The sequence below is a fragment of the Mycobacteroides sp. H003 genome, from assembly GCF_001440135.1.
GTDB classification, from domain to species: Bacteria; Actinomycetota; Actinomycetes; order Mycobacteriales; family Mycobacteriaceae; genus Mycobacterium; species Mycobacterium gwanakae.
On record NZ_LJYL01000009.1, the window covers coordinates 1027879 to 1129225 of the forward strand.

100 protein-coding genes, 1 tRNA gene, 1 other RNA gene and 1 pseudogene (1 of these 103 cut by a window edge) are annotated in these 101347 nt (G+C 65.1%); 50 read left to right on the forward strand and 53 right to left on the reverse strand.

All coding sequences use genetic code 11. The features are described from left to right. Nucleotides 1–540 carry the 3' portion of a S1/P1 nuclease gene (locus tag AOT87_RS05365; protein WP_057968490.1) on the forward strand. The gene continues 231 nt to the left of window position 1, outside the view, so 540 of the gene's 771 nt are visible here — the last part of the coding sequence; the start codon falls outside the window, past its left edge; its stop codon occupies nucleotides 538–540. Nucleotides 541–545: 5 nt separating this feature from the next. Here the strand turns inward: AOT87_RS05365 and AOT87_RS05370 are convergent, their stop codons facing one another. Continuing rightward, nucleotides 546–1451: an alpha/beta hydrolase gene (locus tag AOT87_RS05370; RefSeq protein ID WP_057969488.1), complete on the reverse strand. Its 906-nt coding sequence runs from the start codon at nucleotides 1449–1451 to the stop codon at nucleotides 546–548. 162 nt (nucleotides 1452–1613) lie between these two features. On the opposite strand from AOT87_RS05370, the gene AOT87_RS05375 reads away from it, so the two are divergent. Further along, complete coding sequence (locus tag AOT87_RS05375) at nucleotides 1614–2504, forward strand: helix-turn-helix transcriptional regulator (RefSeq protein WP_165589978.1); 891 nt, start codon at nucleotides 1614–1616, stop codon at nucleotides 2502–2504. Here the strand turns inward: AOT87_RS05375 and AOT87_RS05380 are convergent. From AOT87_RS05380 to AOT87_RS05390, 3 genes are all read right to left on the reverse strand, one after another. Beyond that, nucleotides 2486–3310 (reverse strand): glycoside hydrolase family 16 protein, encoded by an 825-nt coding sequence (locus AOT87_RS05380; RefSeq protein ID WP_057968489.1) that lies wholly within the window; start codon nucleotides 3308–3310, stop codon nucleotides 2486–2488. The two genes, AOT87_RS05375 and AOT87_RS05380, sit on opposite strands and share 19 nt — an antisense overlap. Before the next feature lie 66 nt (nucleotides 3311–3376). Next, nucleotides 3377–3907, reverse strand: coding sequence for a cytochrome b/b6 domain-containing protein (locus tag AOT87_RS05385; protein WP_057968488.1), 531 nt, complete (start codon nucleotides 3905–3907; stop codon nucleotides 3377–3379). Next, nucleotides 3907–4938: a catalase family peroxidase gene (locus tag AOT87_RS05390; protein ID WP_057968487.1), complete on the reverse strand. Its 1032-nt coding sequence runs from the start codon at nucleotides 4936–4938 to the stop codon at nucleotides 3907–3909. The genes AOT87_RS05385 and AOT87_RS05390 overlap by 1 nt, the downstream gene beginning before the upstream one ends. A gap of 50 nt (nucleotides 4939–4988) precedes the next feature. Here AOT87_RS05390 and AOT87_RS05395 point away from each other — a divergent pair, with 50 nt between their 5' ends. Beyond that, nucleotides 4989–5657 carry a M15 family metallopeptidase gene (locus tag AOT87_RS05395; RefSeq protein WP_109398855.1) on the forward strand — a complete coding sequence of 223 codons (669 nt, stop codon included), beginning with the start codon at nucleotides 4989–4991 and terminating at the stop codon, nucleotides 5655–5657. A 113-nt stretch (nucleotides 5658–5770) separates the two neighbouring features. Continuing rightward, a complete protein-coding gene (locus AOT87_RS05400) occupies nucleotides 5771–6472 on the forward strand; it encodes a hypothetical protein (protein WP_057968486.1) in 702 nt (233 codons plus the stop codon). A 2-nt stretch (nucleotides 6473–6474) separates the two neighbouring features. On the opposite strand, the gene AOT87_RS05405 is transcribed toward AOT87_RS05400, so the two are convergent. Further along, nucleotides 6475–7422 (reverse strand): hypothetical protein, encoded by a 948-nt coding sequence (locus AOT87_RS05405; protein WP_234795817.1) that lies wholly within the window; start codon nucleotides 7420–7422, stop codon nucleotides 6475–6477. Between the two features lie 187 nt (nucleotides 7423–7609). Between AOT87_RS05405 and AOT87_RS05410 the strand changes: the two genes are divergently transcribed. From AOT87_RS05410 to AOT87_RS05425, 4 genes are all read left to right on the forward strand, one after another. Next, nucleotides 7610–9196, forward strand: a complete 1587-nt coding sequence (locus AOT87_RS05410; protein ID WP_057968484.1) for an ABC-F family ATP-binding cassette domain-containing protein — start codon at nucleotides 7610–7612, stop codon at nucleotides 9194–9196. Nucleotides 9197–9290: 94 nt separating this feature from the next. Beyond that, entirely contained in the window at nucleotides 9291–10325 is a 1035-nt protein-coding gene (locus AOT87_RS05415; RefSeq protein ID WP_057968483.1) for a M4 family metallopeptidase, read from the forward strand. Nucleotides 10326–10335: 10 nt separating this feature from the next. Continuing rightward, nucleotides 10336–10599 (forward strand): protealysin inhibitor emfourin, encoded by a 264-nt coding sequence (locus AOT87_RS05420; RefSeq protein ID WP_030095271.1) that lies wholly within the window; start codon nucleotides 10336–10338, stop codon nucleotides 10597–10599. An 81-nt stretch (nucleotides 10600–10680) separates the two neighbouring features. Beyond that, nucleotides 10681–11712, forward strand: coding sequence for a M4 family metallopeptidase (locus AOT87_RS05425; RefSeq protein ID WP_057968482.1), 1032 nt, complete (start codon nucleotides 10681–10683; stop codon nucleotides 11710–11712). Here the strand turns inward: AOT87_RS05425 and AOT87_RS05430 are convergent. Then, nucleotides 11709–12008, reverse strand: a complete 300-nt coding sequence (locus AOT87_RS05430; RefSeq protein WP_057964063.1) for a hypothetical protein — start codon at nucleotides 12006–12008, stop codon at nucleotides 11709–11711. The two genes, AOT87_RS05425 and AOT87_RS05430, sit on opposite strands and share 4 nt — an antisense overlap. A gap of 75 nt (nucleotides 12009–12083) precedes the next feature. On the opposite strand from AOT87_RS05430, the gene AOT87_RS05435 reads away from it, so the two are divergent. Next, the gene (locus AOT87_RS05435; RefSeq protein ID WP_057968481.1) at nucleotides 12084–13223 is read left to right on the forward strand and encodes an acyl-CoA dehydrogenase family protein; all 1140 of its coding nucleotides are present in this window, start codon (nucleotides 12084–12086) and stop codon (nucleotides 13221–13223) included. Nucleotides 13224–13354: 131 nt separating this feature from the next. Here AOT87_RS05435 and AOT87_RS05440 read toward each other — a convergent pair whose 3' ends face one another. From AOT87_RS05440 to AOT87_RS05450, 3 genes are read right to left on the reverse strand one after another with little or no spacing between them, the layout of a single operon-like run. After that, complete coding sequence (locus AOT87_RS05440) at nucleotides 13355–13990, reverse strand: isochorismatase family cysteine hydrolase (protein WP_057968480.1); 636 nt, start codon at nucleotides 13988–13990, stop codon at nucleotides 13355–13357. A gap of 31 nt (nucleotides 13991–14021) precedes the next feature. Continuing rightward, the gene (locus tag AOT87_RS05445; protein ID WP_057968479.1) at nucleotides 14022–16505 is read right to left on the reverse strand and encodes a glycogen/starch/alpha-glucan phosphorylase; all 2484 of its coding nucleotides are present in this window, start codon (nucleotides 16503–16505) and stop codon (nucleotides 14022–14024) included. A 57-nt stretch (nucleotides 16506–16562) separates the two neighbouring features. Then, on the reverse strand, nucleotides 16563–17540 hold the full coding sequence (locus AOT87_RS05450) for a zinc-binding alcohol dehydrogenase family protein (RefSeq protein WP_057968478.1): 978 nt from the start codon (nucleotides 17538–17540) through the stop codon (nucleotides 16563–16565). Nucleotides 17541–17632: 92 nt separating this feature from the next. Between AOT87_RS05450 and AOT87_RS05455 the strand changes: the two genes are divergently transcribed. Continuing rightward, on the forward strand, nucleotides 17633–18145 hold the full coding sequence (locus AOT87_RS05455) for a MarR family transcriptional regulator (RefSeq protein ID WP_057964130.1): 513 nt from the start codon (nucleotides 17633–17635) through the stop codon (nucleotides 18143–18145). Here AOT87_RS05455 and AOT87_RS05460 read toward each other — a convergent pair. From AOT87_RS05460 to AOT87_RS05470, 3 genes are all read right to left on the reverse strand, one after another. Continuing rightward, complete coding sequence (locus tag AOT87_RS05460) at nucleotides 18142–19632, reverse strand: carotenoid oxygenase family protein (RefSeq protein WP_057968477.1); 1491 nt, start codon at nucleotides 19630–19632, stop codon at nucleotides 18142–18144. The genes AOT87_RS05455 and AOT87_RS05460 overlap by 4 nt on opposite strands. 96 nt (nucleotides 19633–19728) lie before the next feature. Beyond that, complete coding sequence (locus tag AOT87_RS05465) at nucleotides 19729–20349, reverse strand: TetR/AcrR family transcriptional regulator (protein WP_052399495.1); 621 nt, start codon at nucleotides 20347–20349, stop codon at nucleotides 19729–19731. Between the two features lie 29 nt (nucleotides 20350–20378). After that, a complete protein-coding gene (locus AOT87_RS05470; RefSeq protein WP_057968476.1) occupies nucleotides 20379–20963 on the reverse strand; it encodes a TetR/AcrR family transcriptional regulator in 585 nt (194 codons plus the stop codon). 81 nt (nucleotides 20964–21044) lie between these two features. Between AOT87_RS05470 and AOT87_RS05475 the strand changes: the two genes are divergently transcribed. Both AOT87_RS05475 and AOT87_RS05480 read left to right on the forward strand, forming a co-directional pair. Beyond that, nucleotides 21045–22205, forward strand: coding sequence for an acyl-CoA dehydrogenase family protein (locus AOT87_RS05475; protein WP_057968475.1), 1161 nt, complete (start codon nucleotides 21045–21047; stop codon nucleotides 22203–22205). A gap of 22 nt (nucleotides 22206–22227) precedes the next feature. Next, nucleotides 22228–23436: a lipid-transfer protein gene (locus AOT87_RS05480; protein WP_057968474.1), complete on the forward strand. Its 1209-nt coding sequence runs from the start codon at nucleotides 22228–22230 to the stop codon at nucleotides 23434–23436. Here AOT87_RS05480 and AOT87_RS05485 read toward each other — a convergent pair. Continuing rightward, complete coding sequence (locus tag AOT87_RS05485; RefSeq protein WP_057968473.1) at nucleotides 23433–24806, reverse strand: styrene monooxygenase/indole monooxygenase family protein; 1374 nt, start codon at nucleotides 24804–24806, stop codon at nucleotides 23433–23435. The genes AOT87_RS05480 and AOT87_RS05485 overlap by 4 nt on opposite strands. Before the next feature lie 74 nt (nucleotides 24807–24880). On the opposite strand from AOT87_RS05485, the gene AOT87_RS05490 reads away from it, so the two are divergent. Next, the gene (locus AOT87_RS05490; RefSeq protein WP_057968472.1) at nucleotides 24881–25945 is read left to right on the forward strand and encodes a GGDEF domain-containing protein; all 1065 of its coding nucleotides are present in this window, start codon (nucleotides 24881–24883) and stop codon (nucleotides 25943–25945) included. 7 nt (nucleotides 25946–25952) lie between these two features. On the opposite strand, the gene AOT87_RS05495 is transcribed toward AOT87_RS05490, so the two are convergent. Further along, nucleotides 25953–27041 (reverse strand): S-(hydroxymethyl)mycothiol dehydrogenase, encoded by a 1089-nt coding sequence (locus tag AOT87_RS05495; protein WP_044104408.1) that lies wholly within the window; start codon nucleotides 27039–27041, stop codon nucleotides 25953–25955. A 24-nt stretch (nucleotides 27042–27065) separates the two neighbouring features. On the opposite strand from AOT87_RS05495, the gene AOT87_RS05500 reads away from it, so the two are divergent. Then, entirely contained in the window at nucleotides 27066–27884 is an 819-nt protein-coding gene (locus tag AOT87_RS05500) for a serine hydrolase domain-containing protein (RefSeq protein ID WP_057968471.1), read from the forward strand. A 178-nt stretch (nucleotides 27885–28062) separates the two neighbouring features. Continuing rightward, a complete protein-coding gene (locus AOT87_RS05505; RefSeq protein WP_057968470.1) occupies nucleotides 28063–28593 on the forward strand; it encodes a DUF3145 domain-containing protein in 531 nt (176 codons plus the stop codon). Between the two features lie 3 nt (nucleotides 28594–28596). Here AOT87_RS05505 and AOT87_RS05510 read toward each other — a convergent pair whose 3' ends face one another. The 8 genes from AOT87_RS05510 to aceE all read right to left on the reverse strand — a co-directional run bounded on the left by AOT87_RS05510 (nucleotide 28597) and on the right by aceE (nucleotide 38217). Then, entirely contained in the window at nucleotides 28597–29004 is a 408-nt protein-coding gene (locus AOT87_RS05510) for a hypothetical protein (RefSeq protein WP_057968469.1), read from the reverse strand. A 59-nt stretch (nucleotides 29005–29063) separates the two neighbouring features. Continuing rightward, nucleotides 29064–29897, reverse strand: a complete 834-nt coding sequence (locus AOT87_RS05515) for an alpha/beta fold hydrolase (RefSeq protein ID WP_057964053.1) — start codon at nucleotides 29895–29897, stop codon at nucleotides 29064–29066. Next, nucleotides 29894–31315 carry a carboxyl transferase domain-containing protein gene (locus AOT87_RS05520; protein ID WP_057968468.1) on the reverse strand — a complete coding sequence of 474 codons (1422 nt, stop codon included), beginning with the start codon at nucleotides 31313–31315 and terminating at the stop codon, nucleotides 29894–29896. Before AOT87_RS05520 ends, AOT87_RS05515 begins: the two co-directional genes overlap by 4 nt. Nucleotides 31316–31333: 18 nt before the next feature. Continuing rightward, entirely contained in the window at nucleotides 31334–32587 is a 1254-nt protein-coding gene (gene kasA, locus AOT87_RS05525; protein ID WP_030095370.1) for a 3-oxoacyl-ACP synthase KasA, read from the reverse strand. A 5-nt stretch (nucleotides 32588–32592) separates the two neighbouring features. After that, nucleotides 32593–32892 (reverse strand): meromycolate extension acyl carrier protein AcpM, encoded by a 300-nt coding sequence (acpM, locus tag AOT87_RS05530; protein ID WP_030095371.1) that lies wholly within the window; start codon nucleotides 32890–32892, stop codon nucleotides 32593–32595. A 126-nt stretch (nucleotides 32893–33018) separates the two neighbouring features. Next, nucleotides 33019–33927, reverse strand: a complete 909-nt coding sequence (locus AOT87_RS05535; protein ID WP_081343181.1) for an ACP S-malonyltransferase — start codon at nucleotides 33925–33927, stop codon at nucleotides 33019–33021. Nucleotides 33928–34086: 159 nt separating this feature from the next. Beyond that, nucleotides 34087–35367 (reverse strand): PucR family transcriptional regulator, encoded by a 1281-nt coding sequence (locus AOT87_RS05540; protein ID WP_030095373.1) that lies wholly within the window; start codon nucleotides 35365–35367, stop codon nucleotides 34087–34089. A 51-nt stretch (nucleotides 35368–35418) separates the two neighbouring features. Then, a complete protein-coding gene (gene aceE, locus AOT87_RS05545; RefSeq protein ID WP_057968467.1) occupies nucleotides 35419–38217 on the reverse strand; it encodes a pyruvate dehydrogenase (acetyl-transferring), homodimeric type in 2799 nt (932 codons plus the stop codon). Between the two features lie 140 nt (nucleotides 38218–38357). On the opposite strand from aceE, the gene AOT87_RS05550 reads away from it, so the two are divergent. From AOT87_RS05550 to AOT87_RS05565, 4 genes are all read left to right on the forward strand, one after another. Continuing rightward, entirely contained in the window at nucleotides 38358–38915 is a 558-nt protein-coding gene (locus AOT87_RS05550) for a hypothetical protein (RefSeq protein WP_057968466.1), read from the forward strand. A gap of 91 nt (nucleotides 38916–39006) precedes the next feature. Next, a complete protein-coding gene (locus AOT87_RS05555; RefSeq protein ID WP_030095376.1) occupies nucleotides 39007–39432 on the forward strand; it encodes a DUF3052 domain-containing protein in 426 nt (141 codons plus the stop codon). Then, a complete protein-coding gene (locus AOT87_RS05560; protein WP_030095377.1) occupies nucleotides 39432–39893 on the forward strand; it encodes a peroxiredoxin in 462 nt (153 codons plus the stop codon). The genes AOT87_RS05555 and AOT87_RS05560 overlap by 1 nt, the downstream gene beginning before the upstream one ends. A gap of 31 nt (nucleotides 39894–39924) precedes the next feature. Then, nucleotides 39925–39999, forward strand: a tRNA-Val gene (locus tag AOT87_RS05565). Between the two features lie 12 nt (nucleotides 40000–40011). On the opposite strand, the gene AOT87_RS05570 is transcribed toward AOT87_RS05565, so the two are convergent. The 3 genes from AOT87_RS05570 to AOT87_RS05580 all read right to left on the reverse strand — a co-directional run bounded on the left by AOT87_RS05570 (nucleotide 40012) and on the right by AOT87_RS05580 (nucleotide 41539). After that, nucleotides 40012–40482, reverse strand: coding sequence for a hypothetical protein (locus AOT87_RS05570; RefSeq protein ID WP_057968465.1), 471 nt, complete (start codon nucleotides 40480–40482; stop codon nucleotides 40012–40014). 120 nt (nucleotides 40483–40602) lie between these two features. Continuing rightward, nucleotides 40603–41097 (reverse strand): nuclear transport factor 2 family protein, encoded by a 495-nt coding sequence (locus AOT87_RS05575; protein ID WP_057968464.1) that lies wholly within the window; start codon nucleotides 41095–41097, stop codon nucleotides 40603–40605. Nucleotides 41098–41125: 28 nt separating this feature from the next. Then, the gene (locus AOT87_RS05580; RefSeq protein WP_234795849.1) at nucleotides 41126–41539 is read right to left on the reverse strand and encodes a DUF6319 family protein; all 414 of its coding nucleotides are present in this window, start codon (nucleotides 41537–41539) and stop codon (nucleotides 41126–41128) included. A 594-nt stretch (nucleotides 41540–42133) separates the two neighbouring features. Between AOT87_RS05580 and AOT87_RS05585 the strand changes: the two genes are divergently transcribed. The 6 genes from AOT87_RS05585 to AOT87_RS05615 all read left to right on the forward strand — a co-directional run bounded on the left by AOT87_RS05585 (nucleotide 42134) and on the right by AOT87_RS05615 (nucleotide 48663). Then, entirely contained in the window at nucleotides 42134–42862 is a 729-nt protein-coding gene (locus tag AOT87_RS05585; protein WP_046253336.1) for an MspA family porin, read from the forward strand. Next, entirely contained in the window at nucleotides 42862–44136 is a 1275-nt protein-coding gene (locus tag AOT87_RS05590) for a hypothetical protein (RefSeq protein WP_057968493.1), read from the forward strand. Before AOT87_RS05585 ends, AOT87_RS05590 begins: the two co-directional genes overlap by 1 nt. Nucleotides 44137–44220: 84 nt before the next feature. Further along, entirely contained in the window at nucleotides 44221–46044 is a 1824-nt protein-coding gene (locus tag AOT87_RS05600; protein ID WP_131727345.1) for an alpha/beta hydrolase, read from the forward strand. A 155-nt stretch (nucleotides 46045–46199) separates the two neighbouring features. Then, nucleotides 46200–46748, forward strand: a complete 549-nt coding sequence (locus AOT87_RS05605; RefSeq protein WP_057966238.1) for an LppA family lipoprotein — start codon at nucleotides 46200–46202, stop codon at nucleotides 46746–46748. Nucleotides 46749–46758: 10 nt separating this feature from the next. Further along, a complete protein-coding gene (locus tag AOT87_RS05610; protein ID WP_057968461.1) occupies nucleotides 46759–47676 on the forward strand; it encodes a hypothetical protein in 918 nt (305 codons plus the stop codon). Nucleotides 47677–48066: 390 nt separating this feature from the next. Then, a complete protein-coding gene (locus AOT87_RS05615) occupies nucleotides 48067–48663 on the forward strand; it encodes an LpqN/LpqT family lipoprotein (RefSeq protein WP_057968460.1) in 597 nt (198 codons plus the stop codon). On the opposite strand, the gene AOT87_RS05620 is transcribed toward AOT87_RS05615, so the two are convergent. The 6 genes from AOT87_RS05620 to AOT87_RS05645 all read right to left on the reverse strand — a co-directional run bounded on the left by AOT87_RS05620 (nucleotide 48653) and on the right by AOT87_RS05645 (nucleotide 54108). Beyond that, nucleotides 48653–49711 carry a DUF2235 domain-containing protein gene (locus AOT87_RS05620; protein WP_057968459.1) on the reverse strand — a complete coding sequence of 353 codons (1059 nt, stop codon included), beginning with the start codon at nucleotides 49709–49711 and terminating at the stop codon, nucleotides 48653–48655. The genes AOT87_RS05615 and AOT87_RS05620 overlap by 11 nt on opposite strands. Nucleotides 49712–49723: 12 nt before the next feature. Beyond that, nucleotides 49724–51097 (reverse strand): hypothetical protein, encoded by a 1374-nt coding sequence (locus AOT87_RS05625; protein ID WP_057969485.1) that lies wholly within the window; start codon nucleotides 51095–51097, stop codon nucleotides 49724–49726. Between the two features lie 88 nt (nucleotides 51098–51185). Next, a complete protein-coding gene (locus AOT87_RS05630) occupies nucleotides 51186–51722 on the reverse strand; it encodes a DUF3558 domain-containing protein (protein ID WP_057969484.1) in 537 nt (178 codons plus the stop codon). Nucleotides 51723–51733: 11 nt separating this feature from the next. Continuing rightward, nucleotides 51734–52102 (reverse strand): hypothetical protein, encoded by a 369-nt coding sequence (locus tag AOT87_RS05635; RefSeq protein ID WP_057969483.1) that lies wholly within the window; start codon nucleotides 52100–52102, stop codon nucleotides 51734–51736. Nucleotides 52103–52214: 112 nt separating this feature from the next. Next, complete coding sequence (locus AOT87_RS05640) at nucleotides 52215–53258, reverse strand: HoxN/HupN/NixA family nickel/cobalt transporter (RefSeq protein ID WP_198528415.1); 1044 nt, start codon at nucleotides 53256–53258, stop codon at nucleotides 52215–52217. Nucleotides 53259–53295: 37 nt separating this feature from the next. Continuing rightward, nucleotides 53296–54108 carry an oxygenase MpaB family protein gene (locus tag AOT87_RS05645; protein ID WP_057969195.1) on the reverse strand — a complete coding sequence of 271 codons (813 nt, stop codon included), beginning with the start codon at nucleotides 54106–54108 and terminating at the stop codon, nucleotides 53296–53298. Nucleotides 54109–54136: 28 nt separating this feature from the next. Between AOT87_RS05645 and AOT87_RS05650 the strand changes: the two genes are divergently transcribed. Then, the gene (locus tag AOT87_RS05650; protein ID WP_057969194.1) at nucleotides 54137–55081 is read left to right on the forward strand and encodes a cobalamin biosynthesis protein; all 945 of its coding nucleotides are present in this window, start codon (nucleotides 54137–54139) and stop codon (nucleotides 55079–55081) included. Here AOT87_RS05650 and AOT87_RS05655 read toward each other — a convergent pair. Genes AOT87_RS05655 through AOT87_RS05665 form a run of 3 tightly spaced genes read right to left on the reverse strand, consistent with a single transcriptional unit; the run spans nucleotide 55066 to nucleotide 57012 of the window. Next, nucleotides 55066–55881 (reverse strand): SURF1 family protein, encoded by an 816-nt coding sequence (locus AOT87_RS05655; RefSeq protein ID WP_057969193.1) that lies wholly within the window; start codon nucleotides 55879–55881, stop codon nucleotides 55066–55068. The two genes, AOT87_RS05650 and AOT87_RS05655, sit on opposite strands and share 16 nt — an antisense overlap. Then, on the reverse strand, nucleotides 55881–56369 hold the full coding sequence (locus AOT87_RS05660) for a low molecular weight protein-tyrosine-phosphatase (RefSeq protein WP_057969192.1): 489 nt from the start codon (nucleotides 56367–56369) through the stop codon (nucleotides 55881–55883). The genes AOT87_RS05655 and AOT87_RS05660 overlap by 1 nt, the downstream gene beginning before the upstream one ends. Beyond that, on the reverse strand, nucleotides 56362–57012 hold the full coding sequence (locus AOT87_RS05665; protein ID WP_081343179.1) for an HAD-IA family hydrolase: 651 nt from the start codon (nucleotides 57010–57012) through the stop codon (nucleotides 56362–56364). The genes AOT87_RS05660 and AOT87_RS05665 overlap by 8 nt, the downstream gene beginning before the upstream one ends. 34 nt (nucleotides 57013–57046) lie before the next feature. Here AOT87_RS05665 and cobC point away from each other — a divergent pair, with 34 nt between their 5' ends. The 6 genes from cobC (at nucleotide 57047) to AOT87_RS05695 (ending at nucleotide 63122) form a co-directional block, all read left to right on the forward strand. After that, nucleotides 57047–58063, forward strand: coding sequence for an Rv2231c family pyridoxal phosphate-dependent protein CobC (gene cobC / locus AOT87_RS05670; RefSeq protein WP_057969191.1), 1017 nt, complete (start codon nucleotides 57047–57049; stop codon nucleotides 58061–58063). Continuing rightward, nucleotides 58063–59187, forward strand: coding sequence for a Nif3-like dinuclear metal center hexameric protein (locus AOT87_RS05675; protein WP_057969190.1), 1125 nt, complete (start codon nucleotides 58063–58065; stop codon nucleotides 59185–59187). Before cobC ends, AOT87_RS05675 begins: the two co-directional genes overlap by 1 nt. Beyond that, on the forward strand, nucleotides 59184–59906 hold the full coding sequence (locus tag AOT87_RS05680; RefSeq protein ID WP_057969189.1) for a C4-type zinc ribbon domain-containing protein: 723 nt from the start codon (nucleotides 59184–59186) through the stop codon (nucleotides 59904–59906). The genes AOT87_RS05675 and AOT87_RS05680 overlap by 4 nt, the downstream gene beginning before the upstream one ends. Beyond that, entirely contained in the window at nucleotides 59903–61015 is a 1113-nt protein-coding gene (locus AOT87_RS05685; RefSeq protein WP_057969199.1) for a bifunctional RNase H/acid phosphatase, read from the forward strand. The genes AOT87_RS05680 and AOT87_RS05685 overlap by 4 nt, the downstream gene beginning before the upstream one ends. Nucleotides 61016–61024: 9 nt before the next feature. Beyond that, nucleotides 61025–61828 (forward strand): DUF2470 domain-containing protein, encoded by an 804-nt coding sequence (locus AOT87_RS05690; RefSeq protein WP_057966250.1) that lies wholly within the window; start codon nucleotides 61025–61027, stop codon nucleotides 61826–61828. 124 nt (nucleotides 61829–61952) lie between these two features. After that, complete coding sequence (locus tag AOT87_RS05695) at nucleotides 61953–63122, forward strand: DUF222 domain-containing protein (RefSeq protein WP_057969188.1); 1170 nt, start codon at nucleotides 61953–61955, stop codon at nucleotides 63120–63122. On the opposite strand, the pseudogene AOT87_RS28625 reads toward AOT87_RS05695, so the two are convergent. The 6 genes and pseudogenes from AOT87_RS28625 to AOT87_RS05720 form a co-directional block, all read right to left on the reverse strand. Beyond that, nucleotides 63095–63393: pseudogene (locus AOT87_RS28625) on the reverse strand (hypothetical protein); the annotation flags it as partial. The gene AOT87_RS05695 and the pseudogene AOT87_RS28625 overlap by 28 nt on opposite strands. Nucleotides 63394–63398: 5 nt before the next feature. Continuing rightward, nucleotides 63399–64628: a DUF58 domain-containing protein gene (locus AOT87_RS05700; protein ID WP_057969186.1), complete on the reverse strand. Its 1230-nt coding sequence runs from the start codon at nucleotides 64626–64628 to the stop codon at nucleotides 63399–63401. Beyond that, entirely contained in the window at nucleotides 64625–65587 is a 963-nt protein-coding gene (locus AOT87_RS05705) for a MoxR family ATPase (protein ID WP_057969185.1), read from the reverse strand. Before AOT87_RS05705 ends, AOT87_RS05700 begins: the two co-directional genes overlap by 4 nt. Beyond that, complete coding sequence (locus tag AOT87_RS05710; protein ID WP_057969184.1) at nucleotides 65584–66069, reverse strand: hypothetical protein; 486 nt, start codon at nucleotides 66067–66069, stop codon at nucleotides 65584–65586. The genes AOT87_RS05705 and AOT87_RS05710 overlap by 4 nt, the downstream gene beginning before the upstream one ends. Beyond that, entirely contained in the window at nucleotides 66066–66992 is a 927-nt protein-coding gene (locus AOT87_RS05715) for a DUF4129 domain-containing protein (RefSeq protein ID WP_057969183.1), read from the reverse strand. Before AOT87_RS05715 ends, AOT87_RS05710 begins: the two co-directional genes overlap by 4 nt. A gap of 43 nt (nucleotides 66993–67035) precedes the next feature. Then, the gene (locus AOT87_RS05720) at nucleotides 67036–67419 is read right to left on the reverse strand and encodes a VOC family protein (protein WP_046253355.1); all 384 of its coding nucleotides are present in this window, start codon (nucleotides 67417–67419) and stop codon (nucleotides 67036–67038) included. 37 nt (nucleotides 67420–67456) lie between these two features. Between AOT87_RS05720 and rnpB the strand changes: the two genes are divergently transcribed. Together rnpB and AOT87_RS05725 are read left to right on the forward strand one after the other, a co-directional pair. Beyond that, an RNA gene (gene rnpB / locus AOT87_RS05875) (RNase P RNA component class A) lies at nucleotides 67457–67861 on the forward strand. A gap of 27 nt (nucleotides 67862–67888) precedes the next feature. Further along, a complete protein-coding gene (locus AOT87_RS05725) occupies nucleotides 67889–69313 on the forward strand; it encodes an RNB domain-containing ribonuclease (protein WP_057969182.1) in 1425 nt (474 codons plus the stop codon). Here the strand turns inward: AOT87_RS05725 and AOT87_RS05730 are convergent, their stop codons facing one another. Then, nucleotides 69314–70777 (reverse strand): CYTH and CHAD domain-containing protein, encoded by a 1464-nt coding sequence (locus AOT87_RS05730; protein WP_057969181.1) that lies wholly within the window; start codon nucleotides 70775–70777, stop codon nucleotides 69314–69316. Nucleotides 70778–71049: 272 nt separating this feature from the next. Here AOT87_RS05730 and AOT87_RS05735 point away from each other — a divergent pair, with 272 nt between their 5' ends. Then, entirely contained in the window at nucleotides 71050–72882 is a 1833-nt protein-coding gene (locus AOT87_RS05735) for a fatty acyl-AMP ligase (protein WP_030095413.1), read from the forward strand. A 14-nt stretch (nucleotides 72883–72896) separates the two neighbouring features. Here AOT87_RS05735 and panB read toward each other — a convergent pair whose 3' ends face one another. Then, nucleotides 72897–73742: a 3-methyl-2-oxobutanoate hydroxymethyltransferase gene (gene panB / locus AOT87_RS05740; protein WP_057969180.1), complete on the reverse strand. Its 846-nt coding sequence runs from the start codon at nucleotides 73740–73742 to the stop codon at nucleotides 72897–72899. A gap of 173 nt (nucleotides 73743–73915) precedes the next feature. On the opposite strand from panB, the gene AOT87_RS05745 reads away from it, so the two are divergent. The 9 genes from AOT87_RS05745 to AOT87_RS05785 all read left to right on the forward strand — a co-directional run bounded on the left by AOT87_RS05745 (nucleotide 73916) and on the right by AOT87_RS05785 (nucleotide 85904). Further along, the gene (locus tag AOT87_RS05745; protein ID WP_057969179.1) at nucleotides 73916–75289 is read left to right on the forward strand and encodes a wax ester/triacylglycerol synthase family O-acyltransferase; all 1374 of its coding nucleotides are present in this window, start codon (nucleotides 73916–73918) and stop codon (nucleotides 75287–75289) included. A 25-nt stretch (nucleotides 75290–75314) separates the two neighbouring features. Next, entirely contained in the window at nucleotides 75315–76832 is a 1518-nt protein-coding gene (locus AOT87_RS05750) for an alpha/beta hydrolase (RefSeq protein WP_044104654.1), read from the forward strand. A 35-nt stretch (nucleotides 76833–76867) separates the two neighbouring features. After that, complete coding sequence (locus tag AOT87_RS05755) at nucleotides 76868–78406, forward strand: alpha/beta hydrolase (protein ID WP_057969178.1); 1539 nt, start codon at nucleotides 76868–76870, stop codon at nucleotides 78404–78406. 41 nt (nucleotides 78407–78447) lie between these two features. Continuing rightward, the gene (gene glnA / locus AOT87_RS05760) at nucleotides 78448–79788 is read left to right on the forward strand and encodes a type I glutamate--ammonia ligase (protein ID WP_057969177.1); all 1341 of its coding nucleotides are present in this window, start codon (nucleotides 78448–78450) and stop codon (nucleotides 79786–79788) included. A 1-nt stretch (nucleotide 79789) separates the two neighbouring features. Continuing rightward, nucleotides 79790–82771, forward strand: a complete 2982-nt coding sequence (locus AOT87_RS05765) for a bifunctional [glutamine synthetase] adenylyltransferase/[glutamine synthetase]-adenylyl-L-tyrosine phosphorylase (RefSeq protein WP_057969176.1) — start codon at nucleotides 79790–79792, stop codon at nucleotides 82769–82771. A gap of 54 nt (nucleotides 82772–82825) precedes the next feature. Continuing rightward, nucleotides 82826–83158: a hemophore-related protein gene (locus tag AOT87_RS05770; RefSeq protein ID WP_057969175.1), complete on the forward strand. Its 333-nt coding sequence runs from the start codon at nucleotides 82826–82828 to the stop codon at nucleotides 83156–83158. A gap of 145 nt (nucleotides 83159–83303) precedes the next feature. Continuing rightward, nucleotides 83304–83870 carry a hemophore-related protein gene (locus tag AOT87_RS05775; RefSeq protein ID WP_057969174.1) on the forward strand — a complete coding sequence of 189 codons (567 nt, stop codon included), beginning with the start codon at nucleotides 83304–83306 and terminating at the stop codon, nucleotides 83868–83870. Nucleotides 83871–83907: 37 nt separating this feature from the next. Beyond that, nucleotides 83908–84618, forward strand: coding sequence for a response regulator transcription factor (locus AOT87_RS05780; RefSeq protein ID WP_057969173.1), 711 nt, complete (start codon nucleotides 83908–83910; stop codon nucleotides 84616–84618). Next, nucleotides 84615–85904: a HAMP domain-containing sensor histidine kinase gene (locus AOT87_RS05785; RefSeq protein ID WP_057969172.1), complete on the forward strand. Its 1290-nt coding sequence runs from the start codon at nucleotides 84615–84617 to the stop codon at nucleotides 85902–85904. Before AOT87_RS05780 ends, AOT87_RS05785 begins: the two co-directional genes overlap by 4 nt. A gap of 9 nt (nucleotides 85905–85913) precedes the next feature. Here the strand turns inward: AOT87_RS05785 and AOT87_RS05790 are convergent, their stop codons facing one another. Next, nucleotides 85914–86417, reverse strand: coding sequence for a nuclear transport factor 2 family protein (locus tag AOT87_RS05790; RefSeq protein WP_057969171.1), 504 nt, complete (start codon nucleotides 86415–86417; stop codon nucleotides 85914–85916). 52 nt (nucleotides 86418–86469) lie between these two features. Here AOT87_RS05790 and AOT87_RS05795 point away from each other — a divergent pair, with 52 nt between their 5' ends. Continuing rightward, complete coding sequence (locus AOT87_RS05795; RefSeq protein ID WP_057969170.1) at nucleotides 86470–87408, forward strand: endonuclease/exonuclease/phosphatase family protein; 939 nt, start codon at nucleotides 86470–86472, stop codon at nucleotides 87406–87408. Here the strand turns inward: AOT87_RS05795 and AOT87_RS05800 are convergent. The 4 genes from AOT87_RS05800 to glnA (AOT87_RS05815) form a co-directional block, all read right to left on the reverse strand. Then, nucleotides 87395–87814, reverse strand: a complete 420-nt coding sequence (locus AOT87_RS05800) for a DoxX family protein (RefSeq protein WP_030095426.1) — start codon at nucleotides 87812–87814, stop codon at nucleotides 87395–87397. The genes AOT87_RS05795 and AOT87_RS05800 overlap by 14 nt on opposite strands. A 34-nt stretch (nucleotides 87815–87848) precedes the next feature. Next, nucleotides 87849–88259, reverse strand: a complete 411-nt coding sequence (locus AOT87_RS05805; RefSeq protein ID WP_057969169.1) for a DoxX family protein — start codon at nucleotides 88257–88259, stop codon at nucleotides 87849–87851. Nucleotides 88260–88297: 38 nt separating this feature from the next. Next, on the reverse strand, nucleotides 88298–89185 hold the full coding sequence (gene hchA, locus AOT87_RS05810) for a glyoxalase III HchA (RefSeq protein ID WP_057969168.1): 888 nt from the start codon (nucleotides 89183–89185) through the stop codon (nucleotides 88298–88300). 128 nt (nucleotides 89186–89313) lie between these two features. Next, entirely contained in the window at nucleotides 89314–90750 is a 1437-nt protein-coding gene (glnA, locus tag AOT87_RS05815) for a type I glutamate--ammonia ligase (RefSeq protein ID WP_030095429.1), read from the reverse strand. A gap of 140 nt (nucleotides 90751–90890) precedes the next feature. Between glnA (AOT87_RS05815) and AOT87_RS05820 the strand changes: the two genes are divergently transcribed. From AOT87_RS05820 to AOT87_RS05835, 4 genes are all read left to right on the forward strand, one after another. Further along, nucleotides 90891–91355: an RDD family protein gene (locus AOT87_RS05820; RefSeq protein ID WP_030095430.1), complete on the forward strand. Its 465-nt coding sequence runs from the start codon at nucleotides 90891–90893 to the stop codon at nucleotides 91353–91355. Beyond that, a complete protein-coding gene (locus tag AOT87_RS05825) occupies nucleotides 91356–92750 on the forward strand; it encodes an MFS transporter (RefSeq protein ID WP_057969167.1) in 1395 nt (464 codons plus the stop codon). A 90-nt stretch (nucleotides 92751–92840) separates the two neighbouring features. Next, nucleotides 92841–93677, forward strand: a complete 837-nt coding sequence (locus tag AOT87_RS05830) for a GNAT family N-acyltransferase (RefSeq protein WP_030095432.1) — start codon at nucleotides 92841–92843, stop codon at nucleotides 93675–93677. 16 nt (nucleotides 93678–93693) lie between these two features. Beyond that, nucleotides 93694–94956 carry a SidA/IucD/PvdA family monooxygenase gene (locus tag AOT87_RS05835; protein WP_057966262.1) on the forward strand — a complete coding sequence of 421 codons (1263 nt, stop codon included), beginning with the start codon at nucleotides 93694–93696 and terminating at the stop codon, nucleotides 94954–94956. Here the strand turns inward: AOT87_RS05835 and AOT87_RS27585 are convergent. Continuing rightward, nucleotides 94839–95483, reverse strand: coding sequence for a TetR/AcrR family transcriptional regulator (locus tag AOT87_RS27585; RefSeq protein ID WP_081343178.1), 645 nt, complete (start codon nucleotides 95481–95483; stop codon nucleotides 94839–94841). The genes AOT87_RS05835 and AOT87_RS27585 overlap by 118 nt on opposite strands. Nucleotides 95484–95651: 168 nt before the next feature. On the opposite strand from AOT87_RS27585, the gene AOT87_RS05845 reads away from it, so the two are divergent. Next, on the forward strand, nucleotides 95652–96881 hold the full coding sequence (locus tag AOT87_RS05845) for a cytochrome P450 (RefSeq protein ID WP_057969166.1): 1230 nt from the start codon (nucleotides 95652–95654) through the stop codon (nucleotides 96879–96881). On the opposite strand, the gene AOT87_RS05850 is transcribed toward AOT87_RS05845, so the two are convergent. The 5 genes from AOT87_RS05850 to sucB form a co-directional block, all read right to left on the reverse strand. Then, nucleotides 96868–97617, reverse strand: coding sequence for a DUF4191 domain-containing protein (locus AOT87_RS05850; RefSeq protein ID WP_030095436.1), 750 nt, complete (start codon nucleotides 97615–97617; stop codon nucleotides 96868–96870). The genes AOT87_RS05845 and AOT87_RS05850 overlap by 14 nt on opposite strands. Nucleotides 97618–97651: 34 nt before the next feature. Then, nucleotides 97652–98641, reverse strand: a complete 990-nt coding sequence (gene lipA / locus AOT87_RS05855) for a lipoyl synthase (protein WP_057969165.1) — start codon at nucleotides 98639–98641, stop codon at nucleotides 97652–97654. Beyond that, nucleotides 98638–99357 carry a lipoyl(octanoyl) transferase LipB gene (gene lipB, locus AOT87_RS05860; RefSeq protein ID WP_044104420.1) on the reverse strand — a complete coding sequence of 240 codons (720 nt, stop codon included), beginning with the start codon at nucleotides 99355–99357 and terminating at the stop codon, nucleotides 98638–98640. The genes lipA and lipB overlap by 4 nt, the downstream gene beginning before the upstream one ends. Nucleotides 99358–99361: 4 nt before the next feature. Next, the gene (locus tag AOT87_RS05865) at nucleotides 99362–100264 is read right to left on the reverse strand and encodes a TIGR01777 family oxidoreductase (protein WP_057969164.1); all 903 of its coding nucleotides are present in this window, start codon (nucleotides 100262–100264) and stop codon (nucleotides 99362–99364) included. Nucleotides 100265–100267: 3 nt separating this feature from the next. Next, nucleotides 100268–101347 (reverse strand): 2-oxoglutarate dehydrogenase, E2 component, dihydrolipoamide succinyltransferase (gene sucB / locus AOT87_RS05870; RefSeq protein ID WP_082635950.1); only part of this gene is annotated, 1080 nt, incomplete at its 5' end.

Below are 101347 nucleotides of genomic sequence, written 5' to 3' on the forward strand. Positions count from 1 at the left end.
GCCCCCTGGCACTACGCCGATATCGCCGAGAACAATTGCCAATACGTGCCCGCGATCAATGGCGACAACGGCAACAACGTCATCGAGGCCATCCGCAACCAGGCGGCGATCCTGGGCGACACCTCCAAAACGGATGCCGAACGTCAGGAGGCGCTGAAGTTCGTGGTGCATTTCGTCGGCGATATCCACCAGCCGATGCATGACGCTTACGCCCGCGACCGCGGCGGCAACGACATTCCGCTGACCTACAACGGCCGCTCTACCAACCTGCATTCGGTGTGGGACAGCGGATTACTGAACACCCGCGGCCTCAACGACACCCAGTACACCCTGGTGGTTCAGGCCCTGCCCGCACCCGATCTCGGCAGCACCGATCCCGTCGACTGGGCGCAGGACACCTGCCACATCGCCGTGGGCGCGTACCCGAACACCTCGACCATCGGCACCGATTACACCAACCAGTACCGCCCGATCGCCGAGGCGCAGCTGCGCCTGGCCGGTGATCGCCTGGCCCGCTTGATCAACGAGACGCTGAGCTAGAGCGCCTACAGGTACTTTGCGAAGAACTCGGCGAGTTTCTCGACGGCGGGGCCCACATACTGCGGCCTGTCGTACAGGTCGATATGCGTGGCGCCGTCGATCAGGTAGAGCTCCTTCGGCTCAGCCGCCTTGGCGATGGCCTGTTCACTGAAGTACAGCGTGTCCGCTTCGGTGCCTGCGATCATCAACAGTGGGCGAGGAGAAATGAGATCGACGTGGTCGTACGAGGAGTACGCCGCGATCGGAACGATGCTGGACGCCACATACCAATTCGGAGAGTTCGGATGCTGGGCCCGGGGGGTGCGGTAGTAGTTGGTTCCTTCTGCGAACAACGAGGGGGTGTCGGCAGTGATTTCGTCTGGTTCGGGAACCACATGTGCGAGTGCCGGCTTGGCGCCTTGGGCCTGGGCGGTGCGATCGACGGCCGCCGCGGAAAGCGCTTGCTGGAGCTGTTCCACGCTCTGTCCACCGCCGAGCCCGTCGCGGTATAGCGATCCGATGTCGGCAGCGCTGATAGTCCCGATAGCCTTGATCCGCTGATCGGTGGCGGCGGCGTTGGGGACATAGCCGCCGGATGCGCAAATACCCAGAGCGCCAATCCGATCAGGGTCCACCCGCGCCACGGTGGTCAAGAACGAGACCGCCGAACGAATGTCCTCGACCCGCGTGGACGGATCTTCCAGGAAACGTGGCTCGCCCTCGCTCTCGCCTTGATAGCTCGCGTCGAATGTCAACGCCACGAAACCCTTTGCGGCCAATTCCTGTGCGTAGAGGCCGGCTGTTTGTTCCTTCACTCCGCCGAACGGGTGGCTAACCACGACCGCAGGCAGGCCGTCTTCCGTGGATTCGGGATAGTACAAATTCCCTGCCAGTTGTAGGCCTTTGCTGGTGAACCGGACACTCTCGGGCATTGTTGGCCTCTTCTGCTCGTGCGGAATTGCGACCGACCATCAACTAGCCGCTATCGACTCATCCTGGTTGAGATTTCGTGGCGCGGCTAGGTCCTGTCCCTAGGTACTTTTTACCTACCCGGACCGAACTGGCGAATGCGATTCGGATGGCATGCTCTGCCCATGGCAGATATCTCCGAGGCCCGTATCGAACTGGGACCGTTTTTGCGGGCACGCCGCGCGGAGCTGACTCGCGATCAAGTCGGGCTACCCCCAGTAGCGGGGATAAGGCGAGTCAGCGGCTTGCGGCGCGAGGAGGTCGCACAGCTCGCGGGGATCAGCGCCGACTACTACGCACGCTTGGAGCAGGGGCGGCTTTCCAGCGTCTCCGAATACACGTTGGCCGCAGTATGTGAAGCGTTACGGCTCAACGCTGATCAGGAAACCTACGTTCGTACGCTGGCTCGAAAGCCGGCGATCCCCATGTCGAATGGCGATATGACGGTCGATGCTTCAACCCGCAACCTCTTAGCGCACCTCAGTGATGTGCCGGTACTGGCGCTCGGCCCTTACCTGGACATTCTGGGTTGGAACACCCTTGCGTCCGCGTTGTTCCTGGACTTCGCGCAGGTTCCACGTGAGCACCGAAACCTGGTCTGGCTGGCATTCTTGGACGCGCGGGTTCGCGCGATGTATCTCGATTGGGAATCAGTGGGCCGTACGTGTGTGGCTTATCTGCGTATGGACGCGGCGCGTAACCCGCACAGCCCCCGCCTGGCTGAACTAGTGGGGGAGCTCTCCGCACGCGACCGAGACTTTCACCTCTGGTGGACATCGCAGACGGTGGCGCACCACAACACCTCCGGCCGTAAGCGTTACCGGCACCCCGTTGCCGGGGAATTCACCCTGGATTCGCAGATCTACCAACGTGCTGAGACCCACGAAACAACGTTGGTGTTTCTGGTGCCAACCCAGAACGCGCAATCACGTCATGCCTTTAGTGCCCTGGCACGCATTGCGGCCAGTCTCCCGGAGTCGGCAGCTCCGCTCGGTGACTACCAGACCCGCACGTAGTCCACGAGCATCTCCGCCGGGTAGGAACCACCCGACGGATCGCCACCACCGGAACCGGCAACCGCCAGATTCAGCATCGGCTGCAGGGTGTAGCCCGGGTCGTTAAACGGCCAATCATCAAGGGAATTGGCGTCGACCGTCAGGTACGGCTCCATGCCGTCGTGGTAGTCCATCCAGAAGTACAGCCCGGCATCGGTCCAGGTGCAGCGCCAGGTGTGCCAGTTGTTGTCCACCGGCATCGGCAGCGTCTCGAACGAGGTGCCGTCCAGGCGCGCGTGGATCGTGGTGCCCGAGGGCCAGTCACGGTTGCCGTACCACTCCACAAGGTCGATCTCGCCGCCCCGCTCGGGGTTGTCGTTCAGCAGCCACCATGCCGGCCACGCGCCGTCAGTCAGGCAGTTGAACTTGATGCGCGCCTCGAAGGTGTGACCGACGCTGCCGCGGAAGGTGCCGTGCAGCTTGCCGCTGAAGTACTTGTTGCCTTCCTTCGTCGCGCGGATCACCAGGTTGGATTTCCCGTCGAGGAAGATGTTGGTGCGGCTGTCGCGGTACTCGCCCATGTTCTCGGGGCGGTCCCAGAACACCGGGTTCTTGATCTTCTCGCGGAACTTCGCGGCCACCCACTTGGAACCATCGGGGGCCGAACCGGCAGGACCGTCGAACTCGTCGCGGAAGACAAAGCCACTGGACTGGGCATCGGGCGGCGCCGCCGGGCTACGTCCCGGGTCGGCCTGAGCCGTCGGGAGGGGCAGGGCGGCTGCGGCGATGCCGAAGCCCATGGTCAGTATCAACTTACGGCGATCCATTTCGGGCACCCCGAAACGATAATGGTTGAAACCCGCCGATGAACGCAGCCCCGCCTATTTTGGCTGCTAGTGGCGCGGAAGCATCCTCGCGAGTAGTCCGTCCCGCAACCCGATCGTGTGAAACAGCACGGCGCTGACGTGGGCAACTATGCAGGCGAGCAACGCGTAGGCCACCCACGCATGCGCTTCGCGCAGCACGCCGTACCACCCGATGCTGGTCGGCACGATCGACGGAAAATGCAGTCCGGCGATCGTCACCGGAACCCCAGACGCCGACACCAGCGCCCATCCGATCACCGGTTGCGCCAGGAACAGCGTGTACATCGCGAGCTCGGAACCTGCTGCGATGAACCGTTCCGGCTGTGCCAGGGACAACGGCGGCGGCTTGTGCCAAATCCGGTTCCCGACGCGCAGCACCGCGAGCACCAACACCACCACGCCGACGGCTTTGTGCCAGGCCAGCACCATCGGATAGTCGCCCAGCGATCCGACCAGCAGGGCGCCCAGCACCAACATCGTGATGATCGAAACCGCCATCAGCCAATGCAGAAGCTGCGCCGCCAATCCGAAACGCTCGACACCCGTGGACTCAGTCATCACATGTCCTGCCCGAACTGCTCCACCGGCGCCGGAGTCTCCCGCGCGCGGCGCCGGAACGACTCCGCATAGACGGCTGCACGCGCGGTAAGGATCGGATCATCGGATATCTCAATTCCGTTGGGCAACAACGTCGGATCGAAGTTGGTATCCCGAATGCGTTCCTGCTCTTGGAGGATCGCGTGTCCCAGCACCAGCGTCCCGACGTCGATCTGCTCACGGTCGGGTGGCCACGGCAGCGTCGGATCATGCGTTGGATCCACACCGGGCATACCGACCTGCAGCACCAACCGGTACCGCAGCTCACCGCGACGCACCCGGTTGGCCAGCGCCTCGAACATCCAATTGGGCCCGTTCTTCACCGGGGCGCCGGACTCGTCACCGTCGGGAATCACCCGCCACCGCACCGGAGTCCGGGCACCGTCCTTGGTGACGAAAATGAACGTGTTGAGGCTGTTGTAGGTGGCGGTCTCAAAAGACAACGCCTTGGGCGCCGCCTCGATCAGCTTCTGAGCGGCCGCGGCCGGCGGGTTATCCCGCAGAAATGCCGCCGCAGCGTCCTTGCCCGAACTCCGGGCCGTCAGCAGCCCGTAGAACATCTCGGGCGTCGGCGCCATGAACACCGGCGCGGCCGCCATCGCGGTGCGCCACTGCTCACCGCCGGGAAGCGAAAACTCCAGGGCCAGCGCCTGTCCAGACCCAGTGTCCGGCTGATGCGGGTTCTGCCCGCCCACCGAGAACCGTCCGACGACGGGATGCACACCCTCGACGAACACCGACGCCGACGAGACCTCCGCGCCCGCGCCGTTGCTTTCGAAACGGCCCGACACCGCAAGAGCTTTGGCGTGATTACGCCGATACCCGACGAACTTTCCGCCGGTCGCCTCGAACAGGTCGATAAAGGAGCGCCCGGTCAGCCGCAGCCCGCCGCGACCCTCCAGAGCCAGGAAGCCACCCAGTCCCGTCACGGTGACGGCGCCGGCGGCAACCAGACCTAAGAACATGCGCCGGTCCAGCTTGGGTGCGACCACGAAACGAGCCTAATACGCGAATCTGAGAGCACACCGAGGACAATGAAACGATGATGAAGCGTCTCATCCTCGGTCTCGGATACGCCGCCCTCGGTCTCGGGTGCGCTCTGGGCCAGGTCGCGCCTGCCAGCGCCGACCCCGATATCCCACCCGTAAGTGACGCCGCGCGCGCCGCCGGACTGCTGGACGTGCGCAGCGTCGTTCCCGACGCGATCATCGATTTGCGCTATGCCACCACCAACAACTTCACCGGTGTACAGCTGTACCCGGCCAACGCGCGCTGTCTGGTGCACGAGTCGATGGCTCCCGGCCTCAAGACCGCCGCCGACACCCTGCGCGCCAACGGCGAGCGGCTGGTCTTCTGGGACTGTTACCGCCCGCATGAGGTGCAGGTTCGCATGTTCCAGGTGGTGCCCAACCCGAACTGGGTCGCCAAACCCGGCCAGTACGCCCGCAGCCACGAGGCCGGACGTTCGGTGGATGTCACCCTGGCCAACGCGCGCGGCTTGGTTGATATGGGTACCGGATTCGATGATTTCTCGCCGCGTTCCCTGGCCTACGCCACCGACGGGGTGAGCGCCGATCAGCAGGCCAACCGCGCCCGCCTGCGCGGCGCCATGCAGGCGGGCGGCCTGCAGGTGTACTCGGGGGAGTGGTGGCACTTCGACGGGCCCGGCGCCGGTGAGGGACGCCCCTTCCTCAACGCTCCCGTCAACTGACCACACGGTTGTTCCACTACTCGGGAGAAATTGAGTAGTCCAGTACCCGGTGCGACACCGCTCTACCGGAGTAATTTCCCTTTCGGATCGAACGATCCCGCTGGGAGGTTGCCATGCCTGCATCGCCGATTCCGCTCGCGGTGCTCGTGGGTTCCCTTCTGGTCGCCTGCGGCGGCGCCGGTGAGACCGCCACCCGCACCGTGACGCAGACCGTCACCGATCAGACGACAATCACCCACGAGGGCGGGGGTTCGCACGAAAGTACCGGCGGCGGTGGGTCGTCCACCTCCGGCAAGACACCCAAGGACGACGGACTCGCGTGGGTGCCCTACGGGCCCAAGGACCCGGCCTTCCCGACACCGGGCTGGGATGTCTACGTCTACTTCCTCAAGCACGACTGCGACAGCCTCAAGAACGTGCAGAAACCCGAAGGCAACCTCTACGAGGCGGCGGTGGGGGTATGCCGGGCCGCGGTGAACGGCGAAGAGAGCCAATGGGACGTCGCGGCCACGGCCTTCGCGGCGCGCGGTACGGGTGTCGAGATCGGCCCGGCCCAATGTGTCGACGACACCATCGCGGCCATGGTCAGCAAGCTCCTTGCCTGGCATGAGGCGAACCCGGGCCGCCAGCCCGAGCTGACGTACCCGCAGACCGACGGCCGGACGGCATGTTCGAAGGACAACAACAGCTTCGTGCCCCCGGACGAGACCGATTCCTCCACAACCAGTTCCACGACATCGAGCACCACGTCATCGAGCACGACGTCAGCCACGACCACCTCGAGTACGACAACCACCACCGCACCGACGCGGTGAGGTCAGTGCGAGAACTGCCAGTGCACTGAATCGTCCTCGTCCAGCACGATGATGCTGCCGTTCTGGACGGTCCACCCCTCGGTCATCAGGAACAACCGCCCCCCGGACTCGGCGAGCAGCCGTAATCCCGTGGTTCGGTATAGCGTTTTGGGCCCGGTGGTGATCTCCTCGGTGCGCACCACGGGCGAATCGATACCCAGTGGGCTCTCGCTGACCGCCGTCGCCCGGGGCAGCGACGACACCGACGCTTCGTAGCGCTGCGCGTACCCCCGCCCGACGATGTCGGCGTATCCCTGCACGGCCCAGAACATCGCTGCCGCAATCACAATGCCGACGAGCACGGCCTCCAGCACATCTGGGGGACGGGCAATGGCATTGCGGGGGCGCGCACGTTCCTGGCCCCGGCGGCTCAAATGTCTGCCGTACACCGCCAGCGCCGTGCCGATCGCGATCATGAGCGGCCACACCACCGTCCCGGGTTCCCAGGAGCGCGTAAATGCGGGCAGCACCACGCCCAGGATGGCGATGCCCAGCCCGCCAAGCATGGTCACCCGGCAGATCACCCGGATCGTGTCGGTCATGCCGTCGCGCTCGATCTTGTCGGTCACCGCGCGATGCGCTGCCAGCCAGACGATTCCGATGACCGCCGATGCCAGGATGGGCAGATACAGGGTGCTGATGCTGCGCAGCACGTAGTCCTGGGTGGTGAAGCGGAACAGGCTCACCTCGATGCCCATCCACCGGGACTGCGCATCGCTGCGTGCCCAACCGAAATACAGCAGCAGCGCGGTGATCATCGTCAACGGTGTTCCCACCGTGGTGATCACGGCGATCACGGGGCGAAGGATCGACACCGTATCCGGCGAGTCCTCAGCGGCCGGGGCATCAACTTTTCCCGGCGCATCGTCAGGTTGACGCGCTGGCTCCTCCGACGCTGCATCGGCCGGCATGGCAGCATGCTACGCGCGACGCCCTGACCTGGGAGGAAAATTCCCTTGCCTCCCAAGCCTGCTGCGCCTAACCTGGCTGGCGTCCTCGTCCCCGACGAAAGGTACGACATGGATCTGTGAGGTCTGGCATTACGCCGACGCGCCATCGCGCGATTTCGGCGACCCCACCTCACAGGAAGTCCCCTCCATGTCTGCTGTCATCTCCTCGAACGCTCTCACCTACACACATTCCGACGGTTCCGTCGTTCTCGACGGACTCGACATGCTGGTTCCGGCGGGCCGCTCCGGGCTGGTCGGAGTCAACGGCTCCGGCAAGTCCACACTGCTCAAGCTCATCGCGGGAGAGTTGTCGCCGACCTCGGGGATGGTGCACACCTCGGGTCATATCGGTTACCTGCCACAGGATCTCACCATCCGCACCGACCAGTCGGTACCCGACCTGCTGGGTCTGACACCGGTGCTGACGGCCATCGCGTCCATCGAGAACGGGTCCACCGACCAGGCCGACTTCGACACCGTCGGCGACGACTGGGACCTGGCCGAGCGGGTGCGCGCCGAGCTGGACCGGCTCGGATTACCTGCGGCGGTGCTGGACCGCACGCTCGGAGATCTGTCCGGTGGTGAGGTGATCCGGCTCGGTTTGGCCCGGCTGCTGTTGCAACGCCCCGATGTGCTGCTGCTCGACGAGCCGACCAACAACCTCGACGGCGAATCCCGTCGGCACCTGTACGAACTGGTCTCGTCCTGGCAGCGCACGCTGCTGGTGGTCAGCCACGACCGTGAACTGCTGGAGCATGTGGAGCGCATCGGCGATCTGCGCGAGGGCGCCGTCACCTGGTACGGCGGTGGCTACAGCGACTACGCGGCCGCGATCATGGCCGAACAGGAGGCTGCCGCGCAGGCAATCTCGACGGCCAAGGCCGATGTGCGCCGCGAGCGCCGTGACCTGGCCGAGGCCGAACGGGTGATCGCACAGCGGCGTCGCTACGGCGCCAAGATGCAGGCCAACAAGCGCGAACCCAAGATCGTGATGGGGCTGCGCAAGCGGGCCGCGCAGGAATCGGCGGCAGCACTCAAACAAACCCAGACCGACCGGCTGGACAAGGCCCGCGAGACGCTCGATGAGGCGCAGACCCGGCTGCGTGCCGACCGGTCCATCCGTATCGACCTGCCGGGCACCGAGGTTCCCGCCGGGCGCGTGGTCCTGAGCACCGAGAACCTGGTGCTGCGCCATGGGGTGGCCGCACATCTGAATCTTCGTGGGCCCCAGCGGGTGGGGTTGGTGGGGCTCAACGGTTCGGGAAAGAGCACGCTGCTGCACACCATTGCGGGAGCCATCCCGGCCGCCGAAGGCACTGTGACGGTGCATGTTCCGTTGGGACTGCTTCCGCAGCGCCTTGACCTGCTCGACGATGCGCTCAGTGTCGCCGACAACGTGGCGCGCCGTGCCCCGCATGCCGACATGAATGCTGTTCGCGCGCGGCTGGCGCGATTTCTCTTCCGCGGCAATGCCGCCGACAGGCTGGTCGGTGCGCTGTCCGGTGGTGAACGGTTCCGGGCGACGCTGGCGGCGGTGCTGCTGGCAGACCCCGCGCCGCAGCTGCTGCTCCTCGACGAGCCCACCAATAACCTGGACTTCGCCTCCTACGACGCCCTGGTGTCGGGGCTGGGGGAGTACCGGGGAGCCCTGGTGGTGGCCAGCCACGACCTTGGATTCCTTGACGACATCGGTGCCGTGCAGACGGACTGGAGGACGGAACCGGAAATCGGGTAGTGCGGTACGCACGTCCGGAGGGCTACGTCACACGCACGCTGAGCTCGTCATGTTCCAGAACCGCGCACCCGCGGCCATGTCAAGGAGACTCACGATGTGTTTCATTATCCCCCAAGATGTCCTGCTGCGATTGGCCGACGATGACAGCGTCGCCGACGATTCGCGCACGGCCCTGGCCGCCACGGCCGCATCCGAAACGGCCTGGCGCACATTGCGCGACGCGCACACCGAAGCCACCCGGGCCGGGCTGCTGGCCCGCGCCGATGCGTTCGTCGCCGTAGCCAAGGCACTGGCCACCGCGCCCGGCACCCCGGTGTTCGACTGCAAGCACACCACCTCGCTGCCCGGTATCACGATCGCGAATCCGGGCACCTCCACCGACACCTCCGCCAAGCATGCGTTCACCGAAACCGCTGCGGTCGCAAAGTTTTACAAGGACTGCTTCGGGCGCAACTCCGTGGACGACGAAGGCATGACCCTGGTGTCCTCTGTGCACTACAGCGTGAACTACTCCAACGCTTTCTGGAACGGCTCGCAGATGACCTACGGCGACGGGGACGGTGAGATCTTCGTCGACTTCACCGGATCCAACGACGTGATCGGCCACGAGCTGACGCATGGCGTCACCCAGTACACGGCGGGCCTGCTCTACAAGAACGAAGCCGGTGGCCTCAACGAGAGCATGTCGGATGTGTTCGGATCGATGTTCCGGCAGTGGAGCGCCGGACAAACGGTCGACCAAGCCGACTGGTTGATCGGCAAGGACATCCTGGGTCCGCGGGCCATTGCCAAGGGCTACACCTGCCTGCGCGACATGTCCGATCCGGGCGCCCGGCACTGCCTGGCACCGCAGCCGTCGCACTACCGCGACTACGTGCCCGGCAGCGACCCGCATGAGAGCAGCGGCATCCCCAACTACGCCTTCTATCTTGCGGCGACCAAGCACGGCGGCTACTCCTGGCAGGGCGTGGGCACCGTCTGGTACGAGGCTCTGACCAGCCCGAAAGCCCGTCCCAACATGAAGATGAAGGCCTTTGCGAACCTGACGCGTGAGATCTCCGCCGCCAATGCAGCCGCCGAATCGGTGCATAAGGCGATTGACGACGCGTGGACCGCGGTCGGGCTGTAGCGTCGCCGTCATGGTGGAGTACCTCATCGACAGACGGGGCGGATTCACCGGGCTTCCGGCCAGCGGTACGTGTACTGACCAGAGCTTGGACCCCGAGGCGCGACGTGCATTGGATGGACTGTTGGACAGTCCCGGGTCGCTTCCGGGCGACCCGGGTGCCGACCGCTTCACCTACACGGTGACCCGGGTCAGCGGGTCTGATCGGACCACGCGGGCTATCCCGGAAAGTCTGCTGCCCGACGCCGTTCGGCAGGTCGTCAAAGAGCGAATCTAACGGACGGCTGACGCGGCGGGACCTGACAGTTCACCGCTCGCGCTGAGCGGGCATCCGCATTGCCGGGTAGGCTGATTCGCAATGTGCAACCGTTTCATCATCCCCCCGGCCGTACTGACGCGACTGGCTGAGGATGGTGATATCGCCGAAGACTCGCGGGTCGCGCTGCTGGACACCGCGGCATCCGAATTGTCTTGGCGTACCTTGCGTAATGCGCACACGCGAGCCACCCGGACGGCAAGCGGCAATACCATCAGCGCCGCCATCACGGCGCTGGCCAAGGTCCCCGAAACGCCGGTGTTCGATTGCCGGCAGACCACCTCGTTGCCGGGTGTCGCCGTGGCCGATCCGGCCACATCCAAGGACGCCACCGTCCAGCGGGCGTTCACCGAGACGGCTGACGTCGTGCGGTTCTACCGGGAGTGCTTCGGGCGCAACTCCGTTGACAACGCCGGTATGACGCTGATCTCGTCGGTCCACTACGGCGTCAAGTACGCCAACGCGTTCTGGAACGGTTCGCAGATGGCCTACGGCGACGGTGACGGTCAGCTGTTTCTGGACTTCACTAAGGCCAACGATGTGATCGGTCATGAACTCACACATGGGGTTACCCAATTCACCGCGGGTCTGAACTACGAGAACGAGGCCGGGGCCTTGAACGAGAGTGTCTCGGATGTCTTCGGTTCGATGTTCCGGCAGTGGCAAGCAGGTCAGAGCGCGGATAAGGCCGACTGGTTGATCGGCAAGGACATCCTGGGTCCGCGGGCCCTCGCCAAGGGCTACACCTGCCTGCGGGATCTCGCCGATCCCGCTGCCGAGCACTGCCTTTCGCCGCAACCGGCTCACTATCGCGACTATGTGCCCGGCAGTGATCCGCATGACGGCAGCGGCATCCCCAACCACGCGTTCTATCTGGCGGCGACCAAACACGGCGCCAAATCCTGGGAGGCGGTGGGGACGGTCTGGTATGAGGCGCTGACCAGCCCGAAGGCCCGCAAGAACATGACGTTCAAGGCTTTCGCCAAACTCACCCGGCAGATCGCGACGGCCCGCCCCGGTGCTGACTCACCCGCGAGCGCAGTTGACGAGGCCTGGACCGAGGTCGGGCTTTAGTCGCCCACATCCCAGTAGTTGGGGCAGGACACGTCGACATACACCGTCGTGTTGGCTTTCACCTGCGTGCCCGAGCGGTCGGGGTTGTTGATCCCGTTGACGGTGCAGTACACCAGCGGGGTCAAGGTGTTGCCGTTCACCCAGTTGATCTGGACCTCGTACCCCTGACTTTCCAGCGCCGAGATGGTTTCGCTGGCCGAGCCGGATCCGGCCACCGGCCAGTTGGGGTCCGCGGCCGCTATCGGCGCAAGTGACAGCGCCATCACCGCCGACATCACCACTGCTGCGAACCGCATGACGAACCTCCTCCACCATGTTAGCTCGCTCGGCTGAGGCAAGATGGGACCTCACATCCCATGAAGGAGAGACCGATGACGTTCTCGTCCGAGCACGACGATTTCCGCAGTACCGTCCGCCGGTACATCGAAGAGAAGATCAACCCCCACGTCGACGAGTGGGAACGCGAGCAGATGATGCCGCTGCACGACGTGATCGCCGATATGGCCAAACTGGGGCTGGTCGGCCTCGAGTACGACCCCGAATACGGTGGACAGGGCGCCGATCACCTCTTCACGCTGGTGCTGGCCGAGGAACTGGGCCGGGTGGATCACGGCTCTTTCCCGATGGCCTTCGGAGTGCACATTGCGATGGCGACGCCCTCGCTGCACAAGCACGGCACCGATGAGCTCAAGCGCGAATTCCTGGCACCGGCGCTGCAAGGCGAGCAGATCGCCGCGATCGCGGTGACCGAGCCCGACGCCGGATCCGATGTGGCCGGCATCAAGACCCACGCCCGCCGCGACGGCGACGACTGGGTGATCAATGGCTCAAAGATGTTCATCACCAACTCGGTTCAGGCCGACTGGCTGTGCGTGCTGGCCCGCACCTCCGATGAGGGCGGATACGCGGGGATGAGCCAGATCATCGTCCCCACCAAGACGCCCGGGTACCAGGTGCGCAAGCTCGACAAACTGGGCATGCACGCCTCCGACACCGGTCTGATCACCTTCGACGACGTGCGGGTGCCGGTGTCCAACACCATCGGCGAGATCGGCCGCGGGTTCCAGCAGCAGATGTCGCAGTTCGTCATGGAGCGCATGTTCGGTGCCTACGGCATACCCGCGAGCGTGAACAGGGCGTTGCAGCGCACCAAGGAATACGCGTTGGCGCGCCACGTGTTTGGCAAGCCACTGACCAAGAATCAGCATCTGGCCTATCAGTACGCGGGGCTGGCCGCGCGGGCCGACATGCTGGAGGTCTACAACCGCGACATCGCCGGCCGGTACATGGCGGGGGAGAACGTGACCCGCAAGGTCACCATCGCCAAGCTCACCGCCGGACCGCTGGTTCGCGAGGCCGGTGACTGGTGCCTGCAGGTGCACGGCGGCATGGGGTACATGACCGAGACGTGGACATCGCGGTTCTTCCGGGATCAGCGTCTGCTCAGTATCGGCGGCGGTGCCGACGAGGTGATGATGCGGGTGCTCTCCCAGATCGACGGATTCTCCTGAGGCTGAGCGGGGAATCGGTCGGAGAAAGGCTTTTCGACGTGCCCACGTCTATGCGACAAACCGGCACCGCCGCGAAAGTTGTCGCATAGACGCGGGCACTAGCGGCATGTCCCGGGAATCCCTGGGCGCCCTCAGACCCGCGCCAGCTCCTGTTCCACCGACGCCACGTCGGAGACGTTCACTCCGATGAGTGTCAGATCGTGCAGGCGCTCGGGCGTGACCTGCGAGGTGGCATCCTCGACGAGCACCGCGCGGTAATCCCGCTCGGAGGCGTCGAACAGCGTGGCGCGCGGGCAGTTCGGCAGATTGCAGCCCGCCACCACGACGGTCGAAACACCCCGGTCACGCAGGTGCTGCTCCAGCTCGGTCCGGTAGAAGGCGCTCCAGCGGGGCTTGAACACAATGTGCTCCGCGGGGCCGACTTCCTGAAACCCGCCTGCCAACAGCAGCTCTGAGTCCAGTTGAGCATCGTGTGGCAGCAGCTCGATGGGGATCTGGGAACCGTCGGTGCCGGGTGCGGCCACCTCGCGGCCGGCGAGAATGTCTGCGCGACGGGGCAGATCGGTGTCGGTGCCGCCCGGTACATAGAGCCGCACCACGTGCACGATCGGCCGACCGGCCTGGCGGAAGGCCGCGATCAGCCGACCGAGCGCGGGAATTCGGTCAGCAGTCCCGGGCACCGCCATGGCGCCGGAGACGAACTCCGTCTGCACATCGATGACCACCAAAGCCGAACTGTCCCACTGGGGAGCGACGAAGCTTGTCACTCCCCAACACTAGATGCCCAATCCGGCAGGCCTACACCTGCACGGTGACCGGCTGCACGCCCCAGATCTGCTCGCAGTACTCGGCGATGGCTCGGTCCGAGGAGAACTTGCCACCGCGTGCGGTGTTGAGGATCGACATCCGCGTCCACGCCGTCACGTCGTGCCAGGCGTCGGACACCCGCTGCTGGCATTCGATGTACGAGGAATAGTCGGCCAGCACCAGGAACGGGTCGTGGCTACGCAGCGAGTCCACGATCGGCGCGAACACCGACGGATCTCCACCCGAGAAATGGCCGCTGGCAATCAGATCCAGCACGGCGCGGAGTTCGTCGTTGAGTTCGACGAAGTCCTCCGGCCGGTATCCCTCGTGCACCAGGCGCTGCACCTCGTCCACGGTCAGCCCGAACAAGAAGAAGTTCTCGGGGCCGGCCTCCTCGCGCATCTCAACGTTGGCGCCGTCGAGCGTGCCAATGGTCAGCGCCCCATTGAGCATGAACTTCATGTTGCCGGTGCCCGAGGCTTCCTTGCCCGCCGTCGAAATCTGCTCCGAGAGATCGGCTGCCGGATAGATCAGGTGCGCGCTCTTGACGTTGAAGTTGGGCAGGAACGCCACCTTGAGGAACTGGCTGACGTGCGGGTCGTTGTTGACGGTCTCGGCCACCGCGTTGATGAGCTTGATGATCCGCTTGGCCATGAAGTATCCGGGCGCGGCCTTGCCGCCGAAGATGAAGGTGCGCGGGGCGATACGCAGCTCCGGGTTCTGCTTGAGCCGGTGGTACAGCGTCACGATGTGCAGCACGTTGAGGTGCTGGCGTTTGTACTCGTGGATTCGCTTGACCTGGATGTCGAACATCCAGTTGGGATCCAGATCCACCCCGGTGGTCGCCAGCACGTACTCGGCGAGCCGGGCCTTGTTGAGGCGCTTGACCTCTCGCCACTGCATCCGGAACGACGAGTCCTCGGCGTACGGTTCCAGCTCGCGCAGCCGCTCCAGGTCCGAGATCCAGCCCTCGCCGATGGCGTCGTCGAGCAGCTCGCGCAGGCCCGGGTTGGCCAGCGCCAGGAACCGGCGCGGCGTCACGCCGTTGGTCTTATTGCTGAACCGCTGCGGCCACAGCTCGTAGAAGTCCTTGAGCACGCTCTCCTTGAGCAGCTCCGAATGCAGCGCGGCTACTCCGTTGACGGCGTGGCTCCCGACGGTGGCCAGGTGCGCCATCCGCACACTCTTGCCGCCCTCCTCGCCGATGAGCGACATGCGCCGCACCCGGGCGTCATCACCGGGGAAGCGGGAGCGGACCTCGTCCAGGAAGCGGCGGTTGATCTCGTAGATGATCTCCAGGTGCCGGGGCAGCGATTCGGCGAACAGTCCCAGCGGCCACGTTTCCAGCGCCTCGGGCAGCAGGGTGTGGTTGGTGTACCCGAAGGCCGCCACCGTGATCTCCCAGGCCTCGTCCCAGCCCAGACCGCGCTCGTCGACCAGCAGCCGCATCAACTCCGCGACGCCGATGGACGGGTGAGTGTCGTTGAGCTGCAGGGCGAATTGCTCGGCGAGCTCGTTGACCGGGCGCTCGGCCACATCCTCCAGGATGTGCAGCACACGCTGCAGCGAGCAGGAGACGAAGAAGTGCTGCTGCAGCAGCCGCAGCCGCTTGCCGGCCTCGGGTTCGTCATTGGGGTAGAGCACCTTGGTCACGGTTTCGGAGGACACCTCGTCCTCGACGGCCTTGTAGTAGTCGCCCGCGTTGAAGGCGTCCAGCTCGAAGGATTGCACGGCGCGGGCGCTCCACAGCGTCAGCGTGTTGCAGGTGTTCACGCCGTAGCCCTGGATGGGGGTGTCGTACGGGATGCCCTTGAGGAAGCGCTGCGGGACCCAGCGTGCCCGGAAGTTTCCGTCCTCGTCCAGGTACTGCTCGGTGTGCCCGCCCCACCCAACGATGAAGTTCAGGTCGGGTTTGGCGATTTCCCAAGGGTTTCCGTTGTCGAGCCAGTTGTCGGTCTTCTCGACCTGCCACCCGTCGCGGATCTCCTGATCGAAGATCCCGTACTCGTACCGGATGCCGTAGCCGATCGCGGGCCGATCCAGGGTGGCCAGCGAGTCCATGTAGCAGGCCGCCAGCCGGCCCAGGCCGCCGTTGCCCAGGCCCGGCTCTTCCTCGCACTCGAGCACCTCGTCGAGGTCCTGGCCCAGGGCCGAGAGGGCATCGCGAGCCTGCTGCTCGATCTGCAGGTTCAGCAGGTTGTTGCCCAGTTGCGGCCCCATCAGGAACTCCGCCGACAGATACACCGCCACCTTGCGGCTCAGGTCCAGGTAGGTCTGCATGCTGGCAATCCAGCGCTGCTGCATGCGATCTCGGACCGCGAGCGCCAGGGCACGGTAGTAGTGCGCAGGGGTGAGCACGCTTGCCGGACGCCCGATCGAGTACCGCAGATGATCGATGATGGCTCTCTGCAGAGTGTCGGCGTTCAGGCCGGTGCGGGAGTGCTCGTCATGGTCAAGCTCGGCAGAGTGCGTCATGTCAACACCGTGCCATCGAATGGCGCACGGGAAAACCGGAAATAGGCGACCGGCAGGTTACTGGGGAGTGACCACCACTCGCACCCCGGACGGCTCCTTTGCCGCCCAAACGGTCTCGATATCGGCCAGCGGCCGGGCCAGCGTCTGTAGCTGCAGGTCACCGCCGTCGACCATGGCGAACAGCTTCGGCAAGGCCTCGGCGCGCGCCTGCATCAGGGCTTCGGGCGGCACGCTGCCGATCCCGACACCGGACAACGTGATGCCGGTGCTGCGCAAGGTGGAAGCATTCACGCTGATTGTCTCCCCGGTCATCGCGCCGATCTGCACGAAGCGGGTGGCATGGAAGTGTGCCGACGGGTGACTGGCCGCCAACGCATTCAGGGTCTGCTCGGCGGGGGAGCCCCACAAGTAATCCAGCACCGCATCGAACGGGCGCGCCGCGTGCCGCGCGGTGATGCTCTCGGTGAGGTCATCGCTGCCCAGCGTGATGACGTCGTCGGCTCCCACCGTGCGCAGCCAGTCCAACCGCTCGGCGTTACGGCCCGCGACCGTCACGTGCCCGGCGCCGAACACCGATTTCGCGAGCTGCACCGCCAGCGAGCCGGTCACTCCAGTGGCTCCGAGCACGAGCACGTGCTGGCCGGGCTGTACGGCGGCGCCATGGGACAGGGCTAACCAGGCCGATATTCCCGGGTTGGGGATCGCGGCGGCGATCACCGAATCGACGTGCTCGGGCACCTCGACGGCACCGGCCGGGTACACGACGGTGCGTTCGGCCATCATCCCGTACGGTGCGAGCGATCCGCTGTACACCCGCTTGCCGTTGGCCAGCCGGGCGACACCGTCGACTCCGGCGATCGCGGGAAGGCTGATCTCCTTGCTGCTGTAGTGCTTTCCGGAGATGACGGCCCGGGTCAGGTTGGTCAGGGCCGAGGCCTCCACGGTGGCGACCTCGGTGCCGTCGGTGGGCTGCGGGTCCGGGAAGTCGGTGTAGGCGGGCTGCTGCCCCCATTCATGCACGACTGCTGCCTTCATGGCGCACTCCTCAAAGTTTCTGTAGAAATGGTTTCCATCGAAACCATATGAACAATGTACGGTGCGTGCTGCCGGATGGCAATATGGTTTCCATGAAAACCAAGTCGGCGCTGATCACCAGTATCAACACGCTGGTGGGTGCGGTGGGGGACAAGTTCGAACCGGACGAGGATTCCGATGCCGAACGCGATTTCATGGCGCAGCGGTGCCCGCACCGGATGGAGCACCTTGTCAGAACGCTGCCGACGCTGTCGCTACATCTGCTGGCGGCGATTGCCGAGGGGCCGGTGAGTGTGGTGGGTCTGGCGGCGCGCTCGGGCCAGCTCAAGGGCACGGTGTCCAAGCACGTGCAGCGGCTGGTGGACGCGGGCTGGGTTGAGCGTGTGCCGATTCCCGGTAATCGTAAGGAGATTGAGCTCATCCTGACCGCCGACGGCGGCATCGTCGTCGACGTGCACAGCACCTTGCACGAGGAGATGGAGCATGGTGTGCGCGACTTCTTGCAGCGTTACAGCAATGCCGATCTGCAGGTCGTCGAGAAGGTGCTGCAGGACCTACTCGCCTCCGGTAGGGACGGCGTGCGGATCGTGGCGGCCGAGGGCTAGGCCGGGATCCAGTTGCCGTGGAACTGGAAGGGTATGCGCGCCGGAAGGTGAACGGTCGCAATCTTTTCCATTGACTGAGCGTCGACGATCAGCATGTTGCTGAGTTGAGTGCTGCGGTCATACTCGTATCCGATCAGCACCCCGTCGCCTTCCTCGGCATCCGCGGAACGCGGCACGGGCGAGAACTCGCCGGGTATGTGTCCGGCCTCCAGCTTGTGTTCGGTGGTGCCACCGCCGGTGAGGTCGTAACGGATCAGTGAGGCACGGGCGTCATCGAGGCTTTGCAAGGTGTCGATATCGGTGTCGCCGACGCTCGTGGTGAAGCCATATCGGTGTGGCAGGCTGACCCGGCGCGGGTCGACCATGGGGAACTCCTGGAGCCGTTCGTCGGTCCATGATTCCTTGACCACACCGGTCTCCAGGTCGACCTCCCACCGGTGCAGCCGTGGGCGTCCCGTCCCCAGCACGTCGGCGATGTTGTACTCCGAGTCGTCCTCGGGTCCGGTGATCCGGCAGGCGTCGATGACGATGGTGCCGTCCTCTTCGTGTGCGTTGAGGGTGTGGAACACATAGCAGGGTTCGACCTCGAACCAGCGCACCGTCGCGGGCCCCTGGCGGGGTATCACGCCAATTCGGCTGGGGTGGGAGGCTTTCCAGCGCAGCGGTACCTCGGCGGTCTTGGGTAGGGGTGTGCGGGCCACCAGCGGGCCGAGCAACGCGGGTGGCTCGAACCGGCCGAGGAGCCCTGCCGCCACCCGGGTGATGAACGGCGGTGCCGACGCGGGTGCGACCTTGCGCGTCAGGAGGTTGAGGTCGATCACCAGCGGGCAGTCGAAGATCATCACGTAGTTCTGGCTTAGGGCGATGTCGTGCAGCAATGGCCTGCCCGGCACGTCCAGGGGCACACTCTTGCGCACCGTGCCGTCCGGGCCGATCACCACATAACGCGCCACCGCCGGTCCGACGAGTTGGTAGGTGACCGCATGCAACTCGCCGGTGACCGGATCCAGCTTGGGATGACCGGTGTATCCGCCTTCCAGCGTGCGGCCGAAATCGCAGGTTCCGACGGTCTCGAGGTCATCGTTGAGCTCATAGGGCGCCAGACCGCCCTCGGCGCTGACGATCGTCTTGCTGGCGAAACCAAACACGTTGGTCTGCGGGGACACGGTCGTCACGCCGGCGCGATAGTTGGCCGGTTTCGGCTTCTCGCCGAGCAGTCTGGATACCTTCGGTGTGCGCACCCACCGGCTCCGGTACCACTCGGCGCGGCCATCGCGCAGCCGCACGCCGTGCACCATGCCGTCGCCGGTCGCACCGAATACCGAGTAGTTGTTGGGGTCATATTGCCCGGGAAGGGGATTGGGACCGGTCCGGACGTAACGTCCGTTCAGGAACTTCGGTATCTCACCGGTGACCTGGAGGCCGGTTGCTGTCGTCTCCCGATCGACCGGGAGCACGTGCTCGTCCGAAAGTAGATCTATTTCCATGTCAACATCCTTTGGCTGCATCATTGAAGCTAGAACGTAGAGTCAAGCTCGACGGTAGACCCAATGAATGGGTATGGCAAGGATGGAATCCGGTGGCTACGAGTCGGTGGGCAGTGCGGCCGGATAGGCGGCCGAGACCCCCGCGATGATGAAGGTGGCGCACGTGCGCACCGCCACCGCAGGGTCGATGTGGTGGGTGATCGCGGTCAGCACTCCCGACATGATCGCCCGTGCGCTCATGGTCGCCAGCAGCAGGCGCCGATGCGCCGCGGCCTCGTCCTGCGCCGGATCCCCGAGCTGGAAGATGGACATGATGCGGGACACGGCGTCGGTGAGAACCTGTTCGTCGAACCCGGGAACCCGGGGCGCCGTGGAATCGGCCAGCAATTGCATGCCTAAGGGCCGAGCGGCCGCATGGTTGAAGAACGGCTCCAGGGCCGCGCTCAGTGATGCTGTCGGGTCGTTCAGGTCGAGGTTTTCGGGCATCGACACGTCGTCGAAGATCGCGCGCATCAGGTTGGCTTCACGCCCGACGAGCCGGATGAGGAGTCCGTCCTTGGAGCCGAAATGTGCGTAGAGCGTCTGTTTGGTCACCTGGCCGGACGCCACTATCTGATCCATAGTGACTGTTCCGCAACCCTGTTCGGCCACAACGGGTAACACCAGATCGAGTAGCTCGTCATCGGTGGGCCGATAGCCGGGGCTGCGTGACGTCACTGCAGTACCGTAACCGCTTGGGGCGGCGGTTAGTCGAGCACTTTGATGGATAGCGTGGGTTTGGGGGTGTCTCCGTGCTCCAGCCGGTCCCATACCGCGTCGATCAGCGGCTGCAGTAGCAGTGCGCCCATCTGCCGAACCATCACGGACACAACCTGAGTGGATTCGGGGCGTTCGGTGGGGGCCATGCCCTCTTCGCGGAGTGTGGCCACCTCGTCGCGGGTCAGCTGAATCAGCGCGGTCAGCATGCTCAGCTGTTCTTCGGAGGGCTCGAGCACGGCCCGGCGTACGTAGTTCACGATCGGGGGATTGGCCTTGAGCATCGCGACGACGGCGGCGTCGCGGGCCGCGGCGAGCTTGCGCGGGTCCTTCTCTTCGTCGACCGATCGCAACGCTTCGACGTGGTAGTCGACCACCAGCTGATCGACGGCCTGACGCAGACCGGCCTTGGTCTTGAAATGGTGTTGCACCAGCCCTAACGTCACCCCGGCCGCGGATGCGACCGCGCGCAACGAAATTCGCTCCTCGCCGTACTGGGCGTATAAATCCAGCGCGGTATTGCGAATGCGCGCCTTCGCGGTCAAGTCCTCGTCAGTCGCGCGCGGGTTTGCCATAAGCCTCATCGTACCGCACCCCTTTACAAACGAATCTGAAACGATACACTTGTATTGTCTCGACGAGGAGGTCACTGAAAGATGTCTGTACTTTTCCCGGCTTATCGCGCGTCCTGGGAGACCGATGCGCACCGCGACCTGCGCAAGCATGCTGCTGAGTTCCTGCGCAAGGAGTCCACGCCCAACCAGGAACGCTGGAGTGCCCAGCATCAGGTTGACCGTGAGTTCTGGAACAAGCTGGGCGATGCCGGCCTGCTTGGCCTGGACCTGCCCGAGGAATACGGCGGCGCCGGAGGCGATTTCGGCTTTTCGGCGGTGGTCGCCGAGGAGCTGGCACTGGCCCAGGACACCGCGACGGGCTGGGGCGTGCACTCACCGATCGTGGCGCACTACATCAACACCTACGGCAACACCGAGCAGAAGAACCGCTGGATGCCCGGCATCATCAGTGGCGACCTGGTGCTGGCCATCGCCATGACCGAGCCCGGAACGGGTTCGGATCTGCAAGGGGTGCGCACCAGCGCCGTCCGGGATGGCGACCACTATGTGATCAATGGCTCGAAGACGTTCATTTCCAACGGCACCCATTGCGACCTGCTGGTGATCGTGGCCAAGACCGATCCGTCCCAGGGGGCCAAGGGGATATCGCTCATTGTCGCCGAGACCAAGGACTTACCCGGATTCGAGCGCGGCCGGGTGCTGGAGAAGGTGGGGCAGCACGGGCAGGACACCCGCGAGCTGTTCTTCAGCGATATGCGGGTGCCGGTGGCCAACCGGCTCGGCGAGGAAGACGGACAGGGGTTCATCCAGCTCATGACCCAGCTGGCGCGTGAGCGCCTCATCATCGCGGCGGGGAACGCCGGCATGGCCGAGGCCGCGGTGCTGGAGTCGATCAAGTACACCAAGGAGCGTCAGGCATTCGGCCAGCCGCTCATCAAGTTTCAGAACACCAGGTTTCAGCTGGCCGAGTTGAAGGCCGAGGTGCTGTCCATCAAGACAACCGTCGACTGGTGCATCCAGAACTACATCGACGGTGTCAACGATCCCGCAACGGCTTCGATTGCCAAGCTGGTGGCCACCGACAAGGGAGTCGCGGTGGTCGACCGGTGTGTTCAGTTCTTCGGCGGATACGGCTACATGATGGAGTACCCGATCGCCCGTGCGTACGCCGCCGCACGCGTCAACAAAATCTACGGCGGCACAAGCGAAATCATGAAAGAACTCATCTCGCGGTCTCTGTGACCCGGCACGGTAAGGAGCCGCAATGAAGCAGCAAAACAAGGTTTTCGTGGTCGGCGTCGGCATGACGAAGTTTGAGAAGCCCGGAAGCCGTGAGGGCTGGGACTACCCGGCCATGGTGAAGGAGAGCGGAACCAAGGCACTCGATGATGCCGGGGTGCGCTATGAACAGATTGAGCAGGCCTTCGTCGGAAACGTCTACGGGGATTCGTGTTCCGGGCATCGCGCCCTCTACGAGCTGGGCCACACCGGAATCCCGATCTATAACGTCAACAGCAACTGCTCGACAGGGTCGACCGCACTGTTCATGGCGGCCAACGCCATTCGGAGCGGTCAATCGGACGTGGTGCTGGCCGCCGGGTTCGAGAAGATGGAACGTGGCTCGCTGAGCATGAAGTACACCGATCGCGAGTCACCCTTGATGCCGCAGATCAACCGTCTCGGTGAACTGACGCCGCCGCAGATGCCCATGACAGCATGGATGTTCGCCGCAGCCGCCGAGGAGTACATGCGTGAGTACGGCCTGACTGCCGAGCAGTTGGCGTGGATCGGCTACAAGAACCACAAGCACTCGGTGAACAACCCGTACAGCCAGTTTCAGGACGAGTACTCGCTGGAAGACATCCTGTCGTCGCGGATCATTGTGGCGCCGTTGACCAAGCTGCAGTGCTCGCCCACCTCGGATGGGTCGGCGGCAGCCATCGTGGCCAGCGAGGAGTTCGTCGACAAGCACGGACTCGCCGATCAAGCCGTCGAGATCGTCGGACAGGCCACCGTCACCGACCGGGCCGACACCTTCGACGGCACCGCGGCGGGCATCGTCGGCGCGCACATGAACAAGGCGGCCATCGCCGCCGTCTACGAGCAGGCGCAGATCTGCCCCGAGGATATCGACGTAGTGGAGTTGCACGACTGCTTCTCGGCCAACGAGGTCCTGGTGTACGAGGCGCTCGGGTTCTGTGAGCAGGGGGAGGCCGGCAAGCTGATCGACAACGAGGACACCACCTTTGGCGGCAAGTGGGTGGTCAACCCGTCGGGTGGCTTGATCTCCAAGGGGCATCCGCTGGGTGCCACCGGGCTGGCCCAATGCGCGGAACTGAACTGGCAGCTACGCGGGCAGGCCGACAAGCGTCAGGTCGCGGGCGCGGCCACCAAGGATGGTGTGGCGCTGCAACACAACATCGGGCTGGGCGGCTCGGTGGTGGTGACCGCGTACCGCCCAGCGCAGCGTTAAGCGGCGCGCACCAGTCCGGATCGGGCGAACCGTCCGGCAGGGGAGAACCGTTCCAGGATGGCGTCGGCGGGTTCCCCTGCCCATTCGGTGATGAGTTCCTTGGCGGCCTCGATCGAGGTCACAGCCTCGAATGGCTTCGGATCATCGAGCAGGCTGAAGAGTTTGGACGCGAATCCCTCGTGCACGTGGCCCGCCGCGAAGAACAGATCGCCGTAGTCGTGCAGCTCGTCGTCGCCGAGGTAGAGCCGGGTCACCAGCTGCGCGGCACGTGCCCGCCGGTCGTAGAACTCCTCGAAAGCCGCAGTGAGCCAGGCGGTGTCGAAGGGCCCGTCATGCGCGGCGGCCTTGTGAACCAGCGCGGCCGCCTGCACCAGACCACCCTGCGCACCCTGACCTGCGATCGGGTCATAGGCCACCGCGGTGTCGCCGAGTGCCGCCACGGAATGTCCGCTGGCGGTGTGTCCCACTCCGTGTCGCACCAGCTGGGTCACGGCGCCGGTGATCCACGAATGCGGGTCTTCCTCGATAACATTGAGCGACAACACCTCCGGGAGATCCCAGTCGATGTACTCGCGATGCACGTCGGTGACGGCCTGTAGTGCGGAGGCGGCGCTGTCGACGGCGGTGTAGCGCCGTTCCCACTCGCTACCGGGTTTGGCCCAGGTGAGGAACGACCACGACGGTCCGGCATCCTTGTGCAAGTAGGGGCCCCACCATGCCTCGCCCTGATCGGTGATGAACGAGAACGCGCTGTGGCGTCCACCGGCGGGTCCCCGGTGTGCGAAGACGTCGGGCCCATGTCCCAGACCCGCAACGGTCAGCATCAACAGCCGGCGCTGGGGACGGTCATACACCGTGCGGGAAGCGTCCACCGGGAACAGCGAGGACAACCCGCCGCGGCCGGTTGCCACCAGCGTCAGGTCGTGGGCGCCCGCGATGGCGTCGAGCCTTTCCGGATCCACCTGTTCCACCACCAGACGTCCGCCGCGCTCATGGAACTGGACGAGGCGATCATCGGCCTTGAGTCGGGTATCGACGGCGACACCCTGCGTGCCGCCGTCGAAGTCGGCATCGAAGGCGATGACCTCGGGGCGGCCGGGTTCGCTGCCGTCGACCAGGCGCACGCTGAGTCCGGTGGAGGTTGGCCCGGGCTCCAGGTAGCTGGTCAGCCCCAGGCTCGCCTCGGCACGTTGGGCCTCGCCGAATATCAGTGCGGTGCCGGTGGCCGGCACGTCCTCACGCAAACTTCGCTGGTCCCGGTCGCTATAGATCGTGACGTCAAAACCCTTGTCCAGCAGCCCCAATGCGGCCGTGGCGCCAGTCTGTCCCGCGCCGATGATGGCCGCCTTGCGCCCATGTCGTGTCGTCATGCCGCCACTATCGGCGTGCGATCTTATGTGCGAAAGGCACCCGCTCATGGTGATTGCAAGGTCCATAATCGGGTGTGCAAAATCGGCAACAGCTAGAACCAGGGTTTCAGTACCTGCTGGTTACCGATGCGCTCCGAGGCGCTGGGCAGTTGAGGCAGCTCAAGGTTGGCATCGGAGTCCTGTGCTTCTCGATCGTGCTGTTTGCTGGGGCTACCCAGTTCATTCCGTTGGGCCCACAGGGTGTGTGGCCACGCAGTATTCAGGCCATCGCGGCCGTCGTAGCGGTAATCGTCGGCCTGTGTTGGATTATGTTTCCCTGGCCGAGCCGGCGCGGCATGGTCGCGTTTGTCATCTGGGCGGATGTCACCCTGGCGATAGCGGCAGCCACATTTTCCGATCCGACTGCCAGGCTTTCCGCGGTCGTATACCTGAGCCTGGTGGGGCTTCTTCCCACATTTTTCCTGGGTAGGCGCGCATTGGTGATCCACTGTGGCTTCGCCCTGGCGTTGTTCGGCGTGCTGGTAACCATGAACATTCTGGTCGACGGTGCGACCTGGTCCTCGCAGTTCACTTACGGTGCACCCGCACTGGCCGCGGTGGTGCTGATGCCGGCCATCATCCAAGTGGTTCTCGAAGGAGGCCGAGACTCGATCCTGGCCGCGGCGGTCTCGGCGAACCGCGATCCGCTGACGGGCCTGTTGAACCGTCGGGGGGTGACCACCGCGATCGACCTGCTGCACCAAGACCGCATCGATGCCGTCAACGTCGTTGTGGTGCTGATGGATGTGGACGGACTCAAGGAACTCAACGACACCCGCGGCCACGGCGCCGGCGATGAGATCTTGAAGGCAGTGGCAGCCATGCTTACCGCGCGCACGCGGGTCGGCGAAATCGCCGCACGCATCGGCGGTGACGAGTTCCTGGTCGTCGCGTTTCCCGGACGTGCCGAGGACATCGAGAGCACCGTGCGTCGCGTGAGCACGCCGCGCGCGGGCATCGACTCGTGGAGCGTCAGCGTTGGCGCGGCCTGGCAGTCGCGAACCGGAGGCGGAATTGACCTGGATTCGCTTGTCCAACAGGCAGATTACGAGCTATACAAGGTGAAAAGCTCGCGCGGGATGTTAGATCCCCAGCACTGATCCGCCGTTAGAGCACGACCACCGAGCGCAGCACCTGCCCGTGATGCATTTTCTCGAAGGCTTCTTCGATATCGCCGATGCTGATGCGTTCGGTGACGAAGCGATCCAGGGGCAGGCGGCCCTGCTGGTACAGGCTGACCAGGGTGGGGAAGTCCCGTTCGGGTAGGCAGTCGCCGTACCAGGAGGACTTCAGCGATCCACCACGGGAGAAGAAGTCGATGAGCGGCATCTCGAGTTTCATGTCGGGGGTGGGCACCCCGACCAGCACGACGGTGCCCGCCAGATCGCGAGCGTAGAACGCCTGCTTCCAGGTTTCCGGGCGGCCCACCGCATCGATCACGACATCGGCACCGAACTCGCCGGTGAGTTCTTGCACCGCGGTCACCACATCCTCGACCGTGCGGGCGTTGATGGTGTCGGTGGCTCCGAAGTCCTTGGCCCAGGCCAGTTTGGTGTCGTCGGTGTCGATGGCGATGATCTTGCGTGCCCCGGCCAGCTTGGCCCCGGCGATCGCGGCGTCCCCGACCCCGCCGCATCCGATGACCGCGACCGAGTCATCGCGTCCGACGTTGCCGGTGTTGACGGCGGCACCCAAGCCGGCCATCACACCGCACCCCAGCAGGCCCACCACGGCCGGATCGGCGGTGGGGTCGACCTTGGTGCACTGACCGGCGTGCACCAGCGTCTTCTCGATGAACGCGCCGATGCCCAGCGCGGGGGTTAGCTCGGTGCCGTCGGTCAACGTCATCTTCTGGGTCGCGTTGAACGTGTCGAAGCAGTACTGCGGGCGTCCGCGCTTGCAGGCCCGGCACACCCCGCACACCGCACGCCAGTTCAGGATCACGAAATCGCCCGGCTCGACAGTGGTGACGCCCTCGCCGACCGTCTCCACGATCCCGGCTGCCTCATGGCCCAACAGGAACGGGAACTCGTCGTTGATACCGCCCTCGCGGTAGGTCAGATCGGTGTGGCAGACGCCGCACGCCTGCACCTTCACCACAACCTCACCGGGGCCGGGGTCGGGAACCACGATGTCCACCAATTCCACCGGAGCCTTCACCGACCGAGCGATCACACCGCGCACAGTTTGAGACATGCGTCAGACGCTACAGTCCCAGGCATGGGTGCCCTCGACCTCGTCGCCGATTGGCCAGTACCCACCGTCGCCGCCGCGGTGGTGGGGCCGGAGGGGATAAGGGCCCAAACCGGCCCTGTCACGCACCAATTCGCGCTCGCATCGGTCACCAAACCCTTGGTGGCCCGGTCCGCACAGGTGGCGCTGGAGGAAGGTGCCGTGGAGCTTGCGACGCCGGCCGGTCCGCCCGGTTCGACCGTCGAACATCTGCTGGCGCACGCCTCGGGGCTGTCAATGCTCTCCGAAGCCGTCATAGCCAAGCCCGGTACTCGCCGGGTGTATTCGAACTATGGCTTCGCGGTGCTGGCGCATACGGTGCAGGCCGGGTCCACCATCGAGTTCGGTCAATACCTCCGCGAGGCGGTATTCGAGCCGCTCGGTATGGGGCACACGGTGTTGCCCGGCGGAGCCGACACCGCCGGGTACGGGGGAGCGTCCACCGTCGTGGACCTGGTGGCCTTTGCCGGCGAGCTGCTGCGCCCTCATCTCGTCACGGTCGAGACGCATCAGCGTGCGACGAACGTCGTCTTCCCGGGATTGGACGGGGTGCTGCCCGGTTACGGCGTGCAGCGTCCCAACGACTGGGGGCTGGGCTTTGAGATCAAGAGCACCAAGATTCCGCACTGGACCGGCGCCGAGAATTCACCGGCCACCTACGGACACTTCGGGCAATCCGGCACGTTTTTGTGGGTGGACCCGGTTGCCGATCTGGCGCTCGTCGTGCTGACCGACAGGCCCTTCGACGGTTGGGCCAACCAGCTGTGGCCACAGCTCTCCGACGCCGTGCTGGCCGAGTTCGGGTAGAGGTTCTCAAACTCTCAGGAAGCCGTTACCTCAAATTGGGCTCTGGGACTGGCGCAACACGCGCACCACAGGGCACAATGGTGTCACAAGGCACATTGGTGTAATTCGGTAACACGCTCTGAAAGCTTCGCGAGTCGTTGGGGAAGACGTCCTCGTCGAAGACAAAGGAGCACTACGAATGCACGCGTCGCCTCAGTTCGCCGACTCGACAACCGGCGTGGTGTATGTCCATGCCTCTCCGGCTGCGGTGTGCCCGCACGTCGAGTGGGCTTTGTCGTCGACCCTGTCGGCGATCTCATCGAGCCGCCCGGCGGAAGTCTCGCTGCGCTGGCAGGCACAACCAGCCATGCCGGGGCAGCTGCGCGCCGTCACCAACTGGGTGGGCCCCGTCGGTACGGGTGCGCGCCTGGCCAACGCCCTGCGCTCGTGGCCCGTGCTGCGCTTCGAAGTCACCGAGGACGCCAGCGATGGCGTGGACGGACAGCGCTTCAGCCATGTCCCGCAGCTGGGCATGTGGAGCGGCAGCACAAGCGCCAACGGCGACATCATGGTCAGCGAGATGCGGCTGCGCGGTCTGATGGATGCCGACCCCGGCAGCATCACCGCCGAACTCGACAACATGCTGGGCACCGCGTGGGATGACGCGTTGGAGCCGTACCGCAGCGGCGGCGACGGCGCCGAGGTCACCTGGCTCCGCGGAGTCGGTTAAACCTCAGCTCTTGTTGGCGTTACCGATCAGACGGCTCACCAGGAAACCGATGTAGGCGAGGCCGCCGAGGCTGCCCACGATGCGGGTGCGCCGGAACGCCAGCGCAAGGCCGAGCAGCAGCTCGGTGACACCGTTCTGGTAGACCCAGCGGCGGGTGTCCTCCGGGAAGGCGACCTTGGAGAGAGACTCGAACGGCTGGGGCGCGATGAAATGCGCGACACCGGTGGCTGCCAGTCCGGCGCCGCCCGCCCGGAATCCGATACCTGCGAGGCGAACGCCCAGGCGCACCAGATTCTCGATGAGCGCCGACAGCCGCTGAAACAGGCTCGGCCCGACCTTAGTCGTGACGAGCGTCGCGGTCGGCTGACCGTCGACAAGCAACTTGAGTGCCTTCTTGCGCCGAAGTGCCATTCCCCAGACTCCCTTGTCGATTATGTGAATGAAACGTCACTCTAACAGTAGGGGGATGGCTAGGCGTCGGCTTGTCGCGTGGCGACGTCGATGCCGAACGTCTCCACCAGGAAGCTCACGATCGCGGGTGTCACCCGGCGCGGCCAGAACCGCAAGGTAGCCAACGTTCCAGCCGAAACTACTTGCGCACCAACGATATCGATGGCGAGATTGTGCGCGTCGGCCGCCGGGTGCAGCGGGTCGGCGGTGAGCGAGAGGATCATGGTGGGCGCATCAACGGCCCGCCGTACCGCGCGTGGCGGTGCCATGCGGCCCACCAGCATGCCCTTCATGAACGCCGCCGAGCGCGACGGCGGAGCGGTCAGGAACGAGCGAATCAGACCCAGGGTGGGCTGCTCGGTTTCGGGGAACGATCGGGCCACCGCGCCTACCAGCCACACCAGCGGCCGACCGAGAGTGAACAAGGTGAGCCCGGCCGACCACAGGTACCCGGCGACGCCGATGCCGTTCTCCAGGAACGGACCCTCCAGCAGCAGCCCGGCCACCCGCTCGGGTGCCAATGCCGCCGCCTCCACCGAGATATTCGCGCCGACGGAGGTGCCACCGAGCACCGCGCGCTCGATGCCCAGGGCATCCAGGGCGCCGATGAGCTGGCGGCCCAAGGCTTGTGAGTTGTAGCGGTCCGGCTCGAGCGGGCGCTCATCGGCGGTGGTGCCGAGCAGGTCCAGGCAGATCACCCGGAAACCGCGCTCGGCCAATTCCTTGGCCCAGGCGTGTTCCAGATAGTGCGAGGTGAGGAAGGCGTGGGACAGCACCACAACGCGGTCCCCGGAACCGAACTGGCGATATGCCAGCCGGTGTCCGTCGACCGTGACCGTGGTGCCGACCGTCACAGCGGGATGTTCTTGTGCCGGCCGCGCCGTGAGGGCGCCTCGGCGAGGGCGCGGGTCAGCACCGCGCGGGTCTGCGACGGCTCGATCTCCTCGTCGACGACGCCGATCTCGATGGCGCGATCCACGCCACCGGCGATCCGCTCGTGCTCGAGGGCCAGCTCCTCATGCAGGGCCTCGCGCTCCTCTTCGGGGGCGGCGGCCAGCTGCTTTTTGTGCAGGATGCCCACGGCGGCCTTGGCGCCCATGACGGCGACCTCGGCGTCCGGCCAGGCGAACACCTTGGTGGCGCCCAGCGAGCGGGAGTTCATGGCGATGTAGGCGCCACCGTAGATCTTGCGGGTCACCAGCGTGACGCGCGGAACGGTGGCCTCACCGAACGCGTGCAGCAGCTTGGCGCCGCGGCGCACCACGCCGCCCCACTCCTGGCCCACACCGGGCAGGTAACCCGGCACGTCCACGAGCACGATCAGCGGAATGCCGAAGGCGTTGCACAGGCGCACGAAACGCGCTGCCTTCTCGGCACTTTCGGAGTTCAGGCAGCCACCCAGACGCAGTGGGTTGTTGGCCAGCACGCCGACGCTTCGCCCGGCCAGGCGGCCCAGGCCGATGACCATCGACGGTGCCCACTTGCCCTGGAACTCCTCGAACGGGTCGTCGGCGTCGAGCAGCGCGTTGACGATCGGGTGCACGTCGTAGGCGCGCTTGGCCGACTCGGGCAGCAGCGCGCGCAGATCGGTGTGATCGGCCTCGGCGCGGTTGCGGTCGAAAACGCCCTGCTGGCAGAAGAACCCGACCAGCTTGCGACCACGCGCGTAGGCGTCCAGTTCATCGTCGGCGACGATGTGGCACACACCCGACTTCTTGTGGTGGGCCTCGGGGCCACCCAGGGTGGCCATGTCGACGTCCTCGCCGGTGACGCTGCGGACCACGTCGGGTCCGGTGACGAACACGCGGCTCTCCGGCGCCATGATGATGACGTCGGTCAGTGCCGGGCCGTACGCCGCACCGCCGGCGGCGAAGCCGACGACGATCGAGATCTGCGGGATGTACCCCGAGGCGCGGATCATGGCCTCGAAGACCAGCCCGACGGCGTGCAGGGCCGAAACCCCTTCGGCCAGACGGGCACCGCCGGAGTGCCAGATACCCACAATCGGGCTCTGCTCCTCGATGGCGGTGTCGTAAGCGTTGACGATGTGGCGGCAGCCCTCGATACCCATGGCGCCGCCCATGACGGTGCCATCGGTGCAGAAGGCGATGGTCCTGACTCCATTGACCGTGCCACCGGCGGCCAGCACACCCGAGCGGTCACGCTCGTGTAGCAACTCGACGGTGCCGTCATCGAAGAACGTGCTCAGCCGGAGCAACGGATCGCGCGGATCGAGCGATTCGTCGATGGCCTCGGGAGCCAGGATCGTCATCTTGAGCCTCTCTGGTGCTTAGTACTTGCCAAAGGCAAGCGCAACGTTGTGCCCGCCGAATCCGAACGAGTTATTGATTGCGTATTTAAAATCCCCGTGACGCGGCTCTCCCGCAACGACATCCAGGTCGATTTCGGGATCAAGGTTGTCAAGATTGAGCGTCGGCGGGATAACGCCGTCGCGCAGTGCGAGCACGGTGAGCACCGATTCCAGAGCGCCGACGGCGCCAATCGAGTGGCCGAGCGCCGACTTGGGCGCATACACCGCGGCATGCTGCACACCGGCGACGTGGATGGCGTTGGCCTCGGCGACATCGCCGATCGGGGTGGCCGTGCCGTGCGCGTTGATGTGGTCAATGTCCTTGGGGGACAAGCCAGCTGTCTGAATTGCGCGGGTCATCGCGGCACCGGCGCGCACCCCATCGGGGCCCGGGGCCACCATGTGGTACGCGTCGGAGGTGATGCCGGCGCCCATGATGCGGGCCAGGATCTGCGCGCCACGAGCCTTGGCGTGCTCTTCGGTCTCGATGACCATGAGCGCGCCGGCCTCGCCGAACACGAATCCGTCGCGGTCCTTGTCGAAAGGACGAGAAGCCTTCTCCGGCTCATCATTTCGGGTCGACATGGCGCGCATCATGGAGAACGCGGCGATCGGCAGGGCTTCGATCATGCCCTCCACGCCACCGCAGACGACCATGTCGGCATCGCCCATCACGATCTGGCGCCACGCGTGCGCGATGGCCTCGGAGCCGGAGGAACACGCCGACACCGGCGTGATGACACCCGCGCGGGCGCCGATCTCCAGGCCCACCACCGCGGCGGCACCGTTGGGCATGCACATCTGGACGGCGAGCGGCGAAACCTTGCGAATGCCATGCTCATTCATGGTGTCGTAGGTTTCGACGATGCGCTCGCCACCGCCGAGCCCGGTACCGATGACGACGCCAAGGCGGTCCTTGTCGATGTCATCGGGCGTGCCGGCGTTCTGCCACACCTGACGGCCTACGAGCAGCGCCATGCGCTGCACGTAGGCCATCCGGCGAAGCTCCAACCGGGTCATGTGGTTGTCGATGGGCTCCTTGAGGTGCCCACCGATCCACACGGGCAGACCGAACTTCTCGACGAATTCGTCTTCGAGAACCTCGATGCCGCTCTCCCCGGCGATCAATCCCTTCCACGTGCCCTCGATGTCAGGCGCGATAGATGTCGTTGCGGCGAGAGCCGTCACAACGACGTTGGGGAAGCCACCGTTGGCAGTGGAAGGGGTTGTCACTAGTCCTAGCCCTCCAGCTGCGCGCGGATGTTGGCTGCGGCCTCGGGGTTTTCCTGCTCGAGCTTCTCGATGTAGTTGACGACATCGCCAACGGTCCGCAGACCGGCCAGATCCTCATCGGGGATCTTCACGCCGTACTTGTCCTCGGTCTGGACGGCGATCTCAACCATCGACAGCGAGTCGATGTCCAGGTCGTCGACGAACGACTTCTCGAGGGTGACCTCGGAGGGCTCGATACCGGTGACCTCTTCGATGATCTCGGCGAGACCGGCGACGATGCGATCTTTTTCTTCTGCGGTGGCCACTCGGTGGCTCCCTTCGGTGTTGTGGACTGCGGGTGCAGCCCTGGGGTGAACTCTGTGTTGTGAAACGGGATGAGTGGGCGGCGCTGCCCGCCCATCCTGGGTACTACTTATTGGTGGTTTGGCCGCTTACAGCTCGGCCAGGGCGTCGAGGTCTTCGAGGGATTTCAGGGCCTGGTTGGTGACGCCACGCATCTCACGCTTCGCGATGCCGGCCAGTGCGCCTGAGGGCGGCAGCTCCACAACGGCCTGCACGTCCGCGGTCTTGAAGTATTCGGTGCACAGATCCCAGCGCACCGGGGAGGTGAGCTGGTTGACCAGCTTCTCCATGGCGTCGACGCCGGAGGTGACGGGGGTGCCATCGAAGTTGGACAGCAAGGTGGTGACCGGCTCAGACGGGAGGATCGCGGCCGCTGCGGCGGCGTACGCCTCCTGTGCGGGAGCCATGAAGTGGGTGTGGAAGGCACCGGCGGTGGCGAGCTGGCGCACGCGCGCCTTGGCCGGGGGATCCTCGGCCAGCTTCTCCAGTGCGGTGATGCGGCCGGCGGCGACGATCTGTCCGGCGGCGTTGCGGTTGGCGGGGATCAGCTCCAGGGCCTCCAGGCGCTCCAGCACCTCGGCCTCATCACCGCCCAGCACGGCGGACATACCGGTCGGGTCCAGCGCGCACGCCTTGGCCATCTCGGCGCCACGGGTGGCGGCCAGAGCGACGGCTTCGTCGGCGGAGATGACCCCGGCGATGGCGTAGGCGGCGATCTCGCCAACGGAGTGGCCGGCGACCACGGTGGTCTTGGCGTTGAGGTGGCCGCGCTTGGTCAGCTCGTCGTAGGCCAGCAGGGTCAGTGCGACGACCAACGGCTGAGTGATCGAGGTATCGGTGATCTCCTCGGCGGTGGCGGTGGTTCCCAGGCGCACCAGATCGAGTCCGCTGGCCTTCGACCACTGCTCAACCTGGTCGGTGGCACCGGGCAATTCGAGCCACGGTGTCAGCATGCCGGGAGTCTGGGATCCCTGTCCGGGAGCGAGCAGCGCAATCACGTATTTAAGAGAACACTGTGAAGGGCCGTTTGCGCCGTGTAAGAGAAAATGAATCTTGTCTTAAGTATTTGTGGGATGCCTACAAAAAAGCATCCGTTGCGACCCGATCTATACCGTCTCGCAATGTGGGACCTCGCAGGTGACCAGCGAGTAACCCGTCTAAGCCTTAATGACGTTGATTGTGACTGGTGTGATTCCTGGTTCAGGAGTGAACACCTCGGCGTGCTCCTGAGCCAGTCTGCCGACGGTTGCCGCGACACGCAACACATAGGCATCACGCGGGGACGTTGGGTCCCTACCGGTGAAATCGGTGATTCGCTTAAGTCGATAGCGCACAGTATTTGGGTGAACAAACAGTGCGCGTGCGCACGCCTCGATCGCGCCCCCGGAATCTAAGTAGGCGTCGAGAGTTTCGGTGAGGGCCGGGCCGGCATCGCCGAGCGGGCGCATCACTTCTGTATTGAGGGCCGCGATGGCGGCCTTGTCGCCCAGCAGCGCCCGTTCGGGCAGCAGCTCGCGCGAGGACACCGGACGGGGCGCGCCCCGCCACCCCGACACCGCATCCATCCCCGAGAGCGCCTCCACGGCGCTGGTGTGTGAGGCGCTGAGCGTGCCCGCCGTGGGCCCGATGACCACCGGACCGTCGGCGAAGACCGTCAACAGATCGACCATGAACTTGTTGTGGGCCGTGATCGGACCCGACGCGATGGTGAGCAACCGGGTGCCCTGGATGACGGCAAGTGCCCCGCGACCGTGCCGTTGCGCGACCTCATGGACCAATGTGGTTGCGTTGGCGATGATTTCCGGCCGGGGAGTGCCGACGATGACTGTTGCCGGTGCGGTGGTGTCCCAGTTGAGTGCGGCCGCCCGGGACAGCATGTCCGGTCCGGTGTCGCCGCGTACCACCGCGTCGACCACCGTCGCCTCCAGGCGGGAGTCCCAGGCTCCGCGGGTCTCGGCGGCTTCCGCGTACACGCTGGCCGCCCCGAATGCGAGATCGCGGCTGTACCGCAAGATGCCCTCGGTCAGCGTCACCAGCTGCTCGTCATTGCGGGCAAGCAGGGGCAACACCTCTTCGAAAAACTCCATGGCGGTGCGCACCATGTCGACGGAATGGCGCAGTGCCAGGCGTTTGGCGAGGTCCTGGGGGACCACCTCGAAGGCCTGCATGGTGAAGCCGACGGTGCCCTCGGGGTCGCGTATCCACTCGACGAAGTTGTTGATCGCCGTCTGGACCACCAGCGCGACGCTGGAGCGCTGCGAGGCCTCCAGGTCGGTGAAGAAGGGCAGGCGCTCTTCCATGACATGGACGGCTTCGGTCGAGAGCCGACCGGAGTACTGCTTGATCCGGTGCAGGAGCGCCTCGGGCACCTCGGCCCTTTCGCGCGGCTTGCGGGCCGCGCGAAATCCGCGAGGAGAGGTCGCCGAATTGTCGGGCATCCCTAAAAGGTACCCCGGATTCCTAGTGGGAAACCGCCAAATTCGGCGAAGTTAGGCGCTCCCGGTGTCCTTATACGAGACGTCGGCGGCCGACACGTCGTCGATCTTGTACTGCGCGGCAGCCCGCACGGCGACCTCGCGGTCAACGGCACCCTCGTCGGCCAGTGCCTCGAGTACCGCGACGACGACAGACTCGGCATCGGTGTTGAAGTACCGGCGTGCGGCCGGGCGGGTGTCGGAAATGCCGAACCCATCGGCCCCGAGGGTCCGGTACGTTCCCGGCACCCAGGGCCGGATCTGCTCGGGCACCGCGTGCATCCAGTCCGAGACCGCGACCTTGGGACCCTGGGCGCCCTCCAGCGCCTTCGTCACGTACGGGACGGCCTTGGGACGGTCCGGGTGGCGCAGCGCCTGGTGATCAATGGCCAGGCCGTCGCGGTTGAGTTCACCCCAGGACGTCACCGACCACACGTCGGCCGCCACGTCCCACTGTTCGGCCAGCAGATCTGCCGCGCGCAGCGCGTCGGGCAGCGATACCCCGGAGGCGAGGATCTGCGCCTGATGCGTGCGCGCCTCGGGCGCCACGCGGAACTTGTAGATACCGCGCAGGATGCCCTCGACATCGACGTTCTCCGGCTCGGCCGGCTGCACATACGGTTCGTTGTACAGCGTGATGTAGAAGTACACGTTCTCGCTGTTCTCGCCGTACATCCGCTGCAGGCCGTGCTCGACGATATGGGCGATTTCGTAGGCGAATGCCGGATCGTAAGCCACCACAGCGGGATTGGTGCTGGCCAGCAGCAGCGAGTGGCCATCGGCGTGCTGCAGCCCCTCGCCGGTCAGCGTGGTGCGCCCCGCCGTGGCGCCCAGGACGAACCCGCGTGCCATCTGATCGGCCGCGGCCCACAGGCCGTCGCCGGTGCGCTGGAAACCGAACATCGAATAGAAGATGTACAGCGGGATCATCGGCTCGTCGTGGGTCGAGTACGACGTGCCCACCGCGGTGAACGAGGCGGTGGAACCGGCCTCGTTGATGCCCTCGTGCAGGATCTGCCCCTGCGCGCTTTCCTTGTAGGCCAGCATCAGATCGGCATCCACCGCGGTGTACAGCTGGCCGTTGCGGTTGTAGATCTTCAGCGACGGGAACCAGGAATCCATGCCGAACGTGCGTGCCTCGTCGGGGATGATCGGGACGATGCGGCTACCAATGTTCTTGTCGCGCAACAGTTCCTTGAAGGTGCGCACCAGCGCCATGGTGGTGGCGACTTCCTGCTTGCCCGAGCCCTTCTTCACCGAGGCGTAGACCTCCGAGCCCGGCAGGGTGAGCGGACGCGACTTGGTGCGTCGCGAGGGCACGAATCCGCCCAGCGCGCGGCGCCGGTCGAGCATGTAGCGGATCTCGGGAGCCTCCGGGCCTGGGTGGTAGTACGGCGGCAGGTACGGGTTCTCTTCGAGCTGCGCATCCGAGATCGGGATCCGCTGCTTGTCGCGGAAGTCCTTGAGGTCGTCGAGGGTCAGCTTCTTCATCTGGTGGGTGGCGTTGCGGCCCTCGAAGTGCTTGCCCAGGGTGTAGCCCTTGATGGTCTTGGCCAGGATGACCGTCGGCTGGCCCTTGTGCTCGGTGGCCGCCCGGTACGCGGCGTACACCTTGCGATAGTCGTGACCGCCGCGCTTGAGATTCCAAACCTGGGCGTCGCTAAGGTCTTTCACCAGCTCCTTGGTGCGCGGATCGCGCCCGAAGAAGTGTTCGCGGACGTAGGCGCCGTCGTTGGCCTTGTAGGTCTGGTAGTCGCCGTCGGCGGTGGTGTTCATCAGATTCACCAGCGCGCCGTCACGATCGGCGTGCAGCAGGGCATCCCATTCGCGGCCCCAGACGACCTTGATGACGTTCCAGCCGGCGCCGCGGAAGAAGGACTCCAGCTCCTGGATGATCTTGCCGTTGCCGCGCACCGGACCGTCCAGGCGCTGCAGGTTGCAGTTGACGACGAACGTCAGGTTGTCCAGGCCCTCGGTCGCGGCGATATGCGCCAGGCCGCGCGATTCGGGCTCGTCCATCTCGCCGTCGCCGAGGAAGGCCCACACCCGCTGATCGGAGGTGTCCTTGATGCCGCGGTCGCGCAGGTAGTGGTTGAACCGTGCCTGCATGATCGCGTTCATCGGGCCCAGGCCCATGGAAACCGTTGGGAATTGCCAGAAATCGGGCATGAGGCGCGGGTGCGGGTAAGACGGCAGGCCGCCGCCGGGGTGGCTCTTCTCCTGCCGGAACCCGTCGAGCTGATCGGTGGTCAACCGGCCTTCCAGGAAGGCGCGGGCGTAGATGCCGGGGGAGGCGTGGCCCTGGATGAAGATCTGGTCGCCGCCGCCCGGGTGGGCGTTGCCGCGGAAGAAGTGGTTGAAACCGACCTCGTAGAGGGCCGCCGAGGAGGCGTAGGTCGAAATATGCCCGCCCACACCGACCCCTGGCCGCTGCGCGCGGTGCACCATGATCGCGGCGTTCCAGCGGATCCACGCGCGGAAGCGGCGTTCGGTGTCCTCGTCGCCGGGGAACCAGGGCTCATTCTCGGTGGCGATGGTGTTCACGTAGTCGGTGGACGTCAACGCCGGGATGGCCACCCGACCGGCATTCGCCCGCTCCAGCAGCCGCAGCATCAGGTACCGCGCCCGGGCGGGACCCGAGCGGGCCAGCAGACCGTCAAACGACTCCAGCCACTCGGTCGTCTCGTCCGGGTCGATATCGGGCAAGTACGACGCCACACCTTCGCGGATCACCCGAACGCGCCCTGTGTTCTCGGATGGACTTGCCGCACTTGAATTTCCGGCCAGGTCTTGGCGAGCGAACTCCGTGGTCAACTTTTCTGCTCCTTAGGGGTGGGGGTGCAGATCTCAGTCACAATCAGATCGGTACTCCCATCGTGCCGCAAGTCACTTGCTACTAGCGAGTCTGGTCCAGTCACCAGGTCCAGAGCGGCTCCAGCAGGTACCGTCGTGACATGCGTATGGCGGCGCTGTTGATCGCGCTGGCGGCCATCTGTGCAGGGGTGGTGGCGGGCTGCACCGTGACTACGGGAGGGCAGGCGTCGGCGCCCAGCGAATCGGTGTCGGAGTACCGCACGTACATATCGCAGTCCATCGAAACGTCGCGGTCCGAGGAATCCAAGCGTCAGGAGACATCGCGGGCGCAGGCCCAGGCTGATGCCTGTGAGACGTTCGCGATGACGTCGAATGCCGCCGTTTCGGCGGGTAATGAGCTCATCTCCGTCATGAACGACGAGGGCGGCTACGGGTCGAGTGCGGAGGCCAAGGTGGGCCCGGTCATCAATGCGCTCAACACCAGCGCCGGACAGATCGACTCCGTCAAGGCGAAGGCGCAGACCGACGAACTGCGCGATGCGCTGACGCAGTACGTCGATCAGTCCCGAAAACTGGCCGGGGCGTTCGATAATCGGCTCAGCAGTGGCACTCTCAACTCTGTGGTCCGTAGTTTCAACGACGCGCGGGAGCGTGCCGGGAAGATCTGCGAACCGCTTCTGCAGACAAAAGGCCGATAGTGCCTGACGAGGATTGCCACTGGCATGCGACGATGTGAGCATTCATCCCAAGTGCGCAAGCACGCACCCGTGAATAAGGAGGGGCCGAACGGTGGTCGCGGCGGCTGACGCCTCGAACTATGCCCACAAGCTGGGCATCCAGCGAGATCAGCTTGTGCAGGAGCTGGGCTGGGATGAGGACACGGATGACGACATCCGGGCTGACATCGAGGACGCATGCGGTTCGGAGCTTCTGGACGAGAGCTCCGACGATGTCATCGATGTGGTCCTGTTGTGGTGGCGCGATGACGACGGCGATCTTGTCGACGCGCTGATGGACGCCATCACTCCACTGGCTGAGGACGGCGTGATCTGGGTGTTGACGCCCAAGACCGGCAAGCCGGGCCATGTGCAGCCTTCGGAAATCGCCGAGTCGGCACCGCCGGCGGGCCTGGTACAGACCTCCTCGGTCAATCTGGGGGACTGGAGCGCGACGCGTCTGGTGCAGCCGAAGTCGTCGCGCGGCGGGCGGCGCTGATGCTGCCTGTCGGGACCGTCGCACCCGATTTCACCCTGCGGAACCAGAACAACCAGCCCGTCAGCCTGAGCGATTTTCGCGGTAAGAAGGCCGTGCTACTGGTGTTCTTCCCGCTGGCGTTCACCGGGGTCTGCCAGGGCGAGCTGGACCATGTGCGCGACCACATCGGAGACTTCGAGAACGACGACGTGCAGATCATCGGGCTGTCGGTGAGTGCCGGGCCGATCCACAAGATCTGGTCGAGCTACAGCGGCTTCACCTTCCCGATCCTGTCCGACTTCTGGCCGCACGGTGCTGTTGCCGAGGCGTACGGGGTGCTCAACGAGAAGGCCGGATATCCGAACCGCGGGACTTTCGTGGTGGATGCCGACGGAATCATCCGATTCGCCGAAATGCTGGACCCCGGGCAAGCCCGTGACCAGGCGGGTTGGGTAGAAGCGCTGGCCGCGCTACATTCGTGAGCTGATTCCCACGTTGGCGACGACGTGGACCGGGCGTGTAGCTCAGTGGTAGAGCTCTGGTTTTACACACCAGCGGTCGGGGGTTCGAAACCCTCCGCGCCCACCAAGAAGTGCGGGTCTATCTCGCTGTCTGCCACAGTTGTGGTCGCGTTCTTTCGAGGTAGTTCCCCAGATCTGTCAGAGCCTGGCTTGCCGATCCGCTGTAGAAGCGATGCAGGAAACGTTCGTGGGGATCAGCGGTCTGCACTCCAGACAGGTTCCAGTTCAGAAGCGTGCCGCCATAGTGATCGGTGAACTCCACCTGCTGTACCCACTGGGCGGACGGCCCTCGCGAGGCTTCCGCTTCTAGTGTAGTGGCCCAAAGCCTTTGTGGCTCAATGCTAATGATTTCGCAATCGAAGTTGCCATTGAAGCGTGTGCCCAAGATCGGCAGACACCTGAGGTTGAATTTTTTGTCGACGACGGGCTCGTAGTCGGTTGCGTTGAACGACCAAAGACCGGGCTCGTCGGGGCCAGGATTCTCGAGGCCGACGAAAACGGACCACACTCTATCCACGGACGCCGGGTAGCAACGCTTGATGAACGGCATGTGACCTCTCGATGCGCCTTTGCCCGACCGCCCCTCACTCTAGCGGGACTGCATTGAGAGCTTTGCTGAGGTATCGAAAGGCCGATAGGAGCGCCGACGGTTCGCTAAAGGCCGGCGCCGTCAGAACATTGTGTTGCCGTTGGCCGACTCCGCCGGAACGTCCCGAATCACGTCCCAGTGCTCGACGATCTTGCCCCCATCAACGCGGAAGATGTCGACCACCGCTTGTCCGCGGTCCTGTGGGTCATTGGTCGAATGCACGTGCAGATAGACCAAGTCGCCATCGACAGCGCTGCGCACCACCTTGGCCGCGGCCAGAGGATGCTCGGCGAAGAATCCCGCGAAGTAGGACACGAACGGCGCCTTGCCATCCGGCACATTGGGGTTGTGCTGCCGGTAGTCGTCGGTCACTACCTCGGCGGCCTGCTGCACCTCGTGCTTGTTGAAGAACCGGTCGTAGAAGTTGAGGACAAGCTGACGGTTGGCCTCTTGGCGTCCACTATCGCGCCCGTCGGATGCGGAAACGTCCGAATGTCCACACGCGGACACAAGGCCGGTCGCGCCGGACAACGTCAGCGCCAGCGCGACAGTGGCCAGGGTCAGTGGTCTTCTCATCTGGCTACTTTCCCATCCCACATGAGGCTCAGTCCAAGTCGGCCAGAGCCTTGCGCGCGGCATCGAGTTCGGCTTCCAGCGCGGCGACCTTGGCGGCCTGCTGCGATCGCGCTTCCTCGATTACCGCGTCGATAGGGGTGGAGAGATCCTCGTGCAGTTCCTTGGCGGCACGGGAGACGGCGGCCGCCGCGACTGCGAGGTTGCGGGCCAGGTAGGTGCTGCCCTGTTTGAGTTCGGCGTGCCATTCGCCGTCGGCGGTGCCGGTGACGGTGAGAGTCAGTTCGAGAGTCTTGGCTCTCTTGCCCGTGGCCTTCTTAGGGGTCGCCTTCTGCGACTTTTCCTCGGTAGGAGCTTCGGCGGTCGGCGCAACAGGGCTCACCAGAACCTCGGGAGTGCTTGGCTCCGTGTCCAATACGTCTACTGCTGGACTATCTACGGTCATCGTCACAATGAGCTCCTTCTGAAGGTTCGCGCGCAGTGGGCGGGTAGTGAGAGTCATTAGAACGCACGTTCGATAGATTGCGGCAACTCGCCGCGCACGCGGCTGGGCTAGTCGGCGGCGGGGCGTGAGAGGCTTCGCGGCCTCATCGGTGCCGGTTAGCAGGCAAACGCCTTGATGTTGCCTTCTAGCAACCTGCGGCATGGACTGCTGTTCATGTTTGAGTCACGGCGAAACCTGCCTCTCGTGACATTTCCGCAGATCCAGGCTGGCTGAATGACCGAACCCGCTGGTGGATGGCCGAGCCGCGTGTTGGGTGTTCGCTGCAGTCGCTCCGGAAACGCTTTCGATAGTGATGCTGACACCTTTTTGCCCCTATAGCCGGTGACCTCGCCATAATTCGCGATCTTGAAGGCGCAAACTGTGACGAAACAGTCTCAGTGTTGACAAGAGAGGGTCTCGGCCTTAGATTCTCCACCATTGCCATGTGATGTGTTTTCGCAGTAAGACGCACTGAGTGGCATTGCCCATCGAAGGGCAAGCGCACGGGGGTTCGACCCGATCGGGTTAGGACGGGACACGGAGGGGTTCGGTTTCATGAAGTTGCCAAATTTGGCACGTCGAAGCTGTTTCACTTCCATCGCAGCGTCTGTCGCTGCTGCGATGGGGCTTATGGTGGGCGTTTCTGACGCCGCCGCGGATCCGCAGGGGATGCCGGACCAGTACCAGCAGTTCGTGACGGATGACGGCTGGACAGTTGGCCTGACGCTGACCAACGAGGTCATCGATCACATCGACAACATCGCGGGTGCGAGCAACTCTTGGCAGGCGCGCGTGTCTTATCGGGCCGAGGCGACCATCACGGGCTCTGGGTCTGCGGTCATTCAAGATGCGCAGTTGGAGACCGGGTACTTCGTGGGTTGCCGCACCGACTCCTCGTCGGGTGTGGAGTTGGGCGGGGACCTCGGTTTGACGCTCTCTCAGCAGGTTTTTGGCCAGGGCTATGGCGGTGGCTACGGACAGGGCAGTCAGAGCGGTGGCGGTGGTGGCGGCTTCGGTGGTGTGTCCGGCGGTGGTTCGTTGGGCGCCCAGGAGCACATCGGCGGCTACATGCGCGTGCTGCTCAAGCCGGGTGGCCTGGCTCAGCTGCCGATGGACCGGATCAACTTCCGGAACATGCGGGCGGTCTCGCAGGTGCGTAACCAAAACGTCGAAGCCGATGGTTGCGGTGGCCAGGTGAAGATCCAGTCCTTCGCGACGTTCCGGATCCGCACCGAGAACGGCAACGACACCCAGACCATCTACGGCGAGCCCAAGGATCTGTGATGACTATCCGTACCCGTGGCGCCGCGCTGATGGCTGCCCTGGCTTTCGTTTCTGCAATCGTGATGGGTTCTGCTCCAAAGACTTTGGCGGATCCCATCCAGCCGCCGCCCCCGAAGCCGATTCCGTATCCGGTGGCCCAGCCCGATGATCTGCCGCGCATATCCCCGATCGGTGGGGCTCAGGTGAAGACGAACACGCCGTTGGGCCTCGGACCGGGAACCGGTCGGCCGCTGGCGGCAGGACGCGAACGCTCCAACGTCACGATCTCGCCATCGCCGACCGATGGCACCCACCTGCCGACGGCGATCGCCGGTAAGGATGTCGTACTGCACTTGCCGCAGGAGCGTGAGCTCACGCCCGCGCAGTGGGGTGACGGTGGCGCGGCGACTTTCACTTCGCGTGACACCGACTACCGGATTTCCCCGTTCGCCGGGGGTGGCGCCGATGTGAACATCATCCGGCGCACCATTTTCACGCCGGAGAACTTCACGTTCGGCCTGCGGGTTCCTGAGGGCACCCACGTGCGCCAGGGCAGCAATGTGGTGCTGGTCGAGTCCGACGCCGCGCCGGGACTGCCTGCTACGACTATTGCGACGTTATCGGTGCCGGTGGCACGCGATGCCAAGGGCAATCCGGTGCAGGTGAACCCGGTGATCCACGGCGACTACATGTATCAGCAGTCCAACTTGGCGCTGGATCTTGGACCCGCGGACATCTTCGCCTTCCCGATCACGATCACGCTGTCCTACCGGGCGTCGTCGATCCCGGCCAGCGGTCAGCTGGCCACTGACTGGGAGGGGCTGCCTGAGGGTGGTGGCCCGCCAGAAGCGAAGAAAGCCGCGCAAATCATCGGTGCGCCAGGCGATTACGTGGTTGATCCCGGAGGTGCTTACCGGCCCGCCAGTGTTGATCCGGTCCTATATGCCCAGCGGCATGCCGATCGCTGCCTGTCTGGGCCCAACGAGTTCCGATCCGAGGACGGACGGACAGCGGACTTCTGGACTTCGTGCCAGCGGCAGGCGATGTGCCTGGATGTCACGCCGGCCCAGATGTCGGTGGATGTGTGCAAGAACCAGGCGTTCGCCAATATGTCGGCGCAGTGCACCGCCACGTTTGGACAGACCGGGCCCGACTACGAGGCATGCCTCAACGTCGCCAACGGTCATGCGGCGTGGTCCAAGGAGAACTTGCTAGGCGGTTGGGTATGCCAACCGGCCGGGCCAGGTACCAACACCAGGTTCTTGCCCTCGAACAACAACCGTTATTGCAGTTGACCGGTCGGGGGACAACGATCGCAGGCCGAGCCTGACTTAGAAGAGAAAAGGCAACTGCTGATGACGCCGATGAAGGCGCGCAAAATGTCTGTACCCGAGGGGATTCGGCGCAGCTTGGCTGCTGTCGCGGTGACCGCTGTGGCTATGGCGGGCTGGCACATCACCGACGCGCCGACAGGGATCGGAGCCATCAACCTGGTGCCGGGGGCCACCGCGGACCCCACAGGTCCTACGGGACCCACCGGCGGCATGACTGACGGCGGCGGATCGCAATTTCAGCCCCCAGGCGTGCCCAGCTCCATGCCGGACTACCAGGGTGGCAATCGGGCGCCGTTAGACCAAAACAATGGGATCAGCATCTACAACACGGGTGCCCCGCAAGCTGGACAACAAGCAGGGCAGCAAGGCCAGCAGACCCAACAGGGCGCGCAACAACCCCAACATGGCACCCAGCCTCCCAATTACCAAACCGCTACCCCGTACACCCAAGGGCCTGGCCAGGCGAACCCGGACTATCAAGCGCCACAACAGAACACACCACAACAGGGTTCGCAACAGCAGCCTCAACAACAGCAAGCCGATCAGCAGCAGGATCAGCAGTCTGATCAGCAGCAGAACCAGCAGGACCGGGACAACCAGGATTCTGAGCAGCGGCGCCAGCAGTGCGATGAAGTTGCACAGCACTACCAAATCGCAGAGACGGTGTGGAACACCGGGGCCAGCGGTGGCTCTTATGTTGGCGGGCAACTGGTGCCGGGCCGGGAAGGCCCCGGTGAAGACGGCTGTAACTGCTCGAATACACGCAACAACCAGAAGCAGTCCAAGGACGAGGAATCCCAGAAGTGCAAGGGACAGCCCGTCAACGTGCCAGATGGCCAGGCCGCCTCAGCGATCGCATCGGGCCCCAACGATGCAAATACGGCCTTACGCTCGCAGATGGCCGAGCAGAAGAAATGGCTGGAGAACCGCCGCGATGAGATCAATGACAGCTTCTTGCGGCGCAATATCGGCAACCGCGGGGAGCTATCCAACATCAACGATCGACTCAATGAGATCAAGTCGATTGAGAACGCATTGGCGCAGTCGCCGAATACCTATCTGGTGGATTTCAACGGCCCGGGCACCCCAACGACCGGCCGCGGGATGTGGGACACCAGTGAGCGGATTCTGGCCGCAATTTCAGTGGGCAATCCGGCGGTGGCCGATCACGTCTCGGTGACGGTGCCCGGCATCACCAGCTGGACATCCTCATCGCTGTCGAGCATGGTTCCCGAGGCTTACAACCTCGCTGTGGAAGGCGGCAAGCAACTGCAGTTGTCAGGTCACGGCGGTGAGACGGTAGCGTCGATTGCGTGGATCGGCTACGACGCGCCCGGCATCGATCTGGGGGCCGCCACCCCGAGTAAGGCCGCCAAGGGCGCTCAGAACCTGAAGCTGTTCTTGTCCATGATGCAGGCGACTAATCCGAACCAGACAGTGGCCTTGTTTGGTCATTCGTATGGTTCGCTGCTGAGTTCGTATGCGCTCAAGAACGGCGCGTCGGAGTATGTCGACTACGCGGTGCTCTATGGCTCGCCGGGTCTGGCCGCGGGCACGCCCGGCGGGCTGGGGATGAGTCCTGATCGGGTGTTCGCGATGCTGGCCGAGAATGATCTGATCGGCGGTATCAACCCGTTGTGGTCCAGCCCCTATAAGGGGAATTTCAAGCAGCTGCTCGCTGATCAGGGAGGCTGCAGCCCGCTGGATAATCAGTTCCGCGAGCGTGCCTACGGGCATTCGGAATATCCGCGGAAAGGCTCCAACAATTTGCTGCGTATGTCGGGATACAACTTGGCTACCGTGCTCATCAACCAGCCGGGGCTGGCGATACCGGCTGAACCAGGAATCATCACCAAGGAAATGAAGTGAGGTTCCAAGTGCGAGAGTATCGCCATTACGTCCACGCAGGAGGATCTGTGCATGCCACGTCCAGACGTTCACGTTGGAGTGCCGGGGCTGCGGCACTGGCAGCTGCGGTCGTGGTCATGAGCGGTTGCAGTAGTGGTGATTCGGGTAAAGGACCAATGAGCGCGGAGCGCCTTCAAGAAGAAATCGCCAAGCTGGCTCCGAAAGGCTCATCGGAAGAGGGTTACGCCGCTGCTGAAGCTGCTATCGCCCAGATGGCCGACCAGATCGCAGCCCTGGTGCCCGGCCTGACCTGGAAATGGCACGATGACGGGCTCCACTGGCTTAGCTGCCTCCAAGACACCCGATACGAGACGCCAGCCGAAGAATCAGTGCTGGCGGTCACCCGCAACACACGGTCTGCATTGTTCAGCGGCCCGATCCCTGAGGACGTGTGGCCAGCCGCCGTCAAGATCGTCGAGGACAAAGCGCGCGGTTTCGGAATCACACAGTGGGCAGGAAACACCGATGTGGCCCAAAACCACGACATCGTCATCCACGACAACGACTACAACCCGGACCCCAACAACCAATGGACGAACAGCTTCGAAATCGGTACCCGCGTCGTAGCGAGGCTGGCAGGGTCAGTGGGCTGTCGGCTATGGCAGAAATCTCTGGACCGTTACCAGTCTGAACAGGGCAATCCTCCTGCCAGCGGCACCCGGTAAGGCCCAGAACGTGACTGACTCTATAAACAACGACACTGACGAAACGCAGCGGAGCCAACAGCTCGATGACGACGCGGCCACGGGCCCGGTCCAATCCGGAAGCCACCGTCGGCTGATGAGCCGCCCACCGATTCGCCGCTGGACATTAGTTGCGAGTGCAGCCCTCATAGTTGTGGCAGCCCTCGCTGTCGCCGACATGATTTGGTGGCGCCGAGCCGGGCAAGGCATTTGGTGGTTCCTGGTCGCCGCGCTAGCGGTGGCGGCGGCCTGGCTGCTTGCCACACGTACCTCGCACACCGGGCGCCGCGCCCTGGCTGCCAGCGTAGTCACGATAGTGGCCGCAGTCGCGGTCGGAGCCGACTATCTAGCCATCAGCCAAGGATGGCTAGTACGCCAGCTCACCGACAAAGAAATAGCGGCAGCCTGGGAACAAGCGTGGAAAGACGTCGATAAGGCTCCTCAGGCAGCGCCTGACTTCACAATCCTGCCGCGCCAGTACCCCGACCCCGCACAAAAGGTTTCCACAGCGGACACCGCTGCCCCGGTAGGTGCCTGCGCGCAACTCGGCGGCACCACGGCGCACTCAACGCTGTCGGTCGTGCCCTGCGACTCCGAGCGCAGCAATGTCAAAATCATCCAGCAAGTCAGCCACCCTCGTGAATGCGTCCGCGATGCTGACCAAAGCTACTACCACAATGGCCCTGATGGGCAATGGACTGCATGTCTGGACTACGCCTGGCAAATCAGCCGCTGCCTAGCAATCAGCCCCGGGAAAATCATCAATGTCGCGTGCGACGACCCCGCCATACCCAACAAAGAAAAACCGGTACGAGTCTTCCGCAACGTCAACCACACCCACGACTGCACCGAAGGCGGATTCGCCCACCCCGTGCGCCTCTACACCATCTGCACTGAAACCCAGCCTTAGCACACGCTGCTGCGTGGGTGGGCTGCTAAGGACATCTCGGCAACGATAACTGCGCAGCTCGCGAACCAACGGGCCACACGTAGGAGTGCGTATGAGAAGCTGGCCACACTAGGTGTTCGGTCCTACTCGAAATCCCCGGTGCGCCAGAGTCTGCGTCTGAGATACCAGGAGAGTGGGGGATGAGTATTTCGCCGCCACGCGACGGACAGAGACGCTGTTGCTGGGCCCACCTCCATGAGCCAAAACAGCCTCAGCTGGCACGAGGTCTGTGCCGGTGTGAGTACACATATCCCGCGGTTCGAGTTGACCGTTTGTAGTCAACCTCTGCCTTAGGCTGAGCCAATGATTCGCGCACCTCGATGGATGCTGGCAGTGGCTTGTACGGCGACCATGCTGGTTTCGGGTTGCACGGCGATCGTCGATGGTGACGCGATAGCCACTCCCGGCGAAGAGGGCAAGCGGCTCACCAACCCGAAATGCAGCTCGGTGTCGGTGCCGCTTCTGGAAGTGCCGTTGGACAACGACTCTGAGCCACGTGTCGAGGTTCCGCAGCCCGCGGGGTGGGAGCGGGTGAAGCGGTTCGAGAGTGGTGTGGTGCGGGTCTACTTGTCAGCCCCCGATCTTCAGGCCAAGGGGTTTGTTCCGAACGCCACGGTGGCGATGGCCGACCTGACGGGCAAGGTGTCGACAGAGGAGGCTGCATTCGCGGCCGAGCAGCAGGGACTGGAAATGTTTGGCATCACCGACCTTGTCGAAGCGACGGGCACTATCTGCGGGTATCCGTCGAAGACGTTGACCTACAACATGGGTTTGGGAAAGATCCCTGTACACCGGGTCACTACCACCGTTGTGGCGGTGAAGAATGACCGCAAGATTTTCACCATCGGGGTATCGGTGCAGGCTTTGGATGACACTGTGGGCGATTTTGACAGTGCCCGTGAAACTATTCTCGCGGGGCTACAGGTGAGTCCGCCCGCTACATCCTGATATCAGTTGCCGGAGAGGCCCATTGGGCATCGATGATGGTGGTGCGCTGCGGTAGCCGGGGTCGGTAAGTGTCATCTTGTGCCATACGGTCGGCAACGCTGGCGTGAATCCAGGCACCATCGGGAATGCGGCGGCGACGGAATATCAGCAGTGCCCAGAGCCAGTTGACTCGATGAATCTCGCCCATGGCGTAGGTGGGTTCAACCGAGCAATACCGTTGGTATTTTTCAGTATTGAGTAGTAAACCGTGTTGGGCGGCGCCATCGATCACCCATTTGAGTGCGATGTCGGAAAGCCGGTCGTCGTCGGCGTAGTCGCCGCCCACATCGGAATGTATGCCGGCGAACCACGCTTCATCGACGAGTCGTTGATCGCCGAGGTACTTGATGAGGTACTCGCGGTACGGCCGACGTTTCTCGTCGATCGCCACCGCATGTCTACCGGCCAGCGCATTGGGAACACTTGGTGCATAAGGCCATTGCATACTGCGCTTGAAGATGCCGGGCGCGCTGACCGTGTCCCAGAGCCCTAGGTAGGCGATGGGAATGGCAAATTTTCCGTCCTCGCGGCGGGCTACGGTGCGTGAGAACGAGTGCAGCTGATCCCAGCGTTCCGCTGACCAGCTTTCGCATGACTGTGCATACAGGCTCACCGCGTAGGGCACGAGGTTTTGTGAGCCGGGGCGCAGCATGCCCACTGAGTTAAGCAGCCCGGCAAGGCCTCTCGCGCAGAAGGCGCCGCGGCTGAATCCGAAGATGAAGATGCGGTCTCCGGGTTGCCACCGTTCGATCAGATATGTGTAGGCCTGGGCCAGCTTGGCCCGCAGGCCAACCCCGAATGCGATACCCAGCATGCGAGCGGCGAATTGACCTATCGGGGCGTAGGTGCCGATGGCGGGATCGGTGCCGACTCCGGGGTCGTAGTACGAGATCTGCCGGTCGGGAAGATCATGAATCACCATGTCGTAGCCACGGACGACATTCGTGTTTCCCGCAGCACGGATTTGGTTGCCTGTGCCGTCGAAGCAGATGACGATGTTCTTGGTCATCGTCGCGTGGTGCTAGTCCTCGCCGTCGTAGGGCTTCGGATCGTATGGCGAGGCGTGAGGATTCTGGTAGTCGACATGCTCTTCGTTCCACACGCCGATGACGGCGGGGGACACCTTGGGCAGTGGGCCGATCAGTTCATTGCCGTTGTCGAGACTCACCAGGAACTCCGGGGTGAAGTGCTGGTCCTCGTCCTCCTGGTGATGCTGGCCTGCGGCGCCGGGCGTCATCATGGTCGGCGGCTGCGCGATGCCCATGCCCGACATTGGCGACACTGCCGGTGCGGCCGAGAGTCCCATGCCGGCACCCGCGGTGTAGGAACCGGCGATGATCGGCCCGGCAGCGAGGGGAGTCAGATCGGCGTTCTGGTCCTTGTCCTTGTTTTCGTCCTTGTTGGTGGTCGGCTTGCCCCACCGGCCGATGCCATAGGTACCGGGCACTGATCCTGTGTTGGGACCGGTTGCGGTGGTGCTTCCACCTGAGGATGGTCGAGTTCCGGCGCCCGCTCCGGCGGCAGCGGATGCTGCGGCGGCGGGGCCTCCAGCGCCAGCTCCGGAACCACCACCCGCCGCACCTGCGGCGGCTGCGGCAGCACCCGCGGCGCCAGAGCCGCCGGAGGCGGATGCTTGCGCAGGGTCTGCCAAAGCCGCGGCCGCGGCCGCGCGTACCGCGGCTTCATCGATGGGTTTGATCTGGTCGGGCTTGATGTCCTTGCCGGAACCCAAGCCGGATAGCGATGATGCGGCGTTGACCGGCATGGCTGCGGCATCTGCGAACTGCGGAGCGGGAGGAAGGGCGGGGAGACCGGACGCCGCCTGCTGCGACACGGGGGACCAGACGTTCCGCATGATCATGCGGGCCTCGTCTTGCTTCTGCTGCGCGAGCGCTTGTTGCGCGTAGTGCTGCTCGTAGTCGGCCCGTGTGTTGCCTTTGAGCTCTTGCACTTGGACGACATCGGGCATGAGGCTCTTGATCTGCGTCATCGCCGTTTCGACCTCGGCTGGCTTGGTAGCCATGAGTGACAGTCCGTCACTGACCTTTTCGGCGTGAGTCTTGTAATCAGAGACGCCCTGTTTGGCGGCCTCCGCGCCCTGGCCGGTCCACTGCGCGCCTACTGCAGTGTCGAAAGCCTTCTTGAAGTCTTCTAGGGCCTTGCTGAAACCGGTAGCCAGCTTCTGCCAGTCCTCAGAGGCATGGATCGCTTTACCGGGTTCGAACGCGTCAGATGCGGCTTTGATATCCGCGTGGGACCAGCCACCGAAGTCCTCTGTTGGGACCCCGACGGATTCGGTGCCGCCATCGATGTTCGAGCCATGCTGGCGCTGCTGCGCGTAGACAACTTCACGTTCACGGTTGCCCCTAGTCCAGCCGTCTTCTTCTCCAGTCATGGCCCCTCCTTGGTGTCGTGGCGTGCAGCTAGCTCTTTGGGTTCAGACGTCGCACGTAGCGATTCGGTTCCATCTTTTTTCGCAGATCTCAAAGCGGGAAGTAGGGAAGAAGGGCGTCGAGGTTTGTACGAACGGCAGTCACACAGTCGGGATATGGCGTGAAGTCCTCATGCGATGTGTCGACTGCGACCCCGTACACGCCCGTGGTTGCTTCCACGTTGATCACGCAGGAGTCCTTCTGCGGTGGTGTTGCACGGTACGCGAAGAGGGCCTTTCTGCCGCCAATTTCTAGGTCTTGGTATCCCCAGTGGTTGTCGGCTTTCTTGAGCATGTCAAGTGTGTAGTTCGACGCGGCAACGGTGAGGAGGTATCTGGTTCGCGGATAGTACTTGCAGAAGACGGTCTCGATATCGCCGTCCGTCTGGGAGTCTGGGCGGGGAGGTTTCCTATCCAACTGCAGTTGTTCGACGACGCTGGTCGGAATGTCTTTACAGGGGTCAAATGTGATGTGGACACGACCCTTGGAGTTGGTGGGGAGTTGAGACGTCACAGGCGACCCAGTAACTGGGCTGGAACAACCAGTAATGACCATCACTACAGATACTAAGAATGCGACACGAGACATTTGCGCGGCTTCTAACGGCCAGACTGCCCAAAACTGTTCGCGTTGTTGGCGTCTGTTGCCTTGTAGCCCTTCCGTAGCGCGGCGAACAGGGTCTTCATCTCCTCGACTTGGTCGATGTGTGACTGGAACGTGTTATCAGCACTTGTCGCGCTGCCAGAAGCCTTGTGCTGAAATGCCTGCGCTAGCGTGGCGCCCGAGGGGAGCTTCGCTTCAGCGAATCCCAGGGGGTACCCAGCCAAGTCGCGTGCATCCCGGCGAAGGTCCTCGAGCGCCTGGACGTAGCCGCCGCATGCGGCGATGATTGCATCGATCGCGCCATCCTCAAGGTGTAGGACGAGTCGACCGTCCTTGGCGTTCTGCTTCAGGTCGTCTAGCGACATCGAGCCCCCTCAGGTCATGGCCGGATTTGGCCAGGTCAGGTTCATCGTATGTGTATAGGACGTCGATCGTTCCGGATCGGTTCCATCGAATTTCGACGGGTATCCCAACGCCCTATCCGCCCCAGCGTCTGCGCACTCCCGTGTATCGCCAGCCCAGCGCGGCCAACGCCCACGTCACGATGAACAACGCCACGATCACGTAACCCATCGCGGCCAGATCTAGCCCGCCCACCGCAGCCAGCGGACCCGTCGTGATGTCCAGCTTCTCGGTGAGAATCGAAATGATCTCTTGCGAGCCGATCAACACGGCCACCGCCACCGACAACCCGGTGATCACCAGGTTGTAGTAGATCTTGCGTGCGGGCTCTTGGAACGCCCAGTCATAGGCGAAGTTCATCAATGACCCGTCGAGCGAATCGAACAGCGACATGCCAGCACTGAACAAGATGGGCAGCACCAAGATCGCGTACCAGGGCAGCCCGGTCACCGCGGCCCCGCCGGCGATCACCAGCAGTGACACCTCGGTCACCGTGTCGAACCCCAACCCGAACAACAGGCCTACCGGGTACATCTGCCAGGGCTTACGGATCGCCGCCATCAATGGCCCGAAGAGCCGGTTCAGCCCACCGCGATTGGACAGCTCACGCTCTAGCGCCGCCTCGTCGACCTCACCGCCGCGCATCCGCTGGGCAATCCGGTAGATCCCGATCAGTGACACCAGGTTGAGCAACCCGATCAGTAACAGAAACGTCCCGGAGACAGCTGTCCCGAACACGCCCGTCCACTGCTGCAGTGACGAGCTTTCATCGGAAACATTGGCCGCCAACGTCTTAACGCCGAGCGCCAGCAACCCGACCATGATGAACACGATCGACGAATGCCCCAGCGAGAACCAGAAACCCACCGACATAGGGCGCCTGCCATCGGCCACCAGCTTGCGGGTGGTGTTGTCGATGGCCGCGATGTGGTCGGCGTCAAAGGCATGCCGCATGCCCAGCGTGTAGGCCGTGACTCCCAGCCCGACTCCGAACACGCTGCCCTGCACCGTGAAATGAGCGGGCGCAACGAGGAAGAGCAGCATGCCCCAGCCCAGGACGTGCAGTGCGCCCACCGCAACGCTCATTCCGATGACGCTGCGCCGTTGACCCTCGTCCAAACGACGCCACGCGGTGAGAATCTGCACGTCTGCGAGCCTAGACGACCGGCCTACCCATCCGCTCGCGCAAGCGCATGTCCCAGATGAGTAGTGAGTAGGACAACGTCCACAGCTGCGCGGGCAGCATCCGATCGGCGATCCGCAGCGCACTCAACAGCGCATCGAACCGGCGCTGGTCGCGATCCGACCACGGAACCCGCAATAACTCCCGGAACTGCGGTGGCAGAAACCCTTTGGTGGCAAACAGATTGAACCTCCCCGCCGCTCGCAGCGGCCAGGGCAGCATCTTGAACGACGCGACACCCAACAGATGCTCGCGAACCGGCGCATCGATACGCAGCCCGTCGAGGGAACGTTTCCAGTAGTCGTTGAACGCATCCCGATCCGGCGGCCACTGCTCGGGCCGCACCTGCAAGGCCGTGCCGATTCGCGCGCCGTCGCGATAGATCTCGTCGGCCGTTTCGTCATCGAGAGGACCGTGCAGTGACTCATAGGCCTGCACGTAGTACTGATACAGACACGCGGCCACCCACAGCTGCAGATCAGGATCGAAGGCGTTGTATCTCACCGGGCTGGTAGACGTCGAACGCACCTGCCGGTGCACCGCGTCGACACCGCGCTTCATCACCACGCGGTCGTGCTGGCTGCCCATCGTCGCGACGGCCAGAAACATCCCGGTGGTCCGGGCTCGTTTGAACGGATGCTTGTAGACATTGCCGCCGTCGACGGGGCTCTCCAGCACTCCGTATCCGACACCGGGATGTGAAAGCTGCATGATCACGTTTGAGGCAGGCAACAGCAGCGAAGCGGGATTCACCAGGTCCACAAGCCTGGCAGGCGAGTGCTTCATTGCACAGCAAATTCTATAGGGTGTTTGCGTGTCGCGCCGAGGATTTCGCGCCGCGGGTATAGCCCTCGGTTACGCCCTGGACCTGCGCTTTGGCGATCCACAGCGGTTTCACCCGGTCGCCGGTTTTGGGCGGGCCGCCGCGGCGCTGGAGTCGTGCACCTACCGGGACACCAAGCTCGCCGGGGCGGCCCACACCACCGCACTGTTGACCGCTGTCACCGTCGCCGGGTGGGTCGCCGAACGCGCGGCACGCCGCTCCGCGACGGCCACCGTCGTCGTGACGGCCGTCGCGACCTGGGCCACGCTCGGCGGAACCTCCCTGGTTGGAGTCGGTGCCCGGATGTCGGACCACCTGTATGACAACGACCTCGACGACGCACGCGCGCTGCTGCCATCCCTATGCGGCCGGGACCCGAGCCTGCTCGACGTCGACGGCATCGCCCGCGCCACCGTGGAATCTTTGGCCGAGAACACTTCCGACGCCCACACCGGTCCACTGGTATGGGCGGCGCTCGCCGGAGTGCCCGGTGTGCTGGCCTACCGCGCAGCCAACACCCTGGACGCCATGATCGGCCACAAGTCGGCCAGATACCTGCGATTCGGCTGGGCGGCAGCACGGTTGGACGACGTGCTCAACCTGCTCCCGGCCAGAGTCACCGCGCTGGCCACAGCGCTCGCGGCCCCATTCCTCGGGGGCTCAGCCGTCGCGTCGTTGCGTGTCTGCCTGCATGACGGGCATCGCCACCCCAGTCCCAACGCCGGTGTCGCCGAGGCGGCCTTCGCCGGGGCCCTCGGTCTACGCCTGGGCGGCCCGGTTCGGTATCCATACGGTGAGGAGGTCCGTCCCACCTTGGGCCGCGGCGCCGCACCCAGGGTGGGGGATGTCTATGAGGCAGCCCGGCTTTCGCGTGCCGTCCAGCACGTGACGGCCGTTATCGCGGTGCTCGCTGCGCTGCGTCATCGCCGCCCGTAGCGGTCGGCCAACCTCTCCTCGGCAGTCTTCGGTACCCCGGGTTTCGCCGCTTTCACGGTAGCGGCCGCGGCGCGGCGCTGCCTGATTTCGGAGAACACGAAGTACCCCAACCCGATTGGCGCCAGAATCCCGAACGCGATCCACTGGATGCCGTATGACAGGAACGGTCCGGCGTCCAGCTGCGGCAGCGGGATGGCCCCCAAGCCGCCCGGCTGATCCTCCGAGAGCTGTAGATATGGCCCGGCAAGCGGAGTCTTCAGCAGCGTCGCTACCTGCCCGGGAACGATCGAATACACCTGGTACTCACCGTTTTCCAGGAACGGTGCCTTGTCCGACTGCTGTTCGGGTTCCCGCAGCCGCGCGTTGATCGTCACCTGCCCGGTGGGCGCGGCGGGTACCGGCGGCGCGCTGGTGCCCTGCTCGGGGCGCACATAGCCGCGATCCACCAGAATCGCCGGACCACCGTCGACCTGGAACACCGTCAGCGCTTCGTAGGCCGGCTTGGCGTCGATTACCCGCAGCCGGGCCAGCACCTGGCGATCCGGCAGATAGTGGCCCGTGGCCGTCACGCGGCGCCATTCGGAATCCTCGGGCATCGAATGGTCAGGCCGTAGCTCATCTTTCAGTGGCACCGGGTCGGCGCTTACCGAATGGGCGATGCGGTTGTTCTCCCGCGAAGTCTTGGTGTTCTTGCCCAGCTGCCAGGGAGCCAACACCGTGAAGCACAGGTATGCGAAGGCGACGACCACCAGTGCCAGGGCGATCCATCCCGGGCGCAGCAGAAACGCGAGCCGTCGCATCAGCTGCTCTCTCGCTCCGCGAGTGTCTTGTCGACCCACTCGTGCAGGCCGGGCATCGCGGCCTCGATGACCGTCAGCACATCCACGAAATCGTCGCGGCCGCCGTAATACGGGTCCTCGACATCCATGGCCGCCCGGCTGGCCCGCGGATCGAAGGACCGCAGCAGCCGCACGCGCTCGGGGTCGGCTCCCAGATGTAGCAGCATCCGGGAGTGGTTGCGTGCCAGGGCGATGATGAGATCGGCACTCAAATGATCGTCGTCTACCTGGGCCGCGCAGTGATCCGTCGGATAGCCGTATTCGGCCAGCACGCTGGTGGCGCGTTCGTCGGCGGGCTGTCCGGCATGCCAGTCTCCGGTACCGGCACTGCTGACGCGGACCCGATCGCCCAGACCGCGTTCGGCCAACTGGTGCGCCAGCATCTTTTCGGCGATGGGGGAGCGGCAGATGTTGCCGGTGCACACGAAGGTGACGTGCAGCTCAGACATGAAGCTCCTCGCGCAGTTCCTGCGGGGTTCCGACGCGCCCGATGATCCATTCGGCAAGTTCACCGGGATCGCCGTCGAAATCCGTTGCTCCATAACCCCAGTCGACGATGACGGTGCCGATACCGTGGGCGGCGGCGCCCTCCACATCGTGCACCCGGTCACCGACCATCACCACGCCGGTCGCTGGAACCTCGTCCAGCTGGGACAGCGCGTGCGCGATCACATCGGCCTTGCTGGACCGCACCCCGTCCGGGCTTGCGCCCGCGATCACCTGGAAAAACTCGGCAAGCCCGAAATGCTCGAGGATGCGCGCCGCGATGGGCTCGGACTTGGATGTAGCCACCACCATGGGCACCCCTGCCTCGTGCAGCCCGGTCAGCACGTCGTGGATGCCCTCGAACATCGCATTGACGGCCCATCCACGTTCGCCGTAGTCGGCGCGGTAGGCCGCAATCGCGTCGTCGGCACGGTCGCCGAGGCCCATCGAACTGAGGGTGATGTGCATGGGCGGTCCCACCACCCGCGACGCGATATCGCCGGTGGGTTCGGGGGCGCCGACATGGCTGAGCGCGTGACGGAAACTGGAGACGATCCCCGGTGCAGAGTCAGTCAAGGTGCCGTCGAGATCGAAGATCACCAGCATCGGAGGAGCCACCCCCCTACATTAGTGTCGAGACATGACTGGGCCGCGAAAGGGAGTGCGCTACCACGGCGACCAGGCGCTGACACCCGGCGTCCTGGATTTCGCTGTGAACGTGCGCGCTGCCGCGCCGCCGCAGTGGCTGCGCGACCGTCTGGCATCCCGGCTCGATGACCTGGGCGGTTACCCGCGCCGGGCCGATGAGGGGCGCGCCATCGCGGCGATCGCCGAACGACATGGCCGAACGGCCGACGAGGTGTTGCTGCTGGCCGGCGCCGCCGAGGGCTTCGCGATGCTGCCTCGGCTGAACCCGCGACGGGCCGCGGTGTTCGCGCCGGGCTTCACCGAACCGGAAGCAGTCCTTGCCGAGGCAGGGGTCCCCATCGACCACGTGGTGTTGCCGCCACCCTTCACTCTCGGGTCTCAACATGTCCCCGCGGAGGCCGACCTGGTGGTCATCGGGAACCCCACCAACCCGACCTCGGTGCTGCACCGCCGCGCGGACCTTCTCGCGCTGGGTGGCCCCGGGCGAACCCTGGTAGTCGACGAGGCCTTCATGGATGCGGTGCCCGGTGAGCCGGAGTCGCTGGCCGGGCGGCGACTGCCCGGGCTTGTTGTGCTGCGCAGCCTCACCAAGACGTGGTCGCTCGCGGGATTGCGCGCCGGCTACGCCGTCGGTGATCCCGAGGTGCTGGGCAGGCTCGCGCATGGCCGCGCGCATTGGCCCTTGGGCACACTGCAACTCGAAGCCCTCTTCGCCTGCAATACCCCGGAAGCGATTGCACACGCCGCGCAGGACGCGCAGCGTCTTGTCGAGACGCGCGGTGAGCAGGCCGACGCACTGCGCGGCCTGGGGTTGACGGTCACCGATGGATCCGCACCGTTTCTGCTGGTGGCAGTGCCCGATGCGGAATTGATGCGAAAAGGGCTGGCGGTCAATAACATCGCTGTCCGCCGCTGCGACACCTTCGTGGGGCTCGACGGAGACTATCTGCGGGTGGCGGTGCGATCCGAATGGCCGGAGCTGGTGCAAGCGATGAAGGAGATTCTGTAGTGGGTGTGCGGCTCGCGGACATCATCGACGTGCTCGATGCGGCGTATCCGCCCGCGCTCGCCGAATCGTGGGATTCGGTGGGTTTGGTCTGTGGTGATCCAGACCAGCAGATCGACGCGGTAACCGTGACCGTCGATGCGACGGCATCGGTGCTCGACGAAATGGACAACACCGGTTCACATCTGCTGTTGGCACACCATCCGCTGCTACTGCGCGGTGTCGACACGGTGGCAGCCAGCACCCCCAAGGGCGCGTTGATACATCGCCTCATCCGATCCGGCGGTGCCTTGTTCACCGCGCACACCAACGCCGACTCGGCGAGCCCCGGTGTGTCCGACGCGCTGGCCGAAGCCCTGGGGCTGACGGTGACCGCGGTGCTGGCCCCGCAGTTCGCCGACTACGACAAATGGGTGGTGTTTGTGCCCACCGAGTCGGTCGACACGGTGCGCCGTGCCATGTTCGACGCGGGTGCCGGGCATATCGGCGCCTACTCCGACTGTTCCTGGCGCGTCACCGGCACCGGCCAGTTCCGGCCGCTGGACGGTTCGGACCCCGCCATCGGCGCCCATGGCGTCGTGGAGCAGGTCGTCGAGGACAGAGTGGAAATGGTGGCCCCGTCGCGGCTGCGCTGTGCCCTCTACGCGGCGATCCATGCCGCACACCCCTACGAGGTGCCGGCCATCGACGTGTTGCCCATGGCGCCGGTCCCGGCGGGCACCGGTTTGGGGCGCGTGGGTGTACTTGATGAACCAGAACCCTTACGCGACTTCGTATCCCGAGTGGGTTCCGCCTTGCCGGAAACCGTGTGGGGAACCCGTGCCGCCGGCAATCCGGACGCGTTGATCAAGACCGTCGCCGTCTGTGGTGGCGCCGGCGACTCGTTACTGAGCGCCGCCATCGGAGCCGGGGTCGACGCCTACGTCACCGCGGACCTGCGGCACCATCCCGCAGATGAGCACGCACGGGCAAGTAGCGTTGCACTCGTTGACGTGGCGCATTGGGCCAGTGAATTTCCGTGGTGCGCCCAGGCGGCGCGGGTGCTCGACACGGAGTTCGGCACGAAGTTGACGACCAAGATCTCACCGATACGCACCGACCCGTGGACATTAGGAGTCAAGGCATGAAAGCCAATCCGGCACAACAACGTCTGCTGGTAGACCTGGCATCGGTGGATGCCGAATTGACGCGCATCGCGCACCGGCGGGCCAATCCTCCGGAACGGCAGGAACACGGGGAGTTGCAGGCGCAACAGCGGACAATCCTCGACGAGGTGGGTGCGCTCGGCATCGCCCTGGAGGACCTGGACGTACAGGTGGCCAAGCTGGACGCCGAAGTCACCGCCGTCCGTCAGCGGGAGGACCGTGACCGCTCCTTGTTGGCCTCAGGCAGCGTGAACCCGAAGGAACTCACCGATATTCAGCACGAACTCGACACCCTTGAGCGTCGTCAATCCAGCCTGGAGGACTCGGAGCTGGAATTGATGGAGCGCCGTGAGGAGCTGCAGGCCCAACAGGCCTCGGCGCAGGCCAACGCCGACAAGCTCGCGGAGAGGGTGGCGGAGATCGAACGGATCCAGCGTGCGGTTGCCATCGATACCGACGCCGAGGAGAACCAGATCAGGCAGCGTCGTGACGGGCTGTCGTCCTCCATCGACGGCCCGCTGCTGGAAACCTATGAACGGCAGCGCCGTTCGGGGGGTGCGGGAGCGGCTCTGTTGCAAGGCAACAAGTGCGGCGCGTGCCGTATCGAGTTGGACCGAGGTGAACTGGCCCGAATCTCCGCCGCCGATGTAGACGAGGTGCTGCGGTGCTCCGAATGCAGCGCGATCCTGGTGCGCCCGTGAGAGTTCTCGTCGAAGCCGACGGTGGTTCGCGCGGTAACCCCGGATTGGCCGGATATGGCGCAGTGGTGTTCGCCCCCGATCACGAGACGGTGTTGGGGGAGGCCTGCGAGGCGATCGGGCACGCCACCAACAACGTGGCCGAATATCGCGGTCTGATAGCGGGATTGGCGGAGGCAGCACGCCTGGGCGCCACCGAAGTCAGCGTCTCCATGGACTCCAAACTCGTCGTCGAGCAGATGTCGGGCCGCTGGAAGGTCAAGCACCCCGACCTGATCACGCTGTATCAGCAGGCCGTCACCGCCGCAATGCAGTTCGAATCCGTCAGCTATCGGTGGATACCCCGGGAACGCAACAAACATGCCGACCGGCTGGCCAATGAGGCGATGGACCGCGCGAGCGGCATCGAACCCAAGGCGCCGAAGAAGCCGAAGGAAACCAAGGAGCCCAACGAAACCAAGGCTGCCGATACCGCGCCGGGCTGGACGGGTGCGCGCGGCAAGCCAACCCGAATGCTGCTGCTGCGTCACGGTCAGACCGAACTCTCGGTGCAGCGCCGCTACTCCGGACGTGGAAATCCCGAGTTGACTGCGCTGGGGCGTGAGCAGGCTGCGAATGCGGCGCGCTACCTCGCGAGCCGTGGCGGCATCGCCGCCGTCATCAGCTCCCCGTTGGGTCGCGCCAAGGAGACCGCCGCCGCGGCTGCCGACGCGTTGGGAGTCCCGTTGACCGTCGATGACGATCTGATCGAAACCGACTTCGGCAAGTGGGAGGGTTTGACCTTCTCCGAGGCTTCCGAGCGCGACCCACAGTTGCACGCCCAATGGCTCAGCGACACGTCGGTGACCCCACCGGAAGGGGAGAGCTTCGACACCGTGCATCATCGAGTACGCCGTGCACGCAATCGGATTATCGCCGAATACGGCGGCGCAACGGTTTTGGTGGTCTCACATGTCACGCCCATCAAGACGCTGCTGCGTCTGGCGCTGGATGCCGGACCGAGCCTGCTGTATCGGCTGCATCTTGATCTGGCATCGCTGAGCATCGCCGAGTTCTATTCCGATGGGCCGGCATCGGTGCGACTCGTCAACGAGACCTCATACCTGACTTAGGCTGTCGCCATGGCTTCTCGTGATCACGGTGATCCGGGCGATGCGCCCACCATTGCCCCACCCCTGGAAGACGTCGCCAACCCGGCCCGGCCCTCGGCCGCCGAGGAGGCCAGAACGGTCGCGGCGTCTACGAACACCGCGACACTGGCCAGTTTGTCTGCCGACGGTGATCCGTGGGCCTCGTTGGTCACCTATGGGCTGCTGGGCGGAGCACCCGTGCTCTGCGTATCGAAGATGGCCGAACATGGACGCAACCTGATACGTGATGCCAGGGCCAGTCTGTCCATCGTGGCGCCCAACGCGCCCGAGGATCCGTTGGCCAACACCCGGATCACCCTCGCCGGGAAGGTGCGGCGGCCCAGCGCCGAGGAGTTGTCCGCGGCGCGCGAGGCGCATATCGCGGCAGTGCCCGCGGCCCGGTACTACATCGACTACAGCGATTTCGCCGTCTGGATTCTGGATGTCGAACGCGTGCGCTGGGTGGGCGGCTACGGCCGCATGGATTCGGCCACCGGCGCCGATTACGACTCGGCCGCACCCGATCCCGTGTCGACGAAGGCCGCCGGTGCGGTCAGTCACCTCAACGACGACCACGGGCAGGCGCTGCTCGCGATGGCACAACGACTGGGTGGCTACCCCGATGCCACGGAGGCGCGTTGTGAGGGAGCGGACCGGTATGGGTTGGACATTCGGGTGAACACACCACGCGGTTGGTCCGTGACCCGAGTCGGCTACGTCAACCCCATTGACTCGCTGGACGAACTCCGGGGTGCGACCGTGCAACTGGCGCGGCTCTCGGCCCCGGGTACATAGCGCGCGGAGGTTTCGATGTCCACGAATCGGCAAGATTGTGGATAACTCGCGGTGCGGTCGAATGACTGTGGATAACAACAGAAGCCGACGTGCATAGAACTGATGTTCGACTACCGTTATTGATGTGCCTCAGACTGATCCGGCCGTGCGCGCGGCGTGGCTCGTCGAACGAATCGCCGAGCTAGAGCGGGTGAAGGCCGCCGCTGCCGCGGAACAGGCCTACGCGGCAGTGCTGCTCGACCAGGCTCGGCGCGAGGACGAGGCCTCCACCGGGGTGCCACGGCGACGCCAAGGCGTGGGCGTCGCCACCGAAATCGCCTTGGCGCGCCAAGATTCACCGGCCCGCGGCGGTCGTCATCTCGGCTTCGCGAAGGCGCTCGTGAACGAAATGCCCCACACGCTTGCAGCGTTGGAGTGCGGAGCGCTGAATGAATGGCGCGCGACCATTCTGGTGCGCGAAACCGCGTACCTTGCCGTCGAAGATCGGCAGAAGATCGACGTCGAGATGTGCGCGGACTCGGCCCGGCTGCGGGGGATGGGCGATGCCCGCCTGACCGCGGAGGCGAAACGTCTGGCGTACCGACTCGATGCGGAGGCCGTGGTGCGCCGCGCGCGCCGGGCCGAGAACGAACGCCGGGTATCCATCCGACCGGCTCCCGACACCATGACGTACCTGACGGCGCTGCTCCCGGTGAAACAGGGTGTGGCGGTCTATGCGGCTCTCAAACGTGCCGCTGACGCATCGATGGATCCTGTTCGTGGCCAAGGGCAGATCATGGCAGACACCTTGGTGGAACGAGTGACTGGTGTGCCGTCGGCCGAGGCGGTTCCCGTGGGCGTGAACATCACGATCTGCGATGAGGCGCTACTGGGCGGCGGTGCCGAGCCCGCGACGATCGCGGGTCATGGGCCCATCCCGGCCGCTGTAGCGCGCCGGCTCATATCGGATGCCATCAGCGCCGGTGCGAAGGTTCTCGCACGACGGCTGTACCGGCACTGCGGCACAGGCGCGCTGGTTGGTGCCGAGTCGCGAAGCCGTTTGTTCCCCAAGGCGCTGGCGGAGCTGATTGACCTGCGCGATCAGACCTGCCGGACGCCGTATTGCGATGCCCCGATTCGTCACCACGACCATGTTGTGGGCAGTGCTCGGGGTGGGGCTACCTCATTCGTGAACGGTCAAGGCCTCTGCGAGCGTTGCAATTACGTGAAGGAGTCCCCGGGATGGAGACATACTGTCGCGATCACGACTCCGACGGGATCGGTCTATCACTCGACCGCCCCGCCGCTGCCGTGAGTAAAAACGGCCACAAGGCGAGAACAAAGATGCCGACTACGGCGACCGGCGCAATGAACGGCAGCCAGGAGGAGTGTCCCGCCGGTATGGCTGCTGCGAGCAATGCCACGCAGCCGAAGAGCAGTGCGGGAAGCATCTGAGACGGCCATCGCCGGGTATACGCGGCCGATAGGCATATCACGGCGGCCAGACCGCAGAGCATCGCAACTACCGGGGAGACATCAGTGCGCGCCAAGACTCCGATGACCAGCAGCACGGCCACGGCCACACCCGCTTTCACCGGCGTCGTCCCACTCGCGGGCGCCGCGGCAGCATGTGCATGGCGTGGTTCAGTCCGGAGTCGTGGCTCCAGCCGACCACGTCGACTCCCGTGACGGCGATATTGCGGTACATCCGTGAGCGTTCCAACCGCCACCAGCGGGCGACGATCGGATCAGGTTCTTCACGAAAGGGGGAATGGTCGAGCACGTCGACGACCAGGACCGGGTGCCCGCGCCGTCGAAGGTCGGTCAGTGCCAGCCCGAAATCGGCGTTCAGCAGGGTGGAAAATGCCACCACGATCGCGTTGGGTGGCACGGCGGCGCGCGGGGCAAGTGCACTAGTGCTGTGCGCATGCCACTCTCCGGCATCGAGAATGGCGTCAAGCAGGCGATAGAACTGATGGCGACCGATATCGGGGGTAAGCCATCGCGGGGCACTGCCCAGCAAGACCACGCCCGCCCGGTCGCCACGCTGCAACACCGATTGCACCAGCTGGGCGGCGCCGCGTGCGGACCGCTCCGTCGCTACCGTCGCCGGGCCCGACGGTTGCGGGTAGGTGTCGATCAGAACGACAACGTCGGCGGCGCGATCGGTGAGCCGGTCGGTGACATGCAACCGTCCCCGGCGCGCACTGACCCGCCAATTGACCGTGCGCAGTGAGTCACCCGGGACGTACTCGCGGATATCGGCGTACTCGACGCCGGGACCGTGATGCCGCGTGAGATGGGTGCCGATGCGGTCCGGAAGATCGGCGGGCGGCAGCGTGACGTCCTGTGGATCGGCCAACGGATACACCCGCAGCTCGGCCACGGGGAGGCTCACCGGAGCCCCAACCCACAACCCGGATGCCGAGAGCGTCTGAACCTCAACGGCAAGGGTGTACCGGCCCCAGCGTTGTGTCGACACACGCATCGTCACCTGGCTGGGCGCCGTCGCCTTATCCACGACGATCTGCAGACCGTCGACCGGCACCGCGCGCAGCCGGCGCACCACCGCCGGTTCGGCCGCCCCCACCGAGGCGGTGATCGTCACCGACTCAGACTCCAAGCACCGTAACGCTTCTGACTTGCCACAGACCCACACCCGCGCGGGTGCAGGTCGTTTGGCCGCCCCGACCAGCACACCGATGAACGGCGCCGCGAAAACGGCCAGCTGCCACCTGCCCGTCACCATCGCCAGCGTCAACGCGATGCCGGCGCATGCGGCCAGCGCCGACACCAACGGGGACGCGCGCCAACTGATCATCCGGACGCTCGCGGTACCGGTAGCCGGTGCAGCAGCTCATCGACCACATGCGCACCGGTGATGCGACGCACCCACATCTCGGGGCGCAGACTGATCCGGTGCGCCACCGCGGGCACCGCAAGCGCCTTGACGTCTTCGGGAATCACAAAGTCGCGGCCCAGCAGCATGGCGCGCGCCCGCGACATCTGCACCAGGTCCAGCTCGGCGCGCGGGCTGGCACCCACCTCGACATGTGAGTGCGTGCGCGTCGCGGCGGCCAGCGCGACAATGTAGCGAAGCACATCCGGATGCACCGAAACGTGTTCCACGGCTTCCCGCATCATGACGAGGTCTTCGGCGGCGATCACCTGTGAGACCGACGGCTGCGCCGATCCCCGGCTCAGCCGGCGCTGCAGCATCTCGATCTCCAGGTCCTCGCTGAGGTATCCCAATTGCAGCCGGATCGCGAATCGGTCCAGCTGCGCCTCCGGCAGCGGATAGGTTCCCTCATACTCGATGGGATTATCCGTTGCCAGGACCACGAAAGGTGCTGGCAGTCGGCGAGTTTCACCGTCGATGCTGACCTGACCCTCCGCCATCGCCTCCAACAGTGCCGATTGCGTCTTCGGTGGGGTCCGGTTGATCTCGTCAGCCAGCAGGAGATTCGTGAAGATCGGCCCGGTCCGAAACTCGAACCGCCCTGACGACATGTCGTAGATCGTGGAGCCCAGCAGATCCGCAGGCAGCAGATCGGGAGTGAATTGCACCCGGGCGAACTCGAGCCCCAGCGCGGCCGCGAACGACCGGGCGATCAGGGTCTTGCCCAGGCCTGGCAGATCCTCGATGAGGACGTGCCCACGCGCGAGGATCGTCAGCAGAATCAGTTGCAACGCATCGCGTTTCCCGACCACCACCCGCTCGATCTCGGTCAGCACCGCGTCCGCGTGCTGGGCCGCGACGGAAACCGGAAGTGTCGTCACATCTGCTCCAAGCGTTCGAGTATCGATTGCAGTACCGCCCGGCCCGGGGCGGGCTCGGCGCGGTCCGTATGCGACGCGCCGTTCGGATCGACCCAACGCCACAACTCCGGGCCAAACGTCACGCGGCCGGTCTCGGCAAGTGCGGCGCGATCTTTCGACTGTCGATGACCCGCCGCCGTCTCGAAGTCGGCCGCGATAAGCGGGCGCAGGTGCCTATCCCAGTCGCCGCGGGTCCGCTCAGCCCAGCTGATCCTCGCCTCGGCCCGTGCGAGCCATCGATACAAGGTCTCATCGGCCGCAAGGCTGGCCGGCGGTAACGGCTTGGGCCCGGGCGCGCTCCGCAGCTGCCTCCACAGCAGATAGAGAGCGACGGCGACCACCGCGCCGGTGATCGCAAGAGTGTGTGCGCGCAGCGGGCTGGCAGCCACGCAGGCCTCGGCCACGATCACCATCAGCAGTACGGCCGCCACGAGCCACTTCATGGCCTACTCCGCAAGTCGTCCAGCACGGTCTGGAGCCATCGCACCGCCGACTCACGATCGGTCTGGGTCATCCGGTGCGGGCTGAATCGGGCCTCCGAGAAGAGCGAGACAAGCTGAGTACCCGCCTGCGATTGCAGAGCGCCGAGATGGACCGCTCGCTGCAACACCTCCGACGGGGTATCGGAGGCAAGCGGCGCTGCCTCGGGTGCCGCAGTGAGCCCCTGCTCCATGGCCGCGTAGCAGGCGATGATCGATGCGCGCGGATCACGCCCCGGTTCGGCCACCTCGGCGAGACCGAGTTCAACGAGGTGAGCCAGTGATCCTGGTGCGGCATCGGCGGCCCCAGCTTCCCCGGACGGATCGCCGTCGGCATCCACGGTGTCCGGGTCGTTGCGCCGCAACACGAAAACCATGACGGCAATACCGATCAACACCACCCCCAGGACCACCATGGGCATTCCGGGCTCGTCCCGTTCCGGCACGTCGCCGGGTGCCTTGCGCGGCGGGGCGTCAGCGGGCCGGCTCGGTGCGGAAGTGCCCGGAACAGATTCCCGCACCGGTGGATTACCGGTCGGCCTGCTCAGATAGAGCGACATCCATGCCGCACCCATCAGGACAAGTGCGCTGGCGGTCGCGATGAGAGCCTCGCGTCGAGTCAAACCCCGGAACCGTAGATACGACGGGCTCTCCGTCGGCACCGGCATGCCGGGGCGGCGTCTGCGCAGACTCAACAGGATGAGGATGGCTGCGACGCCACATAGCAAGAGCTGCAACGCTACTGAATGTGGCTCATCGCGAGGCTCTTCGGGCTGGGGGAGCACCTTCGTGTCCGGCGGCAGGTAGCTGCGCAGTGCGACAACCGATAACGCGACCAGGACGATGACCCCGCTCGCTCGCAAGAACAGTCTGTTGTCACTGTTCATGCCTCATCGTCACATGTAGAGGGCCGTTCGCGTCAGCAGACGGTCACGAATAGGTGCCCTCGGGAATGAGGTTCGTGATGCAGAAGGGGTGACCGGCCGGGTCGATCAGCACCCGCCATCCGCCCGGATTCGGCTGGGTTTCGGCCTTGGTCGCACCGAGCCCCAGAATGCGCGCCTCTTCGGCATCCAGATCTGCGGCCGCCAGTTCGAGATGCAGTTGTTTCGGGACCGCGCCCGCCGGCCAGTCCGGCACGCGATGGTCTGCCACGCGCTGAAAGGTCAGCAGCACCGCAGCACCCTTCACCGCGACGAACTCCTCGCTTTCGAACAGGATCTCCAGGTCAAGGACCTGCTGATAGAACCGGGCCAGCGCCGCCGGGTCCGTGCAGTCGATCGATATCGCGCCCAGTCGAGCCGTTGTCGTCATGGTGATGAGCTTGTCACGAGTACGATGACCGCGCGGACGAGTTGGCCGGGCGGCCGCGAGCCGCGGGAGAAATCCCGCGGCACGAGGAAAGTCCGGACTTCACAGAGCAGGGTGATTGCTAACGGCAATCCGAGGTGACTCGCGGGACAGTGCCACAGAAAACAGACCGCCACCCGCAAGGGTGGTAAGGGTGAAACGGTGCGGTAAGAGCGCACCAGCGGGCCGGGTGACCGGTTCGGCTCGGTAAACCCCACCCGAAGCAAGGCCAAAAGGTTGTGCTTGCACAGCTGCGGAAGTGTTTGAGGGCTGCTCGCCCGAGCTTCCGGGTAGGCCGCTTGAGGTACCCGGCGACGGTGTGCCCAGATGGATGGTCGCCGCTGCGCGGCCGCGGCTAGCCCGCGGCTGTGCGGAACAGGATCCGGCTTACAGGCCAACTCGCCCGCCTCTCAGCCTGGATTAGTCTGGGTTGGTGACGTTGAAGCGGCTGGTTGCCCGCGACCTCGGCTTCGACGGCATACGTGCCGAGTTCACGCTCCCCGCCGAATTCGGCCCCGACGCCCAGCGCGACGCCGCCCAGGCCGTCGACCGTCACCACGCCGAGCGCATCGACCGCACCGATCTGGAGCTGGTCACCATCGATCCACCCGGAGCGCGCGATCTGGATCAGGCCCTGCACCTGGAACGCACCGCCGACGGATATCTCCTGCATTACGCCATCGCGGACGTGGCCGCGCAGATCGAGCCCGGCAGCGCGCTGGATATCGAGGCGCGACAGCGCGGCGAGACCATCTATCTGCCCGATGGCTCGGTGCCGCTGCATCCCTTGGTGTTCTCCGAGGGCTCGGCGAGCCTGCTACCCAACGAAGTTCGGCCTGCCGCGTTGTGGCGCATCGAAACCGATGCCGCTGCCAACCCGGTCAGCTGGAGCGTCCAGCGCGCCCTGGTGAAATCCGTGCGACAGCTGACCTACCGGGAGGCCCAGGATGCGGCCGAGGCCGGCAATCCGCACCCCTCGATTGCCCTGCTGCCTGAGTTCGGCCGCAAGAGAAGAGACCTCGGTCTCGCGCGGGGTGCCATCGAACTGAACCTCCCCGCACAGGAAGTGGTGCGTGGACCCAGCGGCGACTGGGAGCTGGCCATCGAGGCGCGCACCGACATCGATGGCTGGAACGCGCAGATATCGCTGCTCACCGGCATCTGCGCGGCGCAGATCATGCTCGACGGCGGCATCGGCATGCTGCGTACGCTGCCGCCCGCGGACGGCGACGTGCGGCGATGGATGCGTCGCACCGCCGAGGCGCTGGGGCTGCCCTGGACAAAGGACACCCCGATCGGAGCTCAGCTGGCCGCACTCGATGCCTGCGCCACAACAACATTGGCGATGATGACGCAGGCCACGACGCTCCTGCGGGGTGCCTCCTATCTGGTGTTCGACGGAAACCGGCCGGACGATCAGGTCGCGGGGCATGCGGGCATCGCCGCTCCCTACGCGCACGTGACCGCGCCGTTGCGACGGCTGGGGGACCGGTTTGTCACCGAAATCTGTCTGGCACTGTCGGCCGGCACATCGGTGCCGCAGTGGGCGCGCGACGGTCTACCGGATGTCAGATCCTCGCTGCTGACCTCGAATACGTTGGCCAACAAGGTGGAACAGGCGTGTGTGGATCTGACCGAGGCCACCGTGCTTGCCCCGCAGAAGGGGCAGACCTTCGATTCGGCGGTGCTACGCGGCGCCGAAAAGAAGCGATTCGCAGAGGTCTTCGTGACAGATCCGCCCATCCTTGCCCGCTGCGAGGGTGATCCGCCCGAGGGGCAGCGCGCGAAACTCGCCCTGCGTGAAGCAGATCCGGGCACCCGGACCGTGCTGTTCGGCTTCCCGGCAGAGGGCAGCTGATCACTTTTTGTGGCGCACGGCCTTGCGGAGTGCCTTGAGCGTCGCCTCGACCTGGTGGCGTGCGGTCTCGGCGGCATCATGCTCGCGCTGGTACAGCACCCCGTAGGTGAAGGTGTCCTCGCCGGCGGCGTGCGCCTCGTTTGCCTGCGTGGCGAGATAAGCGCGGCTCACCGTGCTGTCCTGATGCTCACCCAGTAGTTCCTGAATGTCCTTGGCCGCCTGGGATACTCGCTTGGCGCCCTCTGCGCTGGCCACATAGCGCAACCGCTTGGCCGACTTGCGGATGCGATGCAGGGCCTCGTCGCGGTATTCGCCCTCGGCTCGCGCGGCCGCCCGCGCCGCCCGGCGCACCTTGCGGTACGCGGCATCGAGCGTTCCGCCCTCGTCCGAGTGGTGAGTGTCCGATGCTGGTCCGGCGGAGGTGACCAACGCATCCAGGGAATCGAGCAGCCGGAAGTAGCGATGACTGCGCATCGCCGCCAACGACCGGCGTAACCCGTTGTCGTAGTTCTGCCTGGCGGCGTCCACCAGTCGTTCGTGCACCGGGCCACGGATGAGTGTTTCGGGAAGCTCGGAGAGTGCTGCGTCATACCGCTGCGCGAGTACCTCCGCGTCGCGTGCCACCCCGAGAATGTTGGCCAGCAGGCGGAGCTCGTCGAGCGCCTCGGGATTGGCGTCCAGACCGAAGCGCTCGGGGTTGGACTGCAGGAGGCTGCGGATGCGCCGGATGGTGACCCGCATCTGGTGCACCGAATCGTCGGTGTCCACCCGTACCGCACGGTCCCAGCCGAGCAGTTGATCTAGCTGTTCGAGCAGTGCGCGCTGGATCGAGTCCGTGCCCTTCCGCTCGCGTTTGGGCACGTCAAGAACGCGAGCCAACTTTGATCCGTGGCCGGCAGGGGCCGCCCCGGCATCCAGCAGACGTGCGGTGACCCTGTCGAACAGCGTGGAGTCGCCGAACTCAGAGAGCTCCAGCTCCCATTCACGCCAGCTCTGTTCAGAGTCTTCCTCGGCACCCGTGAGCCGCGCGGCGGTCACCTGGTCATCGCAGAATTCGGCGAGCTGCTCGCCGTGGGCACCGATCAGCCGGGACACGGTGCGCACGGTACTGATGCGGGCGACGGGTGCGAGCGCGTCTTCGCGCACGACCGCGAGCACGGTGTCCCGCAGCTCCTCCGGGACCGCGTCGTCGCCGTCATTCAGGGGGAGTCGCAGCTCTGTTCGGGTGTCCGGGCCGGCCGGCAACTTCAGGTGCCATCCGGCGTCGGTGCCGCCGGTGCGGCGTCGCAAGGTGATCTGGTGCTGAGCCAGCCGCTGATCGGGGGTGTCAAAGTACACGGCGTCCAAATTTTGCTGGGGCTGCAGCTCGACCTGCGCGACGGCGGAAATTCCGTCGAATGAGGGATTGATGGTCGCGTCCGTGACGTCGAACTTCCGCTCGACCTCGACGTGTTGAGATGGCATGAGAGGTGTGCCCTGACGGTCGAAGGGACGGGGTGCTCAGCGTGTGCGGGCGAGGTGAGTATGCGACACGGTGCCACATTCAGGTAAACAATGGTCACGAGTCGTCACGGGGTAATCTAAGATTCTCTTAGGGTTCTCATAAGGTCGGGGTATCAGATTTGGGAAGCGATATTCGTTTAGCACCGCGTGTGGTGCCGGGTGTCAGTGTTGCCTGGTCGGTATTGTCCCCCTTATGGGCCGCCAGTCGTGTTCACAGCTAGACCGAGGTCACCATGAAGTTACGCGTTGAGGAGTACTTGGACGGCAAAGGTGCTATCACCTTGCCAGACGGTTACACCGTCAACTACTACCTTGAGCGTGCCGTCGAACAGCTGGGCGACACATTCGCGTACCGATACCTGGACTTCAATGCGAACTCCGATGGCGAACCCAACGATCTCAACTGGACACAGCTTGGCCAGCGCTCGCAAGCCGTAGCGGCACGGCTGCAGCAAGTCACCAAGCCCGGTGATCGTGTCGCGATCCTGGCTCCGCAGGGCATCGACTATGTGATCGGTTTCTATGCCGCCATCGAGGCCGGCAACATTGCCGTTCCACTGTTTGCTCCGGAGCTTCCTGGCCACTCCGAACGGCTGGATGCGGTCCTCACCGATGCGCAGCCCACCGTGGTGCTGACCAACAATGCCGCCGCGGAATCGGTCAGCAGATTTGTCCGCGGGCTGCCCCGGGAACGGCGCCCCCGTGTGGTCGCGGTCGACAGCGTCCCCGATTCGGTGGCCGCCACCTACGTCAAGGTCACACCGGACACCGATGACATCGCATACCTGCAGTACACGTCAGGATCGACCCGGGTTCCGGCCGGTGTGGAGATCACGCACCGTGCGGTGATGACCAACGTTCTGCAGATGATCATCTCGGTGGGCCTGGATGACAGCATCCGCAGTGTCAGCTGGCTGCCGCTGTACCACGACATGGGCCTGCTGATGATTCTGTTCCCGCTGTGCGGCGGCCGGATCACCTTGATGTCGCCGGTGTCGTTCGTGCGCCGTCCCGGACGGTGGATCAAGGAACTGGCCGCCGAGGCGCACCTGGGCCGAACCTTCGCCGCCGCACCGAACTTCGCCTTCGAGCTGGCCGCCGAGCGCGGTTTGCCCAAGGACAACGAGGAACTTGATCTGAGCAATGTCGCGGGTCTGATCAACGGTTCCGAGCCGGTGAGCATCTCCTCGATCCGCAAGTTCAACGACGCTTTCGGGCCCTACGGACTGCCGCCGACGACCATCAAGCCTTCCTACGGCATGGCCGAGGCGACGCTGTTCGTGTCCACCATTCCTTCCGACGCCGAGGCCTCGGTGGTGTACCTGGATCGCAGGGAGCTGGGCAACGGCCGTGCCGTCCGGGTCGCCGAGGACGATGAGCATGCGGTTCCGCAGGTGTCCTGCGGCAAGATCTCCCGCAGCCAGTGGGCCGTGATCGTCAACCCCAATGCCGATACTGAGCTGGCCGACGGCGAAGTCGGGGAGATCTGGCTGCACGGCGATAACCTCGGCCGCGGTTACTGGGGCAGGCCCAAGGAAACCGACTTCTCCTTCCGTAACAAGCTGCAGGCCCGGCTCGACCAGGGCAGCCATGCCACCGGCACCGAGCCCGGCGCTACCTGGTTCCGCACCGGAGACCTGGGTGTGTACCTCGACGGTGAGCTGTACATCACCGGACGGGTCAAGGATCTGGTCATCATCGATGGCCGTAACCACTATCCGCAGGACATCGAGGCCACCGTCGAGGAAGCCTCACCGGCGGTGCGACGCGGTTTCGTGGCGGCGTTCTCGGTGCCCGCGGACGAGCTGCCCGCTGGCGTCGATCAGGGTAACGGCACGGGGGAGCGGGTGGTCATCGTGGCCGAGCGTGCGGCGGGCGCGGGCCGTGCGGCACCGGAGCCCATTGTCGATGCGATCCGCGCGGCGGTATCGCGGCGGCACAACCTGCCCATCGCGGACATCCAGCTGGTTCAGGCAGGCGCCATACCGCGTACCACCAGCGGAAAGCTCGCACGCCGAGCCTGCCGCCAGGAATACCTGGACAACAAACTCGGCGTGCGCGCCTAGCTTGGCGTGATCTGTCAGTAGCTGTGCTCGGGAGCGGGGAAGACCCCGCGCGCCACCTCGTCGGCATACTGCTCGGCGGCCTTGCGCAATTCCGCGCCGACCTGGCCGAACTGCTTGACGAACTTGGCGGTCTTGCCGCTGGTCATACCGGCCATGTCCTGCCACACCAGCACCTGGGCATCGCATTCCCGGCCCGCGCCGATGCCGACGGTCGGGATGGTGAGCTTGCCGGTGATCTGCGTTGCCAGCTCGGCCGGCACCATCTCCATCACCACGGCAATGGCTCCGGCTTCCTGTACCGCGATGGCATCGTGAATGAGCTGTGCGGCGGCATCGTCGCGGCCCTGAACGCGGTATCCGCCAAGGCCGTTCACGCTCTGCGGAGTGAACCCGATATGTGCCACCACGGGAATCCCGGCGGCGGTCAGCGTGGCGATTTGCTCGGCAACGCGTTCTCCGCCTTCGAGTTTCACCGCGTGCGCGCCGGCTTCCTTCATGAACCGGGTCGCGCTCGCCAGGGCCTGCGCGGCCCCACCCTCATAGGAGCCGAAGGGTAGGTCGGCGACGACCAGTGCCTCGGTGGCTCCGCGAACCACGCCGCGTACCAAAGGAATCAGTTCGTCGATGGTGATCGGCACGGTGGTGTCGTACCCGTAGACCACGTTCGCGGCCGAATCTCCGACCAGCAGAACGGGAATCCCGGCCTCGTTGAAAATCCGTGCGGTCGAGTAGTCGTACGCGGTGAGCATCGACCACTTGTGGCCCTCGGCCTTCCACTTCTGTAAGTGGTGCACGCGGGTCTTGGTACGAGGCTTCGGGGAAGTCTCGGAAGCAGCGCCATACAAGGCAGATTCAGACATCAGCGTCTCTTTCGGTCGTCTCCTCAAGGCCCATCCGGGTCCCTGGGTTTCTAACGATCTTCAGTGTGCCACCGGGCGGCGAGGAGATGAATAACTGACCGGGTGGACTTGGTCACACCTGAGGTCGCAGCATTCGGGCACGAGGGGATACCGGCTCGCCTAACATCGGCCGCATGCAGCGGCTTTCCGGACTCGACGCCAGTTTTCTCTATCTCGAAACACCGACTCAGCCGATGCACGTGTGCGGCGTACTGGAACTAGACACCACGACTATTCCTGGTGGCTACTCGTTCGAGAAACTGCGAGCGAAGCTGATCGAACGGGTCGAGGGCATCTCCTCATTCACCGAGAAGCTCGCCGACAGCCGCCTAAACCTGGACCACCCGGTGTGGGTCGACGATGACGACTTCGACATCGATCGGCACCTGCACCACGTCGGTCTGCCCGCGCCGGGCGGCAAGGCTGAGATCTCCGATATGTGTGGGCATATCGCGTCATTGCCCTTGGATCGTGCCCGGCCGCTGTGGGAAATGTGGGTCATCGAGACCGGCGACACCAATCGGCTCGTGGTCATGACCAAGATGCATCACGCCTCCGTCGACGGCGTCACCGGCGCCAACCTGATGTCGGCGCTGTGCGGTCTGGGACCCGATGCCCAGGCGCCCGAACCCGCGCCGGGGGTCGGCGGCGCCAACAGCCTCGAGATCGCGATCACCGGTGCCATCAAGTGGGCGTCGCGGCCGCTGAAGTTCGCCAAGCTGCTGCCCTCGACCATCGGAGTCATCCCGGCCTGGCTGGAGCGCTCCAAACGCGGTGAGGCCATGACGGCACCGTTCTCGGCGCCGCGCACCTCGTTCAACTCCACGATCACCAGCCGCCGCAACGTCGGCTACGCCCAACTGGATCTGGAAGACGTGCGCGCGGTCAAGAACCACTTCGGCGTCAAGGTCAACGACGTCGTGATGGCCATCTGTGCCGGTGCTCTGCGCAAGTACCTGGACGACCGCGGAGAGCTTCCTGACAGCTCGCTGGTGGCCATGGTTCCGGTCTCGGTGCACGAGAAGTCCGACCGCCCGGGCCGCAACCAGGTGTCGGGCATGTTCTCCCGGCTGGAGACCAACGTGGACGACCCTGTCGAACGCCTCAACGCGATCTCCGAGGCCAACACGGTGGCCAAGGAGCACACCGCGGTATTGGGCGCGACGCTGCTGCAGGACTGGAGCCAGTTCGCGGCGCCCGCCGTGTTCGGCACCGCGATGCGTGTCTATTCGCGCATCCGGCTGGCCGACCGCCATCCGGTGATCCACAACCTGGTGGTGTCCAACGTGCCGGGACCCCAAGTGCCGCTGTACTTCTTGGGTGCCCAGGTGGTCGGTATGTATCCGTTGGGCCCGATTTTCCACGGTGCCGCACTCACCGTCACGGTGATGTCGCTGGACGGGAAACTCAACGTCGGCCTGATTTCCTGCCCCGATCTGATGCCCGACCTTTCCACCCTGACCGACGATTTCGGCGTGGCGCTGCAGGAGCTGAAGGCTCGGATCTAGTCTCTTCTGGCACCATGGCTGAATGATGTTTCGTGGTCGGCGGGTTGCTGCCGTATTGGCTCTTGCCTCGGTAGTAGCCGTCGTCTCTGGTTGTGTGCGGTCGGTAGAAGGTCAGGCCATGGCGGCTCAGCCGTCGGAAACCACCCTCAGTTGGGGGGACTGTGACGGCTTCACCCCGGAAAACACCACGGTGCCGGCGAGCACCGTGTGCTCGGAACTCGAGGTGCCCGTCGACTACGCCAAGCCGGACGGGGCGAAGGCGCGGCTGGCGATCATCAAGTACCCGGCCAAGGGCAAGCGCATCGGATCGCTGCTGATGAACCCGGGCGGCCCCGGCCAATCGGGCATCGAGGCCGCGACCGCCATCGTCAAGCAGGTACCCAAGGACATCCGTGACAGCTTCGACTTCATCGGATTCGATCCGCGTGGTGTCGGGTCGTCCACGCCGGCCGTCGAGTGCAACTCCGACCAGGACGTGGATCGCCTGCGCGCGCAGAACGACACCGACTACAGCCCTGAGGGCGTCGCACGCATGGAGCAGGACTCCAAGGACTTCGTGAAGCGCTGCGTCGACAAGGTGGGGCTGGAGTTCCTCGCCAATGTCGGCACCGTGAACGTCGCCAAGGATATGGACCGGCTCCGTGCCGCTCTCGGCGACGAGAAGCTGACCTATCTGGGCTACTCGTACGGCACCCGGATCGGTACCACGTATGCCGAGCAGTTCCCGCAGAACGTGCGGGCACTCATCCTCGACGGGGTGATCGACCCCAACGCCGATCCCACCCAGGCAGATATCGACCAGATCGCCGGGTTCCAAAAGGCTTTCGACAACTACGCGGCCGACTGCGCCAAGAGCCCGAGCTGCCCGCTGGGGACCGATCCGGCTCAGGCGACCGCGCGCTATCGGGCGATGATCGATCCGTTGGTCGATCACCCGGCCAAGACCAAGGACGGCCGTGGCCTGTCCCACGGCGACGCCATCATCGGAACCATCATGGTGATGTACTCGCCCACATTGTGGGAGGCGTTCACCAAGGCGCTGCGTCAGCTCAGCGAGGGCTCCGGCGACATCCTGCAGCTGCTCGCCGATGCGTATATGAAGCGCGATGAAGACGGCCACTACAGCCACGCGCAGGACGCGCAGACCGCCATCAACTGTGTCGACGAACCGCCGGAGACCGACCGTGCCAAGGCCGTCGAGAAGGACCGCCGTATCCGTGAGGTGGCACCGTTCCAGGACTACGGCCAATTCACCGGGAACGCACCGCTGGGAGTGTGTGCGTTCTGGCCGGTACCGCCGACGAGCAAGCCGCACCCCATCAACGTGCCCGGTCTGCCCAAACTGCTGGTGGTCTCCACCACCTTCGATCCGGCTACCCCGTACCAGGCAGGCGTTGAGCTGGCCAAACAGCTGGGCGGAGGCCTGCTGACCTACGAGGGGACCAAGCACACCATCGTGTTTGACGGGAATCAGTGCGTCGACAAAGCGGCGGAGACATATCTCATCAAGGTCACGACTCCGGCTGAAGGCGCCCGCTGCTGATCCCTTTTGGCGTCCGACATGGCACGATGTGGCCCATGATGCGGATGCGCCGGGCGTTGCCGGTGATTCTTTTGGTGTTCTCGGCTGCGTTCTCGGCGGGCCCCGTCATCCCGGCGGTCGCCGTTCCGTTGCCGGCGCCGAGCCCGTCGCTGCAGGCGTTCTACGACCAGAAGGTGGTCTGGGGCGGTTGCGACGGCTTTGTCAGCGACACCAGCCGCATCCCGACAGCGCGGTGCGCCAAGGTGAAGGTGCCCGTCAGCTACGACAAGCTGATGGGCACGGTCGCCGAGCTGGCCGTGCTCAAGGTGCCCGCCTCCGGTAAGCGCATCGGCGCACTGTTGGTCAACCCGGGCGGCCCCGGTGGATCGGGTGTGGACCTGGCGGCCGGTATGGGCGCCAAGCTCGGTGACGCCACGATCGGGCAGAGCTTCGACATCGTCGGATTCGACCCGCGCGGTGTCGGCGGCTCGACACCCACCCTGCGGTGCCGCACCGATGCCGAATTCGATGCCTTCCGCAAGGAACCGCTGGCCGACTACAGCCAGGCCGGAGTCGCCCACATCGAGGACGTGTACCGCCAATACGTCAACGAATGCGCGCAGCGGATGGGGCTGGACTTTCTCGCCAATGCCGGAACCGCCTCGGCGGCAAGGGATATGGACATCATCAGGGCGGCAGTCGGCGACAGCAAGCTGAACTACCTGGGCTACTCCTACGGCACCGAGCTGGGCACCCAGTACGCCGAGTACTTCCCGCAGAATGTGCGCACGATGGTCCTGGACGGTGCGATCGACCCGACCATCGACCCCGTCGAGTCCAACGTGCGGCAGATGACCGGATTCCAGGTGGCGTTCAACGACTACGCCGCCGACTGTGCCAAGGATCCCAAGTGCCCGTTGGGGACCGACCCCTCGCAGGCCGTGAAGCGTTTCCACCAGCTGATCGATCCGTTGGTGGCCAAGCCCGCGAAGACCAATGATCCACGCGGCCTGAGCTACCAGGACGCCATCACCGGCACCATCCAGGCGATGTACACGCCGCGGTACTGGAAGTACCTCACCTCCGGGCTGGCAGGACTGGTCGACGGCAGCGGACCCGATGACCTGCTGTGGCTGGCGGACCAGTATCAGGAGCGTGACGATCAGGGGCGCTACGACAACCTGCAGGACGCCTTCAACTCGATTCGGTGCGTCGACGGGCCGACCCCGAGGGATTCCGCGCCCTGGGTAGCCGCCGACAAACGACTGCGCGAACAGGCGCCGTTCTCGAGCTACGGCACCTTCACCGGCTACGCCCCGCGTGATTTGTGCGCCTTCTGGCCGGTAGCCCCGACCTCATCCCCGCACACCCCGTCGACTCCGGGACTGCCGCCGGTGGTGGTCATCTCCACGACCCACGACCCCGCTACCCCCTATGAAGCGGGAGTGGCACTGGCACAGCAATTGAACGGATCGCTCATCAGCTACGAGGGCACCCAGCACACCGTCGCGTTCAACGGCGAGGCATGCGTCGACGAAGCGGTCACGCGCTACTTCGTGGACGACATCGTGCCCCCTAGGGACTTGCGGTGCTGAGCATCCGTGCTCGTCTAGGCCGGATGTAATAGCCTCTGACCATGGATCGTCAGAAGGAATTCGTGCTGCGCACGCTGGAAGAACGAGATATCCGTTTCGTCCGGCTGTGGTTCACCGATGTGCTCGGTTACCTCAAGAGCGTGTCGATCGCACCCGCCGAACTCGAGGGCGCGTTCGAGGAGGGCATCGGCTTCGACGGTTCGTCCATCGAGGGCTTCGCCCGCGTGTCCGAATCGGACACCGTTGCGCACCCCGATCCGTCGACGTTCCAGGTGCTGCCCTGGACCACCAGCGCCGGTAAGCACCACTCGGCGCGCATGTTCTGCGATATCAAGCTGCCGGACGGATCGCCGTCCTGGTCGGACCCGCGGCATGTGCTGCGCCGTCAGCTCGCCAAGGCAAGCGATTTGGGCTTCTCCTGCTACGTACACCCGGAGATCGAGTTCTTCCTGCTGAAGAACATGCCCGATGACGGGTCGGCGCCCATTCCGGCCGATGACGCCGGATATTTCGACCAGGCCGTGCACGAGGCGGCACCGAACTTCCGCCGCCACGCCATCGACGCGCTCGAATCCATGGGCATCTCCGTGGAATTCAGCCACCACGAGGGCGCGCCCGGCCAGCAGGAGATCGACCTGCGCTACGCCGACGCGCTGTCCATGGCCGACAACGTGATGACCTTCCGTAACGTCGTCAAGGAAGTCGCGATCATCGACGGGGTGCATGCCACCTTCATGCCCAAGCCGTTCAGCGATCACCCCGGCAGTGCGATGCACACCCACATGAGCCTGTTCGAGGGCGATACCAACGCCTTCCACAACCCCGACGATCCGCTGCAGCTGTCCACCGTAGGCAAGTCGTTCATCGCCGGAATCCTGGAGCACGCCAACGAGATCAGTGCCGTCACCAATCAGTGGGTGAACTCCTACAAGCGGCTGGTGCAGGGCGGCGAGGCCCCCACGGCGGCATCCTGGGGCGCGGCCAACCGCTCGGCGCTGGTGCGGGTTCCGATGTACACGCCCAACAAGTCGTCCTCACGCCGCATCGAGGTGCGCAGCCCCGACTCGGCCTGCAACCCGTACCTGACCTACGCCGTGCTGCTGGCCGCCGGACTGCGCGGCGTGGAACAGGGCTACACGCTGGGGCCCGAGGCCGAGGATGATGTCTGGGGCCTGACCCGGGCCGAGCGTCAAGCCATGGGCTACAAGGAACTGCCCAGCACCCTGGAGAACGCGCTCCTTGCCATGGAGCGTTCCGAGCTGGTGGCAGAAGCCTTGGGGGAGCATGTCTTCGACTTCTTCCTCCGTAACAAGCGGGCCGAGTGGGCGCGTTACCGAAGCAATGTGACCCCGTTCGAGCTGCGGGCCTACTTGGGTCTCTGAGGTGACTCGAGCCTCCACCGAGCGTTCGAAGGTTCCCAGTGTCGGGCGGCTGGGGCTCGTTGATGCGCGGGCCGCGTCTCTGCTCGAAGAGCTGGGTTGGACCACCGAGGCGCACGTCCCGTTGTTGTGGTCGTTGTCGAGGTCACCCGACGCGGATGCCGCGCTGCTGACCCTGATCCGGCTGCACGAGGAGATGGGCGCCGACTGGGCTGTGCTGGACCGCGAGCTCAGCGCCGACACCGCCCTGCGCGGGCGGCTGCTCTCGGTGATCGGGTCTTCGCTGGCGCTCGGCGATCACCTGGTCGCCCATCCCGCCCGTTGGCAGCTGTTGGTGGGGGATATCGAGCTTGAGTCCAAAGAGGCTCTGCAAGAACGCTTCTTGACGGCTGTTGGTGCGGCAGGGGGGCGTGCCTCGGTATCCGAGGGCGCGGCGATCTCGGCGTTGCGCGACGCGTACCGAGACCGGCTGCTGGTGCTCGCCGCACTCGATCTGGCCGCTACCGTGGAGAACGAACCGGTGCTGCCGTTCCCCGTGGTGGGCCAGCACCTGGCGGATCTGGCCGATGCCGCGCTGACGGCGGCACTGTCCGTCGCGGTATCGCTGGTGGTTCCGGAGGGGCAGGACCCGCCCCGGCTCGCGGTCATCGCGATGGGAAAATGTGGTGCGCGCGAACTCAATTACGTCAGCGACGTCGACGTCATCTTTGTGGCGCAGGAGGCCGATTCGCTGACCACCCGCGTCGCCGGGGAGATGATGCGCATCGGCTCGAGCACCTTCTTCGAGGTGGACGCGGCGCTGCGCCCGGAGGGCAAGGCGGGCGCGCTGGTGCGCACTCTGGATTCTCATGTGGCCTACTACCGGCGCTGGGCCAAGACCTGGGAGTTCCAGGCCCTGCTGAAGGCGCGGCCCGCCGTCGGCGATCCGGAGCTGGGCCAGGCATACCTGGACGCCCTCATGCCGATGGTGTGGGCCGCCTGCGAGCGTGATGATTTCGTGCCGGAAGTACAGGCCATGCGCCGCCGGGTGGAATCGCTGGTGCCGGCAGACCTGCGCGAGCGCGAGATCAAACTGGGCACCGGTGGGCTGCGTGACGTCGAATTCGCGGTACAGCTGCTGCAGTTGGTGCATGGCCGGGCCGATGAGTCGCTGCATGTCGCCTCGACGGTGGACGCGTTGGCGGCGTTGTCCACCGGGGGATACATCGGGCGCGACGACGGTGCGAATCTGACTGCCTCGTATGAGTTCTTGCGTCTACTGGAGCACCGGTTGCAGTTGCAGCGACTCAAGCGCACGCACACCCTGCCCGCGCCGGAAGACACCGAGGCCATGCGCTGGCTGGCCCGGGCCGCGCACGTGCGTCCCGACGGGCAGAACGACGCGGTCGGGGTGCTGCGCGCCGAGATCAAGCGACAGGCGGTGCGGGTGTCGCGCCTGCACACCAAGTTGTTCTACCAACCGCTGCTGGAGTCGGTCACCGAGTTCGACAAGGAGGCGTTGGGGCTGTCCAACGAGGCGGCGGTGCGTCAGCTCGCGGCCCTGGGCTACCAACAGCCGCAGCATGCACTCAGTCACCTGTCGGCGTTGACCAAGGAGGGCGGGCGCCGCGGACGCATCCAAACAATTTTGCTGCCAACGCTTTTGGATTGGCTGGCGGATACCCCCGACCCGGATGCCGGACTGCTGGCCTATCGCCGGGTGAGTGAGGCGCTGGTCGACCAGACCTGGTACCTGCGCACGTTGCGTGACGAGGGTGCGGTGGCCAAGCGGCTCATGCTGATCCTGGGCACCTCGGCCTACGTGCCGGACCTCATCATGCGGGCGCCCGAGGTGATTCAGCTGTACGCCGACGGGCCCAATGGGCCCAAACTCCTTGAGGCGGAGCCAGTCTCGGTAGCGGGGGCGCTGATCGCGTCCTCGGCGCGGCACACCGATCCGGAGCGTGCGATCGGGGCGGCACGATCGTTGCGGCGCCGGGAGCTGGCGCGGGTGGCCTCGGCGGATCTGCTGGGTCTGCTGGACGTGGTCGATGTCTGCGGCGCGCTGACCTCGGTGTGGGCCGCGGTGCTGCAGGCCGCCCTGGATGCGCTGATCAAGGGCAGCGTTCCCGAGGGCGAAGAGGCTCCGGCAAGCATCGCCGTCATCGGGATGGGGCGTCTGGGGGGCGGCGAGCTGGGCTATGGCTCCGATGCCGATGTCCTGTATGTGTGCGAGGCGCGCGGTGGTGCCACCGACGACGAGGCCGTCCGCTGGTCGGCCACGATCGCCGAGAAGCTGGGCAAGCTGCTCGGTGCTCCGAGCACCGACCCGCCGCTGCAGGTCGACACCGGTCTGCGTCCCGAGGGGCGCAACGGGCCGATGGTGCGCACCCTGACGGCCTACGAGACCTATTACGCCCAATGGGCGCAGCCGTGGGAAGTGCAGGCGCTGCTGCGCGCGCACAGCGTCGCCGGAGATGCGGACCTGGGTCTGCGGTTCCTGCACATGATCGACAAGACGCGATACCCCGCCGGTGGCATCGCCCTGGATGCGGTGCGCGAGATTCGCCGGATCAAGGCGCGGGTGGATGCCGAGCGGCTGCCACGCGGCGCTGACCCGAACACCAACACCAAGCTGGGCCGTGGCGGGCTGGCCGATGTGGAGTGGACCGTGCAGCTGCTGCAGCTGCGCCACGCCCACGAACATCCGTCTCTGCACAGCACCTCGACCCTGCAGACGCTGGCGGCCGCAGCGCAGGCCGGGCTCATCGAGGCCGAGGATGCCGAGCTGCTGCGTCAGGCGTGGCTGACCGCCACCAACGCGCGCAACGCATTGGTGCTGGCGCGGGGTAAGCCCACCGACCAGCTGCCCGGACCCGGCCGGCTACTCAACACGGTGGCCGCGGCCGCCGGCTGGCCGGACAACGACGGCGGTGAGTTTCTGGACAACTATCTGCGGGTCACCAGGCGCGCGAAAGCGGTCGTGCAGCGGGTGTTCGGGGAGTAGCTTCGTGCGGGTCACGGTCCCTTTTCGCGGATCCACATCCCTCAAGGAGCGGCTATGAAGTACACATCGATCGTCGTGGGTCTCGGTGTTGTCGCCGGTACCCTTGGCGTGGCGGCACCCGCCTACTCCAAGCCGGGTGATTGCACCGTCTCCGAGGAAGCGCGGCTCGATGCGGTGGAGGCGACCAAACGCGCGGAATACCTGGAGCGCCATCCCGACGTCAACACCGGGATAAGCGATGCACTCAAGAACACGCCCGGCGACGGCGGTGCCAAGCACGAGGCCGTGCAGGCGTATCTCAATGCCAATCCAGCGGCCAAGGCTGACCTGGATGCGATCCGCCAGCCGGTGCAGGACTTCAAAAACCGCTGCTGGCCCGGGGAGTAGGGGCCGCCGAACTACATAGAGGTAGTTTTCGCCGCGCTTCTCATGGTTTCTTAACGTTCGAGCCATGACCGTCCAACCAACGCTCGATAGCGTCCCGGACGGGCCGGCACCTCGTCGGCTGTAACGCTGAACAAGGAGTTACTCCATGAAGTTCACCTCTGCTGTCCTCAGCGGTGTCGTCGGTACCGGTGCAGTCGCCAGCGCCCTGGCATTCGCAGGCGCCGCGGGTGCGGCTCCCGGCCAGTGCACTGCCGCCGAGTTCGCCCGTACCCACTCGACAGTGTCGAGCCAGGTCGCGAGCTACCTGGACAAGAACCCGACCATCAACGACGGCATCACCAAGGCCGCCAAGGGTGCCCCCGAGGGCGAGCGTCGCGAAGCCATCAAGACCTACCTGGATGGCCAGCCCGCCGCCAAGGCCGAGCTCGACAAGATCCGTCAGCCGCTCACGAGCCTGAAGAGCAGCTGTGGCGCGGACACCGATGACGCGGCCCCGGCCGCCCCGGCCGCCCCGGCCGGACTGGTTGGCCAGCCGGCACAGCCCGCCACCGAGAACGCCCCCGCTGAGCAGCCGCAGCAGCCGTGGAACCCCTTCGCGCCGCAGCAGCAGCCCGCGCAGGACGTCGCGGAGAACGCCGGCACCCAGCCGGCCGCCCCGGCCAAGCCGGCCTCGCCCGCCGTCACCGCGGTGGTCGATCAGCAGGACGCCTAACACCTCTCTCAGACGGGCGGCTTAGCCTTAAGCAGCGATGACTCAGGAAAATGCCGCCCGTCACAAGGTGTTGATGGTCGATGACGACCCGGACGTCCGGAACTCGGTAGCCCGTGGGCTACGCCACTCGGGTTTCGACGTTCGGGTCGCTATCGATGGCCGCGATGCACTGACCCAGCTCGCGGCCGATGAGCCCGACGCCCTGGTGCTCGATGTGCAGATGCCCGAGCTGGACGGCGTGGCGGTGGTTACCGCATTGCGGGCCCTGGGTAATGACATTCCGATCTGCGTACTGAGCGCACGTGACACCGTCAACGACCGGATCGCCGGCCTGGAGGCCGGTGCCGACGACTACCTGACGAAACCTTTCGACCTCGGCGAGTTGGTGGCACGCCTGCGCGCCCTGCTGCGCCGTCGTGGCGCCGGCGGCGGTGGTCTTGCGACCTCTGCCATCACCGTGGGGCAGGTGACGGTCGACGTGGCCCGTCGGCTGGTTTTCAGTAACGGAGAGCGCGTCGAGTTGAGCAAGCGCGAGTTCGATCTGCTGGTGGTGCTGGCCGAGAACACCGGTGTGGTGCTGAGCCGCACCCGGTTGCTGGAACTGGTGTGGGGCTACGACTTTGACGTCGAGACCAATGTGGCCGACGTCTTCGTGAGCTATCTGCGCCGCAAGCTGGAAAACGGGGGAGCCTCACGAGTCATCCATACCGTCAGAGGTGTGGGATACGTGATGAGGGAAGAGGCGTGAAACGCTCACTGTCGCTGCGTACCCGGGTCGCGGTCGCGGCCTTCCTGGCCGCGGGCCTGGTGGTCGCGCTCATCGGCATCGTGGCCGGTCTCGCGCTGGTGCGCAACGACACCCGACAGCTTGACCGGCGCCTGGACATGCTGACGGATGCGGTTCAGGCCACCACCCGTCATGGCGAGACCACCTTCGTGTTGACGGTTCGGGACTCCAAGAGCGGAGGCCTGGTGATCTTCCGGGGTGTCGAACTGCCGCGGCTGCCGTTGGGGACGGGGAATGTGACCGTCGGCGACGTGAACTACCGGGTGCGGACCATCGAGAATCCGGAAGAGCAGACCGTGATTTCACTGGGTACACGGTCGGACACGGTGTTGGTCAACCACCGGGGAATCCCGGTCTTCATCGCGCTGGGTGTGCTGTCGATGCTGTTGGCCGGAGGCTTCGCGTGGCTGTTCGCGGGCCGGGCGGTGCGACCACTACACCAACTCACCGATCAGACCCGGCAACTCGACACCGACGGTCTGCATGTCGCGGCGGTACGCGGCGCACGGGAATCCGAAGAACTTGCCGACGCCATGGCCGCCATGCTCGGGCGTGTCTCGGCAGCACAGTCAGAGACCACCAAATCCCTTCTGGCGGCCCGCGATTTCGCGGCCAGCGCCGCCCATGAGCTACGCACGCCGCTCACCGCGATGCGCGCCGACCTGGACACGCTGCGCGCACATGACCTTTCGAATGAGGAACGCACCGAGGTCATCGGCGACCTGCAGCGCGCGCAGCGCCGCGTCGAAGCCACCATCACCGCACTCGGTCAGCTCGCGTCGGGTGATCTCGCCCGCGCAGAAGATCGTGAACTGGTGGACATCGCCGATCTGCTGGACCGGGTGGCAGCGGATGCGTCGATGCACCGCGCCGACATGCCGGAGATCACCGTCAACACCGATGACGGGGGCGTGGTGCTGGGCTGGCCCGATGGGCTGCGGCTGGCGGTGGACAACCTGGTGCGTAACGCCATCAACCACGGCAACGCCAAACATGTTGTGCTGAGCGCGAATCGGGTCGATAGTCGACTGGTGATCGAGGTCGACGACGATGGCACCGGCCTTCCTGAGTCCGATCGGGAGCGGGTGCTCGGGCGGTTCGAACGTGGCCCCGGTGCCAAGCCCGGCGGGCTGGGGCTGGGTCTGGCGCTCGTCGCGCAGCAGGCCGCGCTGCACGGGGGAGATGTGGTGCTGTCGGAAAGTCCGCTGGGTGGGCTGCGGGCAACGCTGACGATTCTGGCCGAATAGAACCTGCGACTAGTTCTTGCGCGACCCGTACTTGACGAGCCAGTCGCGGGCCTCGTCGGGAAGGCTCCCCGCCGTCTCGGCGGCCCTGCACCAACGCCGCACCATCTTGACCATGTTGGCGGGGTTGTAGGCGTCCTCCTGCTGCGACCACAGCCCGTTCCCGGCATAGTGCAGCACGGTCAGGTTGGGTTCGCCCCAATGCTGGCCGTCGCCCGGATCGCTCATCACGTTATCGATTTCGCAAACCACCCAACCCTTTTCGGGGTCGAAGACAGTCCAGGTGGCGGGCAGGCTCGGCATGTGGTTGCCGGGGAACTCCGCCATCACCGCCGTGATGTACTGCCGAATTGCCTCCTTACCGTGCAGGTGGCCCACTACGTGTTCGATGTAGAGGGCGTCGTCGGTGTACATCTCGGCGTAGGGGTTCCAGTCGCCGGTCTCGATACAGCGATGGACGGTGGCCTGGTGTTGCGCGAACGCTTCCTCGAGTTCGGCGCGGCTAAACGACGGCATGGGTAAAAGAGTGCCATAAGGTACCGTCCCTGAGGTGCGTGGACGGACCGCCGTGGGGGCGTTGGGTTGGCTGCTGGCCGTCGTTGCCATCTTGGCGATCGTGTCGCGCTGGGCGCGATCCAGTTGGTCGCCCCTGATCGGACTGACCGCCGGCTGGCCGGTTACCTGTCTGCTGATGATCCTGGGGCTGTTGCTGTTCCTTTCGGTGCGGCAGTGGTGGGGGGTGCTGACGGCGACCGTGGTGATCGCGTTGCAGGTGCTGGCCATCGCACCGCTGTACCTGGCAGACACCCATCCGCAGGGGACAACCGTCACCGTGCTGCAGACCAATCTGCGTTTCGGTGCCGGTGACGCCGGGGCAGTGGTGGCCGCGATCCACGAGCACGACGTGGACGTGGTGACGGTCGACGAACTCACCCCGGAGGCCCGAGTGAAACTCGTTGCCGCGGGTATTGATTCAGTGCTCCCGTATTCGTACACCGTTGCTGAGCCGAAAGCCGCCGGCACCGGTATCTGGAGTCGGTATCCGTTGACCCCGGTGCATCAGGACGACCAGAGCTTCGCCATGCGGCAGATCTGGGCGGAAGCCGAAATCCCTGGTGTGGGGCCGGTGATGCTCGTCGCCGTGCACACCCGCCCGCCGGAGAAGGATATGAGTTCGCCGGGCTGGCTCACCGAGCTGGACACCATCGGCCGTCAGTTGCAAGCACTACGCCCGGACGTGAAAGTCATTGTCGGTGGTGACTTTAACGCCACCTACGATCACTTCGTGTTCCGGCAGATCCTCACCGGCGGCTTCGCCGATGCCGTGGATCAGGCCGGGGCCGGCTGGCTGCCGACGTGGCGTGAGGGGCGCTGGTACACCCGGCTGATCGGGATCGATCACGTACTGACCCGCGGGGCCGCCGCCACCTCGGTGACCACCCAGGAGATCTACGGCACCGACCACCGGGCGCTCATCGCCACGGTGGTTGTGCCTAACTCTTCTTGAGCGCCGCGTCGATCGACAGCGATCCACCACCGGTAAACACCAGCAGGAAGAAGGCCCAGCAGAACAGGACGGCCAGTTCGCCGTTGTTCTCAATGGGAAGCAGTCCAGCGGACTGGTGCTGGGTGAAATACGCGAACGCCATCGTGCCGGAGGCCAGGAACGCCGCGATGCGGGTCCCGGCGCCGAACAGAATCGCGACACCGGTGAGGAACTCGATGGCGCCCGCCCACCAGCCCAGCGACCACGACTCCACCGGGGGCATCGAGGCCAGGTCGGGCCAGCGGAACAGGATGGCGGTGCCGTGCACGGTGAACAGGAACCCGAAGACGATACGGAACAACGACAGGACAACGGGTGTGGCGCCGTCGAGCTTGGCGACTGAGCTGGAGGTGCTGGAAGAGGCCATGGCCAGGATGCTAAACCAATTCTGGCGTAAGGACTTAGCGCTTAGCGCGGGTAATGAATCGGTCGAGCGATAATGACCCGCCGCCGGTGAACACCAGCAGGAGGAAGGCCCAGCTGTAGAGAGCGGCGCCCTCGCCGTTGTTCTGGATCGGCAACAGCCCCTCGGGCTGGTGGTAGGTGAAGTAGGCGACCGCCATCGCGCCGGATGACACGAACGCGGCGATCCGGGTGCCGAGCCCGAGGATGATCGCCGCTCCGCCAAGGAACTCGATGATGCCGGCCCACCAGGGCAGGGTGCCGACGGGCTGCAGGTACGAGGCCAGCGGCCACCCGAACAGGTGAGAGGTGCCGTGTAGGAAGAACAGGAACCCCACCACGATCCGGAATGCCGATAGGGCGACCGGCGTCAGGCCGGTGAGCTTGGTTTCGATATCAGCGAGTGCCATGCGTCTAACAATAGGACCATAGTCCGCTTTATTCCTGCTCAGCCGTCGACGACCGCATTGACCAGGGTCTCCGCCGCCAGCAGGCCGAGGTTGTTGGACGCCAGCGGGCTGTCGCCGGTGAGTAGCTTGCGGTCGGCGTGTGTCTGCCCGGTGATCCCGGTGTTGAGGATGGTGACGCCCTGCTTACGCAGGTTCTCGCCGACAAGCCACGGCATTTGCCCTGGGATGTAACCGATTTCAATGTTGACGCCGGTGTCCAGGCTGTCCGGGAACACACACAGGCTGTAGCCCTGAAAGGGTGATTCATCGCGGTCCAGTCCGGCGGCCAGCAGCGCGCCCGGGCCATGACAGAGGGTGATGATGTATTTGTCGTACTCCAGCGCCCACTCCAAGACCGTCCGGACTTCCTCGCTGTCCGGGATGCCCAGAAGTACGCCGTGACCGCCGGGAATGAACACGGCGAGGTAGTCCGAGTCCGGACCCAGGCCTTCGGCGATGATCCGGGAGAGCTTCTGCGGTTTCTTCAGTTGGGCGGACAGCTCGGCGTAGGTGTTCAACACGGCCTCGTCCTGGCGGGGCATCGCCCAGAGCTCAAGCTTGGCTGGATTGCCGGACACCGTGGCGACATCGATTCCGAAGCCCGCGGCCTTCAGGTGGTGCAGGGGCAGCAGCATCTCAACGGGATGGTTTCCGGTGGAGAACATCGTCCCGTTCTGCATGAGCATGTAGCGCTCTTCGGTGGCGATCATCAGGATCTTCCAGCGTCCACCGGTGTAGGCGTTCTCATAGCGAACTCCGGCGAAGTCTGTCTTGGGCGGCACGTACTGGCTCAGCGAGTACGGGGACGGAAAGAAGGCGTTGTCTTCGGCGGGGTCGGGGACTGGGGTCCTGTTCAGTTCCTCGGCTGCGTTCGGTACGGATTCCACGCTCCTCGAAAAGTTAGACGGGACATCTACTTTCAACGTACGCCGCTCCACCGTACTCCGTGCCGCGAAAACGACAAGGCCCCCGGGAAGATCCCGGGGGCCTTGTGCGATGTGCGGATTACACGGCTCTACACATCAAAGTACAGAGCAACTTCGTACGGGTGAGGACGGATGTTGATCGGCTCGATCTCGTTCTCGCGCTTGAACGCGATCCAGGTCTCGATCAGATCGGAGGTGAAAACGCCACCCTCGGTGAGGTATTCGTGATCCTTCTCGAGGTTGTCGATCACGGTGGCCAGGTTGGTCGGGGCCTGCGGAATGTTGGCGGCCTCCTCCGGAGGCAGCTCGTACAGGTCCTTGTCGACGGGCGCCAGCGGCTCGATCTTGTTCTTGATGCCGTCGATGCCTGCCATCAGCATGGCCGCGAACGCCAGGTACGGGTTACCCGAGCTGTCCGGGCAACGGAACTCGAGGCGCTTGGCCTTCGGGTTGTTGCCGGTGATCGGGATACGCACGCACGCTGAGCGGTTGCGCTGGCTGTAGACCAGGTTGATCGGGGCCTCGTAGCCCGGCACCAGCCGCTTGTAGGAGTTCACCGTCGGGTTCGTGAACGCGAGCAGCGACGGGGCGTGGTGCAGGATGCCGCCGATGTAGTGACGGGCCACGTCCGAGAGCCCGGCGTATCCGGCCTCATCGTGGAACAGCGGCTTGCCGTCCTTCCACAGGGACATGTGGGCGTGCATACCCGATCCGTTGTCACCGAACAGGGGCTTGGGCATGAAGGTGACGGTCTTGCCGTTGGCCCACGCGGTGTTCTTGATGATGTATTTGAACAACAGCACGTCGTCGGCCGCGGCCAGCAGCGTGTTGAACTTGTAGTTGATCTCGGCCTGCCCACCGGTGCCCACCTCGTGGTGACCGCGCTCCAGGGTGAATCCGGCGTTGATCAGGTTGGTGGTCATCTCGTCACGCAGGTCGACGAAGTGGTCGTACGGGGCGACGGGGAAGTAGCCACCCTTGGGGCGCACCTTGTAGCCGCGGTTCGGGCTGCCGTCCTCCTCGTAGGGCTCGCCGGTGTTCCACCAGCCAGCCTCGGAGTCGATCTCGTAGAAGGTGCCGTTGATCTTCGAGTCGAAGCTGACCGAGTCGAAGATGTAGAACTCTGCCTCGGCGCCGAAGTAACAGGTGTCGGCGATGCCGGTGCTGGTCAGGTACTGCTCCGCCTTGCGGGCCACGTTGCGCGGGTCACGCGAGTAAGCCTCGCGGGTGAACGGGTCGTGGACGAAGAAGTTGACGTTCAGCGTCTTGGCGGCGCGGAACGGGTCGATCTTGGCCGTCGAGATATCGGGGAGCAGCAGCATGTCGGACTCGTGGATCGACTGGAATCCGCGCACGGAGGATCCGTCGAAGCCAAGGCCGTCTTCGAAGACGCTGGCATCGAAAGCAGATGCAGGGATGGAGAAGTGCTGCACGACGCCCGGCAGGTCACAGAACCTGACGTCCACGTACTCGACCTTCTCGTCGGCAATGAACTTGAATACCTCGTCGGGGCTACTGAACGCCATGCTTCTCCTTAATTGCCTCTTGTTCCACTGATCCATGAACGCGCGAATGAACCTATGGAGCCGGTGTTGCCTGCCGGTCAACCATATGTTGCGCGGATGTTACGCGTAACCACAGTTCGGTTGGCATTTACGCTGTGAGTATGGCGCGAGACCTGGGTTCATGGTTGTCGGGGCTTGGTTCGGTGCAGGGCGCGGGCAACTCTCGGTACCCGGGAGAGCAGCTCGGTCTGCCCGCGACCGGGCCCGGATCGGCGGCACCGATGGCGCGGCGGCTACTGGCGCTGCTGCTCGATTGGCTGATCGCCGGTGGCCTGGCGCTGCTGTTCGTCAAGGGAAATCTGTTGTCGCCCACGCTTTCCTCGGCCCAGCTGCTGACCTGGATCGCGATCGGAACGGTCGCGGTGCGGCTGTGGCGGTTCACTCCTGGCCAATACCTGGCGGGCTTGCAGGTCGCGCCCGCCGACGGGACCAACTCGGTGGGCATCGGCCGCGCGTTCATCCGGAATCTGCTGATCGCCCTCATCGTGCCGCCGCTCATCACCGACGTTGACGGCCGTGGTCTGCACGACCGGGTGACCCGCACCGTCGTGATTCGTTCCCGCTAGATGATCCTGCTCGCCGTCTGCATGGCGGTGTTCATGCTGCTGCTCGACATGACGATCGTGTCGAGCGCACTCGCCGACCTGCAGCTGTCCCTGGGGGCTGACCTCGCCGATCTGCAATGGGTCATCGACGCCTATGCGCTGCCGATGGCAGGGCTGCTGCTCACGGCCGCCACTCTCGGTGATCGTCTGGGCCGCCGACGGCTCTACCTGCTGGGCATCGTGCTGTTCACCGCGGCCTCGCTGGGCTGTGCGCTCGCGACCAGTGCGCCCATGCTGATCGGGGTGCGGGCCCTGCAGGGCATCGGCGGAGCGATCCTGCTGGCGGTATCGCTGCCGATCATCGCCGCGGCGTATCCGCAGGAGCGCCGCGGTGCCCCCATCGCGATCTACGGCGCGGTGATGGGTGCGGGCAGCGCCGCCGGTCCACTGCTGGGCGGATTTCTCGTCACACACTTCGGATGGCAGTCGATCTTCCTGGTCAACCTTCCGGTCGGGGTGCTCGCGCTGGTGATCGCGGTGCGGCACCTGCCCGAGACCCGGGCCGACGAGCTGCGGCCGGTCGACTGGGTAGGCACCGTGCTGCTCACCGTCGGGCTGGTTACCGGCGTCTTCTCGGTGATCTCTCTGCACGACGGCGGAATTGGGGGCCGCATGTCCGGTGCGCTGGCCATTGTCGCGGTACTGGCCCTCGTGCTGTTCTTCTGGTGGGAGGGGCGCGCCCCCGCGCCCATGCTGAGCCTGCGACTGGCCACCTCACCCGGTTTCGCCGGGGTCTGGGTTGCCGCCGCCGCGGCCTCCGGCACGCTGATCGCGGCCACCAACTATCTGGCGTTGTACTTCATGAACACATTGGGTTACAACGCATTTGAGACAGGTCTGCGGGCCGGGCCACTCACCCTCGCCACCATCGTGGGAGCCCCGTTGGGGATCCTGGCGGGTAGGCGACTGCCCACCAGGATTGCCATCCCGGGCGGCGTGGCGCTGGTGGCCGTCGGATTGTGGGCTGCGTCGGGCGCTCACGCCGATACGGTCTGGACCCATTTCATCTTCGGCTCGGTATTGGCCGGGTTGGGGCTGGGAGCGCTCTCGGCGATGACATCCGATGCCGCACTGCAGTTCGTGCCATTGGATGACGCCGGGATGGCGACCGGGTCGGTGAGCACGGGCCGCCAGATCGGCATCCTCTTGGGCGTGGCAGGCATGGGCGTGGCATTCGGGCATGCCGCGGCCGGTAAGGCCGATGCGCGGGCCGCGGGCGCCGCGGGCATCGACAGCGTGCTGTTGCTGGGGGCGGCCGGGGCGGCCTGCGCCGCGTTCATTTCGCTGATTCTGCTCACTGTCGCTACGATGAATCGCTCGCACGATCCGGCCACCGGGGAGTCGCTAGCTATCTAGCCATCGGTGATCGCGCCTGCCTGCACGGATGCCCACAGGGATTTGTGCATAGCGGTCGTACGCCGTAGACAGAGGGAGTAGCTTTCGATCATGGAGAGCGCGGCGGTTCTCATCGCGGCGCCCGGTGTCGGTTCCGATCGGGGGACGGACGCGAACCCGCGGCCGCGGTACAGCATTGTCTTGTCGTCAGATCCGGCTGAAGTTGAAGCCGCGCAACGACTTCGGTATCAGGCGTTCGCCGACGAAATGGGGGCGCCACTGCCGCACGCTGTTCGTGGGCCCATCACAGGCGAGATGATCGACCTGGACAAGCTGGATCCCTATTGCGATCACCTACTGGCTCGCGACGAGGACACCGGCGCCATCATCGGCTGTTGTCGGCTACTGCCGCCCGAGGGGTATCAGGCAGCGGGGGAGACGTTCACCGACTCCATGTTCGATGCCTCGGCACTCGACCCGCTGCGGCCCAAACTGGTTGAGATCGGCCGGGTTACTGTCGCGCCCGAACACCGCAACGGCGCGGTGATGGGGATCCTGTGGGCCGGGATCTTCCGGTACCAGCAGATGACCGAGCATCAATACGCGATCGGCTGCCTGTCCGTGCGGATGGAGGACGGCGGGCCGCGTGGATCGTTGGTGCGCTCGGTGCATGACTTCGCACAGCGGTTTGCCGCCCCCGACGAATACCGTGTCGTGCCCAGAAACCCCGTCGTTGTGGACGGCGTGCCCCTGGAGGAGATCCCGCCTCAGGAGAAGGCGAAGATCCCGCCGCTGCTGCACGGATGCCTGCGCATCGGCGGACGTATCTGTGGACCGCCGTCCTTCGACCCGGAGTTCGACATGGCGGACTTCTTGGTACTGGTCACCAAGGACACTGCGCGGCAACGCTATCTGGAGCGTCTGGAGCGGTCCCTTGCTCTCGGATAGCCATAGTTCTCACGATGTGCTCGGGATCGGATTCGGGCCATCGAACCTGGCGCTGGCAATAGCGCTCTCCGAACATCCGCACCGGGCATCGGCGAAGTTCGTTGATGCCCAATCGCAATTCGGATGGCATCGCGGCATGCTGATCCCGGGCGCGCGGATGCAGGTCGCCTTCCTCAAAGACCTGGTGACCTTACGAAATCCCAAGAGTCACTACACCTTTGTCAACTACCTGACAGAGCGTGGGCGACTGCCGGACTTCATCAACCAACAGAGTTTCTTCCCGACCCGGGAGGAATTCCACGACTACCTGGATTGGGCGCAGCAGGCGCTCGGGGCCGATGTCGTCTATTCCTCGCGGATGGTCGGAGTTCGCGCCGCCGCCGACGGGTTCGAGGTGCGGCTGCAGGACACGTCGGGATTGTCGCCGGACCGTCTGACGCATGCGCGGGCTCTTGTCCTCGGCTGCGGAACGTTCCCGGCGATGCCGTCCGGTATCAATCCCACCGCGCGGCAATGGCATAGCAGCGAGCTGTTGCACCGGCTCGGTACGTGGGACGGTGCTCCGGCCCGCGTCGCGGTGGTGGGCGCCGGGCAGAGCGCGGCCGAGGCGGTGGCGTATCTGCACAGCCGCTACCCCGATGCCCAGGTGCACGCGATCTTTGCGCGCTACGGATACAGCCCGGCAGATGACAGCCCCTACGCGAACAGGATTTTCGATCCGGCCGCGGTGGACGACTTCTATGGTGCGCCCCCCGAGATCCGTCGCCAGCTGGTCGACTATCACCGCGACACCAACTACGCGGCAGTCGACTCTCCGCTGATCGCCGATCTCTACGACCGCGAGTATCGGGAACGGGTCAGCGGGCAGCGGCGCCTGTGGATGCACAACGCCTCGAAGATCGTTGCCGTGGACGAGGCGCCCGAACGGGTACGCCTGGCCGTGACACATCAGCCGAGCTCTTCGACCGAGCTGCTCGACTGCGATTTGGTGGTGTACGCCACCGGGTACCGGCCGTTGGATGTGCGGGCATTCCTGGGACCGCTGGCTTCGTGTTACGAATTCGACGCCGATGGCCGGCCGGTGGTCGAACGCGACTACCGGCTACGGGCGCGGGCAGGTGCCCCGGGAGACGTCTACCTCAACGGATCGGTGGAGCACAGTCACGGGCTGTCGTCCTCGTTGCTCTCCAATGTCGCGGTGCGGGCTGGCGAGATTGTGGATTCGCTGGTCGCCGAGGCGGAGACCCGTGACGCGGTGGCGTCCTTCAAGACCGGGTAGACGAAGCGCTCGATCATCTCTGCCTCCAGCGCCGGGTCTGCTGCGGGCCAGAACAGAAATGCCATCACTACGCGCGAAATCCATTGCGCGGCAGTGTCGTCAGCGAGCCCGGTAAACATTGACGCCGAACGTGGAATTTCGGAGGTCGGGCTCAGATAGGAGCCGAGCGAGGCCGGCGACATCGTCGCCACCATTGCGCTGACAATCGGATCGTTGCGGATAGCGGTCAACGAGGCGGTGATGGCGGTGACCGCACGCCGCTGGGCGTCCGCGGACTCGACCGCCCGCTGTATGTCGGTGGTGACATTTGCGATGTTCCGGGCCAGCACGGCGTCGACAATCGCAGGCTTGCCTCCGATGTGCCGATACAGCGTCGCGCGTGAGCACCCCGCCTCGCGGGCCACCGCATCCAGATTCAGCCGGTCCAGCCCGTGCCGCGCGATCTGCCGAGCCGCGACCGACACGATGCGGTCGGCGGCCGCGGCATGGCGGTCGCCGGGGTGCAGCCAGTCGGAGTGAGGTGACATCAGTTCCTCAATCTATCTCAAGATGAGACATAACTACCTAGAATTCTCAGTGTTTCTGCTGGTAGCGCAGCCGCCGTGAGACGCCACAGATCATGCCTCTGAACAGGTGTTTCTCAGTTTCCCGAATGCCTTGACGTGCGGTTTTCCGGTCTGTCAGCCTCATGAGTGATGAGCACCGTGGAATTGTTCGACCCGCAGATCCTGGAGGATCCCTATCCGTTCTACCGGCGGCTGCGTGAGACGGCACCGGTGTGGCCCGCAGGGGATTCCGGCTTCTACTTCGTCTCCCGCTGGGATCTTGTGGTGGAGGCCACCGAGCGCACCGAGGACTTCTCCTCCAACCTCACTGCCGCGCTGATGAAGTCTCAGGACTGCGAGACGGGACTGACGGTCGCGGCGATGGGACCGCCTGCCGATCCCACCCACGTCCTGGCCACCGGTGACGATCCGGTCCATCATGCGCATCGCAAACTGGTGCTCCCGACATTGGTCGCCAAGCGCATCACCGCACTGGAACCGGTGATGGCCGAGACGGGAGCCCAATTGTGGGAACGCGGATGCGACGGTCAGGGCATCGACTGGATGGCCGCGATGGGCGATGCGCTGCCGATGACCATGGTGGCCCGGCTTATCGGGCTGCCCGATGAGGACGTGCCGCAACTGGTGCAGTGGGGATACTCCAGCACCGAGATGCTCGGCGGGCTCAACACCGCCGAGCGGCAGACTCAGGTCGTTACCGACACCATGTACCTCGTCCTCTACCTGCGTGAGCATCTGGAGAAGGAGCTGGCTGCCCCAGGCGAGGACCTGCTCGGATACCTGGCACAGGCATGCAATCGGGCAGACATCTCGCTGGACATCGGTGTGATGATCCTGGTGCAGTTGGTCGGCGCCGGCGGCGAATCCACCGCCGGACTGATGGGCAACGCGGTGCGCATTCTCGGAGAGAATTCCGAACTGCAGCAGCGCATCCGGGACGACCGTGCCCTGCTGCCCACGTTCCTGGAAGAGGTGCTGCGGTTGGAGTCGCCGTTTCGCGGACATCACCGGCACGTGGTGGCGGACACCTCGCTCGGCGGGGTCCAGCTGCCCGCGGGCAGCCACCTCACCCTGCTCTGGGGTGCGGCCAACCGCGATCCGGAGATCTTCGAAAACCCCGACGCGCTGCGCCTCGACCGGCCCAGCCCGCGCAGTCACATCACTTTCGGCAAGGGCCTGCACTTCTGCGTCGGGGCGGCACTGGCGCGCCTGGAGGCGCGTACCGCGATCAATCTGCTGCTCGACCAGACGCGTGAATTCACGATCAAATCCGGTGGTGCGCAGTGGGTTCCGAGCATCATGGTGCGGCGGCACCAGAAACTGGAGCTGGAGCTCAGCCTGGGATCTAACGCCGCCTGATGGTGCGCTGCATTCCGCCGCGCGACTTCGCCTGACCGGGCATCGGCCCCTTCGGCATGGCCGCGGCGCGTGAGCCCAGCGCCGAGAGCCGTGACTCCAGGGAGTCCATCTGCTTGGCGGTGATGTTGGCGGGAAGCTTGGTGAGGTGGCGCTCCAGTTTGGACAGCGGCACCTGGCCATCCTCGTTGCCGACGATGACGTCGTAGATCGGCGTATCGCCGACGACACGTGCGGTGCGCTTCTTTTCCTGCGCCAGGAGTGGGCCCAGCCGTCCGGGAGCACCTTCGGCGACGAAGATGATGCCGGGCCGGCCGATGACGCGGTGCACGACATCGAGCTGTGTGGTTCCGGCGACCCCGGTGGTGACCCGCCATTTACCGCGCATGTTGTCCAGCGCCCAGCCTGCGGCGCCCTTCTGACCCTCGGCCTTGGTGAAGACCGATTTCTGCACGCGCCGGCCGAAGATGATGAACGCGACCAGCACGCCGAGCACCACGCCCAGGATCGGGAACATGAACACGCTGATGCCGCCCGAGAAGTATCCGGCGACCGCGAATGCGGCGACGATCAGTACGAACGCGCCGATCATGTACGGCAGAAGCCGCTTGTCTTCCTTGCGCTGAATCTGAAAGGCCTGCCACATCTGGGCGCGGCGCGCCTTCGATTCGACCTTGCGACGCGCCTTTGCCTCGGCCTTGGCGGCCTTGGCTTCGGCGGGACTCAGTGATTTAGGCATGGCTAGAGAATATCGCCCGGCGGCAACGTGCCTGTCATCCGATGAGGTTGATGGCCTCTTGCCGGGCCGAACCCGCCTCCGCCAGGTGCTCCAGCTCGGCGGGCAGGGGCCGTCCATGGTGGGCCATCGCCTGTGCGTACAACCGACCGGCCCGGTACGAGGAACGCACCAGCGGCCCGGCCATCACACCTGCGAAGCCCAGACCCTCTGCGAACTCGGAAAGCTCCACGAATTCCTGCGGTTTGACCCAGCGATCAACCGGATGGTGGCGCGGTGAGGGCCGCAGATACTGGGTGATGGTGATGATGTCGCAGCCCGCTTCGTGCAGCGCGACCAGAGCTTCCCGGATCTCGTCGTTGGTTTCACCCATCCCGAGTATCAGGTTGCTCTTGGTCACCAGCTCCGCTTCGCGGGCGGCGGTGATCACCGACAGGCTTCGCTCATAGCTGAATGCGGGCCGGATGCGGCGGAACACCCGCGGCACTGTCTCCAGGTTGTGCGCCAGCACCTCGGGGCGGGATGCGAACACCTCTTCCAGCTGCTCCGGGACGGCGTTGAAGTCCGGGATGAGCAGCTCGACACCCGTGGCCGGGTTGAGTTGCTTGATGTACCGCACGGTTTCGGCGTACAGCCAGGCGCCACCGTCGGGCAGGTCGTCACGGGCCACGCCGGTGACCGTCGAGTACCGCAGACCCATGGTGTGCACGCTCTCGGCCACCCGGCGTGGCTCGTCGCGGTCCAGGTCGGCGGGCTTGCCGGTGTCGATCTGGCAGAAATCGCAGCGGCGGGTGCACTGCTCACCACCGATGAGGAAGGTGGCCTCGCGGTCCTCCCAGCATTCGAAGATGTTGGGGCATCCGGCTTCCTCGCACACGGTGTGCAGCCCACCCGAGCGCACCAGCGACTTGAGTTCCTTGTATTCGGGGCCCATCTTGGCGCGGGTGCGAATCCAGTCGGGCTTGCGCTCGATGGGGGTTTGGGCGTTGCGAACTTCCAGTCGCAGCAGCTTGCGGGGTTCGGTCATGCGCCCACCGCTCCTGCGCTGCTCCCGCCCGCCGCCCCGACGGCCAGGCGGCCCTCGAGTGCGTCGATCACCGAGGAAACGACCTGGTCGTGCACCTCGTCGATGGTGACATCCCGGCCCAGTTCGGCGGACAGGGTGGTCACACCGGCGTCGGTGATGCCGCAGGCCACGATCGGCAGGTAGGCGTCCAGGCTGTTATTGCAGTTCAACGAGAACCCGTGCATGGTGACCCCGCGCTGCACACGGACCCCGATCGCGGCGATCTTGCGCTCCGGCTTCCCGCCGCCCGCGGCCAGCCACACACCAGAGCGGCCGTCGACACGTTTGGTCTGTACACCCAGCTGTGCGCATACCGCGATGATCGATTCTTCAAGACGCCGAACGTAGTTCACGACGTCGATAGGCTCGGCCAATCGCACGATCGGGTAGCCGACCAACTGGCCGGGTCCATGCCAGGTGATCTTGCCGCCGCGATCGGTGTCGATGACGGGTGCACCGTTGATCGGCCGTTCCTGCGCTTCGGTGCGCCGACCCGCGGTGTACACCGCCGGATGCTGCAAGGTCAGCAGCGTGTCGGGTCCTCCGGCCACGCGGGCCTCGACGATGTCACGCTGCAGCTCCCAGGCCGCCTCATAGTCGATCATGCCCAGGTCCCGTACGACGACGGGATCTGCGCTGGATCGGATGGATCCATGAGAGCGGTGCACGGGTTCCATTATCTCACTTCATCGGTCGGCTGTTGTTGGCGTAGGCGAGCGCCTCGCCGATGGTGTGGTGCTCGAACTCGAATCCGTGCTGTTCCAGGACCGCCGGGATGACGCGCATGCTGCGTGTCATTTCGGCGTCGGCGAACTCGCCGAGGACGGCCCGGAGCGCGAACTGCGGCGCTACCAGCAGGGTCGGGCGATGCAGAGTCCGGCCGAGGGCCGCGGTGAACTCGGCGTTGGTCACCGGTGCCGGGCCGGTGAGATTGACCGGTCCCGAGAGCGTCGATTCGGTCAGTGTGAACTCGAGGGCCCGGATCTGGTCCTCAAGGCTGATCCACGGCATGTACCAGCGTCCGTTGCCCAGCCGTGCTCCCAGACCCGCGGCGAAAAGCGGGCGTGATCTGCCGAAGAGCCCTCCGGCGGGGGAGAGCACCAGGCCGGTGCGCACGATCACCACCCTGGTTCCGGCCTGCACGGCCTCCTCGGTGGCGGCTTCCCAGTCGATGCACACACGGGCGAGGAAACCGGTACCGCTGGATGCGGTTTCGTCGATGACGCGGTCTCCGCTGTCGCCGTAGTAGCCGACTGCGGAGGCGTTGATCAACGCCGGCACGCCGGCATCGGCGACGGCACCGGCCAGCACCTCCGTGGGGATGATGCGGCTGTCGTAGATCTCCTGCTTGTAGGCACCCGACCAGCGCTTGTCGGCGACACCGACACCGCACATGTTGACGACGGCATCGGCACCCTCGAGAGCACCGGGCTCTATCTGCCCGCTCGCCGGATCCCAGCGCCGCTCGTCGGGGCCCATCGGGTCGCGGCGAACCAGCCGGACCACGGTGTGGTCTGCGGCACGCAGCGACGCGACGAGCGCCGACCCGATCATCCCCGAGGAGCCGGCGATGACGACACGCATGGGTTACAGACCCAGGTCCGCCTCGAAAGCCCCCTCTTCCAGGCGATGTTTGATGGTGGTGAGGAACCGCCCCGCGTCGGCTCCGTCGATCAAGCGGTGATCGTAGGTCAGCGGCAGGTAGCACACCGACCGGATACCGATCGATTCGTTACCCGCTTCGTCACGGATCACCCTGGGACGCTTCACGATTGCACCAGTGCCGAGCATGGCGGCCTGCGGCGGCACCAGGATCGGGGTGTCGAACAACGCGCCCTGGCTGCCGATGTTGGTGATGGTGAAGGTGCCACCGGCGAGTTCGTCGGGCTTGAGGTTCCCCGAGCGCGCGCGGGCGGCGATATCGGCGATGGCCCGGGCCAGCCCGGCCAGCGACAGATCACCGGCGTTGTGGATCACCGGAGACAGCAGACCTTGATCGGTGTCTACCGCGATGCCCAGATGCTCGGCATCGAAGTAGGTGATCTCCTTGCTGTCCTCGTTGTAGCTCGCGTTGACGTTCGGGTGCGACTTGAGCGCCTCCACCGCGGCCTTGGCGAAGAAGGGCAGGAACGTCAGGTTGACGCCTTCACGCTCGGCGAACGTCGCCTTGGCGCGAGCCCGCAGCGCCGCGATCTTGGTGACGTCGACCTCGTGGGTCTGGGTCAACTGCGCGGTCTGCTGCAGCGATTCGCGTGTCTTCTTGGCGGTGAGCTGACGAATCCGGTTGGCCTTCTGCGTGGTTCCGCGCAGATGGGCCAGCGCAGCAGGAGCCGCCGGAGCCGATGGCGCCGCAGCCGCGGGAGCTGCCGCTGCTGCGGGTGCGGGGGCCTTGGCGGCCTCAGCGGCAGCCAGGACGTCCTGCTTGCGAATGCGTCCACCCACACCGCTGCCGGTCAGCGCGGACAGATCCACGTTGTTCTCGGCCGCGAGCTTGCGGACCAGCGGGGTCACGTACGGGTTGTCGCCCGCGTCGGCGGCAGCAGCGGGTGCCGGTGCCGCCGGGGCTGCGGGTGCGGGGGGAGCGGCCGGTGCGGGTGCGGCAGGCGCCGGTGTTGGCGCTGCGGGTGCCGCCGGTGCTGCTGGGGCCGGTGCGGGCGCCGGGGGCAC

Coding starts and splice junctions, on each gene's coding strand:
- AOT87_RS05370 (WP_057969488.1), bottom strand. CDS start 1,451: ATGCCCGAGAGTGTCCGGTTCACCAGCAAAGGCCTACAACTGGCAGGG.
- AOT87_RS05375 (WP_165589978.1), top strand. CDS start 1,614: ATGGCAGATATCTCCGAGGCCCGTATCGAACTGGGACCGTTTTTGCGG.
- AOT87_RS05380 (WP_057968489.1), bottom strand. CDS start 3,310: ATGGATCGCCGTAAGTTGATACTGACCATGGGCTTCGGCATCGCCGCA.
- AOT87_RS05385 (WP_057968488.1), bottom strand. CDS start 3,907: ATGACTGAGTCCACGGGTGTCGAGCGTTTCGGATTGGCGGCGCAGCTT.
- AOT87_RS05395 (WP_109398855.1), top strand. CDS start 4,989: ATGATGAAGCGTCTCATCCTCGGTCTCGGATACGCCGCCCTCGGTCTC.
- AOT87_RS05400 (WP_057968486.1), top strand. CDS start 5,771: ATGCCTGCATCGCCGATTCCGCTCGCGGTGCTCGTGGGTTCCCTTCTG.
- AOT87_RS05405 (WP_234795817.1), bottom strand. CDS start 7,422: ATGCCGGCCGATGCAGCGTCGGAGGAGCCAGCGCGTCAACCTGACGAT.
- AOT87_RS05410 (WP_057968484.1), top strand. CDS start 7,610: ATGTCTGCTGTCATCTCCTCGAACGCTCTCACCTACACACATTCCGAC.
- AOT87_RS05415 (WP_057968483.1), top strand. CDS start 9,291: ATGTGTTTCATTATCCCCCAAGATGTCCTGCTGCGATTGGCCGACGAT.
- AOT87_RS05420 (WP_030095271.1), top strand. CDS start 10,336: ATGGTGGAGTACCTCATCGACAGACGGGGCGGATTCACCGGGCTTCCG.
- AOT87_RS05425 (WP_057968482.1), top strand. CDS start 10,681: ATGTGCAACCGTTTCATCATCCCCCCGGCCGTACTGACGCGACTGGCT.
- AOT87_RS05430 (WP_057964063.1), bottom strand. CDS start 12,008: ATGCGGTTCGCAGCAGTGGTGATGTCGGCGGTGATGGCGCTGTCACTT.
- AOT87_RS05435 (WP_057968481.1), top strand. CDS start 12,084: ATGACGTTCTCGTCCGAGCACGACGATTTCCGCAGTACCGTCCGCCGG.
- AOT87_RS05445 (WP_057968479.1), bottom strand. CDS start 16,505: ATGACGCACTCTGCCGAGCTTGACCATGACGAGCACTCCCGCACCGGC.
- AOT87_RS05450 (WP_057968478.1), bottom strand. CDS start 17,540: ATGAAGGCAGCAGTCGTGCATGAATGGGGGCAGCAGCCCGCCTACACC.
- AOT87_RS05455 (WP_057964130.1), top strand. CDS start 17,633: ATGAAAACCAAGTCGGCGCTGATCACCAGTATCAACACGCTGGTGGGT.
- AOT87_RS05460 (WP_057968477.1), bottom strand. CDS start 19,632: ATGGAAATAGATCTACTTTCGGACGAGCACGTGCTCCCGGTCGATCGG.
- AOT87_RS05470 (WP_057968476.1), bottom strand. CDS start 20,963: ATGGCAAACCCGCGCGCGACTGACGAGGACTTGACCGCGAAGGCGCGC.
- AOT87_RS05475 (WP_057968475.1), top strand. CDS start 21,045: ATGTCTGTACTTTTCCCGGCTTATCGCGCGTCCTGGGAGACCGATGCG.
- AOT87_RS05480 (WP_057968474.1), top strand. CDS start 22,228: ATGAAGCAGCAAAACAAGGTTTTCGTGGTCGGCGTCGGCATGACGAAG.
- AOT87_RS05485 (WP_057968473.1), bottom strand. CDS start 24,806: ATGACGACACGACATGGGCGCAAGGCGGCCATCATCGGCGCGGGACAG.
- AOT87_RS05495 (WP_044104408.1), bottom strand. CDS start 27,041: ATGTCTCAAACTGTGCGCGGTGTGATCGCTCGGTCGGTGAAGGCTCCG.
- AOT87_RS05500 (WP_057968471.1), top strand. CDS start 27,066: ATGGGTGCCCTCGACCTCGTCGCCGATTGGCCAGTACCCACCGTCGCC.
- AOT87_RS05505 (WP_057968470.1), top strand. CDS start 28,063: ATGCACGCGTCGCCTCAGTTCGCCGACTCGACAACCGGCGTGGTGTAT.
- AOT87_RS05510 (WP_057968469.1), bottom strand. CDS start 29,004: ATGGCACTTCGGCGCAAGAAGGCACTCAAGTTGCTTGTCGACGGTCAG.
- AOT87_RS05520 (WP_057968468.1), bottom strand. CDS start 31,315: ATGACGATCCTGGCTCCCGAGGCCATCGACGAATCGCTCGATCCGCGC.
- AOT87_RS05540 (WP_030095373.1), bottom strand. CDS start 35,367: ATGCCCGACAATTCGGCGACCTCTCCTCGCGGATTTCGCGCGGCCCGC.
- AOT87_RS05550 (WP_057968466.1), top strand. CDS start 38,358: ATGCGTATGGCGGCGCTGTTGATCGCGCTGGCGGCCATCTGTGCAGGG.
- AOT87_RS05560 (WP_030095377.1), top strand. CDS start 39,432: ATGCTGCCTGTCGGGACCGTCGCACCCGATTTCACCCTGCGGAACCAG.
- AOT87_RS05570 (WP_057968465.1), bottom strand. CDS start 40,482: ATGCCGTTCATCAAGCGTTGCTACCCGGCGTCCGTGGATAGAGTGTGG.
- AOT87_RS05575 (WP_057968464.1), bottom strand. CDS start 41,097: ATGAGAAGACCACTGACCCTGGCCACTGTCGCGCTGGCGCTGACGTTG.
- AOT87_RS05580 (WP_234795849.1), bottom strand. CDS start 41,539: ATGACCGTAGATAGTCCAGCAGTAGACGTATTGGACACGGAGCCAAGC.
- AOT87_RS05585 (WP_046253336.1), top strand. CDS start 42,134: ATGAAGTTGCCAAATTTGGCACGTCGAAGCTGTTTCACTTCCATCGCA.
- AOT87_RS05590 (WP_057968493.1), top strand. CDS start 42,862: ATGACTATCCGTACCCGTGGCGCCGCGCTGATGGCTGCCCTGGCTTTC.
- AOT87_RS05600 (WP_131727345.1), top strand. CDS start 44,221: ATGTCTGTACCCGAGGGGATTCGGCGCAGCTTGGCTGCTGTCGCGGTG.
- AOT87_RS05605 (WP_057966238.1), top strand. CDS start 46,200: ATGAGCGCGGAGCGCCTTCAAGAAGAAATCGCCAAGCTGGCTCCGAAA.
- AOT87_RS05615 (WP_057968460.1), top strand. CDS start 48,067: ATGCTGGTTTCGGGTTGCACGGCGATCGTCGATGGTGACGCGATAGCC.
- AOT87_RS05620 (WP_057968459.1), bottom strand. CDS start 49,711: ATGACCAAGAACATCGTCATCTGCTTCGACGGCACAGGCAACCAAATC.
- AOT87_RS05625 (WP_057969485.1), bottom strand. CDS start 51,097: ATGACTGGAGAAGAAGACGGCTGGACTAGGGGCAACCGTGAACGTGAA.
- AOT87_RS05630 (WP_057969484.1), bottom strand. CDS start 51,722: ATGTCTCGTGTCGCATTCTTAGTATCTGTAGTGATGGTCATTACTGGT.
- AOT87_RS05635 (WP_057969483.1), bottom strand. CDS start 52,102: ATGTCGCTAGACGACCTGAAGCAGAACGCCAAGGACGGTCGACTCGTC.
- AOT87_RS05645 (WP_057969195.1), bottom strand. CDS start 54,108: ATGAAGCACTCGCCTGCCAGGCTTGTGGACCTGGTGAATCCCGCTTCG.
- AOT87_RS05655 (WP_057969193.1), bottom strand. CDS start 55,881: ATGCGACGGCTCGCGTTTCTGCTGCGCCCGGGATGGATCGCCCTGGCA.
- AOT87_RS05660 (WP_057969192.1), bottom strand. CDS start 56,369: ATGTCTGAGCTGCACGTCACCTTCGTGTGCACCGGCAACATCTGCCGC.
- AOT87_RS05665 (WP_081343179.1), bottom strand. CDS start 57,012: ATGCTGGTGATCTTCGATCTCGACGGCACCTTGACTGACTCTGCACCG.
- cobC (WP_057969191.1), top strand. CDS start 57,047: ATGACTGGGCCGCGAAAGGGAGTGCGCTACCACGGCGACCAGGCGCTG.
- AOT87_RS05680 (WP_057969189.1), top strand. CDS start 59,184: ATGAAAGCCAATCCGGCACAACAACGTCTGCTGGTAGACCTGGCATCG.
- AOT87_RS05690 (WP_057966250.1), top strand. CDS start 61,025: ATGGCTTCTCGTGATCACGGTGATCCGGGCGATGCGCCCACCATTGCC.
- AOT87_RS05700 (WP_057969186.1), bottom strand. CDS start 64,628: ATGATCAGTTGGCGCGCGTCCCCGTTGGTGTCGGCGCTGGCCGCATGC.
- AOT87_RS05710 (WP_057969184.1), bottom strand. CDS start 66,069: ATGAAGTGGCTCGTGGCGGCCGTACTGCTGATGGTGATCGTGGCCGAG.
- AOT87_RS05715 (WP_057969183.1), bottom strand. CDS start 66,992: ATGAACAGTGACAACAGACTGTTCTTGCGAGCGAGCGGGGTCATCGTC.
- AOT87_RS05720 (WP_046253355.1), bottom strand. CDS start 67,419: ATGACGACAACGGCTCGACTGGGCGCGATATCGATCGACTGCACGGAC.
- AOT87_RS05730 (WP_057969181.1), bottom strand. CDS start 70,777: ATGCCATCTCAACACGTCGAGGTCGAGCGGAAGTTCGACGTCACGGAC.
- AOT87_RS05735 (WP_030095413.1), top strand. CDS start 71,050: ATGAAGTTACGCGTTGAGGAGTACTTGGACGGCAAAGGTGCTATCACC.
- panB (WP_057969180.1), bottom strand. CDS start 73,742: ATGTCTGAATCTGCCTTGTATGGCGCTGCTTCCGAGACTTCCCCGAAG.
- AOT87_RS05745 (WP_057969179.1), top strand. CDS start 73,916: ATGCAGCGGCTTTCCGGACTCGACGCCAGTTTTCTCTATCTCGAAACA.
- AOT87_RS05750 (WP_044104654.1), top strand. CDS start 75,315: ATGTTTCGTGGTCGGCGGGTTGCTGCCGTATTGGCTCTTGCCTCGGTA.
- AOT87_RS05755 (WP_057969178.1), top strand. CDS start 76,868: ATGATGCGGATGCGCCGGGCGTTGCCGGTGATTCTTTTGGTGTTCTCG.
- glnA (WP_057969177.1), top strand. CDS start 78,448: ATGGATCGTCAGAAGGAATTCGTGCTGCGCACGCTGGAAGAACGAGAT.
- AOT87_RS05770 (WP_057969175.1), top strand. CDS start 82,826: ATGAAGTACACATCGATCGTCGTGGGTCTCGGTGTTGTCGCCGGTACC.
- AOT87_RS05775 (WP_057969174.1), top strand. CDS start 83,304: ATGAAGTTCACCTCTGCTGTCCTCAGCGGTGTCGTCGGTACCGGTGCA.
- AOT87_RS05780 (WP_057969173.1), top strand. CDS start 83,908: ATGACTCAGGAAAATGCCGCCCGTCACAAGGTGTTGATGGTCGATGAC.
- AOT87_RS05790 (WP_057969171.1), bottom strand. CDS start 86,417: ATGCCGTCGTTTAGCCGCGCCGAACTCGAGGAAGCGTTCGCGCAACAC.
- AOT87_RS05800 (WP_030095426.1), bottom strand. CDS start 87,814: ATGGCCTCTTCCAGCACCTCCAGCTCAGTCGCCAAGCTCGACGGCGCC.
- AOT87_RS05805 (WP_057969169.1), bottom strand. CDS start 88,259: ATGGCACTCGCTGATATCGAAACCAAGCTCACCGGCCTGACGCCGGTC.
- glnA (WP_030095429.1), bottom strand. CDS start 90,750: ATGGCGTTCAGTAGCCCCGACGAGGTATTCAAGTTCATTGCCGACGAG.
- AOT87_RS05820 (WP_030095430.1), top strand. CDS start 90,891: ATGGCGCGAGACCTGGGTTCATGGTTGTCGGGGCTTGGTTCGGTGCAG.
- AOT87_RS05825 (WP_057969167.1), top strand. CDS start 91,356: ATGATCCTGCTCGCCGTCTGCATGGCGGTGTTCATGCTGCTGCTCGAC.
- AOT87_RS05830 (WP_030095432.1), top strand. CDS start 92,841: ATGGAGAGCGCGGCGGTTCTCATCGCGGCGCCCGGTGTCGGTTCCGAT.
- AOT87_RS27585 (WP_081343178.1), bottom strand. CDS start 95,483: ATGTCACCTCACTCCGACTGGCTGCACCCCGGCGACCGCCATGCCGCG.
- AOT87_RS05845 (WP_057969166.1), top strand. CDS start 95,652: ATGAGCACCGTGGAATTGTTCGACCCGCAGATCCTGGAGGATCCCTAT.
- AOT87_RS05850 (WP_030095436.1), bottom strand. CDS start 97,617: ATGCCTAAATCACTGAGTCCCGCCGAAGCCAAGGCCGCCAAGGCCGAG.
- lipA (WP_057969165.1), bottom strand. CDS start 98,641: ATGACCGAACCCCGCAAGCTGCTGCGACTGGAAGTTCGCAACGCCCAA.
- lipB (WP_044104420.1), bottom strand. CDS start 99,357: ATGGAACCCGTGCACCGCTCTCATGGATCCATCCGATCCAGCGCAGAT.
- AOT87_RS05865 (WP_057969164.1), bottom strand. CDS start 100,264: ATGCGTGTCGTCATCGCCGGCTCCTCGGGGATGATCGGGTCGGCGCTC.